This window comes from Streptomyces sp. NPDC001315 (assembly GCF_042896175.1).
In the GTDB taxonomy this organism is placed as follows: Bacteria; Actinomycetota; Actinomycetes; order Streptomycetales; family Streptomycetaceae; genus Streptomyces.
Map to the genome: position 1 here is coordinate 1 of NZ_JBIAWZ010000012.1, position 115,343 is coordinate 115,343.

Annotated in this window: 90 protein-coding genes and 4 pseudogenes (1 of these 94 running past the window's edge); 35 read left to right on the plus strand and 59 right to left on the minus strand. The window is 71.1% G+C overall.

Going from position 1 to position 115,343, the window contains the following annotated elements; translation table 11 throughout:
* Positions 1 to 389: 389 nt before the first annotated feature.
* The 3 genes from ACFY16_RS27870 to thyX form a co-directional block, all read right to left on the minus strand.
* Positions 390 to 2,075, minus strand: a complete 1,686-nt coding sequence (locus tag ACFY16_RS27870) for a ribonuclease J (protein WP_390649938.1) — start codon at positions 2,073 to 2,075, stop codon at positions 390 to 392.
* A gap of 143 nt (positions 2,076 to 2,218) precedes the next feature.
* Positions 2,219 to 3,118: a 4-hydroxy-tetrahydrodipicolinate synthase gene (gene dapA / locus ACFY16_RS27875; protein ID WP_390649939.1), complete on the minus strand. Its 900-nt coding sequence runs from the start codon at positions 3,116 to 3,118 to the stop codon at positions 2,219 to 2,221.
* Positions 3,119 to 3,330: 212 nt separating this feature from the next.
* Positions 3,331 to 4,071, minus strand: coding sequence for an FAD-dependent thymidylate synthase (gene thyX / locus ACFY16_RS27880; protein WP_390649940.1), 741 nt, complete (start codon positions 4,069 to 4,071; stop codon positions 3,331 to 3,333).
* Between the two features lie 211 nt (positions 4,072 to 4,282).
* Between thyX and ACFY16_RS27885 the strand changes: the two genes are divergently transcribed.
* Complete coding sequence (locus ACFY16_RS27885; protein WP_390649941.1) at positions 4,283 to 4,522, plus strand: hypothetical protein; 240 nt, start codon at positions 4,283 to 4,285, stop codon at positions 4,520 to 4,522.
* A 124-nt stretch (positions 4,523 to 4,646) separates the two neighbouring features.
* Positions 4,647 to 5,204: a hypothetical protein gene (locus ACFY16_RS27890; protein WP_390649942.1), complete on the plus strand. Its 558-nt coding sequence runs from the start codon at positions 4,647 to 4,649 to the stop codon at positions 5,202 to 5,204.
* Positions 5,205 to 5,253: 49 nt separating this feature from the next.
* Here ACFY16_RS27890 and ACFY16_RS27895 read toward each other — a convergent pair whose 3' ends face one another.
* The 5 genes from ACFY16_RS27895 to rpsO all read right to left on the minus strand — a co-directional run bounded on the left by ACFY16_RS27895 (position 5,254) and on the right by rpsO (position 10,726).
* The gene (locus ACFY16_RS27895) at positions 5,254 to 5,688 is read right to left on the minus strand and encodes a hypothetical protein (protein ID WP_390649943.1); all 435 of its coding nucleotides are present in this window, start codon (positions 5,686 to 5,688) and stop codon (positions 5,254 to 5,256) included.
* 13 nt (positions 5,689 to 5,701) lie between these two features.
* Positions 5,702 to 6,454: a 4-hydroxy-tetrahydrodipicolinate reductase gene (gene dapB / locus ACFY16_RS27900; RefSeq protein ID WP_390649944.1), complete on the minus strand. Its 753-nt coding sequence runs from the start codon at positions 6,452 to 6,454 to the stop codon at positions 5,702 to 5,704.
* 26 nt (positions 6,455 to 6,480) lie between these two features.
* A complete protein-coding gene (locus ACFY16_RS27905) occupies positions 6,481 to 7,860 on the minus strand; it encodes a M16 family metallopeptidase (protein WP_390649945.1) in 1,380 nt (459 codons plus the stop codon).
* Positions 7,857 to 10,097, minus strand: coding sequence for a polyribonucleotide nucleotidyltransferase (locus ACFY16_RS27910; RefSeq protein ID WP_390649946.1), 2,241 nt, complete (start codon positions 10,095 to 10,097; stop codon positions 7,857 to 7,859). The genes ACFY16_RS27905 and ACFY16_RS27910 overlap by 4 nt, the downstream gene beginning before the upstream one ends.
* Before the next feature lie 341 nt (positions 10,098 to 10,438).
* Positions 10,439 to 10,726 carry a 30S ribosomal protein S15 gene (gene rpsO, locus ACFY16_RS27915; protein WP_005479656.1) on the minus strand — a complete coding sequence of 96 codons (288 nt, stop codon included), beginning with the start codon at positions 10,724 to 10,726 and terminating at the stop codon, positions 10,439 to 10,441.
* Positions 10,727 to 10,990: 264 nt separating this feature from the next.
* Here rpsO and ACFY16_RS27920 point away from each other — a divergent pair, with 264 nt between their 5' ends.
* Positions 10,991 to 11,287, plus strand: coding sequence for a DUF397 domain-containing protein (locus tag ACFY16_RS27920; RefSeq protein ID WP_390649947.1), 297 nt, complete (start codon positions 10,991 to 10,993; stop codon positions 11,285 to 11,287).
* 73 nt (positions 11,288 to 11,360) lie between these two features.
* Here the strand turns inward: ACFY16_RS27920 and ACFY16_RS27925 are convergent, their stop codons facing one another.
* Positions 11,361 to 12,866: a PQQ-binding-like beta-propeller repeat protein gene (locus tag ACFY16_RS27925; protein WP_390649948.1), complete on the minus strand. Its 1,506-nt coding sequence runs from the start codon at positions 12,864 to 12,866 to the stop codon at positions 11,361 to 11,363.
* 410 nt (positions 12,867 to 13,276) lie between these two features.
* Here ACFY16_RS27925 and ACFY16_RS27930 point away from each other — a divergent pair.
* Positions 13,277 to 13,357, plus strand: a pseudogene (locus tag ACFY16_RS27930) (SCO5717 family growth-regulating ATPase); the annotation flags it as partial.
* Positions 13,358 to 13,927: 570 nt separating this feature from the next.
* Positions 13,928 to 16,732, plus strand: a complete 2,805-nt coding sequence (locus tag ACFY16_RS27935) for an AAA family ATPase (protein ID WP_390650114.1) — start codon at positions 13,928 to 13,930, stop codon at positions 16,730 to 16,732.
* A gap of 81 nt (positions 16,733 to 16,813) precedes the next feature.
* Here ACFY16_RS27935 and ACFY16_RS27940 read toward each other — a convergent pair whose 3' ends face one another.
* The 9 genes from ACFY16_RS27940 to rimP all read right to left on the minus strand — a co-directional run bounded on the left by ACFY16_RS27940 (position 16,814) and on the right by rimP (position 28,785).
* Positions 16,814 to 17,761, minus strand: coding sequence for a bifunctional riboflavin kinase/FAD synthetase (locus ACFY16_RS27940; protein ID WP_390649949.1), 948 nt, complete (start codon positions 17,759 to 17,761; stop codon positions 16,814 to 16,816).
* 129 nt (positions 17,762 to 17,890) lie between these two features.
* Positions 17,891 to 21,460, minus strand: coding sequence for a trypsin-like peptidase domain-containing protein (locus ACFY16_RS27945; protein ID WP_390649950.1), 3,570 nt, complete (start codon positions 21,458 to 21,460; stop codon positions 17,891 to 17,893).
* 261 nt (positions 21,461 to 21,721) lie between these two features.
* A complete protein-coding gene (gene truB / locus ACFY16_RS27950; RefSeq protein ID WP_390649951.1) occupies positions 21,722 to 22,627 on the minus strand; it encodes a tRNA pseudouridine(55) synthase TruB in 906 nt (301 codons plus the stop codon).
* A complete protein-coding gene (gene rbfA / locus ACFY16_RS27955; RefSeq protein WP_390649952.1) occupies positions 22,624 to 23,088 on the minus strand; it encodes a 30S ribosome-binding factor RbfA in 465 nt (154 codons plus the stop codon). The genes truB and rbfA overlap by 4 nt, the downstream gene beginning before the upstream one ends.
* Positions 23,089 to 23,126: 38 nt before the next feature.
* Positions 23,127 to 23,420 (minus strand): DUF503 domain-containing protein, encoded by a 294-nt coding sequence (locus ACFY16_RS27960; protein ID WP_351144879.1) that lies wholly within the window; start codon positions 23,418 to 23,420, stop codon positions 23,127 to 23,129.
* Between the two features lie 211 nt (positions 23,421 to 23,631).
* Positions 23,632 to 26,718: a translation initiation factor IF-2 gene (gene infB / locus ACFY16_RS27965; protein ID WP_390649953.1), complete on the minus strand. Its 3,087-nt coding sequence runs from the start codon at positions 26,716 to 26,718 to the stop codon at positions 23,632 to 23,634.
* 163 nt (positions 26,719 to 26,881) lie between these two features.
* Positions 26,882 to 27,163 carry a YlxR family protein gene (locus tag ACFY16_RS27970; protein ID WP_390649954.1) on the minus strand — a complete coding sequence of 94 codons (282 nt, stop codon included), beginning with the start codon at positions 27,161 to 27,163 and terminating at the stop codon, positions 26,882 to 26,884.
* 90 nt (positions 27,164 to 27,253) lie between these two features.
* Positions 27,254 to 28,264, minus strand: a complete 1,011-nt coding sequence (nusA, locus tag ACFY16_RS27975; protein WP_390649955.1) for a transcription termination factor NusA — start codon at positions 28,262 to 28,264, stop codon at positions 27,254 to 27,256.
* A 2-nt stretch (positions 28,265 to 28,266) separates the two neighbouring features.
* Positions 28,267 to 28,785 carry a ribosome maturation factor RimP gene (gene rimP / locus ACFY16_RS27980; RefSeq protein ID WP_390649956.1) on the minus strand — a complete coding sequence of 173 codons (519 nt, stop codon included), beginning with the start codon at positions 28,783 to 28,785 and terminating at the stop codon, positions 28,267 to 28,269.
* A gap of 206 nt (positions 28,786 to 28,991) precedes the next feature.
* On the opposite strand from rimP, the gene ACFY16_RS27985 reads away from it, so the two are divergent.
* Genes ACFY16_RS27985 through ACFY16_RS27995 form a run of 3 tightly spaced genes read left to right on the plus strand, consistent with a single transcriptional unit; the run spans position 28,992 to position 30,977 of the window.
* On the plus strand, positions 28,992 to 29,540 hold the full coding sequence (locus ACFY16_RS27985) for a hypothetical protein (RefSeq protein WP_390649957.1): 549 nt from the start codon (positions 28,992 to 28,994) through the stop codon (positions 29,538 to 29,540).
* Positions 29,537 to 30,031 carry a ferritin-like domain-containing protein gene (locus ACFY16_RS27990; protein WP_390649958.1) on the plus strand — a complete coding sequence of 165 codons (495 nt, stop codon included), beginning with the start codon at positions 29,537 to 29,539 and terminating at the stop codon, positions 30,029 to 30,031. Before ACFY16_RS27985 ends, ACFY16_RS27990 begins: the two co-directional genes overlap by 4 nt.
* A 37-nt stretch (positions 30,032 to 30,068) precedes the next feature.
* Complete coding sequence (locus ACFY16_RS27995) at positions 30,069 to 30,977, plus strand: aminoglycoside phosphotransferase family protein (RefSeq protein ID WP_390649959.1); 909 nt, start codon at positions 30,069 to 30,071, stop codon at positions 30,975 to 30,977.
* A 153-nt stretch (positions 30,978 to 31,130) separates the two neighbouring features.
* On the opposite strand, the gene ACFY16_RS28000 is transcribed toward ACFY16_RS27995, so the two are convergent.
* The 3 genes from ACFY16_RS28000 to ACFY16_RS28010 form a co-directional block, all read right to left on the minus strand.
* Positions 31,131 to 32,834 carry a proline--tRNA ligase gene (locus tag ACFY16_RS28000; protein WP_390649960.1) on the minus strand — a complete coding sequence of 568 codons (1,704 nt, stop codon included), beginning with the start codon at positions 32,832 to 32,834 and terminating at the stop codon, positions 31,131 to 31,133.
* Between the two features lie 73 nt (positions 32,835 to 32,907).
* Complete coding sequence (locus ACFY16_RS28005; protein ID WP_390649961.1) at positions 32,908 to 33,489, minus strand: GNAT family N-acetyltransferase; 582 nt, start codon at positions 33,487 to 33,489, stop codon at positions 32,908 to 32,910.
* A gap of 68 nt (positions 33,490 to 33,557) precedes the next feature.
* Positions 33,558 to 34,406, minus strand: coding sequence for a GNAT family N-acetyltransferase (locus ACFY16_RS28010; protein ID WP_390649962.1), 849 nt, complete (start codon positions 34,404 to 34,406; stop codon positions 33,558 to 33,560).
* A gap of 101 nt (positions 34,407 to 34,507) precedes the next feature.
* On the opposite strand from ACFY16_RS28010, the gene ACFY16_RS28015 reads away from it, so the two are divergent.
* Positions 34,508 to 34,639, plus strand: a complete 132-nt coding sequence (locus ACFY16_RS28015; RefSeq protein WP_390649963.1) for a hypothetical protein — start codon at positions 34,508 to 34,510, stop codon at positions 34,637 to 34,639.
* On the opposite strand, the gene ACFY16_RS28020 is transcribed toward ACFY16_RS28015, so the two are convergent.
* From ACFY16_RS28020 to ACFY16_RS28040, 5 genes are all read right to left on the minus strand, one after another.
* The gene (locus tag ACFY16_RS28020; protein WP_390649964.1) at positions 34,630 to 35,175 is read right to left on the minus strand and encodes a GNAT family N-acetyltransferase; all 546 of its coding nucleotides are present in this window, start codon (positions 35,173 to 35,175) and stop codon (positions 34,630 to 34,632) included. The genes ACFY16_RS28015 and ACFY16_RS28020 overlap by 10 nt on opposite strands.
* A gap of 158 nt (positions 35,176 to 35,333) precedes the next feature.
* Entirely contained in the window at positions 35,334 to 36,491 is a 1,158-nt protein-coding gene (gene ispG / locus ACFY16_RS28025; protein ID WP_390649965.1) for a flavodoxin-dependent (E)-4-hydroxy-3-methylbut-2-enyl-diphosphate synthase, read from the minus strand.
* A 192-nt stretch (positions 36,492 to 36,683) separates the two neighbouring features.
* Complete coding sequence (locus ACFY16_RS28030) at positions 36,684 to 37,976, minus strand: M50 family metallopeptidase (protein ID WP_390650115.1); 1,293 nt, start codon at positions 37,974 to 37,976, stop codon at positions 36,684 to 36,686.
* A gap of 8 nt (positions 37,977 to 37,984) precedes the next feature.
* Positions 37,985 to 39,253, minus strand: coding sequence for a 1-deoxy-D-xylulose-5-phosphate reductoisomerase (gene dxr, locus ACFY16_RS28035; RefSeq protein ID WP_390649966.1), 1,269 nt, complete (start codon positions 39,251 to 39,253; stop codon positions 37,985 to 37,987).
* 118 nt (positions 39,254 to 39,371) lie between these two features.
* The gene (locus ACFY16_RS28040) at positions 39,372 to 41,303 is read right to left on the minus strand and encodes an acyl-CoA dehydrogenase family protein (RefSeq protein ID WP_390649967.1); all 1,932 of its coding nucleotides are present in this window, start codon (positions 41,301 to 41,303) and stop codon (positions 39,372 to 39,374) included.
* Positions 41,304 to 41,656: 353 nt separating this feature from the next.
* Between ACFY16_RS28040 and ACFY16_RS28045 the strand changes: the two genes are divergently transcribed.
* Entirely contained in the window at positions 41,657 to 43,231 is a 1,575-nt protein-coding gene (locus ACFY16_RS28045; RefSeq protein WP_390649968.1) for a sugar transferase, read from the plus strand.
* Between the two features lie 117 nt (positions 43,232 to 43,348).
* Here ACFY16_RS28045 and ACFY16_RS28050 read toward each other — a convergent pair whose 3' ends face one another.
* A complete protein-coding gene (locus ACFY16_RS28050; RefSeq protein ID WP_390649969.1) occupies positions 43,349 to 44,317 on the minus strand; it encodes a GDP-L-fucose synthase family protein in 969 nt (322 codons plus the stop codon).
* Between the two features lie 106 nt (positions 44,318 to 44,423).
* Between ACFY16_RS28050 and gmd the strand changes: the two genes are divergently transcribed.
* The 4 genes from gmd (at position 44,424) to ACFY16_RS28070 (ending at position 48,697) form a co-directional block, all read left to right on the plus strand.
* Entirely contained in the window at positions 44,424 to 45,437 is a 1,014-nt protein-coding gene (gmd, locus tag ACFY16_RS28055; RefSeq protein ID WP_390649970.1) for a GDP-mannose 4,6-dehydratase, read from the plus strand.
* A complete protein-coding gene (locus ACFY16_RS28060; protein WP_390649971.1) occupies positions 45,434 to 45,664 on the plus strand; it encodes a hypothetical protein in 231 nt (76 codons plus the stop codon). The genes gmd and ACFY16_RS28060 overlap by 4 nt, the downstream gene beginning before the upstream one ends.
* A gap of 133 nt (positions 45,665 to 45,797) precedes the next feature.
* Entirely contained in the window at positions 45,798 to 48,035 is a 2,238-nt protein-coding gene (locus ACFY16_RS28065) for a LamG-like jellyroll fold domain-containing protein (protein WP_390649972.1), read from the plus strand.
* Positions 48,032 to 48,697, plus strand: a complete 666-nt coding sequence (locus ACFY16_RS28070; RefSeq protein ID WP_390649973.1) for a hypothetical protein — start codon at positions 48,032 to 48,034, stop codon at positions 48,695 to 48,697. Before ACFY16_RS28065 ends, ACFY16_RS28070 begins: the two co-directional genes overlap by 4 nt.
* Here ACFY16_RS28070 and ACFY16_RS28075 read toward each other — a convergent pair.
* Positions 48,660 to 49,808: a glycosyltransferase gene (locus tag ACFY16_RS28075; protein WP_390649974.1), complete on the minus strand. Its 1,149-nt coding sequence runs from the start codon at positions 49,806 to 49,808 to the stop codon at positions 48,660 to 48,662. The two genes, ACFY16_RS28070 and ACFY16_RS28075, sit on opposite strands and share 38 nt — an antisense overlap.
* Entirely contained in the window at positions 49,805 to 50,344 is a 540-nt protein-coding gene (locus ACFY16_RS28080; RefSeq protein WP_390649975.1) for a WcaF family extracellular polysaccharide biosynthesis acetyltransferase, read from the minus strand. Before ACFY16_RS28080 ends, ACFY16_RS28075 begins: the two co-directional genes overlap by 4 nt.
* Positions 50,345 to 50,569: 225 nt before the next feature.
* Here ACFY16_RS28080 and ACFY16_RS28085 point away from each other — a divergent pair, with 225 nt between their 5' ends.
* Positions 50,570 to 51,925 (plus strand): hypothetical protein, encoded by a 1,356-nt coding sequence (locus ACFY16_RS28085; RefSeq protein ID WP_390650116.1) that lies wholly within the window; start codon positions 50,570 to 50,572, stop codon positions 51,923 to 51,925.
* On the opposite strand, the gene ACFY16_RS28090 is transcribed toward ACFY16_RS28085, so the two are convergent.
* From ACFY16_RS28090 to ACFY16_RS28100, 3 genes are read right to left on the minus strand one after another with little or no spacing between them, the layout of a single operon-like run.
* The gene (locus tag ACFY16_RS28090; protein ID WP_390649976.1) at positions 51,885 to 53,114 is read right to left on the minus strand and encodes a hypothetical protein; all 1,230 of its coding nucleotides are present in this window, start codon (positions 53,112 to 53,114) and stop codon (positions 51,885 to 51,887) included. The two genes, ACFY16_RS28085 and ACFY16_RS28090, sit on opposite strands and share 41 nt — an antisense overlap.
* A 7-nt stretch (positions 53,115 to 53,121) precedes the next feature.
* Positions 53,122 to 54,759: a lipopolysaccharide biosynthesis protein gene (locus ACFY16_RS28095; RefSeq protein WP_390649977.1), complete on the minus strand. Its 1,638-nt coding sequence runs from the start codon at positions 54,757 to 54,759 to the stop codon at positions 53,122 to 53,124.
* Positions 54,756 to 55,985, minus strand: coding sequence for a glycosyltransferase (locus tag ACFY16_RS28100; protein WP_390650117.1), 1,230 nt, complete (start codon positions 55,983 to 55,985; stop codon positions 54,756 to 54,758). Before ACFY16_RS28100 ends, ACFY16_RS28095 begins: the two co-directional genes overlap by 4 nt.
* Positions 55,986 to 56,189: 204 nt before the next feature.
* Here ACFY16_RS28100 and ACFY16_RS28105 point away from each other — a divergent pair, with 204 nt between their 5' ends.
* The gene (locus ACFY16_RS28105; RefSeq protein ID WP_390649978.1) at positions 56,190 to 56,642 is read left to right on the plus strand and encodes an adenylyltransferase/cytidyltransferase family protein; all 453 of its coding nucleotides are present in this window, start codon (positions 56,190 to 56,192) and stop codon (positions 56,640 to 56,642) included.
* Here the strand turns inward: ACFY16_RS28105 and ACFY16_RS28110 are convergent.
* Entirely contained in the window at positions 56,605 to 57,324 is a 720-nt protein-coding gene (locus ACFY16_RS28110) for a CDP-alcohol phosphatidyltransferase family protein (protein ID WP_390649979.1), read from the minus strand. The genes ACFY16_RS28105 and ACFY16_RS28110 overlap by 38 nt on opposite strands.
* Before the next feature lie 479 nt (positions 57,325 to 57,803).
* Between ACFY16_RS28110 and ACFY16_RS28115 the strand changes: the two genes are divergently transcribed.
* Positions 57,804 to 58,814: a LacI family DNA-binding transcriptional regulator gene (locus tag ACFY16_RS28115; protein WP_390649980.1), complete on the plus strand. Its 1,011-nt coding sequence runs from the start codon at positions 57,804 to 57,806 to the stop codon at positions 58,812 to 58,814.
* 89 nt (positions 58,815 to 58,903) lie between these two features.
* Positions 58,904 to 60,946 carry a TIM-barrel domain-containing protein gene (locus ACFY16_RS28120; protein WP_390649981.1) on the plus strand — a complete coding sequence of 681 codons (2,043 nt, stop codon included), beginning with the start codon at positions 58,904 to 58,906 and terminating at the stop codon, positions 60,944 to 60,946.
* A gap of 174 nt (positions 60,947 to 61,120) precedes the next feature.
* Here ACFY16_RS28120 and ACFY16_RS28125 read toward each other — a convergent pair whose 3' ends face one another.
* The 9 genes and pseudogenes from ACFY16_RS28125 to ACFY16_RS28165 all read right to left on the minus strand — a co-directional run bounded on the left by ACFY16_RS28125 (position 61,121) and on the right by ACFY16_RS28165 (position 74,055).
* Positions 61,121 to 62,914, minus strand: a complete 1,794-nt coding sequence (locus ACFY16_RS28125) for an ABC transporter ATP-binding protein (protein WP_390649982.1) — start codon at positions 62,912 to 62,914, stop codon at positions 61,121 to 61,123.
* Positions 62,914 to 64,665, minus strand: coding sequence for an ABC transporter ATP-binding protein (locus ACFY16_RS28130; RefSeq protein ID WP_390649983.1), 1,752 nt, complete (start codon positions 64,663 to 64,665; stop codon positions 62,914 to 62,916). The genes ACFY16_RS28125 and ACFY16_RS28130 overlap by 1 nt, the downstream gene beginning before the upstream one ends.
* A 203-nt stretch (positions 64,666 to 64,868) precedes the next feature.
* Positions 64,869 to 65,582, minus strand: a complete 714-nt coding sequence (locus tag ACFY16_RS28135; protein ID WP_390649984.1) for a hypothetical protein — start codon at positions 65,580 to 65,582, stop codon at positions 64,869 to 64,871.
* Positions 65,583 to 65,616: 34 nt separating this feature from the next.
* Positions 65,617 to 67,848, minus strand: a complete 2,232-nt coding sequence (locus ACFY16_RS28140; RefSeq protein ID WP_390649985.1) for a glycoside hydrolase N-terminal domain-containing protein — start codon at positions 67,846 to 67,848, stop codon at positions 65,617 to 65,619.
* A complete protein-coding gene (locus ACFY16_RS28145; protein ID WP_390649986.1) occupies positions 67,845 to 69,812 on the minus strand; it encodes a beta-galactosidase in 1,968 nt (655 codons plus the stop codon). The genes ACFY16_RS28140 and ACFY16_RS28145 overlap by 4 nt, the downstream gene beginning before the upstream one ends.
* Positions 69,812 to 70,087, minus strand: a pseudogene (locus ACFY16_RS28150) (1,4-beta-glucanase); the annotation flags it as partial. The pseudogene ACFY16_RS28150 and the gene ACFY16_RS28145, both read right to left, overlap by 1 nt.
* Positions 70,088 to 70,397: 310 nt before the next feature.
* Complete coding sequence (locus tag ACFY16_RS28155) at positions 70,398 to 71,324, minus strand: carbohydrate ABC transporter permease (RefSeq protein ID WP_390649987.1); 927 nt, start codon at positions 71,322 to 71,324, stop codon at positions 70,398 to 70,400.
* A complete protein-coding gene (locus tag ACFY16_RS28160; RefSeq protein WP_390649988.1) occupies positions 71,321 to 72,373 on the minus strand; it encodes an ABC transporter permease in 1,053 nt (350 codons plus the stop codon). Before ACFY16_RS28160 ends, ACFY16_RS28155 begins: the two co-directional genes overlap by 4 nt.
* Positions 72,373 to 74,055 (minus strand): extracellular solute-binding protein, encoded by a 1,683-nt coding sequence (locus ACFY16_RS28165; RefSeq protein WP_390649989.1) that lies wholly within the window; start codon positions 74,053 to 74,055, stop codon positions 72,373 to 72,375. The genes ACFY16_RS28160 and ACFY16_RS28165 overlap by 1 nt, the downstream gene beginning before the upstream one ends.
* Positions 74,056 to 74,425: 370 nt before the next feature.
* Here ACFY16_RS28165 and ACFY16_RS28170 point away from each other — a divergent pair, with 370 nt between their 5' ends.
* Positions 74,426 to 77,272 (plus strand): glycoside hydrolase family 3 C-terminal domain-containing protein, encoded by a 2,847-nt coding sequence (locus tag ACFY16_RS28170; protein ID WP_390649990.1) that lies wholly within the window; start codon positions 74,426 to 74,428, stop codon positions 77,270 to 77,272.
* A gap of 87 nt (positions 77,273 to 77,359) precedes the next feature.
* On the opposite strand, the gene ACFY16_RS28175 is transcribed toward ACFY16_RS28170, so the two are convergent.
* The 3 genes from ACFY16_RS28175 to ACFY16_RS28185 all read right to left on the minus strand — a co-directional run bounded on the left by ACFY16_RS28175 (position 77,360) and on the right by ACFY16_RS28185 (position 83,244).
* Positions 77,360 to 78,805, minus strand: a complete 1,446-nt coding sequence (locus ACFY16_RS28175) for an aldehyde dehydrogenase family protein (RefSeq protein ID WP_390650118.1) — start codon at positions 78,803 to 78,805, stop codon at positions 77,360 to 77,362.
* A gap of 169 nt (positions 78,806 to 78,974) precedes the next feature.
* Positions 78,975 to 80,654, minus strand: coding sequence for a PucR family transcriptional regulator (locus ACFY16_RS28180; protein WP_390649991.1), 1,680 nt, complete (start codon positions 80,652 to 80,654; stop codon positions 78,975 to 78,977).
* Positions 80,655 to 80,796: 142 nt separating this feature from the next.
* Entirely contained in the window at positions 80,797 to 83,244 is a 2,448-nt protein-coding gene (locus ACFY16_RS28185; RefSeq protein WP_390649992.1) for an ATP/GTP-binding protein, read from the minus strand.
* Between the two features lie 265 nt (positions 83,245 to 83,509).
* Here ACFY16_RS28185 and gabT point away from each other — a divergent pair, with 265 nt between their 5' ends.
* The 3 genes from gabT to ACFY16_RS28200 all read left to right on the plus strand — a co-directional run bounded on the left by gabT (position 83,510) and on the right by ACFY16_RS28200 (position 87,838).
* On the plus strand, positions 83,510 to 84,844 hold the full coding sequence (gene gabT, locus ACFY16_RS28190) for a 4-aminobutyrate--2-oxoglutarate transaminase (protein WP_390649993.1): 1,335 nt from the start codon (positions 83,510 to 83,512) through the stop codon (positions 84,842 to 84,844).
* Between the two features lie 543 nt (positions 84,845 to 85,387).
* Positions 85,388 to 87,097 (plus strand): glycosyltransferase, encoded by a 1,710-nt coding sequence (locus tag ACFY16_RS28195; protein WP_390649994.1) that lies wholly within the window; start codon positions 85,388 to 85,390, stop codon positions 87,095 to 87,097.
* A gap of 57 nt (positions 87,098 to 87,154) precedes the next feature.
* Positions 87,155 to 87,838, plus strand: coding sequence for a phosphatase PAP2 family protein (locus tag ACFY16_RS28200; protein ID WP_390649995.1), 684 nt, complete (start codon positions 87,155 to 87,157; stop codon positions 87,836 to 87,838).
* A gap of 187 nt (positions 87,839 to 88,025) precedes the next feature.
* Here the strand turns inward: ACFY16_RS28200 and ACFY16_RS28205 are convergent, their stop codons facing one another.
* Genes ACFY16_RS28205 through ACFY16_RS28230 form a run of 6 tightly spaced genes read right to left on the minus strand, consistent with a single transcriptional unit; the run spans position 88,026 to position 95,233 of the window.
* The gene (locus tag ACFY16_RS28205; protein ID WP_390649996.1) at positions 88,026 to 89,444 is read right to left on the minus strand and encodes an NAD(P)/FAD-dependent oxidoreductase; all 1,419 of its coding nucleotides are present in this window, start codon (positions 89,442 to 89,444) and stop codon (positions 88,026 to 88,028) included.
* A 35-nt stretch (positions 89,445 to 89,479) separates the two neighbouring features.
* Entirely contained in the window at positions 89,480 to 90,280 is an 801-nt protein-coding gene (locus tag ACFY16_RS28210; protein ID WP_390649997.1) for an ABC transporter permease, read from the minus strand.
* Positions 90,281 to 91,210, minus strand: a complete 930-nt coding sequence (locus ACFY16_RS28215; RefSeq protein WP_390649998.1) for an ABC transporter permease — start codon at positions 91,208 to 91,210, stop codon at positions 90,281 to 90,283. It abuts the gene before it with no gap.
* A complete protein-coding gene (locus ACFY16_RS28220; protein WP_390649999.1) occupies positions 91,210 to 92,379 on the minus strand; it encodes an ABC transporter ATP-binding protein in 1,170 nt (389 codons plus the stop codon). The genes ACFY16_RS28215 and ACFY16_RS28220 overlap by 1 nt, the downstream gene beginning before the upstream one ends.
* 5 nt (positions 92,380 to 92,384) lie before the next feature.
* Positions 92,385 to 93,632, minus strand: coding sequence for a spermidine/putrescine ABC transporter substrate-binding protein (locus ACFY16_RS28225; protein ID WP_390650000.1), 1,248 nt, complete (start codon positions 93,630 to 93,632; stop codon positions 92,385 to 92,387).
* 59 nt (positions 93,633 to 93,691) lie between these two features.
* On the minus strand, positions 93,692 to 95,233 hold the full coding sequence (locus ACFY16_RS28230; RefSeq protein WP_390650001.1) for a gamma-aminobutyraldehyde dehydrogenase: 1,542 nt from the start codon (positions 95,231 to 95,233) through the stop codon (positions 93,692 to 93,694).
* A gap of 211 nt (positions 95,234 to 95,444) precedes the next feature.
* Here ACFY16_RS28230 and ACFY16_RS28235 point away from each other — a divergent pair, with 211 nt between their 5' ends.
* On the plus strand, positions 95,445 to 96,008 hold the full coding sequence (locus ACFY16_RS28235) for an NADAR family protein (RefSeq protein ID WP_390650002.1): 564 nt from the start codon (positions 95,445 to 95,447) through the stop codon (positions 96,006 to 96,008).
* A 35-nt stretch (positions 96,009 to 96,043) separates the two neighbouring features.
* On the opposite strand, the gene ACFY16_RS28240 is transcribed toward ACFY16_RS28235, so the two are convergent.
* Complete coding sequence (locus ACFY16_RS28240) at positions 96,044 to 97,051, minus strand: DUF4190 domain-containing protein (protein ID WP_390650003.1); 1,008 nt, start codon at positions 97,049 to 97,051, stop codon at positions 96,044 to 96,046.
* A 98-nt stretch (positions 97,052 to 97,149) separates the two neighbouring features.
* On the opposite strand from ACFY16_RS28240, the gene ACFY16_RS28245 reads away from it, so the two are divergent.
* Complete coding sequence (locus ACFY16_RS28245; protein ID WP_390650119.1) at positions 97,150 to 98,280, plus strand: adenosine deaminase; 1,131 nt, start codon at positions 97,150 to 97,152, stop codon at positions 98,278 to 98,280.
* 33 nt (positions 98,281 to 98,313) lie between these two features.
* Positions 98,314 to 99,003 (plus strand): glycerophosphodiester phosphodiesterase, encoded by a 690-nt coding sequence (locus ACFY16_RS28250; protein WP_390650004.1) that lies wholly within the window; start codon positions 98,314 to 98,316, stop codon positions 99,001 to 99,003.
* 126 nt (positions 99,004 to 99,129) lie between these two features.
* On the opposite strand, the pseudogene ACFY16_RS28255 reads toward ACFY16_RS28250, so the two are convergent.
* Positions 99,130 to 99,783, minus strand: a pseudogene (locus ACFY16_RS28255) (IS200/IS605 family accessory protein TnpB-related protein); the annotation flags it as partial.
* Positions 99,784 to 100,227: 444 nt separating this feature from the next.
* Here ACFY16_RS28255 and ACFY16_RS28260 point away from each other — a divergent pair.
* On the plus strand, positions 100,228 to 101,382 hold the full coding sequence (locus ACFY16_RS28260) for a serine hydrolase domain-containing protein (protein WP_390650005.1): 1,155 nt from the start codon (positions 100,228 to 100,230) through the stop codon (positions 101,380 to 101,382).
* Here ACFY16_RS28260 and ACFY16_RS28265 read toward each other — a convergent pair.
* The gene (locus ACFY16_RS28265; protein ID WP_390650006.1) at positions 101,375 to 101,902 is read right to left on the minus strand and encodes a hypothetical protein; all 528 of its coding nucleotides are present in this window, start codon (positions 101,900 to 101,902) and stop codon (positions 101,375 to 101,377) included. The two genes, ACFY16_RS28260 and ACFY16_RS28265, sit on opposite strands and share 8 nt — an antisense overlap.
* Before the next feature lie 270 nt (positions 101,903 to 102,172).
* On the opposite strand from ACFY16_RS28265, the gene ACFY16_RS28270 reads away from it, so the two are divergent.
* Both ACFY16_RS28270 and ACFY16_RS28275 read left to right on the plus strand, forming a co-directional pair.
* Positions 102,173 to 102,880: an SDR family NAD(P)-dependent oxidoreductase gene (locus ACFY16_RS28270; RefSeq protein WP_390650007.1), complete on the plus strand. Its 708-nt coding sequence runs from the start codon at positions 102,173 to 102,175 to the stop codon at positions 102,878 to 102,880.
* A gap of 31 nt (positions 102,881 to 102,911) precedes the next feature.
* Positions 102,912 to 103,040: pseudogene (locus ACFY16_RS28275) on the plus strand (alcohol dehydrogenase); the annotation flags it as partial.
* Positions 103,041 to 103,176: 136 nt separating this feature from the next.
* Here the strand turns inward: ACFY16_RS28275 and ACFY16_RS28280 are convergent.
* Complete coding sequence (locus ACFY16_RS28280; protein WP_390650008.1) at positions 103,177 to 104,616, minus strand: gamma-aminobutyraldehyde dehydrogenase; 1,440 nt, start codon at positions 104,614 to 104,616, stop codon at positions 103,177 to 103,179.
* 178 nt (positions 104,617 to 104,794) lie between these two features.
* On the opposite strand from ACFY16_RS28280, the gene ACFY16_RS28285 reads away from it, so the two are divergent.
* The 7 genes from ACFY16_RS28285 (at position 104,795) to ACFY16_RS28315 (ending at position 111,664) form a co-directional block, all read left to right on the plus strand.
* A complete protein-coding gene (locus tag ACFY16_RS28285) occupies positions 104,795 to 105,313 on the plus strand; it encodes an Lrp/AsnC family transcriptional regulator (RefSeq protein WP_390650009.1) in 519 nt (172 codons plus the stop codon).
* The gene (locus ACFY16_RS28290) at positions 105,298 to 106,680 is read left to right on the plus strand and encodes an aspartate aminotransferase family protein (RefSeq protein ID WP_390650010.1); all 1,383 of its coding nucleotides are present in this window, start codon (positions 105,298 to 105,300) and stop codon (positions 106,678 to 106,680) included. The genes ACFY16_RS28285 and ACFY16_RS28290 overlap by 16 nt, the downstream gene beginning before the upstream one ends.
* Positions 106,681 to 106,911: 231 nt before the next feature.
* The gene (locus tag ACFY16_RS28295; protein WP_390650011.1) at positions 106,912 to 107,652 is read left to right on the plus strand and encodes an ABC transporter ATP-binding protein; all 741 of its coding nucleotides are present in this window, start codon (positions 106,912 to 106,914) and stop codon (positions 107,650 to 107,652) included.
* Positions 107,634 to 109,130: a hypothetical protein gene (locus tag ACFY16_RS28300; RefSeq protein ID WP_390650012.1), complete on the plus strand. Its 1,497-nt coding sequence runs from the start codon at positions 107,634 to 107,636 to the stop codon at positions 109,128 to 109,130. Before ACFY16_RS28295 ends, ACFY16_RS28300 begins: the two co-directional genes overlap by 19 nt.
* A 76-nt stretch (positions 109,131 to 109,206) precedes the next feature.
* Positions 109,207 to 109,614 (plus strand): VOC family protein, encoded by a 408-nt coding sequence (locus ACFY16_RS28305; RefSeq protein ID WP_390650013.1) that lies wholly within the window; start codon positions 109,207 to 109,209, stop codon positions 109,612 to 109,614.
* 79 nt (positions 109,615 to 109,693) lie between these two features.
* A complete protein-coding gene (locus ACFY16_RS28310; protein WP_390650014.1) occupies positions 109,694 to 110,821 on the plus strand; it encodes an LOG family protein in 1,128 nt (375 codons plus the stop codon).
* 159 nt (positions 110,822 to 110,980) lie between these two features.
* On the plus strand, positions 110,981 to 111,664 hold the full coding sequence (locus ACFY16_RS28315) for an LAETG motif-containing sortase-dependent surface protein (protein ID WP_390650015.1): 684 nt from the start codon (positions 110,981 to 110,983) through the stop codon (positions 111,662 to 111,664).
* A 61-nt stretch (positions 111,665 to 111,725) separates the two neighbouring features.
* On the opposite strand, the gene ACFY16_RS28320 is transcribed toward ACFY16_RS28315, so the two are convergent.
* The 4 genes in view from ACFY16_RS28320 to ACFY16_RS28335 are tightly spaced (at most 25 nt apart) and all read right to left on the minus strand, a layout consistent with a single transcriptional unit that may run on beyond the window.
* Positions 111,726 to 112,526: a maleylpyruvate isomerase family mycothiol-dependent enzyme gene (locus ACFY16_RS28320; RefSeq protein WP_390650016.1), complete on the minus strand. Its 801-nt coding sequence runs from the start codon at positions 112,524 to 112,526 to the stop codon at positions 111,726 to 111,728.
* A gap of 25 nt (positions 112,527 to 112,551) precedes the next feature.
* Positions 112,552 to 113,571 carry an ABC transporter ATP-binding protein gene (locus ACFY16_RS28325; protein WP_390650017.1) on the minus strand — a complete coding sequence of 340 codons (1,020 nt, stop codon included), beginning with the start codon at positions 113,569 to 113,571 and terminating at the stop codon, positions 112,552 to 112,554.
* A complete protein-coding gene (locus tag ACFY16_RS28330) occupies positions 113,571 to 115,244 on the minus strand; it encodes an ABC transporter permease (protein ID WP_390650018.1) in 1,674 nt (557 codons plus the stop codon). Before ACFY16_RS28330 ends, ACFY16_RS28325 begins: the two co-directional genes overlap by 1 nt.
* Positions 115,220 to 115,343: the 3' portion of a thiamine ABC transporter substrate binding subunit gene (locus ACFY16_RS28335; RefSeq protein WP_390650019.1), read on the minus strand. 965 nt of this gene lie beyond the right edge of the window; only the last 124 of its 1,089 coding nucleotides appear in the window; the start codon falls outside the window, past its right edge; its stop codon occupies positions 115,220 to 115,222. Before ACFY16_RS28335 ends, ACFY16_RS28330 begins: the two co-directional genes overlap by 25 nt.

The window sequence follows — 115,343 nt, forward strand, 5'->3', positions numbered from 1 at the left end:
ACGGGGTATCAACATATCTGGCGTTGATTTTTGGCACGCTGTTGAGTTCTCAAGGAACGGACGCTTCCTTTGTACTCACCCGAGAGACTCTCTCGCGGCTTTCCTCCGGGCGCTTCCCTTCGGTTTTGCGTTTCCGACTCTATCAGATCTTTCCGATCCGATTTCCTCGGTGCTTTCCAGGTTCCCGCTCTCGCGTTTCCCTTTCCGGCGGCTCCGACTTTATCAGAGATTCTGAGTCGGAATTCCCGCCCCGCTCGGGGACTGGTTCCGGTGCACGAAGCAACCGGGTTCCCGTTCAGGCGGAGCCGTAAACGTACTGGAGCGGGGCGCCCCGATGCAAATCGAGGCGCCCCGCTCCAGGTTCACGCGTACGAGGGGTCGTACACGTGTCAGACCTCCACCACGACCGGGAGGATCATCGGCCTGCGTCGGTACGTGTCCGAGACCCACTTGCCCAGGGTCCTGCGGATGAGTTGCTGGAGCTGGTGCGGCTCCACCACCCCGTCCTGGGCCGAGCGTTCGAGCACCTCGGTGATCTTCGGGATGACGGCGCCGAAGGCCGCGTCCTCGATGCCCGAACCGCGGGCCTGGAGGTGCGGGCCGCCGGTGATCTTGCCGGTCGAGGCGTCGACGACCACGAAGACCGAGATGATGCCCTCGTCGCCGAGGATCTTGCGGTCCTTGAGGGCCGGCTCGCCGACGTCACCGACCGAGAGGCCGTCGACGTACACATAGCCCGCCTGGACCTTTCCGGAGATCTTCGCCTTACCGGCGATGAGGTCGACGGCGACGCCGTCCTCGGCGATGACGATGCGGTCGTGCGGAACGCCGGTGAGGGCGCCGAGCTCGGCGTTGGCACGCAGGTGGCGCCATTCGCCGTGCACCGGCATCAGGTTCTTCGGACGGCAGATGTTGTAGAAGTACAGGAGCTCGCCCGCGGACGCGTGGCCCGAGACGTGCACCTTGGCGTTGCCCTTGTGGACGACGTTCGCGCCCCAGCGGGTCAGGCCGTTGATCACGCGGTAGACCGCGTTCTCGTTGCCGGGGATCAGGGACGACGCCAGGATCACCGTGTCGCCGTCGACGATGCGGATCTGGTGGTCCCGGTTGGCCATGCGGGACAGGGCCGCCATCGGTTCGCCCTGCGAGCCCGTACAGACGAGGACCACCTCGTGGTCCGGGAGGTCGTCGAGCGTCTTCACATCCACGACCAGACCCGGCGGGACCTTCAGGTAGCCGAGGTCCCGTGCAATGCCCATGTTGCGGACCATGGAGCGGCCGACGAAGGCGACCCGGCGGCCGTACTCGTGCGCCGCGTCCAGGATCTGCTGGATGCGGTGGACGTGGCTGGCGAAGCTCGCCACGATGATCCGCTTGCCGGCGTTCGCGAAGACCTGGCGCAGGACGTTGGAGATGTCACGCTCGGGCGGGACGAAGCCCGGAACCTCCGCGTTCGTCGAGTCGGCGAGGAGGAGGTCGATGCCTTCCTCGCTCAGACGGGCGAAGGCGTGGAGATCCGTCAGACGGTTGTCCAGCGGGAGCTGGTCCATCTTGAAGTCGCCCGTGTGGACCACCATGCCGGCGGGGGTCCGGATGGCGACCGCCAGCGCGTCCGGGATGGAGTGGTTGACCGCGACGAACTCGCAGTCGAAGGGGCCGATACGTTCGCGGTTCCCCTCCGCCACCTCCAGGGTGTACGGGCGGATGCGGTGCTCCTGGAGCTTCGCCTCGATCAGGGCGAGGGTCAGCTTGGAGCCGATCAGGGGGATGTCCGGCTTCTCCCTGAGGAGGAACGGGACACCGCCGATGTGGTCCTCGTGGCCATGGGTGAGGACGATGCCCTCGATGTCGTCGAGACGGTGCCGGATCGACGAGAAGTCGGGCAGGATCAGGTCGATTCCGGGCTGCTCCTCCTCGGGGAAGAGCACTCCGCAGTCGACGATCAGCAGGCGGCCGCCGTACTCGAAGACCGTCATGTTGCGGCCGATCTCGCCGAGACCGCCGAGGGGGGTGACCCGCAGGCCGCCTTCGGGGAGCGGCGGGGGCGTACCGAGTTCAGGATGCGGATGACTCAAAAGACTCTCCTCACCACACGCGCCACGTACCGGTAGGGCACGTGGCGCGCGTGACGTTCGTGCAGAAGCAGTTGTCATGGTTGGGCGCAGGCACCGGTAGCCCGCTTATTCAGTTGTGAAGCCTGGTGGTGCAAAGTCTGTTGTCAGAGCTGTACCCCGCCTGCGGCAAGATCGATCTTGAGCTGGTCGATCTCGTGCGGGGTGAGCTCGACCATCGGCGGGCGCAGCGGTCCGGCGGGCAGGCCCTGGAGGGCGAGCGCGGCTTTCGTGGTCATGACGCCCTGGGTGCGGAACATGCCGGTGTAGACCGGGAGCAGCTTCTGGTGGATCTCCGTGGCCTTCTGGACGTCGCCCGCGGTGAACGCCTCGACCAGGGCGCGCAGCTCCGGCGTCACCACGTGGCCGACGACCGAGACGAAGCCGACCGCGCCCACCGACAGGAGGGGCAGGTTCAGCATGTCGTCGCCGGAGTACCAGGCGAGGCCCGACTGCGCGATGGCCCAGCTGGCGCGGCCGAGGTCGCCCTTGGCGTCCTTGTTGGCGACGATCCGCGGGTGCTCCGCCAGCCGGACCAGAGTCTCGGTGTTGATCGGGACGCCGCTGCGGCCGGGGATGTCGTAGAGCATGACCGGCAGCTCGGCGGCGTCGGCGACGGCCTTGAAGTGCCGGTACAGGCCCTCCTGCGGGGGCTTGTTGTAGTACGGGGTGACGACCAGGAGGCCGTGCGCGCCGGTCTTCTCGGCGGCGCGGGCCAGCTCGATGCTGTGGTGGGTGTCGTTGGTGCCGACGCCGGCCACGACGTGGGCGCGGTCGCCGACCGCGTCCAGTACGGCTCGTACGAGGTCCGATTTCTCCGCGTCGCTCGTGGTGGGCGACTCGCCGGTGGTGCCGTTGATGATCAGGCCGTCGTTGCCTGCGTCCACCAGGTGGGTGGCGAGCCGCTGTGCGCCGTCGAGGTCGAGTGCGCCGTCCGCCGTGAAGGGCGTGACCATGGCGGTGAGGACCCGCCCGAAGGGGGTCTGCGGAGTGGAGGTCGGAGCCATGGGTAACACGCTACTCGCTGCTCAATGCGTGGTCTGCCCTTGGGGTGCGGGGAAAGTCATGACAAATGTGGAACCCGGCACTGCCTGCTCGGGGGTTCAAGCAGTGCCGGGTCCGTTTGATCAGGCTAGATGAACTTCTCTAAATGCCGCAATACGGACACCTCGCGCGGCTGACCCGTACACGTGTGCTCGGCTGGAGAACAGGGCTTCGTTTACGGGGCCACACGGCCGTTCGCATTGAAGGCGGCGTACGTGAGCGGCATGAGGCCGGCCCACTCGGCCTCCATCTTCTCGCCGACCATCTCGATCTCCCGCTGCGGGAAGGACGGGACCTTGGCCAGCTCGTGCTGGGTGCGCAGGCCGAGGAAGTGCATCAGCGAGCGCGCGTTGCAGGTGGCGTACATCGAGGAGAACAGGCCGACGGGGAGAACCGCGCGGGCGACCTCGCGGGCGACGCCTGCGGCGAGCATCTCCTGGTACGCCTCGTACGACTCCCGGTAGGAGTCCTCCATGACGCGGCCGACCAGCTCCTGCTGGGCCTGGGTGCCCTCCACGAAGACGTACTTGCCCGGGCGGCCCTCCTGGACGAGCTTGCGGGACTCGTCGGGGACGTAGAAGACCGGCTGGAGCTCCCTGTAGCGGCCCGATTCCTCGTTGTACGACCAGCCCACGCGGTGTCGCATGAACTCGCGGAAGACGAAGATCGGGGCGGTGATGAAGAACGTCATCGAGTTGTGCTCGAAGGGGCTGCCGTGCCGGTCCCGCATCAGGTAGTTGATCAGGCCCTTGGAGCGCTCCGGGTCCTTTTGCAGCTCGTCCAGGGACTGCTCGCCGGCGGTGGAGACGCGGGCGGCCCACAGGACGTCGGAGTCGGCCGCGCTGTGCTTGACCAGCTCGACGGTGACATCACTGCGGAAGCTGGGCTTGAGTTCGTCGGCGGGGGTGTCGGTCACGGCTCGGCGGGTCCTTCCATCACTTCTCTCGGGCGGCGCCCACTCTACGGCCCGGCACTGACATCGGGGCGTTCGGTGCCGGGCCGCGACATCTTCGGTGAACTTCCGCTAATTCGGCGAAACCTGGCACCATTCGGGGCACTCGCTCGTCTGTGTTGGTGACAGTGATTCGTTCGATCCCCGAACGTCCTCGAGAGGAGAAGCACCACCTATGTTCCGTCGGCGTGAACCCGTCCCGTTCGCCTTCCTCGCCGAAGCCGACAGGTTCCGCAGCAATGTCACTCCCCCGCCCGGTGAGCGGGCCTCCGTCGGCCAGCTGGCCGGGCGTTGGCTGCTGGGTCTCACCATCGTCGCCGGGCTCGTGGGTTCCCTGGTCATCGGGATGCCCGCGCTGTCGCAGGACCACTCCGCGACACAGACACAGCAGTCACAGGCGTCCCAGGGGCGCTGACTCTCCCCGCTGCCCGGAGAGGGGCGTGGGAGCACCCCCATGGCCCCCCAAGGGTGGTGAGCAGGCAGACAGGCGGATAGCCTCACCGGGCACAGCCCATGCATGGATTGAGTGAGGACCAGCCGTGCCCCTGCCCTTCCTGACGGCCGACCGCACCTTCGAGGCGACCGACGACAGCGCGCTGCCGTACGACGACCGCGACCGCTGGCGGCGCCCCTACCGGCCCGGCCCGTGGCGCGTGGGCGTGGCGGCGCTGTGCCTGCTGCTCGCCTCGTACGTGCTGTTCGCGGCGGTCATCATCGCGCTGACCGACTCGCCGTCCGCCGCCGCGGTGGTCTTCGGCACGGCGCTCGTCATCATCGCCGGTTCGCTGCGGCTGCTGCGGATGGGCGTGTGGGTGAGCGCGCGCGGGCTGCGCCACGTGGGCTTCCTCGCCACGCGCACGGTGCCGTGGAAGCGGGTCGTCGCCGTGCGGACGGTGCAGCAGCCGGTGCGCTGGCTCGGGCTGCCGCGGACCGTGCAGGGGCAGGCGCTGACCCTCGTGCGCAACGATCGTGCGGCGGAGGACGTGCCGCCGTTGCTGACCACGCACAACGGGGACTTCCTGGCGCGTCCCGAGGCGTTCGACCGGGCCGCGGACAGTGTCGAGGTGTGGGCCGACGAGTACGGCCGGGGCGCCTGAGGTACCTGCGTTCATGGTTGCGGTGGTCTCGGGCGGACCACCGCAACCGTCATTTGTGCAGCGCGATCGCGCGTTGCATCGCCTTGCGGGCGCGCGGGGTGTCGCGAGCGTCGTGGTAGGCGACAGCGAGGCGGAACCAGCTGCGCCAGTCGTCGGGGGCCTCCTCCGCCTCGGCCTTGCGCCTGGCGAAGACCTCGTCGGCCGAGTCGCGGTCGATGCGGCCGCCCGGGGTCCGCTTCAGCTCGTCGACGGGCAGACCGCCCTCGGCGTCGAGTTCGGCGGCGAGCTGGTTGGCCCTGCGGACGAACTGGGTGTTCTTCCACAGGAACCACAGGCCGATCACCGGCAGGATCAGGACCGCGACACCGAAGGTGACGGTCAGGAGCGTGCCGGACTGGATGAGCATGACGCCGCGGCTGCCGACCAGGACGAAGTAGAAGACCAGGACGGCGGCCGTGACGGCGTAGGAAAGCTTTGCGCGCATGACTGTCAGAGGCTCAGTTCAGGTCCAGGAAGTGCTCCAGGCCGAAGGTCAGGCCCGGAGTGGTCACCACACGGCGCACGCCGAGCAGGATGCCCGGCATGAAGCTGCTGTGGTGCAGGGAGTCGTGGCGGATGGTCAACGTCTCGCCCTCGCCGCCCAGCAGGACCTCCTGGTGGGCCAGCAGGCCGCGCAGGCGGATCGCGTGCACCGGGACGCCGTCGACGTTCGCGCCGCGGGCGCCGTCCAGCGCCGTGACGGTGGCGTCCGGCGCCGGGGCGGAGCCCGCCTTGGCCCGCGCCTCGGCGATGAGCTGGGCGGTGCGGGTGGCGGTGCCGCTGGGGGCGTCCACCTTGTTCGGGTGGTGCAGTTCGACGACCTCGACCGACTCGAAGTAGGGCGCGGCGATCTGCGCGAACTTCATGGTCAGGACGGCGCCGATGGAGAAGTTCGGCGCGATGAGCACGCCGGTCTCCGGGGACTGGGCCAGCCGGCCCTTCAGCTGCGCGAGACGGTCGTCCGTCCAGCCGGTCGTACCGACGACGGCGTGGATGCCGTGGCCGACGCAGAAGTCGAGGTTGTCCATCACCGAGGCGGGGGTGGTCAGTTCGACCACGACCTGGGCACCGGTTTCCGCCAGCGTCTCCAGTTTGTCGCCCCGGCCGAGGGCGGCGACCAGCTCCAGGTCCTCGGCGGCCTCGACCGCCCGTACCGCCTCGGACCCGATGCGGCCCTTGGCACCGAGGACCGCCACGCGCAGCTTGCTCATCTCTCTTGCTTCCTTACCGGAGGGGGTTAGGCAACGGCGTCGTGCAGCCGCGAGGCCTGCTTGTCCTTCAGCGGGCCGATGACCGACAGCGACGGGCGCTGTCCCAGGATGTCGCGGGCGACCACGCGGACCTCGTCCGGGGTGACCGCCGCTATCTGGGCCAGCATGTCGTCGACGGACATCTGCTCGCCCCAGCAGAGCTCGCTCTTGCCGATGCGGTTCATCAGCGCGCCCGTGTCCTCGAGCCCGAGGACGGTGGAGCCCTGGAGCTGGCCTATGGCACGGCCGATCTCGTCATCGGAGAGGCCGTGCTCGGCCACGTGGTCGAGCTCGTCGCGGCAGATCTTCAGCACGTCGTGCACCTGGCTCGGGCGGCAGCCCGCGTACACGCTGAAGAGGCCGCAGTCGGCGAAGCCCGAGGTGTACGAGTACACGCTGTAGGCCAGGCCGCGCTTCTCGCGGACCTCCTGGAAGAGGCGGGAGGACATGCCGCCGCCGAGGGCGGTGTTCAGCACGCCGAGGGCCCAGCGCCGGTCGTCGGTGCGGGCCAGGCCGGGCATGCCGAGGACGACGTGTGCCTGCTCCGTCTTACGGCCGAGCAGTTCGACGCGGCCCGCGGTGCGGATGGTGCGCCGGCCGTCGCGCGGGGCGATGGGCGTGGTGTCGGGGTTCTTGAAGGCGCCCGCCTTCTCGAAGGCGGCACGGACCTGTCGTACGACCTTGTTGTGGTCGATGTTGCCCGCGGCCGCCACGACCAGGTGGGTCGGGTCGTAGTGCCTCTTGTAGAAGCGGCGGATGCGGTCGGCGGTCAGGGCGTTGACCGTGTCGACGGTGCCCAGGACCGGGCGGCCGAGGGGGTTGTCGCCGAACATGGTGTGCGCGAACAGGTCGTGCACACAGTCGCCCGGGTCGTCCTCGGTCATCGCGATCTCTTCGAGGATCGCGCCCCGCTCGACGTTGACGTCCTCTTCGCGGATGAGCGAGCCGGTCAGCATGTCGCAGACGACGTCGATGGCGAGCGGCAGGTCGGTGTCGAGCACGCGCGCGTAGTAGCACGTGTACTCCTTGGCCGTGAACGCGTTCATCTCGCCGCCGACCGCGTCGATGGCGGAGGAGATGTCCAGTGCGCTGCGGCGCGACGTGCCCTTGAAGAGCAGGTGCTCCAGGTAGTGCGTGGCGCCGTTCAGGGCCGGGGTCTCGTCGCGGGAGCCGACGTGTGCCCAGATGCCGAAGGTCGCCGAACGGACCGAGGGCAGGGTCTCGGTGACGATGCGCAGGCCGCCCGGGAGGGTGGTCTTGCGGACCGTGCCGATGCCGTTGGTGCCCTTGATGAGGGTTTGGGTACGGGCGACGGCCCGCGCCTCCGAAGAGGTGCGGGCCGTCGCCGTGGAGCTACTCGACGTCACTTGTCGGTGTCGTCCTTCTTGTCGTCCGCGGCGGAGCCGCTGTCAGATGCAGCCTCTTCGCCCTCGATGACCGGGATCAGGGAGAGCTTGCCGCGGGAGTCGATCTCGGCGATCTCGACCTGGACCTTCTGGCCCACGCCGACGACGTCCTCGACGTTCTCCACGCGCTTGCCGCCGGCGAGCTTGCGGATCTGCGAGATGTGCAGCAGACCGTCCTTGCCCGGGAGCAGCGAGACGAACGCACCGAAGGTGGTGGTCTTGACGACCGTACCCAGGTAGCGCTCGCCGACCTCCGGCATGGTCGGGTTCGCGATGCCGTTGATCGTGGCGCGGGCGGCCTCGGCGGCCGGGCCGTCGGCGGCACCGATGTAGATGGTGCCGTCGTCCTCGATCGTGATCTCGGCGCCGGTGTCCTCCTGGATCTGGTTGATCATCTTGCCCTTGGGGCCGATGACCTCGCCGATCTTGTCCACGGGGATCTTGACGGTGATGATCCGCGGGGCGTTCGGGGACATCTCGTCCGGCGTGTCGATCGCTTCCATCATCACGTCGAGGATGTGGAGGCGGGCGTCACGGGCCTGCTTGAGCGCGGCGGCCAGGACGGAGGCGGGGATGCCGTCCAGCTTGGTGTCGAGCTGGAGAGCGGTGACGAACTCCTTGGTGCCGGCGACCTTGAAGTCCATGTCGCCGAAGGCGTCTTCCGCACCGAGGATGTCGGTGAGGGCGACGTAGTGCGTCTCGCCGTTGATCTCCTGGGAGATCAGACCCATGGCGATACCGGCGACCGGGGCCTTCAGGGGCACACCGGCGTTCAGCAGCGACATGGTGGAGGCGCAGACCGAACCCATGGACGTCGAGCCGTTGGAGCCGAGGGCCTCGGACACCTGACGGATCGCGTACGGGAACTCCTCGCGCGTCGGCAGGACCGGCACGATGGCGCGCTCGGCGAGGGCGCCGTGGCCGATCTCGCGGCGCTTCGGGGAGCCGACGCGGCCGGTCTCGCCGACGGAGTACGGCGGGAAGTTGTAGTTGTGCATGTAGCGCTTGCGGGTCACCGGCGAAAGGGTGTCCAGCTGCTGCTCCATGCGGAGCATGTTGAGGGTGGTGACGCCCAGGATCTGGGTCTCGCCACGCTCGAACAGCGCCGAGCCGTGCACGCGCGGGATGGCCTCGACCTCGGCGGCGAGCGTACGGATGTCCGTGACGCCGCGGCCGTCGATGCGCTTCTTCTCCTTGATGACGCGCTCACGGACCAGGGACTTGGTCAGCGAGCGGTACGCGGCGGAGATCTCCTTCTCGCGGCCCTCGAACTCCGGGAGGAGCTTCTCGGCGGCGAGCGCCTTGACGCGGTCAAGCTCGGCCTCGCGGTCCTGCTTGCCCGCGATGGTCAGCGCGGAGGCCAGCTCCGGGCGGACGGCGGCGGACAGCGCCTCGAGGACGTCGTCCTGGTAGTCCAGGAAGATCGGGAACTCGGCGGTCGGCTTGGCGGCCTTGGCGGCGAGGTCGGCCTGGGCCTTGCAGAGCACCTTGATGAAGGGCTTCGCGGCTTCCAGACCGGCGGCGACGACCTCCTCGGTCGGCGCCTCGGCGCCGCCCTTGACCAGCTGGATGGTCTTCTCGGTGGCCTCGGCCTCGACCATCATGATCGCGACGTCGCCGTCCTCCAGGACGCGACCGGCGACGACCATGTCGAAGACGGCGTCCTCGAGCTCGGTGTGCGTCGGGAACGCGACCCACTGGCCGTTGATCAGCGCGACGCGAACGCCGCCGACCGGGCCGGAGAAGGGCAGACCGGCCAGCTGCGTGGACGCGGACGCGGCGTTGATCGCCACGACGTCGTACAGGTGGTCGGGGTTGAGCGCCATGATCGTGGCGACGACCTGGATCTCGTTGCGCAGGCCCTTCTTGAAGGACGGGCGCAGCGGGCGGTCGATGAGGCGGCAGGTGAGGATGGCGTCCTCGGAGGGCCGGCCCTCACGGCGGAAGAAGCTGCCGGGGATCTTGCCGGCGGCGTACATCCGCTCCTCGACGTCCACCGTCAGGGGGAAGAAGTCGAGCTGGTCCTTGGGGTTCTTGGAGGCGGTGGTGGCCGACAGCACCATGGTGTCGTCGTCCAGGTACGCCACTGCGGAGCCGGCGGCCTGCTTGGCCAGGCGGCCCGTCTCGAAGCGGATGGTGCGGGTGCCGAAGGCGCCATTGTCGATGACGGCCTCGGCGTAGTGGGTCTCGTTCTCCACTAGCGTTTTCTCCTCGTCTTCGTCCCTCCTCGCCCGTGTGGCGGGGGGACGGTGGCGGAGAAGCGCTCCGTCTGGTGCGGGCCGGTCTTCGATCGAAGCACCCGGGGCTCTCTTCCCCCCGGGGGCCACTACCGAGGACCGGCGGCGGCGAGGTGCGCTTCTCCTCGTTCGGTTGTGCGTGGTGCCGCGATACCCGGTACGGGTACGGCCTATCACACGGTGTCGTACGTATTGCGTTGTGCTACCACACTACAAAGGGGCAGTGACACTCCGCACGTTTCCGCACGTACGGCAAAGGGAGCGGTCCCGATCATTTCGGGAACCGCTCCCTTCACGACGTCTTACTTGGCGCCCGCAGCACCACGGCGGATGCCGAGGCGGTCGACCAGCGCGCGGAAGCGCTGGATGTCCTTCTTGGCCAGGTACTGCAGCAGGCGACGGCGCTGACCGACCAGGATCAGCAGACCCCGGCGGGAGTGGTGGTCGTGCTTGTGGGTCTTGAGGTGCTCGGTCAGGTCCGAGATCCGGCGCGACAGCATGGCGACCTGGACCTCGGGGGAGCCGGTGTCGCCCTCCTTGGTACCGAACTCGGTGATGATCTGCTTCTTCGTAGCGGCGTCGAGCGACACGCGTACTCCTCGTAGTCTGTGAGTAGCCACCGAGTGCCCCTGGTCCACTTCTCAGGGGAGCTTCCGTAACTCGGGAGGCGGGGATCCGCTGGGCGCGGCCTTCAGAGCGGTGCTCCGGGGGCGCGTACACAAACGGCCGTCGTCCAGGGTACCAGCAGGCGAGGGTCCCCTCGGCCACGGTCCCCGAACCGCCCGGACGGCACCATGGCGGCCACTAGGGTGAACGACTGGATCATCCGTACGTCGGGAAGGGGTCGCTTCGCCATGGCGGAGGAAGTGAGCGAGGACGTCAAGGCGCGCAAGGAGCGTGAACGGGACGAGCTCTACGCGCTCGACATCTCGGACGTCGAGTGGCACAGCGCGCCCGGTACGGAGGAGCACGAGGAGCGGGTCGAGATCGCCTACCTTCCCGCCGGCGCGGTGGCCATGCGGTCGTCACTCGACCCTGACACCGTGCTGCGGTACACGGAGGCGGAGTGGCGGGCCTTCGTGCTCGGCGCGCGGGACGGGGAGTTCGACCTGGAGCCGGCGCCGCACAACGGCGGGCTCGACGTGGAGTGAGCGGGACGACGATATGACAAAGGGGCGGTACGCGCGCGTACCGCCCCTTTTTGCGTTGCCGTAAGTGCCGCCGTCAGTGCTTCAGGCCGGCGCTCCCCACGCCGATGGCGCTCAGCACCGGGTCCTTGGGGGCGTCGTCGTCGCGGACCAGTGCCCGCGCGCCGAAGAAGATCCGGCCCTTCTCGAAGACGATGTCCGTCTGTTCCGGATCGCTGAGCTCGTACTCGTCGTCGTCCGGGAGCTGGAAGAAGAGGTAAGGGGTCTCCTTGTCCGTGCGCGGGTTCCAGCTCACCACGGCCGCCGGCGCGAGGGTGCCCGCGCCCCGGCGGTAGATGAGGAGCTCGTCGCCGCTCGTCCTCAGCGGATGGACCATCTGCATCCAACGGCCGTCGAACTTGCCCTGCGTGGTGCCCGTCTTGAGGTCGAAGGCCACGATCCAGTCCGACGGCTGGTCGTTGGCGATGTTCTCCTTGCTCATGACGTAGGCCTGGTTCCGCCCCACGACCATGCCGTCGCAGTTCTCCGTCACGCCGAAGTACGGCGAGGAGTAGTACCGATCGCCGCACTTGGCGTCGTAGCCGCTGAGGGACATGGTGGCGAGGTGCTCGCCGTGGTCGTCGAGCGAGATCAGGTCGGTCACCGCGCTGTCCCCGGCCGCGACGGCGAGGACGGGCGGGTCGGACGAGGGCAGGTAGACGGCCTGGACACCGCTCGCGACCTTGTACGTCCACTGCGGCTTGCCCGTGCGCGGTTCGAGCCGCTGCACCTTGTACGTGGCGTCCGTCGCCTCACCACAGCTGACCAGGGCGAGCAGCGCGCGTCCGCCGGCGAAGCCCTTGTCCTCGCACTTGGAGACGGTCGTGCTGTTCCAGAGCTGCTTGCCGTCCTTCATGTCGTACGCCACCGAGCCCCGCCCCCAGGCCACGGCGACGACGCCCTTGGTCAGGGTGAGGTTGGTGTTGGTGACGTACGCGAACTGGGCCGAGGGCATCTTCTTCTGCCACAGCTTCTTGCCGGTGTTCAGGTCGACGAACACCACCTGGTCGCAGACGCCTTCGGTCTCCGCGCCCTCGGCCTTCGGGGGCTGGACGACGACGGCGGTTCGGCCGTCGGCGGTGACGTGCCTGCTGGTGGCGCAGAGGTGGCCGCCCAGTTTGAGTGTCCAGGCCGTCTCGTCGTACGTGGGCTTGATCCGGTAGCCCTCGATCCGGTCGGCGACGCCCCTGGCGAAGATCTTGTCGGTGGCCCAGGTGCCGGGCGCGTAGCGCGGGTTGGTCTCGGTGCTCTTGGAGAGGTTCTCCTCGTTGTGCTCGATGACCAGTTGCCCCTCGGGCGAACCGGGGGCCTTCTCGATCGTCTCCCTGATGTCGTCCGGGCTCTGGACGACGGGCGCCGTCTTGCCGTCGGCGGACGCGCTGTCGTCCCCCGCGGACGACAGGAGCCAGCCACCGGCACAGAGTCCGACGACCACGAGGGCGGCCAGGGCGCCGAGCAGTTTCGTCCGCCGACGCTTGCGGGCGGTCCGGTCGGCGGCCAGGGCGGATTGAGTGAAGACGGAAGGGGGTGGGCCGAAGCTCACGCGGAAGGGTCCTTTTCTGCTCTGCCGGGGACGGGCGTGATCGGCCCCCACTATGCCGGTCAACGTTCTTACAGGGCACGTCGGTTAGGGCCCGGCAACGATCAGCTCTCTTCACCTTCTGTCCTGCTTTTTCACGAATGTCATCCGGTTTGTTCACCAATACGCGGGCTGCGTACGGCACTTCCGGGCAGGCTGTGACGCAGTGGGCAGGTGCTCAGGGGCGGACGGGCCTGCCGAGGTGGGGCTTGCGGTGATTAGGCTGGGACCGGGCGCGATGCCAGAACCCGTGGACCGGGCGTCGGCGTCCCAGGGGGAGAGCCGGTTGATCGGACGACCTCGAACGACTTCGGACGACAAGAAATGGTCGCCCCGGCACGGCATGAGGGTGCTCGACCACACCAGGAGGAACTGTGAGCAGCGATCGGGACGGGATCCGCGGGGGCTGGGCCACACCCGGCGATGACCAGCCCGACGTCGAGTCCGACATCGAGATGACGGGCGAGTTCACCATCGACTACGCGCCGCCTGCCTGGTACACGCAGAACGCGGCGGGGAGTTCGGGGGCTGGGGATGACGCGGGTTCCGGTGGTGATGCCGGTGGTGGCAGTGGTGGGAGTGGTCCTGCCGCTGGTGGTGGCGCGGGGGCCGGGCGGGCCGTGGGCACGGGGTTTCCGTCCGGGCCTTCGGGAGCGCCGCTTCCGGGACTGACGCCGCCCGCCCACGCTACGCCGTCGTCCGGGGCGCCCTTCACGCCGCCCCCGACGGCGACTCCTGGGGCGCCGTTCACTCCGCCCCAGGTGCCTGCGCCGGCCGTACCGCCCGCACAGCCCGCGCCGCCTGTGGGGAGTCCGATTGCCGTGCCCCGGCTGCCGGTGGGGAGCGGGTTCGAGCCTTCGGCTCCCTCAACTCCCTCAACTCCCTTGACTCCTCCGGCTCCTCCGGCTCCTCCGGCTCCCTCAGTGGACGCTGCGTCGCCGACGGCTGTGCCAAACATTCCGGTGGGCGGGTTCCAGGCGCAGTGGGGGGCGGCAGCCACGCCGGCGGCAACTCCCGCGTCTCCCGTGGTTCCGACTGCCCATGTCGCCCCCGCTGCCGGTGACGACGACAGCGACTCCGGGAACGGGGATCTGGAGAGCGGCGCCACCATGCGGTTCTCCGCTGGCGCCCTGAAGCGGGAGATCGCGGAGCGGGCTGCCGAGACTGAGACTCAGGAGCAGGAAGCGGAGGTCGAGAGTTCCGCCACCGACGCTCCCTTGCCGTCCGCGGACACGTATCCGGTTGCGGAGGCGGACCCGGTTACAGAGGCAGACGCAGAGACGGAGGCTGCCGACGTGGCCGACGCCCAGGACGTGGCGGACTCGGCCGAGACCGGCTCGCCGGAAACCGAGGACGCGTCCGTCGAGGGTGCCGGCGAGGAAGCCATAGCGCCTTCGGACGCTGAGCCCGCCGCGGCTTCGGCCGACGACATCGAGGGGTCGGGCACCGACCCCGAGGACGAGGACGCTGTGTCCTCGGACGCCGACGCCGACGCCATCGACATCGTCACGGAAGACGCCGTACACGACGGCACCGACGCCGATACCGATGGCAGTGCCGATGACGCCGAACCCACTGACGCAGACGTGGTGGACGCGGACGTCGAGCCTGCCGACAGCGTGCCCGCAGACGCGGAGCCTGCGGACGCCGTCCCCGCCGAGCCTCAGGACGCGGTTCCGGACCCGGCCGATGCCCCGCAGGACGCTCCGCCTGCCTGGACTCCCCCGCCGGCGCCGCAGGGCGGATTGCCGCCGCTGCCGCCGTCGTACCAGCCCGCGGCCCCGGCCGCAGCGGCCCAGTGGCCCGCGCAGCCCCAGCCTCAGCAGGTGGAAGCGCCGGCCCAGCCGCCGTTCCAGCCGCAGGCGCCCCAGCCCGCGCCCGCCGCCTGGAACCCGCCCGCACCGTACGCCCCCGCCACCCCGGATCCGGCCGCGCGGCAGCCGAGCGAGGCCCCCGCTCCCCTGGCGCCCCATGCGCAGGGCGGCTACGGCTTCCCGCAGCCTGGCGGCTCCGCGGCTCCCGCAGCGCCCAACGCCTCCGCCGGTTACGGCTTCCCCCACCCCGGCACCCCTGCGCCTGCCCCCACAACCCCCGACGCCCAAGGCGGCTACGGCTTCCCGAACCCGGGCACCGCCCCCGCCCCCACGCCCCCCAACACCCCCGGGGCCTACGGCTTCCCGCACTCCGGCGCCCCCGCCCCCGGACAGTCCGGCGGTTACGGGTTCCCCCAGCCGCCCGCGCCGCATGGGCAGCCGCAGCAGGCGGAGACGCAGGCCCCGTCGGCGGCTGCGTACGGATTCGCCCCGCAAGCCCCGCAGACCCCGCAGTCGCCTCAGCCCGCACAGGCACCGCAGGTACCCCAGGCGCCGCAAGAACACCAAGCCCCCGCGGCCCCGCAGGTACCCCACGCACCCAACGGTCCACACGGACCCCACGCCCCGCACCCCTCGCAGCCTCCGCAGGGACATCCGCAGGCCCCGCAGCCGCCGCAGCCGCAGCCGCCGCAGCCGCAGCCGCCGCAGCCGCCACAGCACCAGCAGCCCCCCGTAGACCCCCGTGCCGGTGCCGCCTGGCCGCAGGCCATCCAGCACGACCAGCGGCAGATGACCAACCCCGGTGCCGCGCCGCTCGGTTACACCGCGGCCGTGGAGCTGTCGTCGGACCGGCTGCTCAACAACAAGAAGCAGAAGGCGAAGAGCGGGCGGCCGACCGCGACCGGCGGGCGCTTCAAGATCGGTGGCAAGAAGGAGGAGGCCGAGCGGCAGCGGAAGCTCGACCTCATCCGGACGCCCGTGCTGTCGTGCTACCGGATCGCCGTCATCAGCCTCAAGGGCGGTGTCGGCAAGACCACCACGACCACCGCGCTGGGCTCCACGCTCGCCACCGAGCGCCAGGACAAGATCCTCGCCATCGACGCGAACCCGGACGCCGGTACCCTCGGGCGGCGCGTCCGGCGGGAGACCGGGGCCACCATCCGTGACCTCGTCCAGGCGATCCCGTACCTCAACTCGTACATGGACATCCGCCGGTTCACGTCCCAGGCGCCGTCCGGGCTGGAGATCATCGCCAACGACGTCGACCCGGCCGTGTCGACGACGTTCAACGACGAGGACTACCGGCGCGCCATCGACGTGCTGGGCAAGCAGTACCCGGTCATCCTCACCGACTCGGGTACCGGTCTGCTGTACAGCGCCATGCGCGGTGTGCTGGACCTCGCCGACCAGCTCATCATCATCTCGACGCCGTCCGTGGACGGTGCGAGCAGCGCCAGTACGACGCTGGACTGGCTGTCCGCGCACGGGTACGCCGACCTCGTCTCGCGGTCCATCACCGTCATTTCGGGTGTTCGTGAGACCGGAAAGATGATCAAGGTGGAGGACATCGTCAGCCACTTCGAGACGCGCTGCCGCGGTGTCGTCGTCGTCCCGTTCGACGAGCATCTCGCCGCCGGCGCCGAGGTCGACCTCGACATGATGCGGCCGAAGGTGCGGGAGTCGTACTTCAACCTCGCGGCGATGGTCGCCGAGGACTTCGTCCGGCACCAGCAGATGCACGGCCTGTGGACCAGCGACGGCAACCCGCCGCCGGTGGCCGCCCCGCCGATGCCGGGCCAGCCGTACGCCGGTCAGCCCTACCCCCAACAGCAGCCGGGCCACCCGTACCCGCAGCCCGGACAGCCCTACGCTCAGCCCGGGCAGCCGGGACAGCCGGGAGAGCCGCCTGCCCAGCCCTACCCGCCGGCCGGTCAGCCCTACCCGCAGCAGCCGGGGCAGCCGTACCCGCAGCCGGGCTACCCGCAGCCCCCTCAGCCTCAGCCTCCGCAGCAGTAGCCCCGTAGGCGAGTGAACGCGAAGGGCGGCCGGTGTCCTGAAGACACCGGCCGCCCTTCGTCATCGTACGAACAGGAACCGTTACCCGGCCGCCTCCACCAGCTCCCGGCAGCGCTTCACGTCCTCGGCGATCTGCTCGAGCAGGGCTTCCAGCGAGTCGAACTTCGCCTGGCCGCGGACGTAGGCCAGGAAGTCGACGGCGACGTGCAGGCCGTAGAGATCCAGGCCGACGCGGTCGATGGCGTACGCCTCAACCGTGCGCTCCGTGCCGTCGAACTGCGGGTTCGTGCCGACTGAGATGGCGGCGGGCATTGCCTCGCCGTTCGCGTGCAGCCAGCCGGCGTAGACGCCGTCGGCCGGGATCGCGGTGTGGGGCAGTGTCTCGACGTTCGCCGTCGGGAAGCCCATCTCGCGGCCTCGTTGGGCGCCGCGGACGACCACGCCCTCCACACGGTGCGGGCGGCCCAGGATCTCGGCGGCGCCCTCGACGTCGCCCACGGCGACCAGGCGCCGGGTCAGCGTGGAGGAGAACGGCTCGCCGCCGCCCGCAGCACCGCTCACGTACAGGTCGACGACCTCGACCTCGAAGTCGTAGACCTCGCCCTGCTCGGTGAGGAACTCCACGTTGCCCGCGGCCTTGTGGCCGAAGCGGAAGTTCGGGCCCTCGACGACCGCCTTGGCGTGCAGCCTGTCCACCAGGACCTTGACGACGAAGTCGGCCGGCGACAGCTTCGAGAACTCCGTCGTGAACGGCAGGATCAGCACCGCGTCCACGCCCAGCTCCGCCATCAGTTCGGCGCGGCGGTGGTGCGGGGCAAGCAGCGGCGGGTGGCTGCCGGGGCGGACGACCTCACTGGGGTGCGGGTCGAAGGTGACCACGACGGACGGGACGCCCAGCTCACGGGCGCGCTCCACGGCATGCCTGATGATCAGCTGGTGGCCCCGGTGGACTCCGTCGTAGGAGCCGATGGTGACGACGCTGCGCCCCCAGTCCTCGGGGATGTCCTCCAAGCCACGCCAGCGCTGCACTGTGACCGCTCCTTGTCGAACCCGTGTCCGTTACTTGCCTCCTGTGCAGATCTAAGGGTGCCATGCCGAGTGCTCCCGCCCCGCATCGGCATGGTGGCTGTGACGGGGCGCACTCTTCACGCCACGGGATCAGGCCGGTACCCGTACCCCCGCCAGGTTCTCGATCATCCGGCGGGTGCTGGGTCCGACCACCGCGGCCCAGTCCGCCGGGGCGTCGGTCAGCCAGCCGGCCATGCGTGCGGCGAAGCCGGGGGCCTGGCGGCCGAGGTCGACCAGACCGCGGTCGAAACGGGTCGCGCCGTCCGGGGTGCGGACCAGGAGCAGACCGGTGCGGTGGACGAGGTCCCGGAGGCCGTCGCCATCGCCGCCGTCGTCGCCGTCGTGCCGGACGGCGGCGCGCAACAGGGCCTCCAGGACGGCGGGGTCCCGTTCATGGGTGAGGAGGAACTCGCGCAGTTCGCGGCGCAGGGGGCGGGAGGCCGGGGTGCCGGGAGCGGTGAGCACGGCGGCCAGCTCGGCCCGCACCTGCTCCGGGCCGCCGCCGTCCAGGAGGCCGGTGACCAGCGGGAAGAGGACGGTCCGGGCGGCAGGGCCCTCGTCGAGGCGGCGGTCGACGTACGCGGCCACCTGGGCGGCTGTGGCCGTGTTCGCTGCCGCCGCCTCGTGCACCAGGGTCGCTACCCGGCGGGCCAGGGTGGGCGTGGTGACGTCCGCGAGGGTGCGCAGCGCCTCATCGGCGTCGGCCCTGCGCAGCCGCGCCCGGAAGGCCTCCAGGACCGGCTCGGGGTCGCTGGTCAGGGCCGGGACCAGCGCGCTCGGCGGGATCTGCGGATCGGCCGCCGCGAAGTGTTTCAGCGCCTGCGGGAGGTGGCGGGCGCGGGTGCGCGGATCACGTACGAGCAGGGCGAGCGCACCACCGTGCAGGGTGCGGTCGGCGGGGCGGGCGAGCAGGTCGAGAGCCGCGTAGCGCAGCAGCTCGCGGTCGGCCTCGGTGCGGACGTGCGGGGCGGCGCACAGCCCGTACGCCACCGCCGCCACCCGCCGGGCCGGCCGTGCGTCGTGCGCCCACCGGTCGACGGCCCGGCACACGGCGGACGGCTCGTCCTCGGCGAGGACTGCGAGGAGTTCGTCGGCGCGTCGGTGCGCGCAGTCGACGAGGAGCTCGGCCAGGTCGTCCAGGGCGCGGTGCCGGTGGGTGTGCAGCAGCGCCTGCGCGGCCGTCGCCACAGTCGCGTGCGGGGTCGCGGGCAGCGGCCGCTCGTCGTCGAACCAGCTGGTGAGGTGCGGTTGTACGGCGCCGGGGTCGGCGGCGAGGAGCGCTGCGACGGCGTCGAGGTAACGGGGCGGGCCGGTGTCGTGCGGGGCGGCGTCGGCGACGACCAGGCGGCGCAGGAGGTCGAGGCGGCCGGCCTCGGGAAGGGTGAGGGCGGTCCAGAAGGCGGGGCCGAACTCCCCCGGTACGGGCCGCTGTTGCTGTCGCCGGACGACGATCCAGTCGATGAGCAGGCGCAGCACGCCGATGTACGGCGTCGCGTCCGGCACGCGTCGCAGCACCTCGGCGAGCAGCCGGGCCGCCCACCAGGAGTGCGGGTTGTCGTCCAGGGCGACCTTCAGCTCCTCCAGGCGGACGGCGAGCAGGCGGGTGCCGTGCTGGCGGGCGAGGAGAAGCAGGGACTGGACGACGGGGCCGATGCGGTGGGGCGGCACGGGGAGGGAGCGCGCGTCCTTCGGTGCGCTGTGCACCAGGACGCGCAGGGCCTCGTCCAGGTCGAGGTGCATGCCCTGGATCCAGTCGGCGAGCTCCTCGTGGGCGAAGCGGTAGCCGCTTCCGGCGGGGACGAGGAGGCCCTCGGTGAGGACGGCGGACGCCCAGCCGGTTCCGCCGCCGAGCCGCCTCGGGGCAGTGCCCCACGGGAACACCGCCTCGAACGACTGCCGGTCCAGCTCGCCCTGGCCGGGGCCGAGGCTGCGCCGGGCCGCCTCGTGGACCTGCCCGGAGACCTTCGCCGCGAGGCGCCGTACGGCGGTCCCGCGCAGTCCGTTCGCGGCGGCGAGGCGGACGGCGATGCGCAGGCACATCAGGTCGAGGTGGGCGGCGAGGACGTCGTCCCCGTCGATCGGGGCGTCCGGGGCGTCGGGAACGGCGGCGCGCACCTCCGAGAGGAGGCGGAGCGTGAGGGGGTGGCGGGCGTGGGGCCCGGTGAGGACGGTGTCGGGAATGCCGTAGCGCTCGCGCGCGAGCCGGGACTCGTCGGCGCCCAGGTCGCCGAGGTGCACGCAGGGCGGGAGGGCGCGGTCGGGGTCCCGGGCCGCGTGCCGGCCGTCGTACAGCACCTCCCGGGGGAACTCCGCCCCCGCCCGCTCCCAGTACTCCGCCCGGCAGCCCACGACCAGCCGTGCCCCCGCCTCCCGCAGCCACTTCGCCGTCGCCGTCGTCCAGTCGGCCAGGCGGTGGGCGAGGACAGGCGGCATCTCCTCGGGGCCGTCGAGCAGGAGCAGCAGGGGGTGACCGGCGGTGTGGGCGAGACGGGCCAGGCGTTCGGGGGTGATGTCGCCGAGGTCGGCGGGGAGGGTGGGGTCGGAGGCGGCCACGATGCGGGCGGCGCGGGTCAGTGCCCGGCGGGCGGCGTCCGCCACGGAGCCGTCGTCGTCCTGGAGGTCGGCGCCGCGCAACCACAGTGTGGGCGCTGGCTGCCTGCCCCGGTTGCGGCGGGCGGCGAGGGCCGCGAGTTCCGTCGTACGACCGCTGCCGGGGGCGCCGACGAGGCCGAGGACAGCGGCCGGGCCTGCGGCGAAAGCCGCGAACTCCGCTGCCGTCGCGGCCCGTTCGACCGGTTCGACCACCGGTCCCAGGCCCGCCGCGCCGGGTGGGCCGACGTAGCCCGCCAAGGTGCCGGGCGGGCCGTCCGAGCCCACGGAGGTGGCCGTGAGCTCCAGCACGCCGGCCAGGTTGAGGTCGGCGCCGTACGCCGGGACCGTCGCCGCGTTACGGGCGAGCAGGTCGGCGAGCGGGCCTTCTTCGGGGCGATGCGGCGGGCCGTCCCCGGAGCCGCACAGCGGGCCCTCCTCGGAGCGGCGCAGAGGGACGGCGAACCCGGTGTCGCGGTGGCCGGACTGCAGCGCGGTACCGACGACGCCGACGACGGCGCCGGTCGCCGCGTCGAGCACCGGTGCCCCGGCTGCCCCGCCGCCCAGGCGCAGGGCGTCCCGGCCTGCCGTGCCGATCGCCAACTCCAGTACGTCGTCCAGGAGATGGAAGCGGTCCGTGGCCGTGTACGTCACCGGCGTCTCGCCCAGCACCCGCGCCTCCCGCCAGCAGCCGGCGACGACGCGTACGTACGTGCCCGTCTCGACCCGGCCGCGCACGGTGACGGGCAGCGGGTCCACGCCGAGGCCCTCGGTGCGTACGAGGGCCAGGTCCAGGGCGGGCAGCGGGGTCACCGCGTCCGCGGTCACGACGCAGGTGCGGTCCCCGGCGGCGTGCAGGACGAGCCGGGGCAGGCCGTCGACCGCCTCATGGCTGGTGATCACCGTGCCGTGGTGGTCGGCGACGAATCCCGTGCCGCGGGGGCGGCCGGCCAGGTCGCGGATGTGGACGAGGGCGTCGTCGGAAGGATCTTCGCGGTGGCCGGGTGCGGTGGTTTCCGCGTCGTCCGGCGTGCGGCGGCCGCCACCCGTCCGCGGGCCCCGTCCCGCCATGGTCGTACCTCCCCGCCCTGCGCGCGTTCCCTCTGTTCGACGGTAGGCGCGCGGTGATCGGCAGGACAGATCGCGGGGTGAACGCGCCCCCTCACGCTCCCTCGGTTCACTCCGAGCGCCTGCCCGGACGGGTGAATGGAGCGGGACCGGTGGATACACCCTAGGGGTGGGGGAACCGAGGGGGGACCGTGGAGCGGCGGCAGTGGAAGACCCCGTGTTCGCCGCTCCACGGGCACTACGCCCCGGCAGGACCCTCAGCCCTCAGCCGAAGACGGCCAGGCTCTTCGCCTTGCCCTTGTGCGCCTCGACCAGAGCCAGGAAGCGGCCCTGGGGGTCGAAGACGGCGACGGCGCCGCTGTCCTCGTACTCGTCGGGCATCTCCAGGCGTACGCCGTTGAGGAGCAGCCGGGCCCGCCTGGCGTCCACGTTCCAGCGGGGGAAGGCGGCCGTGGCCGCCTCGGCGATCGGCATCACCGTCAGCCCCTGCTGGTGCTGGTCCAGCGTCTTCGCCGAGTCCAGCTTGTACGGGCCGACGCGGGTGCGGCGCAAAGCGGTCAGATGGCCGCCGACGCCGAGGTCGGCGCCCAGGTCGCGGGCGAGGGCGCGGATGTACGTGCCGGACGAGCAGACCACCGACACCACCAGGTCCAGCACGGGCGTGCCGTTCTCGGCGACGGCGTCGCGGACGTCGTACGCGACGAAGGAGGAGATGGTGACCGGGCGGGCCGGGATCTCGAACTCCTCGCCCTCGCGCGCCCGCTTGTACGAGCGCACCCCGTCGATCTTGATGGCGCTGACCTTGGACGGCACCTGCATGATGTCGCCGCTCAGCTTGGCGATACCGGCGTCGATGGCGTCCCGGGTGACCTTGGAGGCGTCGGTGGAGGAGGTGATCTCCCCTTCGGCGTCGTCCGTGAGCGTGTTCTGCCCGAGGCGGATGGTCCCCAGGTACTCCTTCTCGGTGAGGGCCAGGTGCCCCAGGAGCTTGGTGGCCTTCTCGACGCCGAGGACGAGTACGCCCGTCGCCATGGGGTCGAGGGTGCCGGCGTGGCCGACGCGGCGGGTCCTGGCGATCCCGCGCATCTTGGCAACCACGTCGTGCGAGGTGAAGCCCGACGGCTTGTCGACGATGACAAGGCCGTCGGGCGTCTTGTGCTTCTCGGTCATTCCGCGGCGTCGCCGTCCGTCTCGGCAGCCTCGTCCTCTTCGCCCGGCTTCCTGTACGGGTCGGCGTCGCCCGCGAAGTTGGCGCCCGCCGAGACCTCGCGGACCTTCGCGTCCGAGGCCCGTGCCTTGTCGAGCAGGTCCTCGATGGTCTTGGCGGTGTCCGGCAGAGCGTCCGCCACGAAGGCCAGGGTCGGCGTGAACTTCACGCCCGCCGCCGCACCCACCGCGGAGCGGAGCACACCCTTGGCGCTCTCCAGGCCCGCGGCCGCCGCGGCCCGCTCCTCGTCGTCCCCGTACACCGTGTAGAAGACGGTCGCCTCCCGCAGGTCACCCGTCACCCGGGTGTCCGTGATGGTGACATGCGAGCCGAGCCGCGGGTCCTTGATCCCGCGCTGCAGCTTCTGGGCCACCACCTCTCGGATGAGGTCCGCCAGCCTTTTAGCCCGCGCGTTGTCGGCCACTGGTCCGTCTCCCGTTCTTTCCTGATCTGTGTTCTTGGTCAGTCGTCGTCGCCGCGGAGCCGCCGTCGCACGGACAGCAGTTCCACCTCGGGGCGCCCGGCGACCAGCCGTTCGCACCGGTCCAGTACGTCGGTGAGGTGGCCGGCGTCGCCGGACACCATCGCGAGGCCTATGCCGGCCCGGCGGTGGAGGTCCATGTGGTCGACCTCGGCGGCGCTCACCGCGTACTTCCGCTGGAGCTCGGCGACGATCGGGCGGACGACGGAGCGCTTCTCCTTCAGTGACCGAATGTCGCCGAGGAGGAGGTCGAAGGACAGAGTCCCTACGTACATGTGTATCCGGTTCACCCGCCGGTACGGGATCGATGGCCCCGCCATCGGTGGGCAGGGACATCAAGAACGGTACAACGAACGGGTGGGGTGCTCGACGGGATTGTTTCGCCCCCGCCGCGCCCTACTCGTCAGCTGAAACACGTCCGTCAGCTGAAACACGCCGAGGCGGCCGACGGGAACCAGGTCCCGTCGGCCACCTCGGGCCACGGTCTTACGCCCGCGGCTTCTCGCGCATCTCGTACGTCGCGATGACGTCGTCGACCTTGATGTCGTTGAAGTTGCCGAGGTTGATACCGCCCTCGAACCCTTCGCGGATCTCGGTGACGTCGTCCTTGAAGCGACGCAGGCCCTCGATGTTGAGGTTCTCCGCGACCACCTTGCCGTCGCGGATGAGTCGGGCCTTGGTGTTCCGCTTGACCTCGCCGGAGCGGATGAGCACACCGGCGATGTTGCCCAGCTTGGACGACTTGAAGACCTCGCGGATCTCCGCCGTACCGAGCTCGACCTCCTCGTACTCCGGCTTGAGCATGCCCTTGAGGGCCGCCTCGATCTCCTCGATCGCCTGGTAGATGACCGAGTAGTACCGGACGTCCACGCCCTCGCGCTCGGCCATCTGCGCCGCACGGCCTGCCGCGCGGACGTTGAAGCCGATCACGATGGCGTCCGAGCCCATCGCCAGGTCGATGTCCGACTCCGTGACCGCACCGACACCACGGTGCAGGACGCGGATGTCGACCTCTTCGCCGACGTCCAGCTGGAGCAGGGACGACTCGAGCGCCTCGACCGAACCAGAAGCGTCACCCTTGATGATCAGGTTCAGCTGCTGGACCTCGCCGGCCTTGAGCACCTTGTCCAGGTCCTCGAGCGAGACACGGCGCGTGCGCTTGGCGAACGCGGCGTTGCGCTCACGGGCGGCACGCTTCTCGGCGATCTGACGGGCCGTACGGTCCTCCTCGACGACGAGGAAGTTGTCGCCGGCACCCGGGACGTTGGTCAGGCCCAGGACCTGGACCGGCGTCGACGGGCCGGCCTCGGCGACGTTGTTGCCGTTGTCGTCGAGCATGGCGCGCACTCGGCCGTAGGCGTCGCCCACGACCATCGTGTCGCCGACCCGGAGGGTGCCTCGCTGGACGAGGACCGTCGAGACGGCACCGCGGCCACGGTCGAGACGGGACTCGATCGCGATGCCCTGCGCGTCCTGGTTCGGGTTGGCCCGCAGGTCGAGCGAGGCGTCCGCGGTGAGGACCACGGCCTCCAGCAGGGAGTCGATGTGCAGACCCTGCTTGGCGGAGATGTCGACGAACATCGTGTCGCCGCCGTACTCCTCGGCCACCAGGCCGTACTCGGTCAGCTGACCGCGCACCTTGGTCGGGTCGGCACCCTCGACGTCGATCTTGTTGACCGCGACGACGATCGGGACGTCGGCCGCCTTGGCGTGGTTGAGCGCCTCGACCGTCTGCGGCATGACGCCGTCGTTGGCCGCGACGACCAGGATCGCGATGTCGGTCGACCGCGCACCACGGGCACGCATGGCGGTGAACGCCTCGTGACCCGGGGTGTCAATGAAGGTGATCTTGCGCTCTTCGTCGTTGACCTCGGTCGCGACCTGGTAGGCACCGATGTGCTGGGTGATGCCGCCGGCCTCGCCCGCGATGACGTTCGTCTTGCGGATGGCGTCGAGCAGTCGGGTCTTACCGTGGTCGACGTGACCCATGACGGTGACGACCGGCGGACGGACCACGAGGTCCTCCTCGCCGCCCTCGTCCTCGCCGAACTCGATGTCGAAGGACTCGAGCAGCTCGCGGTCCTCCTCCTCGGGGCTGACGATCTGGACCGTGTAGTTCATCTCGCCGGCGAGGACCTCGAGGGTCGCGTCGGAGACGGACTGCGTGGCCGTGACCATCTCGCCGAGGTTCATCATGACCGCGACGAGCGACGCCGGGTTGGCGTTGATCTTCTCCGCGAAGTCGGTGAGGGAGGCACCGCGCGACAGGCGAATGGTCTCGCCGTTGCCGCGAGGCAGCATCACGCCGCCGACCGACGGGGCCTGCATGGCCTCGTACTCCTGGCGCCTCTGCCGCTTCGACTTGCGACCGCGACGCGCGGGACCGCCGGGACGACCGAAGGCACCCTGCGTGCCACCACGGCCACCGGGACCACCGGGACGACCGCCGAATCCGGGACGGCCACCGCCGCCGCCGAAGCCGCCGCCACCGGCACCGGGGGCACCGCCACCGGGACGACCGGCGAAACCGCCGCCGCCACCCGGACGACCGGCACCGCCGCCACCGCCCGGACGGCCGGCGAAGCCGCCGCCACCGGGACGACCGGCGCCGCCGCCGGGACGACCCGCACCGCCCGGACCGCGGCCGCCGGGGCCACCGCCGGGACGCGGGCCGGCAGCGGGACGCTGCGGCATCATGCCGGGGTTCGGACGCGGACCCGCGGGGCCGCCACCGGGACGGGGGCCGCCGCCCTGCGGACGGGGCATGCCGGAGGGCGACGGGCGCGAACCGCCCGGAGCCTGCGGACGCGGACCGCCGCCCTGGGCGCCGGGCGCCTGCGGACGGGGACCGGCGCCGGGGGCACCGGGGCCGCCGGGACGCGCGCCCTGCGGACGGGGCGCCTGCGGACGCGCCATACCGGTGGAGCCACCGGAGGTGAAGGGGTTGTTGCCCGGACGCGGACCGGCCGGACGGGCACCCGGACGCGCGGCCTGACCGCCGGCGCGCGGGGCACCACGGTCGGGACGGTCGGAACGGGGAGCCTGACCCTGGCCGGGACCACCCTGACGGGCGCCGGGCTTCGGGCCGCCGGGGCCCGGACGGGCGCCGGGGCGCGGGCCCTGGGCGGCGGCCGGGGCGACCGGCGCTGCCGGGGCCGACGGCGGAGCGGTGAACTCCGGCGTCGTGGGAGCCGCCGGGGCCGGACGCGGCGCGGGCTTGGGGCCCGGCACCGGACGCGGGCCGGAGGCGGCCGGCGCGGGGGCCGACGGGGCCGCGGGCTGCTGAGCCACGGCGGGCGTGGGGGCGACCGGCGGCTTCGGGGCAGCCGGACGTGCCGTCTGCGCCGGGGAGGGCGCGCCAGGCTTGGGGGCGGCCTTGCGCGGGGCGGGCTTACCGGCGGACTTGCCGTTGCCACCGCCCTGGAAGGCGTCTGTCAGTTTGCGCACTACGGGCGCCTCGATCGTCGAAGACGCCGATCGGACGAACTCACCGAGTTCCTGGAGCTTGGCCATGACGACCTTGCTCTCCACACCGAACTCCTTGGCGAGTTCGTATACCCGGACCTTAGCCACTTCGCTCCTTTTAGGTCCGGGTTGCGGCCGGACCGTCGCTACTTCATGGGCGTACTCATCGCGTGCTCATCGAGTGCTCATCGCAATCTCGACCTACTTCCAACTCGCGGGGTACCTGGGCCGCACGGGGTTCCGCGCGACGCTTTCTTACGGTGTCGCCTGCTCAGCAACGTTCTGTCTGCTCGACGTACCGGCGCAACACCTTTACGTCGAGCGGCCCCGGGACGCGGAGCGCCCTTGGGAACGCCCGGCGGCGTACCGCCAGGTCGAGACAGGCCGGGTCGGGGTGTGCATAGGCACCCCGGCCGGGCAGCGTACCGCGAGGATCAGGGACGCATGCGTCCTCGACCGCCACGATGCGCAGCAGATCAGTCTTGGCCGCTCGCTCCCGGCACCCCACACAGGTGCGTTCAGGGCATACGCGGGCTCGCGTCCGGCCAGACACAGCTAAGTCTACCTCCCCGCACCGACCTCCCCCCTTTGGGGCAAGAATCGAACGGTTGTTGTCGTGATCTAAGCCACTTGCGGCCCGGATCTATTCCCCGCTCCGAAGGGAGCCCTGTTCGGACGGCTGCTCGGTGTCCGGACGGATGTCGATCCGCCAGCCGGTGAGCCGGGCGGCGAGCCGGGCGTTCTGCCCTTCCTTGCCGATCGCCAGCGACAGCTGGTAGTCGGGCACCGTCACGCGCGCGGACCGGGTCGCCAGGTCCACGACCTCCACCTTGGTGACGCGGGCCGGCGACAGTGCGTTCCCCACCATCTCGGCCGGGTCGTCCGACCAGTCGACGATGTCGATCTTCTCGCCGTTCAGTTCACCCATCACGTTGCGCACCCGGCCGCCCATGGGACCGATGCACGCGCCCTTGGCGTTCAGGCCCGAACGGGTGGACCGGACGGCGATCTTGGTGCGGTGACCGGCCTCACGCGCGATGGCGGCGATCTCGACGGACCCGTCGGCGATCTCCGGCACCTCGAGCGCGAAGAGCTTCTTCACCAGATTGGGGTGCGTACGGGAGAGCGTCACGGACGGACCGCGGACACCCTTCGCCACCCGGACGACGTACGACCTCAGCCGCATGCCGTGCGGATACGTCTCACCCGGCACCTGCTCCTGCACCGGCAGGATCGCCTCGAGCTTGCCGATGTCGACGAGCACGTTCTTCGGGTCACGGCCCTGCTGCACCACACCGGTGACGATGTCGCCCTCGCGACCGGCGTACTCGCCGAGCGTCGCGTCGTCCTCGGCGTCGCGCAGGCGCTGCAGGATCACCTGCTTGGCCGTGGTGGCGGCGATACGGCCGAAGCCGGACGGGGTGTCGTCGAACTCCCGGGCCTCCTGGCCCTCTTCGAGGTCCTCGGGGTCCTCCTTCGCCCACACGGTCACATGTCCGGTCTCCCGGTTGAGCTCCACGCGCGCGTGACGGCGGCTTCCCTCGGTGCGGTGGTAGGCGATGAGGAGGGCCGACTCGATCGCCTCGACCAGCAGGGAGAAGGAGATCTCCTTCTCCCGTACCAAGCCCCGCAGGGCGCTCATGTCGATGTCCACGGCTACGCCTCCTCCTCTTCCTTCATGTCCTTGTTGTCCTTGCTGTCCTTGCGACTGAACTCGACCTGGACCCGGGCCTTGGCGATGTCCTCGAAGGCGAGCCTGCGGGAGGTGGCCTTGCGGCCCTTCACTCCGGGCACTTCGAGGTCGAGGCCCGCCTCGTCGACCTTCAGGATCCGAGCGGTCAGTTCGCCGCCCTCGGTGAGCTGGAACTTCACCAGCCGGTCCTGGGCACGCACGTAGTGACGGTGCTCGGTGAGGGCGCGCTCCGCGCCGGGGGTTCCGACCTCGAGGGTGTACTCGCCCTCACCCATCGCGTCCGTCTCGTCGAGCTTCGCCGAGAGCGCGCGGCTCACATCGGCGATCTGGTCCAGGTCCGCCCCCGCGTCGGAGTCGACGACCACGCTCAGCACCCGCTTGCGTCCGACGGAGTCCACGGTGATCTCTTCGAGATCCAGGCCCTGGGAGGTGACGAGCGGTTCCAGCAGTTCCCGCAGCCTCTCGCTCTGGGTGGTGCTCATCCGGGTGACTCCTCGGCCGCGTGTGCTGTTGTGGGATGGGGCGCGTGTCTGGTCAAAGGGTATCCGGTCGCAGGGAGTGTTGCTGTCCACCTGCGCACGGGCGGTGCCGATGAGTGATGCCGGTCGGGCGCGCGGGTACCGTGATCACCGGCGGGGCCGCCCTTCCCGCCCCGTGTGTTCGTACGAGCCCCCCGAGGACGTCTGCCGTGCCGTACTCCCCGCCGCCGCGCACCCCCTCGGGGCCGCGGAGAAGATCCCTGCTCGCCTCCGCCGCCGGCGCCGTCGTGCTCGTGGGCTGCTCCTCCGGTGGCGAGGACTCCGAGGAGAGCACGGGCGGCAGATTGTCGGTCACCGAGCGGGCACGCGCGCGTGCCGCACGGGACAGCGGGGGGATCGTTGAACGATACGACGCGGTGATCGTCGCGTATCCGGGGCTGGCGGAGCGGCTGCGGCCGCTGCGGGCGGAGGCGGTGCGGCATGTGGAGGCGTTCGGGGGCGCCAGGGTGACGGCGTCCGCCTCGGCGTCCTCCGAGCCGTCCGGGGCCGCGTCTTCCGCCGCCCCTTCGCCGACCTCTTCCGCCGCCCCGGGGAGCGAGAAGGACGCCCTCGCCGGGCTCGCCGCCGCCGAACGGGCGCTGGCGGACCTGCGGGCGAAGGCACTGCTGGACGTGCCGGGCGAGCTGGCCCGGCTGCTGGCCTCGGTGGCGGCGGCCGGGGCGGCGCACGCGTATCTGCTGACGGAGGGTGCCAAGTGAGCGAGGCGGAGCAGCCGGAGCTGGAGGCGTTGCAGGCCGTGCTGGCGGCCGAGCACGCGGCCGTGTACGGGTACGGCATCGTCGGTGGGCGGATCGGCGAGAAGCGGCGCGCGGAGACGCGGGCGGCGTACGACGCGCACCGGGCGCGGCGGGACGCGCTGGTGCGCGAGGTGCGCGACCTGGGCGGCGAGCCCGTCGCGGCGAGCGCCGCGTACGCGCTGCCGTTCCCGGTGCCGGACTCGGCCGCGGCCGTCCGGCTCGCCGCCGAACTGGAGGAGCGCGTGGCCGGGGTGTACTCCGACCTGGTGCGGGCGAGCGGCGGCGCACGGCGCGGCGAGGCGGCGGGGGCGCTGCGGGAGGCGGCGGTCCGGGCGGTGCGCTGGCGCGGCGGGAGCGTAGCCTTCCCTGGTCTCGCCGAGCGGGCGGACACGGGTGCGGCTGCGGGCACGACCGCGACCGCGACCCCGTCCTCGGCGACACCGACGGCGTAACCGGGAGAGGCCCGGAGAGGAAGGGAACGACTCGCGCATGGCTTTCGAACCGCCGCAGCGTCTGGTGCGGGCGCTCGGCGAGACGGCACCGGACGGTGACGACTGGTTGGAGAAGCTGCCCGAGCTGGCCCGACAGGCCGTCGCTCTACGCGAGTTGACCGTCGAGCGGGTGCAGGTGCCGGGCGGCCGGAGCAGTCTGGTGGTACTGGTACGGAGGGCCGACGGCACTCCGGCCGTGCTGAAGCTGGCCCCACGCCGGGCCCGCCCGGAGGGCGAGCGGGCCGCGCTGGCGCACTGGGGCGGCCTGGGCGCCGTACAGCTGCTCGAAACTGTCACGACCGAGGGCGCGCTGCTTCTGGAGCGGCTGCACCCTGATGTGTCGGTGCGGTCGCTGCCCGAGGCGAAGGCGCTGCTGGAGGCGGCGGGCACGCTGCGCCGATTGTGGGTCGAGCCCCCCGGTGACGCTGCCGCCCATGTCTTCGAGACCGTGACCGAGCGGACCGGCCGGCAGGCCGAGGCGATGCGGGCCGGCGCCGCGGCCGATCCCGAGGTGGCCCCGCTCGTCGACGTGGCCCTCGCGGCCCGCCAGGAGCTGCTGGCCGAACCCCCCGAGCACCGACTGCTGCACGGAACGTTCCGGCAGAGCAAGGTGCTGGCCGGGGAGCGGATGCCCTGGCTGGCCGTGGGCCCCGATCCGGTGGTCGGCGAGTGCGCGTTCGACTTGGCGCGACTGGTCCGCGACCGGGTGGAGGATCTGATCGCGGCCCCTTCCGGGGCGGCGATCACCCGGCGCCGCGTGAAGCGACTCGCGGAGTCGCTGGAGGTGGACCAGGAGCGACTGCGCGGCTGGACCCTGTTCCGCGCGGTGGAGTCCGGGGTACGCGCGCGCCGGGTCGGCCGCCCCCAGGACGCGGAACTGCTGCTGGAGTTCGCGAGCTGGCTGTAGGGCCGCCTGCTCGTGGGCCTACGCGGCCATGAGTCCGTATCACGACCGTTCCCCTCCCGAGCGACGCTGTGTCACGTCCTACGGTCGGGGAACGGCTGAGAGAAGACTGTCGAGGCGTCCGTACGCCTCGACAGAAGTCCCTGAGAGGTGTCTTTAGTTCACGAGGCGGGCGATCGCCTCGTCGACGGTCAGCTCCTCACGCTCACCGGTCTTGCGGTCCTTGAGCTCCAGGACGCCCTCGGCGGAGCGGCGGCCCGCCACCAGGATCTGCGGTACGCCCATGAGTTCGGCGTCCGTGAACTTCACGCCCGGGGAGACGCCGGCCCGGTCGTCGACCAGGACGCGGACACCGGCGGAGGCCAGCTTCTCGGCGACGTCGAGGGCCAGTTCGGTCTGGAGGGCCTTGCCCGCGGCGACGACGTGCACGTCGGCGGGCGCGACCTCCTTGGGCCAGCACAGGCCCTGCTCGTCGGCGGTCTGCTCGGCGAGGGCGGCGACCGCGCGGGAGACACCGACGCCGTAGGAGCCCATGGTCACGCGGACCGGCTTGCCGTTCTGGCCGAGGACGTCGAGCTTGAGGGCGTCGGCGTACTTGCGGCCCAGCTGGAAGATGTGGCCGATCTCGATGGCGCGGTCGAGCTTGAGCCCGGTGCCGCACTTCGGGCAGGGGTCGCCGTCCTGCACCACGACGACGTCCACGTACTCGTCGACCTCGAAGTCACGGCCGGCGACGACGTTCTTCGCGTGCGTGTGCTCCTTGTTGGCGCCGGTGATCCAGGCGGTGCCGGGGGCCACGCGCGGGTCGGCGATGTACGTGACCTTCTCCCCCAGGCCCTGCGGGCCGACATAGCCGCGGACCAGGTCCGGGCGTCCGGTGAAGTCCTCGGCGGTGACCAGTTCGACGGCGGCGGGCGCGAAGTGCGCCTCGACCTTGTCCATGTCGACCTCGCGGTCGCCGGGGACGCCGACGGCGACGATCTCGCCGTCGACCTTCACCAGGAGGTTCTTCAGGGTGGCGGAGGCCGGGACACCGAGGGAGGCCGCGAGGGTCTCGATGGTCGGGGTGTCGGGGGTCGGGATCTCCTCGGCGGCCGGCACGCCGGAGCCGTCGACGGGCTTGAGCTCGTACGTGATCGCCTCGGTGTTGGCCGCGAAGTCGCAGTTCGGGCAGTCGGCGAAGGTGTCCTCGCCGGCGGTGGCCGGGGCGAGGAACTCCTCGGACTTGGAGCCGCCCATCGCGCCGGCGGTCGCGGCGCAGATGCGGTAGTCCAGGCCGAGGCGCTCGAAGATCCGCTGATACGCCTGGCGGTGCAGGGCGTACGACTGGGCGAGGCCCTCGTCCGCCAGGTCGAAGGAGTATGAGTCCTTCATCAGGAACTCGCGGCCGCGCAGGATGCCGGCGCGGGGACGGGCCTCGTCGCGGAACTTGGTCTGGATCTGGTAGAGGATGACCGGCAGGTCCTTGTAGGAGGACGCCTGGTCCTTCACGATCAGCGTGAAGATCTCCTCGTGGGTGGGGCCGAGGAGGTAGTCGCCGCCCTTGCGGTCCTGGAGGCGGAACAGCTCGGGGCCGTACTCGTCCCAGCGGCCCGTCGCGTCGTACGGCTCCCGCGGCAGCAGGGCGGGGAGCAGCACCTCCTGGGCGCCGATGGCGTCCATCTCCTCACGGACGATCCGTTCGACGTTGGCGAGGACCCGCTTGCCGAGCGGCAGCCAGGTCCACACACCGGTGGCCGTGCGGCGGACGTAGCCGGCGCGGACGAGCAGCTTGTGGCTGAGGACCTCGGCGTCCGCCGGGTCGTCGCGCAGCGTCTTCGCCATCAGATTCGACATGCGCTGGACCGGTGCGTTCGCCATGGTTCTCGTACTCCTGCCGGGTAAGGGTGATGGCTAGGAGGTTAGCCGGGCGGTCCATCCCGGTGGAAATCGGTTAGGGCCTGCCCTGGTGCCGGCGGAGCGGGAGGGGGGCTCCCATCACCGCGTACGGCTTCGGGGCGCTGGGGAAGAGGACCTGTCTGGCCAGGTCCTCGTAGCCGAGGGAATGGTAGAGGCCGCGGGCCGGGCTGTCGGTGTCGATCGCCGAGAGGATCGAGCGGGGCTCGGCGGCGGCGTCGGTGATCGTGGTGATCAGGGAGCGGCCGACGCCGCGGTTCTGGTAGCGCGGGTGGACGTGCAGCTCGGTGATCACGAAGGAGTGGTCGAGCCAGAAATCGCGGCCCTGGGCGCGCAGGTACGGCTCCACGACGGTGGACCACCAATGGGTGCGGTCGTTGGGCATGCCGTAGACGAAGCCGACGAGGCGGCCGTCGGCGGTCGTGGCGCCCAGGGCGCGGGCGCCCGGGTAGGTCATGTGCCGCAGCACGATCTGGCGCCGCACGGCGACCTCCTCGGCGCCGAGCCCGAAGGCGACGGCCTGCACGGCGAGCGCGTCGTCGACACGGGCCGGCAGGTCGAGAGGGCCGATCACGACGTCGTCGGGGTTGCGGTGTCCGTGACCGGGGATGCGCAGCATGCCGGGGAGACTACAGGGCTCCTACGAGGCTCAGAACGGCGCTGTGAGGTGCGGCTGGAGGAGTGCGGCTAGAACAGAACGCTCATGAACGCGCCGACCTCCTGGAACCCCACCCTCAGGTACGTCCGCCTGGCCGGGGTGTTGAAGTCGTTGACGTACAGGCTCACCGTCGGCGCCACATCGGCCAGCGCGTACCTCAGCACCGCCGCCATGCCCGGAGCCGCGAGGCCCCTCCCCCGGTACTCGGGGGCCACCCACACGCCCTGGATCTGGCAGGCCTGGGGCGTGGCCGCGCCGATCTCCGCCTTGAAGGCGACCCGGCCGTGTTCGTCGAGGCGGGCGAAGGAGCGGCCGGAGCCGACGAGTTCGGCGACGCGGGCCTGGTAGAGGAGGCCACCGTCGCCGGCCATCGGGGAGATGCCGACCTCCTCGGTGAACATCGCCACGCACGCCGGCATGATCGTCTCCATCTCGTCCTTGCGGACGCGACGGACATAGGGATCCGGGGCGATGTCGTCGGGCATGCGGTCGGTGACCATGAGCGGCTGGTGGCGGCGGACCTCACGGGCCGGGCCCCAGCTGGGTTCGAGCAGCCGCCACAGCTCGGCGGTGGCCTCGGCGGGACCGACGATGGAGGAGCAGCGGCGGCCGGCCCTGCGCGCACGGTCCGCGAAGGCGCGTACAGCACGGGGTGTGGCGCAGATGGGGACGAGGTTGGCGCCCGCGTAGCAGAGGGACGTCAGCATGCCGTCCTCGTACCAGCCCCACATCTCGCCGCCGAGACGCCAGGGGTCGAGGCCCGCGACCTGCACCCGTGAGGTCACGAAGGCGTTCTTGACCGGCTCGCGGTCGAGGACGGCGAGGGCGGCGTCCAGGTCGCTCGGTTCGAGGACCCGGGAGGTGGTCTGGGTCAACAAGTGCGGGGCCTCACACTGGGGTCTGCTGATCTCCGCACTGTACCTGCCGAAAATGTGACGCGCCGCCCGTCCGGCAGGCCCCCTTGCCCTACGAACGTCGCATGGTCCTGAGGACCGGGAGAACCGACGCGCACGAGGACGTGATCCCGGACGGGCTGAGTCTGCTGCGCATCGGCCGGGACGCGGGCGAGGGCGTACGACAGGAGCCCGACGTCTGGATGCGTCACGCCTGAGGCCGGGTGCCGGCGCGGAGCCGGTACAGCACGCTCCGCCGCAACGGTCCCTCGGGCACGCCCGGGTCGTCGAAGTCGTCGGCCGGATCGCGGGTCATGCCGAGGCGGCTCATCACCGCCCGGGAACGGAGGTTGCCGACGGCGGTGACCGCGAGGATCTCGGCGAGGCGGAGGTCTTCGAAGCCGAAGGCGAGCGCGGCGCGGGCGGCCTCGGTGGCGTAGCCGTGGCCCCAGGCCGGGCGGGCCAGCCGCCAGCCGACCTCGATTCCGGTGAACGGCATGTCCGCGTCGACGGGGTCGAGCCCGGTGAACCCGATGAACTCGCCGGTGGCCGCGACCTCCAGCGCCCACCAGCCCCAGCCGCGCTCGTCGAGCCCGGCCCGGAAACGGGCCACCGAGGCGTCGCTCTGTTCGCGGGTGAGGAGGCCCGGGAGGTGTTCGCGGACCTCGGGGTCGGCGTTCATCGCGGCCCACGGAGCGAGGTCGGACTCACGCCGGGGGCGCAGGATCAGGCGGTCGGTGCGCAGGTTCGTCACCTGCGGGAGTCAACACGGACGAGGGGTCAGGGCGCGATCGATTTTGGGCGCGGGAACGGTGTGCCCACTCCGAGGGCGGCCTCGGCCCAGGTCAGCCCAGTTCCCGTCGGCCCGGCTCACGAGGAGCGACCGGACCTCGCCCCCGTCCGTCGGTCCGCTCAGCCCGCCACCGAGACCGACGGCTCGCCCGAGGCGATCCCGGCCGCCTCCATCTGCTCGGCCAGCTTCATGGCCTCCTCGATGAGGGTCTCGACGATCTTGGACTCGGGGACGGTCTTGATGACTTCGCCCTTGACGAAGATCTGGCCCTTGCCGTTGCCGGAGGCGACACCGAGGTCGGCCTCGCGGGCCTCGCCGGGGCCGTTGACGACGCAGCCCATGACCGCGACGCGCAGCGGGACCTCCATGCCGGTGAGGCCGGCGGTGACCTCTTCGGCCAGCTTGTAGACGTCGACCTGCGCGCGGCCGCAGGACGGGCAGGAGACGATCTCCAGGCCGCGCTGCTTGAGGTTGAGCGACTCCAGGATCTGGTTGCCGACCTTGACCTCCTCGACCGGCGGGGCCGAGAGGGACACGCGGATGGTGTCGCCGATGCCCTGCGAGAGGAGCGCGCCGAAGGCGACAGCCGACTTGATCGTGCCCTGGAAGGCGGGGCCGGCCTCCGTCACACCGAGGTGCAGCGGGTAGTCGCACTGGGCGGCCAGCTGACGGTACGCCTCGACCATCACGACCGGGTCGTTGTGCTTGACCGAGATCTTGATGTCCCGGAAGTCGTGCTCCTCGAAGAGGGAGGCCTCCCAGAGGGCGGACTCGGCGAGCGCCTCGGGCGTCGCCTTGCCGTACTTCTGGAGCAGGCGCCGGTCCAGCGAACCCGCGTTCACACCGATGCGGATCGGGGTGCCGTGGTCCTTCGCCGCCTTGGCGATCTCCTTGACCTTGTCGTCGAACTGCTTGATGTTGCCGGGGTTCACGCGCACCGCCGCGCAGCCCGCCTCGATCGCGGCGAAGACGTACTTCGGCTGGAAGTGGATATCGGCGATGACCGGGATCTGGGACTTGCGGGCGATGGTCGCGAGGGCGTCCGCGTCGTCCTGGGTGGGGCAGGCCACGCGGACGATCTGGCAGCCGGAGGCGGTCAGCTCGGCGATCTGCTGGAGGGTGGCGCCGATGTCGGACGTACGGGTCGTGGTCATCGACTGGACCGACACGGGGGCGTCGCCGCCGACCGCCACGGACCCGACCTGGATCTGCCGGCTCTTGCGGCGCTCGGCGAGCCTGGTCGGAACGGACGGCATGCCGAGAGAAATCGCAGTCATCTGCTGTGCAACCCCAAGTCGTGGATCAAGGTCCAGGTCCGCCCGTCGGAGGCAGATTCCGGCGGGTTCCAGGCTTCGAGATTACGGCACCGAGCCAGGGGCCGGCACCTCCCCCATCCGTAAACCCACTCGATGGAAGCGGCCCGGAACACAGTGTTCCGGGCCGCTTCGAACGCCGTGTGGCCACGGTTGCTAACTGATCTTGACCGGGTTGACGACATCTGCCACGAGCACCAAGACCGTGAAGCAGATGAAGATCCCGGCCACCACGTACGCCACCGGCATCAGCTTCGCCACGTCGAACGGACCCGGGTCCGGCCGACGCAGCACCTGCGCCGCCTTGCGCCGCAGCGACTCCCACAGCGCGCCCGCGATGTGCCCGCCGTCCAGCGGGAGCAGCGGGAGCATGTTGAAGAGGAACAGGGACAGGTTGAAGCCCGCGACCAGCATCAGCGCCATGGCGAGCTGCTGGGTCGGCGGGATGTCCAGTGTGAAGATCTCGCCGCCGACGCGGGCCGCGCCGACCACGCCCATCGGGGAGTCGGCCTCGCGCGGGGCGCCGTCGAAGGCCGCGTTCCACAGGGCCGGGATCTTGCCGGGCAGGCTCGCGATGGAGTCGACGGCCTCGCCGAGCCGGTCGCCCATCCACGTCACGGAGTCGCCGAAGTCCTGGCGTACGACGCCGGTGGCGGCGCTGAAGCCGAGGAAGCCGGCGGTGACGTACTGGCCCTGGACGATCTGGCCGCTGGAGTCCTTCTTGGCGACCTGGTTGGTGGCGATCTTCGCGTGCAGGGTGACTTCCTGGCCCTTGCGGTCGACGACGATCGGCACCTCCTTGCCCGGAGTGGCGCGGATGAGGTCGGAGAGCTGGTTCCAGTCGTCCGTCCGCACACCGTTGAAGGAGACGATCTTGTCGCCGGCCTTCAGGCCCGCCGCCGCGGCCGGCGCGGGCGCGTCTGAGTCCTTGCACGTGTCCCGGTTCTGGCTCTGCGCGATGACGCACTCGGAGACCGAGCTGACGGTGGTGGTCTGCTGGGAGATGCCGAAGCCCATCAGGACGGTGAGGAACAGCGCCACCGCAAGGATCAGGTTCATGAAGGGGCCCGCGAACATCACGATGACCCGTTTCCACGGCTTGCGCGTGTAGAAGAGGCGGGTCTCGTCGCCCGGCTCGAGCTCCTCGAAGGCGGCGGAGCGGGCGTCCTCTATCATTCCGCGCCACGGCGAGGTGGAGCGGGCGGTGATCCGGCCGTCGTCGCCGGGCGGGAACATGCCGATCATGCGGATGTAGCCGCCGAACGGGACGGCCTTGACGCCGTACTCGGTCTCGCCCTTCTTCCGCGACCAGATGGTCGGGCCGAAGCCGACCATGTACTGCGGCACCCGGATGCCGAAGAGCTTGGCCGTGGAGAGATGTCCCAGCTCGTGCCAGGCGATCGAGACCAGCAGGCCGACCGCGAAGACGACTATGCCGAGGATCATCATCAGGGTCGTCATGCACGGGCCTCCGCGGTCGCCGTCGTCGTCTGTGCTGTCAGTTCCCGGGCCCGGGTACGTGCCCAGGCCTCCGCTTCGAGGACGTCCGACACGGTGAGTGAGGTTCCCGTGCGCGGCGTACCGTGCTCCTCGACCACCCGTGTCACCGTCTCCATGATTCCGTTGAACGGCAGCGCGCCGCTGCGGAACGCCTCTACGCACTCCTCGTTGGCGGCATTGAACACCGCCGGGGCCGTGCCCGCGAGCTGCCCGACGTGCCGGGCGAGGCCGACCGAGGGGAACGCCTCGTCGTCGAGCGGGAAGAACTCCCAGGTCGAGGCCTTGGTCCAGTCGAAGGCGGGCGCCGCGTCCGGGACGCGTTCCGGCCAGCCCAGGCCGATGGCGATCGGCCCGCGCATGTCGGGGGGCGTCGCCTGGGCGAGCGTGGATCCGTCCGTGAACTCAACCATCGAGTGAACATACGACTGCGGGTGCACGACGACCTCAATGCGGTCGAAGGGAATGTCGTACAGGAGGTGCGCCTCGATGACTTCCAGACCCTTGTTGACGAGGGTCGCGGAGTTGATCGTGATCACCGGGCCCATGGCCCAGGTGGGGTGCGCGAGGGCGTCCTCGACGGTGACGTTCGCCAGTTCCGCCTTGGTCCGGCCGCGGAAGGGGCCGCCGGAGGCGGTGACGACGAGCTTGCGTACGTCGGCCCGGCTGCCGGCTGCCAGCGCCTGGAAGAGGGCGGCGTGCTCGGAGTCCACCGGGATGATCTGGCCGGGCTTGGCGAGCGCCTTGACCAGCGGGCCGCCGACGATGAGCGACTCCTTGTTGGCCAGCGCGAGGGTGCGGCCCGCCTCCAGGGCGGCGAGGGTCGGGGCCAGGCCGATGGAGCCGGTGATGCCGTTCAGGACGGTGTGGCAGTCGGAGGCGGCGAGCTGCGTGGCCGCGTCCGGCCCGGCCAGTATCTCGGGGAGCGGCTCCCCGGCCCCGTACCGCGCGGCGAGCGCCTCGCGCAGCGCCGGTACGGCGTCCTCGCGGGCCACGGCGACCGTGCGCACCCGCAGCCGGTGGGCCTGCTCGGCCAGCAGCTCGACCCGGCCGCCGGCGGCGGACAGGGCGGTGACCCGGAACCGGCCGGGGTTGCGCAGGACGAGGTCGATCGCCTGGGTGCCGATCGAACCGGTGGAGCCGAGGATCACCACGTCCCGCGGGCCGTCCGGGGCGACGGGGTCGTAGACGAGGTGTGGGTCTGCGAGAGGGGCTGGGCTGTCGCTCATCCCCCCATTGTGGCCGCAACGGCCGCCCGGCAGGACAGGGCGTCCCTCTCGTGGCTCCCCGGCCCTGCGGCTCGGCGGTCGCGGCGACCGTCGAGCCGCGGGGCGCTCCACGCCCGCGTCAGCGGATGGGGCGGTGGACGTTCTCCCGTTCGCTCGGTCCTGGTGTCGCGTCGGCGATCCAGGGGCCGTCTCCTGACGGGTCGACGATGCCTTGTTCGAGCCACTCGTAGGCGCCCGCGAGGACGCCCTTGACGACCTTGCGGTCCAGGTCGTCGGTGTTGGTCCACAGGCGGTCGAAGAGTTCCTCGACGCGGATGCGGGACTGGCGGCAGAACGCGTCGGCCAGCTGGTAGGCCTCGCGGCCGTGGTCGCCCTGGCCGCGCAGCAGCTCGGCGCGGACGCAGGCGGCGCTCATCGCGAAGAGTTCCGCGCCGATGTCGACGACGCGGCCCAGGAAGCCCTGTTTGGTCTCCATGCGGCCCTGCCAGCGGGACATGGCGTAGAACGTGGAGCGGGCGAGCTTGCGGGCGTGGCGTTCGACGTAGCGCAGGTGGGTGGAGAGGTCCACCTCCTGCTTGAACTCGGTGTAGGAGGAGGGCAGTTGGCCGGGGCCCGCGACCAGCTTGGGGAGCCATTTGGCGTAGAAGACGCCCGCGTTCGCGCCTGCCTTCGCCTTGTCGGAGAGGGATTTCTCGGGGTCGATGAGGTCGCCCGCCACCGACAGGTGGGCGTCGACCGCCTCGCGTGCGATCAGCAGGTGCATGATCTCGGTCGAGCCCTCGAAGATGCGGTTGATCCGCAGGTCGCGCAGGATCTGCTCGGCGGGGACCGCCCGTTCGCCGCGGGCGGCCAGTGACGCGGCCGTCTCGAAGCCCCGGCCGCCGCGGATCTGGACGAGTTCGTCGGCCATGAGCCACGCCATCTCCGAGCCGTACAGCTTGGCGAGGGCGGCTTCGATGCGGATGTCGTTGCGGTTCTCGTCGGCCATCTGGGAGGAGAGATCGAGTACGGCCTCCAGGGCGAAGGTCGTGGCGGCGATGAAGCTGATCTTCGAGCCGACGGCCTCGTGCAGCGCGACCGGCTTGCCCCACTGCTCCCGTACGCCCGACCACTCGCGGGCGATCTTCAGGCACCACTTGCCGGCGCCGACGCACATGGCGGGCAGGGACAGCCGCCCGGTGTTCAGGGTGGTGAGGGCGATCTTGAGGCCCGCTCCCTCCGGGCCGATCCGGTTCGCGGCCGGGACGCGCACCTGGTGGAAGCGGGTGACGCCGTTCTCGAGGCCGCGCAGGCCCATGAAGGCGTTGCGGTTCTCGACGGTGACGCCCTCGGAGGCGGACTCCACGACGAAGGCGGTGATGCCGCCCTTGTGTCCCTCGGACTTCGGCACCCGGGCCATGACGACGAGGAGGTCGGCGACCACCCCGTTGGTCGTCCACAGTTTCACCCCGTCGAGGACGTAGTCGTCCCCGTCCGGGACCGCGGTCGTGGCGAGCCGGGCCGGGTCGGAGCCGACGTCCGGTTCGGTCAGCAGGAAGGCGGAGATGTCGGTGCGGGCGCAGCGCGGCAGGAAGGTGTCCTTCTGCTCCTGGGTGCCGAAGAGTTTCAGCGGCTGCGGTACGCCGATCGACTGATGGGCGGAGAGCAGCGCGCCGATCGCCGGGTTCGCCGAGCCGGCCAGGGCGAGGGCCTTGTTGTAGTAGACCTGGGTCAGGCCGAGGCCGCCGTACTTGGTGTCGATCTTCATGCCGAGGGCGCCGAGCTCCTTGAGCCCGTCGATCACCTCGTCCGGGATCTGCGCGTCCCGCTCGATGCGCGCGGAGTCGATCCTCGTCTCGCAGAAGTCGCGCAGCTTGGCGAGGAACTCCTCGCCGCGCTGTGCGTCCTCGTCGGCGGGCAGCGGGTGGGGGTGGATCAGGTCGAGCCGGAAGCGGCCCAGGAACAGTTCCTTGGCGAAGCTCGGCTTGCGCCAGTCCTGTTCCCGGGCGGCCTCCGCCACCTGACGTGCCTCACGTTCCGTGACGGTGGGTTTGGTCGGTGGTTCGGGCATAAGGCTCACCTCGCCGTAAACAGGGATCTTGGGTGCCGTCTGTTACTGACTGGTGCTACTTGATCGTATGTACCCGATACCGGGCGGACCCACCACCCCTGGCGCTCACCCGGGGGACGGCTGCCCCCTTGTTTCCGTGCGACCCTCCAACCGTCACGTGATGATCACGTGAAGGAACACCAGCAACTTCTCCACCAGATTTCTGTGAATTCCGCGAAAACTGCAACCAACAAGCACAGTTGTGATCTAAGGTCCTCGATCACTTGGTCGCATTCGCCCGGTGGGGAAGTTCGATGGGCGGCTGCGGCTTGTGACGGCGACGTATGGCTGGGGGGCACATGCGGGATGTCGGCGTGTCGGAATCCGCTGGGGAACCGGGGGCGGAGGCGACCGGGGGGCTGGGAGAGGAAACGAATCGCCGGGGGGCGGGCGGCCCGGACCGGGCGGTCGCGTTCGCGGACGAGGACGGGGCGGCCAGACCGAAGCCGGACCGGGCCGGGCCGAGGGTCCGCACGGGAGACGGAAAGGCCCGCTGGTACCGGCCGCTCGCGGTCGTCACCGACGCCTGCGGAATCGGGGTTCCGCTCGCCGCGGCCCTGGATGCGGACGGACAGGAGGTGCCGGTGATCGGCGGCCTGGTCGGCGCCGGAGTGTGGGCGCTCATCCGGACTTTACGACGCCGGTACGCGGGCCAGCGCCTCGGGGAGTCGTGGGGTGTGCTGGCCGCCGTGCGGGACTGGGTGCTGCTGGCCGGGATCCTGGCGCTGGCGCTGGTCCTCTTCGATGCGCGGAACGGGCCACGGCCCACCCTCGCCCTGGCCTCGGTGGCGCCGGGACTGGCGGTCACGGCCACGGTCGCACCGGTGACCCGGCTGCATCTCAACCGGCAGCGCCGGCAGGCGCGGGCGGTGCGACGGGCCCTGGTGGTGGGCGAGCCGACCGCCGTGGACCACGTCGTGGGACGGCTCGCCGCCCGCACGGATCACCCGTACGTGGTGGTGGGTGTGGTGCCGGTCGGCTTCCAGCCCCTGGGGTGCGGGATGCCGGTCCCGGGGCGGCTGGCGGCCGTCCCCTCCGACCTCACGCAGGACGCGGATGTCGTCCTGCGTGCCGTGGAGGCCTCCGCGGCGGACGTGGCGCTGGTGGCGCCGGGGCTGCGGATGACCGGTGAACGGCTGCGGCACGTGTCGTGGGCGCTGCACGGCGCCGGACTGCAGCTGGCCGTGGTGCCGGGCCTCACGGAGGTCGCCCAGGCCCGGGTACGGCCCACCTCGGCGGCGGGGCTGACGCTGCTGCAGGTGGCACCGCCCGCCCAGGAGGGCGGGCAGCCGTGGCTGAAGTCGCTCCTCGACCGGGCCGGGGCCACGGTCGGACTCGTGCTGCTGGCGCCGCTGTTCGGGGCGCTGGCGGTGGCGGTCCGCTGCTCCTCGCCCGGCCCCGTCTTCCACCGGCAGACGCGCCGCGGGCTGGGCGGGAAGCCGTTCACGATGTGGAAGTTCCGCACGATGGTCGTCGACGCCGAGGCCCGCCGGGCCGAGCTCGCCCGGGCCGGGGCCAACCAGCACGACGGGCACATGTTCAAGATCCGGCGCGACCCGCGCGTCACCCGGCTCGGCGGTGTGCTGCGCCGACTGTCCCTGGACGAGCTGCCGCAGCTCTTCAATGTCCTCCGGGGTGACATGTCCCTGATTGGCCCGCGCCCGCCGCTGCCCGAGGAGGTCGCCCGCTACAACCCCACGGAGCTGCGGCGCCTCTCCGTCAAGCCGGGCATGACCGGGCTGTGGCAGGTCAGCGGGCGCTCCGACCTGTCCTGGGACGAGACGGTGGCGCTCGACCTCTGGTACGTGGACAACTGGTCGGTGGCCACCGATGTGGAGATCATGACCCGCACCCTGCGCGCCGTCGTCGACGGCCGTGGGGCGTACTGAGGGGATCCTCCGATGAGCGGTCACCTCGGTCCGGTACGGCCCGGGGCGCTGTCGTCGTTCTCCCGCACCCGTGCCGGGGTGCGGGAGAACGGCGACAGTGGCGCGGGAGGAGACCGGTCAGCCGGTCTGCCGACCCAGCCACCACTCGTACGTCGAGGCGATCCCGTCACGCAGGGCGACGGCGGGCTTGAAGCCGAGCGCGGTCAGCCGGGAGACGTCGAGGAGTTTGCGCGGGGTGCCATCGGGCTTGCTCGTGTCCCACACGATCTCTCCCTGGTAGCCCGTCACCTCGCCGACGACTGCCGCGAGTTCGCTGATCGGGAGGTCCTCGCCGCAGCCGATGTTGACCGGCCCGTCGGCGTCGTAACGGTCCAGGAGCAGGGCGCAGGCCGCCGCCACGTCGTCGACGTGCAGGAACTCCCGGCGCGGGGTTCCGGTGCCCCACAGCACGACCTCGGGCGCCCCGGTGACGCGGGCCTCGTGGAAGCGCCGGATCAGGGCAGGCAGCACATGCGAGGTGGCCAGGTCGAAGTTGTCACCGGGGCCGTAGAGGTTGGTGGGCATGGCGCTGATGTACGCGGCGCCGTACTGGCGGCGGTACGACTGGACCTGGGTGATGCCGGCGATCTTGGCGATGGCGTACGCCTCGTTGGTCGGCTCCAGCGCCCCGGTGAGCAGGGACTCCTCGCGGATCGGCTGCTCGGCGAGCTTCGGGTAGATGCAGGACGAGCCGAGGAAGAGCAGCCGCGGCACCGCGGCGCTGTGCGCGCCGGCGATGACGCTCAGCTGTATCCGCAGGTTGTCCTCCAGGAACTGCACCGGGTAGGTGCTGTTGGCCATGATCCCGCCGACCTTGGCGGCGGCCAGCACGACGGCGTCCGGGCGGACGTCGCGCAGAAAGGCCTCGGTCCGCGCCGCGTCGCGCAGATCGAGCTGGTCCCGGCCGCGGGTGAGCACCTCCTGTCCGTCGGCTTCGAGCCGGCGTACCACCGCGGAACCGACCAGGCCGCGATGGCCCGCGACGAACACCCGGGCCGGGCGCGGGAGCAGGGGAGGCGTGGGCTTGGGCGAAGGGTCAGCAGTCATGGCGCGGATTGTGCCAGCGACGACCACGCCCAGGGGACATTCTTCAAGAAATTGGTTCAACACATATGAAAACGCGACCTGTTGTGTCGCGTCAGAGGGGGTACAGATGGGAAAGTCGGCACTCATCACCGGGGTGACCGGTCAGGACGGCTCGTATCTGGCGGAGCTGTTGCTGGGCAAGGGCTACACCGTGCACGGCCTGATACGCCGGTCGTCGAGCTTCAACACCGAGCGGATCGACCACATCTACCAGGGCCCCGACCAGCCGGAGCGGTCCTTCGTCCTGCACCACGCGGACCTCTCGGACGGGGTGGCGCTGGTGAACCTGCTGCGGGACCTCAGGCCCGACGAGGTGTACAACCTCGGCGCGCAGTCCCATGTCCGGGTCTCGTTCGACGCGCCCCTGTACACGGGCGACGTGACCGGGCTGAGCGCCATCAGACTGCTCGAGGCGGTCCGGGCGAGCGGCATCGAGACCCGCCTCTACCAGGCCTCGTCCTCGGAGATGTACGGCTCGACCCCGCCGCCGCAGAACGAGCGCACGCCGTTCCATCCGCGCAGCCCGTACGGCTGCGCCAAGGTCTTCGGCTACTGGACGACCGTCAACTACCGCGAGGCGTACGACATGTTCGCGGTCAACGGCATCCTCTTCAACCACGAGTCCCCGCGCCGTGGGGAGACCTTCGTGACCCGCAAGATCACCCGTGCGGTCGCCCGGATCCAGGCCGGCCTGCAGGACCGCCTCTACCTCGGCAACCTCGACGCGGTGCGCGACTGGGGATACGCGCCCGAGTACGTCGAGGCGATGTGGCTCATGCTCCAGCGGGACCGGCCGGACGACTACGTGGTCGCGACCGGCGAGGCGGCCAGCGTACGGCAGTTCCTGGAGGTGGCCTTCGCCCATGCGGGCCTGGACTGGACGGAGTTCGTGCGTTACGACCCCAAGTACGAGCGCCCGAGCGAGGTCGACGCGCTGATCGGGGACGCCTCCAAGGCGGAGGAGCTGCTGGGCTGGAAGCCCTCGGTGAAGGTGGGCGAGCTGGCCCGGATCATGGTCGACGCCGATGTACGCAAGCTGGAGGACGAGCTGGCCGGCACCGCGGTCCGGGTGGACAGATGAGACGCGCCCGCCGCACCCTCGGCGGCGCGCTCGGCTCCGCACTCGCCCCGGCCGCCGGGCTGCTCGGTGGCGCGGTGGCGAATCCGGGCCGGTCGGGCGACCTGCTCGGGTCGGCGTCGTCGGTGGCGCTGACCGGTACGGGCACGGACGCGCTGCGGCTGTGGTCGAGCGAGGTCGGCACCGAGGACCACCGGCCCCAGCTCCTGCTCACGTCCAGCCCCTCCTGAGTCCCTCCGCGGACTGCCGGGCGGTCCGGCCACCCCTCCCCCGGGCCGCCCGGCTCCTGCACAGCACCACACGTTCATGTCGCACGTATCGCAAGGAGAACCAATGCACCGCAGATCCACGCACCTGAGACCCATGAGCCGCAGATCCAGACCCCGCCCGAGCCTCGCCGCCCTGGCGCTCGCGCTGGCCGCTCCGCTGCTGAGCGTTCCGCTCGCCGCTCCCGACGCGGCCGCCCTCACCCCGCCGGTTGCCCTGACCGCCGACGACCTGACCACCTGGCAGACCAACGGCGTCGTGTACGCGCTCGCCCAGTCCGGCGGGGAGGTGTTCGCCGGGGGCACCTTCTCGGCGATCCGGCCCTCGGGCGCGGCCGCCGGGGCGGACACCGAGCAGTCCGCGGTGAACTTCGCGGCGTTCGACGCGGCGACCGGCACCCCCACCGGCTGCTCCCTGTCGTTCACGGTCGGCGACGGCACCGCGACCGTCCGGGCGCTGGCGGTCTCGCCGGACGGACGGACCCTGTACGCGGGCGGGTACTTCGGCGCGGTCAACGGGGTCGGGGTGAACAGCCTGGCCGCTATCGACATCGACACCTGCACGCCCCGCGCGGACTTCCATCCGACGGTGTCCGCCACCGTGCGGGCGCTGGCCGTCACGGACTCCACGGTGTATCTCGGAGGGGACTTCTCCACCGTCAACGGCCAGACCCGCGAGCGGTTCGCCGCCATCGACACGGCCGGGGCGCTGACCGGCTGGACCGCGAACGCGGACGAACCCGGGCGGGCGGTCGAGGTCACCGCGGACGGGCAGCACGTCGTGGTGGGCGGAGACTTCTTCACCGTCAACGGCAGCGACTCGCACGCGCTGGCCGTCACGGACGCCACGACGGGCGCGGTGACGAAGACGTACCCGAGGGGCTTCTTCCCGGACACCTCCGTCGTCAAGGACATCACCGCCGACGCCACGGGCGTGTACACGGCCAGCGAGGGCACCGGCGGCGGGGTCTTCGACGGACGTACGGCCTTCGAACCGGACACCTTCGCGCAGCGCTGGCGCGACACCTGCCTGGGCGCCACCCAGGCCCTGCAGCTGTACCAGGGCCTCATCTACAGCGCCTCGCACGCCCACGACTGCTCCTCGATGAACGAGTTCCCGGACGGGCAGCGCCACCATCTGCTCGCCGAGGGCACGTCCGACCCGACGTTCGTGGGCTGGGCCCCGGACACCAACGACGGCATCGGTGAGGGCATCGGGCCGCGCGTGTTCACCCTGGCCCCCTCCGGCGGCACGGACTACCTGTGGGTCGGCGGCGAGTTCACCACCGTCAACGGCACCGCCCAGCAGTCCCTGACCCGGGTGTCCTCGGGCCCGGACACCGGGGCGCCGACCGTCCCGCAGGTCAAGGTGGAGAGCGTCGAGGCGGGGAAGGTCGCGGTGCACTGGCGCTCCAGCTACGACACCGACGACAGCGCCCTCACCTACCGTGTCTACAAGGACGGGGCGACCACCCCGGTGTACACGCTGAGCAGCACCTCGCTGCCCTGGTCCCGCCCCCAGCTCACCTGGACGGACACGAGCGTCGCGGCGGGCGAGACCCACTCCTACCGGATCAGTGCCTCGGACGGGACGAACACGACGTCCAAGTCCACGGCCCAGTCGGTGACCGTGGCGAGCGCGCCGGACGGCTACGCGTCGGCCGTGCGCGGGGACGGTGCCTCGCTGTACTGGCGGTTCAACGAGACCTCGAACCCGTACGCCGCCGACAGCTCCGCCGGGGACGACAGCGGCGTCCACTGGAACGCGCCCACCCAGGCCGTCGCAGACGGAGCCGCCAAGTCCGGCTCCTCGGTGCGCTACACGGGCTCGTCGAGCCAGTGGACGTACAGCGACAAGGTGCACAGCACCCCGTCCGCCTATTCGCTGGAGCTGTGGTTCAAGACCACCAGCACCACCGGCGGCAAGCTCATCGGCTTCGCCAACAAGGTGCAGCTGCCGTCCACGGTCTATGACAAGCACATCTACATGACCAACAACGGGCGGCTCGTCTTCGGCGTCTACCCGGGCGCGGTCAGGACCATCACCACGACCCAGTCGTTCAACGACGGCGCCTGGCACCATGTGGTCGCCACCGAGGGCGGCAACGGCATCAGGCTGTACGTGGACGGGACACTGCGCACGTCCAACGCCTTCGTCACCGGCAGCCGGCAGTACAGCGGGTACTGGAGGGTCGGGGGCGACAACCTGGACTCCTGGACCAATGCGCCGTCGAGCCGGTTCTACACCGGACTGATCGACGAAGTCGCCGTGTACGACAACGTCCTGACGGCCGGCCAGGTCGCCCAGCACTACGCGCTCGGGACGGCCCCGTGAGGCGTGGCGCCCTGGCGGCGCTGCTGCTCCTGCCCCTGCTCGCCGCGTGCGGCAACGGGGGCGGGCAGCACACCGAGGCGGCCGGGAGCACTCCGCACCCGGCCGCCTCGGCGGCGTCCTCTCCATCACCGTCCGGCTCGTCACCGTCCGGGTCGTCGGCCGCGGCGCCAGAGGCGTCCGAGGGGTCCTCCGGGGGCTCCGCCCTGGGCCCGAAGAACACCGTTCCCGACGATCGGCTCACCCCGGCCGCGGGTTCGTTCACCGAGAAGGAGAAGAAGTACCTGTCCGGGCGCGTCCCCAAGGGGACCGATCCGGCGGCGATCCTGCAGGCCGGCCAGGAGACCTGCGACCGGCTCGCGGCCACGGCGAAGATCGACCGGGACGCGACCGTGGGCGCGATCGTCGCCGGCGAGATCACGGGGGCCGAGGACGCGGTGAAGGGACTGTGCCCGGACCTCGAGTCACTCGTCGAGGACGCCGAGGGCGGGTACGGGGACGGCACACATGCCGCTCCCGCCCCCGGCACCTACCGCGCCCTCACCCCGACGAAGGACTGCTCGTGGTCCCTCGACACGACATCCGGCACCGAGCACACGATCACGGTCGAGAAGGGCACCAGGACCTTCACGTCCAACGGGTGTTACGCCTGGGGCCGGGTCTGAGCACAGAGCCGTACAGCGTGTGGAGGCGGTCGGCGACCGCCTCCAGCGAGAAGGACGTACGGGACAGCTGCCACGCCGCCTCGGAGGCGGCGTCATGGGCGGCGGGATCGAGGAGGGCGAGGATCTCGGCGGCCAGGGCCTCCGGGGTCCTGGCCACCCGCCCCGCCCCGGAGCGGCCGAGGTCGTCGGCCAGGCCGTTGGTCGGGGTCACCACCGAGGGGACGCCCACCGAGAGGGCCTCCAGGACGGACATCGGGAACGGCTCGTCCACCGACGGCAGTACGTGCACATGGGTTCTGCGCAGTTCGCCGAGGACGGCGCCCGGAGCGAGGGTGCCGAGGTAGTCGACGGAGTCGGACACGCCCAGGGACTCGGCGAGCTTCAGCGCCGTGCCGAGTTCGCCCTCGTCGGCCCCGGCCAGCACGAAACGGGCGTCGGGGTGGTGGCGCAGTACCTCGGGGGCGGCGGCGACGAAGTCCGCCGGGCGCTTGCGGGCCTGCATCCGGGCCAGGTAGAGCAGGCGGGGCGGCCCGTCGGGGCGGGGACGGCGGTCCTGTGCGGGCACGCCGTTGACCAGACGCATGCCGTTGCCGGGGTCCTCGCCGCCCAGCACCTTGTTCAGGGCCGCGCGTTCGTACGACGTGAGGTGCAGGACGGCGTTCGCGCGGCGCAGCACCCGGCGTACGGCGACGGCGTCGAGCAGCTTGGCGAGCGCCTTGTCGCTGGGGTCGACCATGCCGTGCGTCTGGACCACCAGTGGGCGGCCCGCGCTCAGGGCGGCCAGCGCGACCGGCAGGGTCACCAGGTCGCGGGCGAGGTGGACATGGACGACGTCGGCCTCGCGGACCAGACGGCGGGCGCCGGCGAGCAGGGCCGGTGAGGTGATCCCGCTGAAGCCGGCGCCGGGCAGGACCCGGCGGGCGGGGTAGAGCCGGGCGGGCCGGCCGTCCACGTCGGCCGGGAGCGGCCCGTCGAAACCGGAACCCAGCGCGACGATCCGGGTCTCCACGCCCAGCGCGGCGAGGCCCCCGGTCAGATTGACGGCGACCCGGACCGGACCGCCGAAGGCCTGGGTGGGTGTGTGCAGGGTGACGGCGTGCAGCGCTCTCACGGGGTGGGCTCCTTCAGCGCGCGTGTGCCCGAGGCCGTGTGCAGAGTCAGTTCGGGCAGGTCGTGTCCCAGCACCGTGCCCGCGGCGACCACCGCGTGCCGGCCCACCGTCACCCCCGCCAGCACCGTCGCCCGCGCCGCGATCCATGCCCCGTCCTCGATCCGGACGGGGGCATTGCGGTAGCGGAAGTCGGTGGTGCGGTGGTCGTGGCTGCCGGCGCACAGCAACGCCTCCTGGGAGAGGCACACATGGGAGCCGATCGTGATCGGTTCGAGGTTGAGCAGCCAGGCGCCCTCACCGATCCAGGTGTGGTCGCCGACGCTGAGCTTCCAAGGCCACAGCACCCGCACCCGGTGCCTGATCAGCACGCCTTCGCCGATCTGCGCCCCGAAGGCCCGCAGCAGCGCGACGCGCAGCCGGGCCGGACAGAACCAGGCCATGAACAGCGTGTTCATCACACAGAACCAGAGCGCCTGGATCGCGATCCCGCGCCCCTTGTCGTATCCGGACAGCGTGAACGTCCGCAGATCGCGCAAGAGTTACCCCCCTCGGATGTGATCCAGCCTAGGCATTCCACACCCCTTTCGCACACAAATCCGTAGACTCTGTGAACGAAAAGCGGAGGGGGATTCATGGCGGCGGGAACACCGGGTTTCGTATCACCATTGCGCGCCGACCCGACGGCTGCGCTGCGGAGTTCTCCGCGCGGCGCGCTGCGGCGTGTGCTCGCGTTGCCGTTGGTGCTGGGCCTGACCGTGCTGATGCCCGCCTTCGTCGCGCTGCAGCCGGGCGCGGGCCTGCGCGACCAGGCGTTCTGGCTCCAGCTGGTCCTCACGGTGTACGCCGGCACCCGGCTGTCCGCGATGATCCTCGGCCGGCACCGCAAGCTGCTCCAGGGCACGTTCTGGCTGTTCGTCTACATGGCGATGGGCATCGCGCCGCTCGCGCAGGACGTGGTGGGCAAGACGCCGGTGCCGGTGGCGGGTTCACGGTCCGACCTGGCACTGGCGGTGGCGCTGGTGCTGGTGGCGTGCGCGGCCTTCGACGTGGGGGCGCTGCTGGTGCGGCCAGGGGCGCGGCCGACGGCCCGTACGGTGTTCCGGCCCGCGACGGTCTCGCGCCGGCGGCTGGCCGTTCTGGTGGCGGTGGCGTTCGCCGGGAGCGGGCTGTTCGTCCTGAAGCTCGGCGGGCTCGCGGTGTTCTTCGCGAGCCGGATGGAGATCACCGAGTCGATCGAGAACAGCGGGGTGTCCAGCGCCGGCTCGCAGGCCGGTACGGCGATCCTGCGTGGCTTCGGCACCGTGCCGGCACTGCTCGCGCTGATGGTGGTGACCCGCTGGCTGATCACCTCGCCGCGGGCGCGCAGCCGGCCGCTGCCGTGGATCACTCTGGTCGCGCTCGTGGGGCTGAACGCGATCGTCAACAACCCGATCTCCAACCCCCGCTACTGGTTCCTGACCGTCCTGCTCGCCCTGCTGTTCACGGTGTTCCCGCAGAGTCCGACGATGTACCGGGCGGCGCTGTCCCTGGGCGTCGCGGCGGCCGTGCTGATCTTCCCGTTCGCGGACAAGTTCCGCTACGACGCGGCCAACACCCGTACCACGGAGACCACTTCGGTGCTCGATCCGCTGGTGCTCAAGGACTACGACCAGATGACCATGTTCGCCAACACCCTCACCTACGCGGACGCGGGCAACGGTCACACCTACGGCCGCCAGCTGGCCGGCTCGGTGCTGTTCTTCGTGCCCCGGTCGGTGTGGACGGAGAAACCGAAGGACACCGGGGTGATGGTGAGCGAGTGGATGGCGGCCACGAACACCAACCGCTCCTCGCCCCTGTGGGCCGAACTCTGGCTGGACTTCGGTTCGTTGGGCATGGTTGCCGGGTTCGGGCTGATCGGCTGGGCGTCGGCACGGGTCGACCGGCGCTATGCGCACGCCGTGACGCGGCCCGGCCCCGCGAGCATCCTCACCCTCGCCGTACCGCTCCTGGCCGGCTACTCCTTCATCCTGCTGAGGGGACCGCTGCTCCAGGCCTCCGGACGGGTCGCCGTCGGGATGATGTGCCTGGCCCTGATCACGACGCTACGCCCGGAGCGGTGGCGGCAGTTGCGCTGACCGCTTCCGTCGTCTCGGGCGTCCGGGCGGCCCACACCCACGCGGCCGCCCCCTTCAGCACCGAGCCGAGGCACAGGCCCCAGGCGGCACCGGCGACGCCGGTCCACGCGTACCCGGCGAGCAGCAGCCCGGCCGACACCGGCGAGAACACCAGCTGCACGGGCAGGGTGGCGCGCGGGGAGAGCACCCGCAGGGCGAGCAGCCCACACACGCCGAAGGCCATCGCCGCGTACTGGGCGCCGGTCGCGGGCAGGACCCTGGCGGCCGACTCCCAGGTGTCGCCCAGGAGCTGGCTGCCCCAGCGCGCGGGCAGCGCGTACAGGACGGCGGCCCAGCCGGCGGCGACGGCGGCGAGGGCGGTGCCCGCGAGGAACGCGGCCCGGCGAGGCGCGCGATGGCGGTTGAGCAGCGGCGGGCCGAAGCCGGTGGCCGCGTTGAACGCCACGTTGAGCGGCCCGAAAAGGGTGGTCGCACCGCGCAGCGCGCCCACCGCGAGAGGCGTCGCGAAGAGGCCGAGGGCCAGCACGGCGAGCTGGCTGGTGGCGTTGCCGACACCGAACTCGACCAGGAAGCGGCGGCCCAGGTGGCCGCGTACGACATAGCGCCTGAGGTCGATCCGCGCGCCCGACACATGCGGCCGCAGCAGTGCCAGGGCCAGCAGCAGGGCGGGCAGCGCGGACAGGCCCCAGACCAGCGTCGTACGGGCCGCGGAGGAGTCGTTCGGCTGCACGGCCAGGGCCGGCAACGCGACGACCAGCCGCAACAGGTCGGTCAGCAAGGCGTATTGGGGCTTGCGCAGGACCGAGAAGCAGTACCGCAGGGTGTCCTGGGTGAGGGTGACCGGCAGCACGAGGCCGAGCGCCGCGTACACCGCCGCGTCCGCCGTCGCCGTCGCCGCACCCCCGGCGAGCAGCACACCCAGCACGGTCGAGGCGCACGCGGTGAACGCGGGTGCGCTGCGGCAGACCTGCCGCAGGGTCTCCGGCTCGCCGCGGTGCAGGACGAGTTCCTGCCCGACGTACGCCCCGAAACCGCCGAGGAGCACGCTGAACACCATGTACGCCGTGGCGAACAGGGCGAAGGTGTCGACCTCGCCGTGCCGGGCGACCAGGACCAGGACGGCGATGTTGGTGAGCGCGCTCACCGCCTGGTCGAGCACCGAGCACAGGAGGGCCGTACGCGCCCTCACGCGACTCTCACCGGGTGCCCGAGGACAGGGTGTCGGGGGCGACCGGCCGGGCGCGGAGCGCCGGTTCCGGCACCGGCGCGGCGGTGGTGGGGCCCTCCCTGCGGCGGGTCTTGCGCTGCCGTCCGGCCGGGTGCAGGACGGCGCCCAGGACCTGTCCGCCGGCCCCGTCGATGAGCTCGCGGATGCGTTCCAGGGCGGTACGGGCGACCGTGCGCGGATCACACACCACGACCACGCCGTCGACGCGGTCGACCAGGGCGAGCGCGTCGGCATAGGAGAGGACGGGCGGGGCGAGGACCACGACCGTGGTGTTCGGGGCGTCCGCCTGGTCGATGAGGCGGGTGGTGGCCGCGGAGGTGAGCGCGCGGGCCACGTGGGGCACGCGGGTGCCGGGGACGAGTTCGAAGGTGCCGGACTCGCCCGCGTCCACGACGAGGTGCCGGCCGCCGGGCCATGGAATGCCGTCCGCCTGCCCGTTCGCCCATCCGGGCCCCCGGGATCCCGGTGCCTCCGGCAGCCGGTCGGCGAGGTCGGGGTGGCGCAGGTCGGCCTCGACGAGCAGGGCCGACATGCCGGTCTCGGCGAAGCAGGCGGTCAGGTTGACGGCGACGGCCGCGGCCGTGGCCCCCTCACCGCCGGGTTCGACCACCAGCAGCCGGCGGCGGTCGGCGAAGTGCCGGTCGTACGCGAGCCGGAAGGCCACCGAGCGGTACTGCTCGGCGAGGTTGCCGTCCGCCCGCCCGGCCGCGAGCAGCGGCCCGTCGGCAACCCGGGGCAGACTGCCCAGCACCGGCGCGCGCAGGGCGCGGGCGACGGTCTCGGCCGACCGTGCCGCCGGGTCGAAGATCATCCGTAGCCAGGCGCCGAGCAGCCCCAGGGCCAGGCCGACCACCCCGCCGAGCGCGATCAGCATCGGCGTGCCCAGACCCTCCGCTCCGGTGGGCCGCTCGGCGATGACGGTGATGTAGCCGGGGGTGGTGTCCAGGGCCTTCAGTTCGCTGATGTCGTTGGTGAGTTCGGTGATCTGGCTGAGCAGGTTGGCCTGCGCGGCCAGTGCGGTGCTCTGCTCGGTGTCGCTCTGGAGCCTGTCGATCTGCTTGAGCAGGTTCTCGCGCTGCTTGGCGAGCGGGTCGAGCTGGTTCTTGTAGCCGGCGATCATCTTCGCGACCGTGCCGGTGGTCAGCGTCTCGCGGTAGTCGAGGTAGGCCCGCGCGAAGGCGTTGGCGCCCTGGGCGGCCTCCTTCGGGGTGTCGCCGACGTAGGTGAACTTCAGGACCAGCGTGTCGGACGGATTGGTGACCTGGAGGTGGCGCTGCAGGTCACCGATGTCGGCGGCGCTCGCGCCCAGCTTCTCGGCGGCCCGCTCGGCCACCGCGTTGCCGCCGGCCGTCTGCCGCTCGCTGCCGATGTTGATCTGCTTGTCGACGGCGACTCCGTTGGTCGCGTACGGGTTGATGGTCGCCGCCCGGACCAGGACCTCGCTGGAGGACTCGTACGTCGCCGTCGTCCCGTAGGCGAACCAGCCCCCGGCGAGCAGCCCGGCGAGCAGCCCGCCGGCGAGCAGGACACGGTGCCGCAGGATCTGCTGGACCTGGTCGCGCAGGAGCTCCGGTTCGTCCTGCTGCCCGCGTGCCTCTTCGTTCATGTGCGTCGTACCCCTTCGTGCACGGTGGTGCCCCTGTCCAGTGCCTCGGCGAGCAGGTCGTCCAGCCGGCCCAGTCCGGCCGTACGGCTCAGCCGTTCGTCCACGTACGCGGGGCCACGGGCTCCGAGTCGGTCGGCCGCCCCGGGATCGGCCGCCAGTTCCCGTACGGCGTTCAGCAGTGCCGCGGGGTCCTCGGGCGGGACCAGGACGCCCGCGCCCGAGCGGCGCACCTCGTCGGCCGTACCGCCCTCGGCGGCGACGGACGCGAGCACCGGCCGGCCGGCGGCGAAGTACGAGGTGAGCTTCGACGGCACGCTCATGTCGAGGACGGATGCCCGCTGGGTGACCGCGAGGACGTCCGCGGCGGCGAGGACGTCCGGGAAGTCGGCGGTCTCGGCGGCCGGCAGGAAGCGGAGGTTGGGCACGGAACGGGCGCGCTCCCCGAGTGCCGCCCGCTGACTTCCGTCCCCCATCAGGACGAAGTCCACCCCGGGATCGAGCCGGGCCGCGTCGACGAGCACCTCCAGCCCCTGCTTGAGACCCATGTTCCCGGAATGCAGGACGACCTGCCGGCCCTCGGGCCAGCCGAGCCGGGCCCGGGTCTCGGCGCGCGGGCGCGAAGGGCGTTCCACATGGGACCAGTTGGGGACGAGCCGGATGCGGGACGGGTCGACGCCCATGGCTTCGACGCGTGACCGGAAGGTGTCGTGGATGACGCCGACGAGCGCCGCCCGGTCGAACGCGTACCGTTCGGCCCGCGCGGCCACGGCGGCCGCCTTGTCGCCGCCGCTGATCCCGCTCTGCGCGGCCGCCGCCCCCATCAGGTCCTGCACGACGGGTACGAACGGCACCCGGTGGCGGTGGGCGATACGGGCCGCCGCCACCGCGCCGGCGAGGCTGGGCAGCTGCGCGACGACCGCGTGCGGACGGGGCATGCGGGGCGGTGCGGCGAGCTGGTGGCAGAGCAGTGAGGCCTCGAACAGGGCCCGGCGCAGGGCGGTCTGCCGTGTGGGCACGGTGTGTCTTCGCCGGTGCACGGTCACCCCGCCCCGCGACTCCCGCGCGCGCCAGCGGCCCGCGTACTCCGGGTCGAGACGCCAGGACGGGTAGTGCGGCATGCCCGCGAGGACATGGACGTCGGCGCCGCGCGCGGCCCAGTGCTCGGCGAGCTGCGTGGCGTACGGGCCGATGCCCGTGTGCTCGGGCGCGTAGTTGGTGGACACCAGCAGCAGACAGCGGCCGGTCAGAGTGCCGTGCTCGATGCGGGCATGTGTGGGCTCAACTCCGGTCAACGCCGGTCCCCTTCCCCCCAGAAGTGATCCCTGCCCACCTTAACCGTTCACCGGATCTCCAGGCTGGCTTCACAGTAAGGTCGTTGGGACCATCAACTGATGTTGCCGGATTGACGTTCACTGTGGGGGGAGAACGCAATGGTCCATCGTGTCGGCTACGCACCCGGCGTCTACGACCTGTTCCACATCGGCCACCTGAACATCCTCAGACACGCCCGCAGCCAGTGCGACTACCTCGTCGCCGGGGTGGTCTCCGACGAGATGGCCGAACTCGCCAAGGGACGCCGTCCGGTGGTCCCGCTGCCGGAGCGCCTGGAGATCGTGCGCAGCGTCCGCCATGTGGATGCCGCGTTCGTCGAGACCGTCCCGGACAAGCTGGAGACCTGGCAGCAGGTCCGCTTCGATGTGATCTTCAAGGGGGACGACTGGCGGGGCACCGACAAGGGGCGGAAGCTGGAGCGCGACTTCGCCACGGTCGGTGTGGAGGTCGTCTACTTCCCGTACACCGTTCACACGTCCAGCACCCTGCTGGGCAGGGCGCTGGACGCCCTGGTCACGCCGGGATCCGGGGAAGCGCGGACAGCTCCCTGAACCACTTCGCGAGGAACGCCACGAGGAACAGGGTGTGCACGACGGCAAGGACGGCGTAGGCCGCGCGGAACACCTGCGGCGCTCCCAGCGTGAGGAACACCAGGCAGAAGACCCCGTAGTCCACCGGCAGCAGGGCGACGGCCCGCAGCCGGGAGGGCGGAGCCGCCGGGGCGCCTGCCGCGGCCCGGCCCCGCTTGAGCTGTTCGGTGAGCAGGCCCGCGCAGAAGGTGAGCACGGCCGCGAGCTGGAAGCCCAGCGGCAGCAACAGCCAGCCGGCACCGGGAAGGTCGAAGAAGCGGTAGAAGGCGATCAGCACGGCCGTGTGCAGCGCGACCATCTTCGCGCAGTCGACCACATGGTCGAGCCACTCCCCCGCCGGCCCGCCCTTCCCGGTGAGCCGGGCGAGCTGCCCGTCCGCCGAGTCGAAGGCGAAGCCGACCACGAGAGCCGCGTACACCAGTACCGCCAGCGGCCAGGAAGGCCGTACGAGCGCCACGGCCGCGATGCCGGCGAAGGTGAACGCCGCGCTGACCAACGTGACCTGATTGGGTGTCAGTCCGACGCGATACGCGCCCGCCGCCAGCAACCGGCCCGTGGGCCGGTTCACGTACCGCGAGTACAGCGACACCCCCTTCGCCGACTTCTGCGCCCCGCGCAACTCCCCCAGCACCGTCGTCCCCACGAGCCCCCCTCGTGTCCCCACGCGGCACCGCCCCCCGGCGCCACCGTGAACGTCATGATGACACGGGGTGAACGGGGGCGAGCCGATGTTCGAGACACACGGCCGGCCTCAGCCGATGTCGACGCCGTCGCGCCGCCCAGGCCGACGCTCCCGTACTCGCTGGCCGGCGGGCCCGCCCGGTGGGGTCCGCCGTGTTGCGTCGAGGGTCCTTCCGAGGGACGGTTCAGGTACGTCGTGTCAGTGGCCGCCGACGGCCGCGAAGGTTGCCTCACCCTCGCGGAAAGCCCCACGGGCGAGTCGTCAAAAGCCATACTGGCCGGTCGCAAAAAGCCCCACGGGCCGACCGCAGGGAAAAGGAATCGAAGCGCTTCGACGACCTATGGACACCCACCCCCGCTAGGGCTACTGTCGAACCACCTTCACCCGCCCTTGTTCGCAATGCGCACTGTCGAAGCGCTTCACAAAACTTGGAGAGCTGGATGGTCACCCTCGCCGAGGTCGCCCAGCACGCCGGAGTCTCGGCGAGCACGGTGAGCTATGTCCTCAGCGGCAAGCGGTCCATCTCCGCGACCACCCGGCAGCGGGTCGAGCAGAGCATCCGGGAACTCGGATACCACCCCAACGCCGGCGCCCGCGCCCTCGCCAGCAGCAGGTCCAACATCATCGCGCTGATGATCCCGCTGCGCACGGACATGTACGTGCCCGTGATGATGGAGATCGCCATCGCGGTGGCCACCACGGCCCGCACGCACGGCTACGACGTCCTGCTGCTCACCGGCGAGGAGGGTCCCGACGCCGTCCGCCGCATCACCGGCAGCGGCCTCGCCGACGCGATGATCCTGATGGATGTCCAGCTCGACGACGAACGGCTGCCGCTGCTGCGCGGCACCGACCAGCCGTCCGTCCTGATCGGCCTGCCCGCCGACGCTTCCGGGCTGACCTGCGTCGACCTGGACTGGAGCGCGACCGGCGCGTTGTGCGTGGAGCATCTGGCGAAGCTGGGGCACCGCGACATCGCTGTCATCGGCGAGGCCGCCGCGGTGTACGAACGGCACACCGGCTTCGCCGAGCGCACGCTCGACGGACTCCGCTCCCGGGCCCGGGAGCTGAGCCTTCGGGTGCTGCACCGGCCGTGCGAGAGCGGGTACGACGCGATGGCCGTGACGCTGGCCCGGATCCTGGACGAACGCCCGGGCACCACGGGGTTCGTCGTACAGAACGAGTCGGCGGTCGAACCGCTGCTCGCGCTGCTGCGCCAGCAGGGCCGCGCCGTGCCCGAGGACGTCTCGGTCGTCGCGATCTGCCCGGACCAGGTCGCCGTCCAGGCCTCGGTGCGGCTGACCTCCGTGGCCATCCCGGCGCAGGAGATGGGCCGGTACGCCGTGGAGCACCTGGTCGCGAAGCTGGACGGCCGGGGCAACGGCGAAGTCGTGCTGCTCGCCCCCGAGTTGACGGTCCGGGCGAGCTCGGGACCGGCGCCGGCCGCCTGACGCCTCAGCCACCGCACCACACCACACCACCGTGCCCTGCCAGGGCACCATCATGTCTGCACTCCTCCAGGAGCACAGGAGCACCCCACGTGAATCAGCCTGCCGAAATCCCGCCCAAGGTCAGCCTCGCGCAGTCGTCCCCCACCCTCGGTACGTTCCGTGAGCGGGGTGGCGCGCTGGAGTGGAGCGGCCGCCAGGAGACCGTACGCGTCGAGCCGTGGGGCCCGGACGCGGTCCGGGTGCGCGCCCGGCTCGGCGGACCGGTCCTCGAAGGACTGCCCGGTGCGCTGCTGTCCGACGCGCCGGCGACCGAGAGCACCGTCAAGATCGAGGGCGGGACCGGTCGGCTGACCGTGGGCGCCCTGACCGTCGAGGTCGACGTCGAGGGCGCGATCCGCTTCCTGCGCACCGACGACTCCTCGGAGCTGCTCGCGGAGCAGCGTGCGCACTTCTGGTGGCCGGGGCCGCGCCTCTACACCGCGGTCGGCAATGGCTACCACCGCCTGGAGCAGCGCTTCGCCGCCTACGACGACGAGAAGCTGTACGGCCTCGGCCAGCACCAGCACGGCAGGCTGGACCAGAAGGGCCTGGTCCTGGACCTGGTCCAGCGCAACGCCGAGGTCGGCATCCCGGTGCTCACCTCCAGCCGCGGCTACACCCTGCTCTGGAACAACCCGGCGATCGGCCGCGTGGAGCTGGCCGGCAACGGCACCCGGTGGGTGGCGGACTCGGCCCGCCAGATCGACTACTGGATCACCGCGGGCGACCCGGCCGACGCCCAGCGCCGCTACAGCGCGGTGACCGGCCGTACGCCGATGCTGCCGGAGTGGGCGGCGGGCTTCTGGCAGTGCAAGCTGCGCTACCGCACCCAGGACGAACTCCTCGCCGTGGCGCGGGAGTACAAGCGGCGCGGCCTGCCCATCTCCGTGATCGTCTGCGACTTCTTCCACTGGACGCACCTGGGCGACTGGAAGTTCGACCCGAAGGAGTGGCCGGACCCGGCGGCGATGGTGCGCGAGCTGGCGGAGCTCGGCATCAAGCTGGTGGTGAGCGTCTGGCCGTCCGTCTCTCCGCTGTCGGAGAACCACCAGCTCATGGAGCAGCGCGGCCACTTCATCGGCACGCAGTACGGCCCGATGGCGCACGCCGACTGGCCGGACAAGGAGGTCGCCTCCACCGTCCAGGTCGCCTTCTACGACGCCACGAACCCCGAGGCACGGGAGTTCGTCTGGTCGCGGGTGAAGGAGAACTACCTCGACCCGTACGGCATCACGGCGTTCTGGCTGGACGCCTGCGAGCCGGAGCTGAAGCCGGGCTTCCACGAGAACCTGCGCTACTGGGCGGGCCCGGGCCTGGAGGTCGGCAACCTCTACCCGGCCGAGAACTCCCGCACCTTCTACGAGGGCCTGCGGGCGGCCGGCGAGGAGGAGATCATCTCCCTCAACCGCTCGGCATGGGCGGGCAGCCAGCGCTACGGCGCCGCCCTCTGGTCCGGCGACATCGGCACCGACTTCGCGACCTTGCGCCGCCAGATCGCGGCCGGCCTCAACACCGCGCTGTCGGGCATCCCGTGGTGGAACACGGACATCGGCGGCTTCCATGGCGGCGACCCGGACGACCCGGCGTACCGCGAGGTGATGATCCGCTGGTTCCAGTTCGGCGCGCTGTCCCCGCTGATGCGACTGCACGGCTTCCGCGACCCGGGCATGCCGCTGGGCCCGGAGATGACCGGTGGCCCGAACGAGGTGTGGTCGTACGGCGAGGAGGCCGGCGCGATCCTGGAGAGGTACCTGCGGCTGCGCGAGCGTCTGAAGCCGTACGTGCTGAAGGTCATGCGCGAGGCCCACGAGGAGGGCCTGCCGACGATGCGGCCGCTGTTCCTGGAGTTCCCCGAGGACCAGGCGGCCTGGTCGGTCGACGACGCCTACCTGTTCGGCCGCGACCTCCTCGTCGCCCCGGTGCTGACCGCGGGCGCCACGGCCCGCACGACGTACCTCCCGGCGGGCGCGAGCTGGACGGACGCGTGGACGGGTGAGACGTACGAGGGCGGTGCGGCGGTGACGGTCGACGCTCCGCTGGACCGCATCCCGCTGTTCCTGCGGGACGGGGCGCGGCTGCCGGTAGCGGGGTAGCCGCGTGGGAAGGGAGGGCGGCCGGTCCTTGGGGGGAACGGCCGCCCTCCGCCATGCGTGGGTGCGACCTCGACGTCACCCCCGTGGCCCGGGAGCGCAGAAGGGGGTCACCGGGTGACGCCCGCCAACAGCCAGCGGCGCACTGACACCTTCAGCAGCACCCGGCCGCGGGGCTCAGGGCGCGGCATACGCCGTCGCCTGGATGCCGTACAGATCCGCGTACCGCCCGTCCAGCGCCAGCAGTTCCTCGTGTGTGCCGTGCTCGGTCAGGCTGCCCTTGTCGAGGACGAGGATCAGGTCGGCGCCGCTCACTGTCGAGAAGCGGTGGGAGACGATGACGGTCACGGCGCCCGTGCGGGTGGCAAGGGTGCGGGCGCGGTCCATGTAGCGCTGGAAGATGGCCTGTTCGCTCGGGGCGTCGAGGGAGGCCGTCGGTTCGTCGAGGACGAAGAGGAGCGGGTCGCGGCGCATGGAGGCGCGGGCCAGCGCGGTCTTCTGCCACTGGCCTTCGGAGAGGTCGACGCCGCCCAGTTCGCGGCCGAGCTGGGTGTCCAGGCCGTTCGGGAGGCGGGCCACCAGGCCCTCGGCGTCGGCTGCGCGGACCGCATCCGCGATGCGCGCGCGGTCGTCGATGTGCGGCAGGTCGCCGAGTCCGACGGTCTGGGCGAACACGGTGTGGAAGCGCCCGAAGTCCTGGTACGCGGCGCTGGTCCGGGCCCGCCAGGCATCCGTGTCGAGCTCGGCGAGATCGGTTCCGTCGACGGTGATCCGCCCCTCGTCGGGCCGGTAGAACTTCGACAGCAGCTTCACCAGCGTCGTCTTGCCCGAGCCGAACTCGCCGACCACCGCGATCACGGCGCCGGCGGGCAGCGTGACACTGATCCCGTCCAGCGCGCGGCGTTCCGTGCCGGGGTAGACGTACGACACGTCGGTGAGGGTGATGCCCTCGCGGAGCGCGTCGGGGCTGGGCGCCGTGCCTGCGGTACGGTTCCGGTGCTCGGCGGCGTACTCGCGCAGCCACAGGTACGGGCCGATCAGCCGCATCGAGTCGATCGCCCCGCCCGCTCGCATCACCGCCTGCTGCACGGACTGGCGCAGCGCCGCCGCGACGGTGATCGTCAGCACCAGGTCGCCGGGCGTGCCGAGGCCCTGTGCCGTGCGGTGGCCGACGAGCGCGAGGCCCCCGCCGAAGCCGAGCGTGAAGACCGTCCAGCCTGCCGCTCGCAGCCATGCGGAGCGCATCCGGGCCCGGTAGCGGCCTTCCATCGCTTTCCCGAAGGCCGCGCTCTGCCGCCGTACGATCTCCTCCCCCGCGCCCGCGACCCTGAGCTCCTTGCCGGTCGCCGCGCGCGTGCCGAGCTTGAACAGATGGCGCTGCACGCGGTGGTACTCGGCGGTGTCGGTCTCCGCCGCGTTGATCAGCCGCTGGCCGCGGGCGTTGGCCCACAGCGGGAGTGCGGCGGCGGGCAGCAGGAGCAGCAGCCAGGGGCTGACCGTCCCGAGGAGCAGGAGCAGCACCACGAGTTGGAGCACGTCCGTGAAGATCGCGATCGCGCTCCACATGCTGGCGACGATGCCCCAGGCGGAGGTGCGGACCGTGGTCACCCGGTCCAGGTAGTCCGTACGCTCCAGGTGCTCGAGGCCCTCCAGGGTCGCGATGTCTCGGTGGATGCCCTCATGGATGTCCGTCAGCCCGATCTTCTCGGTCGACATGATCATCAGTGACTGGCTGCTGCGGTTCAGGGTGCGGGTCGCGGCGTATGCGCATGCCGCGCAGACCGCGCCGAGGACCGCCGTGTCGTGGTCGCCGGTGGTGATGCCGTTCACGGCGGTGCGCAGGGAGAGCGCGACTGCGGTGGTGGCGGCCACTCCGAGCAGCAGTACGGAGAGGGTGGCCGCGGTGGCGGCCGGGATGCGGCGGCAGGAGAGCGCGAACAGCTCGCCCCACAGCGCGAGTGTGCGCCTCACTAATACTCCCCTTCCTCGATGCGGTCCTCGTGGCCGCGCTGGAAGCGTTCGGCCTGGATCGCGAACATCTCGGCGTATGTGCCCTGCAGGGTGATCAGTTCGTCGTGGGTGCCGGACTCGGTGATGCGGCCGCCGTCCAGCAGGACGATCCGGTCGGCTTGGCGGACGGTGGACAGGCGGTGCGAGATCAGGACGACGGAGGTGTCGTCGCCGCGGGCCCGCGAGAGCCGGTCGAAGACGTCGAACTCGGTCCGTACGTCGAGGTGGGCGGTCGGCTCGTCGAGTACGAGGAGCCGGGCGCCGGTGTGCACGGCGTACAGCGCGCGGGCGAGGACGACCTGCTGCCACTGCCCGCCGGACAGGTCGACGCCGTCGGTGCGGGAGCGGGCGAGCGGGGTGTCCCAGCCGCCCGGCAGCCGCTCGAGGACGGCGGTCAGCCCGGCGTCGCGGGCGGCGGCTTCGAGCGCGGTGTCGTCGCGCGGGACGAAGGCCTGGCCGAGCGCCACGTTGTCGACGGCGGAGAGTTCGTAGCGCACGAAGTCCTGGAAGACGACCGAGATACGGCGGCGCCAGGCATCGGGCGCGAGGCCGGCCAGGTCGGTGCCGTTCGCGGTGATGCGGCCGCCGGTCGGCTCGTACAGGCCCGAGAGCAGCTTGATGAGCGTGGACTTTCCGGCGCCGTTGAGGCCGACGACGGCGAGGAGTTCGCCGGGGCGGATCTCCAGGTCCAGGCCGTCGAGGACGGTGCGCTCGGTGCCGGGGTAGCGGAAGGAGACGCTCTCGAAGCGGACGTGGAGGGGGCCTTCACGGAGGACCTCGGTGCCCTGGCGCGGCACGGGCACCGGCAGGAGCTCCTCCAGCTCCGCGGTGGCTTCGAGTGCGGCCTCGGCCCCGGCGACGTCGCGCCCGTCGGCGTAGTCGACGAGGGTCACCAGCGACCAGCCCGCGCTCAGCACGGCCGTGGCCACGGCCGCCGACTGCGTGCCGTCGGCTCCGCCCGCCGCTGCCGGTACGAACACGGCGAGCAGGCAGCCGAGGACGACGAGGCCGTGCCCGATGTTCTCCCAGACGAGGGGGACGGTCCGGCGCCACAGCGGCTCGAACATGGCCATCAGATGCCGCCGCTGCTCGGCGAGCATCCACTCGGCCAGACCGAAGGTCCGTACGTCCTTCCCGGTGCTCGGCGACGTCATCGCCTCGGCCCACACCCCGCCCTGCTGTGCGCGGTCGGCGCCGGTCAGCCACTGCCGGATCAGGTCCAGGAAGCGGCGTACGGAGCGGATGCGCAGCGCGACGACGGGCAGCAGGATCACGGGCACCGCCCACCACGCGAAGGCGGCCAGCACGGCGGCGGAGGCGACGAAGCCGCACACGGCGCTGATGAACCGCAGCTGGGCGGCGGCGCCGTCGGCCGGGGTCCGCTCGGTCCAGTTCTCCGGGTCCGCGGAGGCGGCCTGCACGAGTTGCTGGGTCCTGGGCTGCTCCAGACCTCCGATGGTGGGGACGGAGACGGCCCGGCGCAGGAGCGCGGCCCGGTGGGCGCCGACGATCCGGGCCTTGAGCAGCCAGTCCAGGGGTTCGATGAATGATTCGAGGAGGTGCGCGGCGAGGAGGAGGACGGTGAAGGCGGCCAGTGGCCACAGGAGGCCGCCGAGGGCTCCGTCGCCGGTCAGTCCCTCGGCGCGGCCGATGAGGTGCCCCATGGCGACCGCGGTGGCAGCGGGCAGCAGGGCCTGGGCGAGCAGGAGCAACGAAAGCCCCGCCAGCAGGGGGCGGGGTACGGTGCGGAGCGGGCGGAGCAGCGCGATGCGCTGCGTGAGTGGGCCGGACAGTAGGGGTCACCTCGCAGGTTCCGGTGGATGGTGGAGCCGGCCCCGGGACGGGACCGGCTCCCCGACGTGCTTCATGGTGCCGTGGTGCTGTGGTTCCGTGCCGCTGATTTTCTTACGGGCCGTCAGCTACCCGAGACGGTCAGGTTGTTCGTCTGGAAGTCCATCCCGCCCGACGACGAGGTGATCTCGTAGCCGAACTGGACGTCTCCGATGGTCTCGTTGCCGAACCAGCCCTTGGTGTCCTTGATCCACTTGAGGATCGGGAGGACGTCGACGGTGCCGGAGGACGAGTTCGAGGTGCGCACGAAGGAGAAGACGTCGTTCGCGCCGTTGTTGCCCTTGTAGACGGTCCAGGTGTGGCCGCCGAGCGTCACGTTGCCCTGCGAGGTGCCGAGCGGGCCGACGGCTCCGGTCTTGTTGACCCAGAGCATGATCTCGTAGTCGTAGTCGGTGTCCCAGATGTCGTACGACGTGTTGTACGCGCCGGACGACGGGACGGTGACGTTGTAGCTGCTGGTGAGCGAGGAGAGCGAGGTGATCGACTTGTTGATCACCTTCTTGGAGTTGGGGTAGGACTTGATGCCGCCGGTGTCGGGGTGGTTGGCCCAGACGCCCCAGTTGGTGCCGGAGTTGGCCCAGATGCACTGGCTGCCGGCGCCGGATCCCCAGATGTTGTTGTAGAGCGTGTAGCCGTTCAGGCTGGTGTTGCCCCACTGGTCGCAGGAGCTCCAGACGGCGGCGGAGGCGGGGGCCGACGCGAGGCCGACCGTGGCACCGAGTGCGAGGGCCGGGGCGAGCAGCGCCTTGGCGACCCTGCCGAGCGTGCGTGTTGCCATGGTGTCCCTTCCATGGTGGGGGGAGGTGCGGGGGCTACCACGTCCCCAGGGTGAGGACGCGGTCTTCTCCGGCGACGAGGTCGAGCGGCTCCGCACCGGAGGAAGTCACGAGTTCGATGCGGTGGGTGCGGGTCGGCCTGAGGACGGCCGTGGCGCCCTCGGGGGTCCAGGCGAGGTCGAGTCCGGCGCCGAACCGGGTGCGCACCCCGCACAGTTCGCCCGTCGGGTGGCCGGCCGGGAGCGCGGGCAGCAGGACCAGCCGGTCGGGGGTGGACTGCACCAGCATCTCGATCAGCACGGCGGGCAGGGCGTGCGCGGCGTCCGCGTTGTAGACGTCGCGGGCGGGGTAGTGCGCGCTCATCAGGGAGTCGTGGAAGAAGTCACCGCCGAGCACGTCGCCGAGCGCGTGCGCGACCCGGCCGGCGTCCCTGAGCCGGGCCGCGATCAGGGCGTGGTGGAGATGGCCGTGCGCCGAGTCGTTCTCCGCGCCGCGCAGTTCGAGGGCGCGGTGGGCGGCGGCCGCGAGGTCCGGGGTGTCGTAGGGGTTGATCTCGTCGAGCGGCCAGACGCCGTAGAGGTGGCTGAGGTGGCGGTGGTCGTAGGTGTCGTCCAGGCCGGGGTGGGCCCATTCGGCGAGCGCTCCGTCGGCGTTGATCCGGTGCGGTGGCAGCCGGTCGGCGAGGGCGCGCCAGCGGTCGGCGTGCTCGGGGTGGTACGCGGCCGCCGTCAGCAGGGCGTGCCGGGCCGCGGAGAGGTCCATGGCCGCGTTGAGGGCACCCCAGCTCGCGTTGGCGGGCCGGTTCTCGGGCGAGTAGGAGGGGACGACGACGAGGTGGCCGTCGTCGTCGGTGCGGGTGAGGAAGTCCTCGTAGAAGAGGGCGGCCTCGGCGAGGGCGGCTGCGGTGCGCCGGTCTCGTTCGCCGCGGGTCTCGTCGTGGTCGACGAGCGGTTTGAGCAGCCAGTCCGCGCCGGCGGTCCACAGGTGGAGGGGGTACTCACGGCTGAAGTGGTACGTGAGCCCGGACTCGCCGTCGGTGTGGGAGGGGGCGACGACACCGCGGGCGCCGAAGATCGTGCGGGCGTTCTCCCGCCAGTCGGGGAGCTGACGGTGAACGAGGCGGGCGAGCGCCTCGGTGACTTCGGGCAGTGCGGCGGCCGTGGCCGAGGCGGTCTGGAGGTTGAGGTTGGCGTTGGTGGTGAAGGCGCCGGACCACGCCGTGTCCCAGTCGCCGGTCCACAGACCGGTGAGGCGGGGCGGGAGCAGGCCGCCGGCGGACAGCAGGTGGTAGCGGCCGGCCGCGAAGAGGCGCTCCAGGAGGGCCGCGCTCCCGGGCTGCTTGAGCAACTCCGAGCCTGGCAGGGCACGTTCGGCCGGGTCGGCACGCAGGTCGAGGGTGACGCGGTCGTAGGCGGTGCGGTGGTGAGCGAGGTGACGGTCGAGGAGGTCCTCGTACGGCTGCTCGGTGAGCAGTGCGCGCAGGGCTCGCGCCTCCTCGGCGACGTCCAGCTCGCCGGTGTGCCGCCGTACCCGGGTGAGGAGCAGCACCGAGGCCGCGCCCTCGACTCTGACGCCCGGCGGGGTGAGGGTCGTGCTGCCGCCCTCGACCACCACCAGGCTCACTCCGGTGTACGCGCGGTCGCTGCCGGGGTAGCGGACACGGAGGGTGAGCAGCGCGCCGTCGGGGGTGCGCAGGGCGCCGTGCCCGACGCCCAGACCGTCGGGTGCGCCCGGGAGGCGGTGGTCCAGGGAGATGTCCTGGGTGAGGTCCGGGGCGGTGACGTGCTGGACGATCACGTCGTCCGCGCGGGAGACGAAGACGCGGCTGGTCCGGTCCCCGCAGTGGGCGGTCACCTCGCCGGTGGTGAAGTCGACGGTCCGGCGGGTGGGGGTCCCCCCTGTTCGAGCGGAGTCGAGAACTTGGGGGAGGTGCCAGGTACCGGTGGGGCCGCGCAGCTCCGTCCGGAAGGCGGGGTGGAAGGGCTGCACCCATTGCAGCGGCCGTCCGTCCGTGAAGCTCTCGGCGGCCGTCAGCTCGCCGGCGAGCAAACGGTCCTGGAGTGCGGGCAGTTCGGCGGCCAGCCGAGGGGGCCGGGCGTGTTCGCCGCCGTTGGGGCGGACGAGGGTGTGATGGGTGACGATGACACGATCGACGTTCGGGTCGCCGAACACAAGGGCGCCGTGGTGGCCGTTGCCGCTGAGGAAGGCGTCCTCCCAGCGGGCGGCCGGAGCCGGCTCCCAGGTGCCGTGGACGGGACCGGTCGTCATGGCTTGAGCACCGCCGCTCCATAGCGCCCGAGGGTGATCCGGTCCGTGACCGTCTCCCCCGTCAGCAGGTCTTCGTGGGTGTCCGGGACGGCGACGGTGACCGGCTCGCGCCCGTGGTTGAGCAGGAACAGCAGCTCACCGCGGCGCACGGCCTCGACCCCGGCGGGCAGCCCGGCGAGCACCGGCCGGGCTCCCGCGTCGGCGGCGATACCGCTGAGCAGGGCGCGCAGCGCCTCCGGCTCCGGGAGCGTCGAGACGTACCAGGCGCGGCCCCTGCGCAGGACGGCGGGCAGTCCGTCGAGCTCGCCGCCCTTGTACGGGACCGTCTCGGTCACCTCGTCGGCCGCCTCGATCTCCTCCGACCACAGCGTGCCCCGGAAGCCGTCGCACTCGACGGTCTCGCCCGCGTCCAGCGGCCACCATTCGTGCAGGGTGCGGATGCCGAACAGCTCCCGCAGCCGGGCGTCCATGCCGCCGGGGCGCACCCGGTCGTCCTCGTCGGCGACACCGGTCAGGAACCCGGAGACGAGGGTGCCGCCGCCACGGACGTAGGCCAGGAGGTTCTCGATCACGGCGTCGGTGAGGAGGTAGAGCTGCGGGACGACGACCATCTTGTAGCCGGACAGGGCGTGCTCGGGGTGGGCGAAGTCGGTGGTGACGTTCGCCTCCCAGAGGGCTCGGTGCCAGGCGCCGAGGACGGCCGGATGGTCGACCTGGGTGGAGAGGCGGCCCTCCTGGACGCCGGCCCACCAGGCGTTCCAGTCGTGCAGGATCGCCACGTCGGAGACGCTGTGCCGGTCTGACACCTCGCCGCCGATCCTGGCGAGTTCGGTGCCGAGCTGCTTGATCTCCTGGTACGTACGCCCCTGTTCCCCCGCGTGACTGACCATCCCGGAGTGGAACTTCTCCGCACCCTGCCGGGACTGGCGCCACTGGAAGTAGCAGACGGCGTCCGCGCCGCGGGCCACGGCCTGGAGGGACCACAGCCGGTTGAGGCCGCGCGGCTTGGGGTGGTTCACGCCGCGCCAGTTCACCGGTCCCGCCGCCTGCTCCATCAGCATCCAGGGGCCGCGGGCCTGGGAACGGGTCATGTCCTGGACCAGGGCGCCGTTCTGGGCGCCGAGGGGGGCGCGCGGATCGGGGTAGATGTCGACGGAGACGACGTCCTCCTCCTCGGCCCAGCGCCAGGCGTCCTGGCCGATCCACAGCGGCATGAAGTTGGTGGTGACGGGGATGTGCGGGGTGTGCCGGGCGACGATGTCACGCTCGGCGGTGTAGCACTCCAGGAGCATGTCGGAGGTGAAGCGCCGGAAGTCGAGCACCTGGGTGGGGTTCTTCATGTAGTGGGCGTGGCGCGGGGGCAGGATGCCGTCCCAGCTGTCGTAGCCCTGGCTCCAGAAGGCCGTGCCCCAGGCGGTGTTGAGGGCGTCGAGGGTGCCGTACTTCTCGCGCAGCCAGCGACGGAAGGCGGCGGCCGCCTCGTCGCCGTAGTCGAAGGTGCAGTACTCGTTGTTGATGTGCCACATGGTGAGGGCGGGGTGGCCGGCGTAGCGGGCGGCCAGGGCCTCGGTGATGGCGGCGGCGTAGTGGCGGTAGGTGGCGCTGGAGTGCGAGAAGTGCTGACGGCCGCCCCACCACTCGACCCGGCCCTCGGCGTCGCGGGGCAGGGTCTCGGGGTGGAGGCGCCCCATCCAGGGCGGAGGCGAGGAGGTGGGGGTGGCGAGGACGACTCCGATGCCGTTCTCGTGCATGAGGTCCATCAGCCGGTCCAGCCAGCCGAACTCCCTGGCGCCCGGCTCGGGTTCGAGCTTCGCCCAGGAGAAGACGCCGAGGGTGACGGAGTTGACGCCGGCGTCCTTCATCAGCCGGACGTCCTCGTGCCAGGTCTTCTCGGGCCACTGCTCGGGGTTGTAGTCGCCGCCGAAGAGGACACGGCCGCGGGTGGCGTCACTGAGTCGTGGCATCAGACCTGCTCCCCGTACTGGATGGTGAGGCCGTTGGTGGCCAGGCAGACGCGGCCGTACACGCGCGGGTCGCCGACGATCACTTCGCCGGTCCAGCCCCACTGGTGCTGGTCGTCGTTGATCCGCACCCAGGTCTTCGCCCCGTCGTCGGAGCGGTGGACGGCGGTCATGGCCTCCGTCGAGCCGACCTGGTAGATCGCCGGGTGGTCGGCGCGGTCGGCCGCCTTGCCGAAGCCGAGGGTGTACGAGGCCCAGCAGCTGTCGACCTTCGAGAAGACGAATCCGGTACCGCCGACGTCGGCGTTGCGCCGGCGGTGAGCGGGGGCGGCGGCCTCGGCGCCGTATGCACGCCCCTGCACCACAGGGATGCCGGTCGACGCGGCGGTGGCCGCGGTCCCGGCAGGAACGGCACGTCGGCTCAGGCTGGACGCAACCATGACAAACCTCGTTCTGCAAGAAAAGGGAGTGGACGTGCCTGGGGGCGCGGGGCTGTTTCTCCATGCGGCTCCGCCGCGCGGGCGCGGCGGCCGGCCCCAACCGACCGCAGCCGCCGACGCTCGGAAGCCCCCACCGGGATGACCGGGATCAGCCCTTCACCGCCCCCGTCAGCATGCCCTTCTTGAAGTGCCGCTGGACGAAGGGAGACGCGATCGCGACGGGGATCAGCGCGAGGACCATGACAGCCATCTGCAACCCCAGCGCGGACAGCTGACCCGTGCGGACCGCCTGCTGGAGGCCGGTCGGCGCCTCGCTGTGCTTCTGGACCAGCTGGATGAGCACGTTCTGCAGCGGCATCATCTGCTGGTCGGTGAGGTAGATGGAGGCGTTGAACCAGGCACTCCAGTACCCGACCGCGTAGAACAGGGAGATGACGGCCAGCACCGCCCGCGACAGCGGCATGATGATGGTGAGCAGGATGCGCACGTCACTGGCCCCGTCGATGCGGGCGGACTCGGTGAGTTCGGGGGAGATCCCCATGAAGAAGGCCCGCAGGACGAGGATGTTGAAGACGCTGACCGCGCTCGGCAGGATCAGGGACAGATAGGTGTCGGTGAGGCCCAGCGACTGCACCAGAAGGTACGTCGGGATGAGGCCGGCCCCGAAGAACATGGTCCCCATCATGGTCATCAGGAAGAACCGGTGGCCCAGAGTGCCCGGCCGGGACAGGCCGTAGGCCGCGAGCACCGACACCGTCATCGAGAACAGCGTGCCGAAGAGCGTGACGCCGAGCGAGACCATGATCGCCCGGCTGACCTGGCCGCCGCTGAGCAGTTCTGTGTAGTTGACGAAGGTGATGCCCTTGGGGATCACGACGAGGCCGCCGGCCCGGTCGATCACGGGTTTGGGGGACAGACTGGTGACGATCACGATCCACAGCGGACCGAGCACCCCCAGGCAGCAGAGCGCGAGGAAGCCGCCCTTCAGGGTGAGTCCGGCCTTCTTGGGCGGCTCCTCCCACACGGGGCGGGCGGGCGCCTTGAGGCTGCGGATGAGCTGCGTGTTGAGGCTCACTTCTGGTACACCCCCTGCTCGCCCAGCAGGTGCGCGAACTTGTTCGCGCCCAGGACGAGACAGATTCCAATGACTCCCTTGACGAGACCGACCGCGGCCGCGTAGCTGAAGTCGCCGTTCTGAATACCCAGGTTCCACACGTACGTGTCGAGGACCTCGCTGGCCCCCACGCCGACCGCGTCCCGCTGGAGCAGGAACTGCTCGAATCCGACGCTCAGCGCGTCCCCCACCCGCAGGACCAGCAACAGCGCGATCACCGGGCGCAGCGCGGGCAGGGTCACGTGCCACATGCGCCGCCAGCGCCCCGCGCCGTCCATGGCGGCGGCCTCGTACAGATCGGTGCTGACGGCGGCCAGCGCGGCGAGGAAGACGATGATCCCCCAGCCGGCGTCCTTCCACACGGCCTGCGCGGTGACCAGGTACTTGAAGAGGCCTGCGTTGGTCATCAGGTCGAAGCCGCTCCAGCCGTGGTCCTCGAGGGTCTGCGCGATGATGCCCGCGCCGCCGAAGATCTGCTGGAAGACGGTGACCACGAGGACCCACGAGAAGAAGTGCGGCAGATACATGATCGCCTGCGCCACGGCCCGGACCCGGGGCCGGATCACGCTGTTGATGAGCAGCGCGAGGGCGATGGGGATCGGGAAGAACAGCACCAGTTGGAGCATGAACAGGACGATGGTGTTCTGCGTGGCGTCCCAGAACAGCGGGTCGTCGAACATCCGCGAGAACTGCTCAACGCCCACCCAGGGGCTGTGGAAGATCGCCGTGATGCCGTTGGTGGAGACGTACGGGTCGTAGTCCTGGAAGGCGACGACGTTGCCGAGCAGCGGGACGTAGTTGAAGAGCAGGAGCAGGGCGATGACGGGCAGGGTCATCAGGATGAGCGCGCGGTCGCGGCGGAGCCGGATCCGCCAGGAAATCCGGCCCGCCCTGCCCGCCTTGCGCGGCACCCGTTCCTTCGCCGCGGCGGTGGCGACTGCGGCCGTCGGTTCCTCGACGGCCGCGGGGGGACGGGTTCCGTCGGGCCTGCTCCCGGCCGTGAGGGACATCAGTTGCCGCTGCCGTTCTCGTCGATGAGCTTCTTGTACCAGTCGCGCAGCTTGTCGCCGCCGGAGGACTTCCAGGTGGAGATGGCCTGCTGCACGTCGGACAGCTTCTTGTTGCCGCGCACGTAGTCGATCTCCAGCTGCTCGAACTGGCTGGAGAGGTTCGCGTACCGGGACGGCTCGACGATGTTCATGCCGAACGTCGAGGTCTTCTTCATGAAGGCACCCATCCGCTGCTGCCACTCGACCTGCTTGCGGGCGACGTCGGGGAAGTCGGGGTGGGCGAAGTAGGCAGCGGGAGCGGCCAGCATCACCCAGGCGTTGATCACCTCGGAGTTGCCCTGGTCGTTCTTGACCGGGACGCCGTCCTTGACCGAGTAGTGGGTGCCCGCGACGCCGTAGTCGACGAGCATCCGCTCCTTGGTGCCGTAGGGCGCGGCCGCGAAGTTGGCGGCGGCCAGCGCGTTCTCCACGGTCTCCTTCGAGGCGCCCTTGCGGATCAGCGACCAGATGGTGGCGGGCTGGCCCGCGTACAGCGTCGGGTTGCCGCCGTCGGCGCCGAAGATGTCGATGGCCTCGATGTGGAAGTCAGGGTTGGACTGGGCCTGTTCTGCGGTCTTCCCGTACCAGTCGGCGACGTTGGTGTTCCAGACCAGGATCTGCCCGGCGGTGAAGCGCTGACCCGCGTCGCCCGAGCGCGCCTTGTCGTCCGGATGGACCACGCCCGCGTCGAACAGCTTGCGGACCCACTCCAGAGCCTCGAGGTATTCGGGCTGCTCGATGCGGTACGTCAGCTTGCCGTCGGACCCGATGTCCCAGCCGATCGTCCCGGAGCCGCGGACACCGAAGATGTTCCACGCGGACCAGGCCATGTTGCCGTCCAAGGCCCATACCTTGGCCTTGGGACTGGTGGCCTCCTTGGCCCAGCTCATGAACTCGTCGGGGGACTTGGGTACCGAGTAGCCCTTCTTGTCGAAGAGGTCCTTGCGGTACAAGGGCGCGATCCAGTTCGCGGTGGCGGCCGGCATCGGGATGCCGCGCAGCGCGCCGCCGAAGATGCCCATGCGCCAGGCGTCGGAGGGGATGGCGGCCAGGTTCTTGTACTTCTTGACCTTGTCGCCCGCCAGGTAGGGGCTGAGGTCCATGAACTTCGCGGTGACCGCGTTCGAGATCTTGCCGACCAGCTCCCAGCCCGGCACGACCACCATGTCGGGTATGGAGCTGGAGGCGAGGACGGCGCCGAGCTTCTGGCCGTAGGTGTTGCCGTCCTGGTTCTGCCAGGTGACCTTGGTGCCCACCGCGGCGTCGAGCGCGGTGTAGTAGGCGCAGCCGGGCTTCGGCGGGGTGCCCCAGAACGGGGACATGATCTTGAAGGAGGCGCCGGTGCCGAGCTTGTCCGGGACCGAGGTGGCGAGGGCCGCGAGGTCGACCTTGCCGGTGTAGCCGGCCGCGGAACCGTTCTTCGACGGAAGGTCCGGCTGGGCGACCGTGCTGGCGACGAACGTCGGCAGCATCTTGTCGGCGCTCTTGCCCGACGTGGTGCCCTCGTGCGATCCGCTGTCCGAACCCCCACAGGCGGCGAGCAGCGGCATCCCCCCCGCTACCGCGGCGGTGGCTACCGCCGTGGAGGCGAGGAAGCTTCTCCGGCTGGGAGCGGCGGAAGCGGAAGCGGCGTTCGGCGTCATTGCGTCAACCCTTCATGGCGCACCAGGACACCCGGCGGTGGCCGTCGGCTGTGGTGTCTTGAGTGAAACTGGCTGAGCTGAAGCGGTCCTCCGACCAAGGGCCGTGGAAGGCGCACCTGTTGGCGCCGTTCCTCGTAGTCGAAGCGCTTCGATGTTGCTGCGAGGTTAAGTGAAGGTTAGGGGGCGCACAAGAGTCGCATCCAAGATTCCTCCGAGGTATGAGGTTTCGTTTCACCTTCATATGCCGCTTGCCATGTCAGCTTCGCGTCGGACTTGTTGCCTCGAGGTGTCTTGACACCCACCCCCCGGTCGAATGAGCATCGAAGCGCTTCGAAAGCGCCTCACCGCTCCATCGCAAGGGGATCCCCACGTGACCGCACAAACGCCGCCTACGCCGCCTTTCCGCGATCCGCAACTGCCGTTCGCGAAGCGCATCGACGACCTGCTGGGGCGGCTCACCCTCGACGAGAAGGTCTCCTTCCTGCACCAGTTCGCGCCGGCCGTGGAGCGCCTGGGCATCGCCGCGTTCCGTACCGGCCAGGAGGCCCTTCACGGCGTGGCGTGGATGGGCCCGGCCACGGTGTTCCCGCAGGCTGTCGGCCTCGGCGCGACCTGGAACACCGAGCTCGTACGCCGGGTCGGCGAGGCGGTGTCCAAGGAGATCCGCGCGATGCGGTCCCGCGACGACCGGGTCGGCCTGAACGTCTGGGCCCCGACCGTGAACCTGCTGCGCCACCCCCTGTGGGGCCGCAACGAGGAGGGCTACTCGGAGGACCCCAAGCTGACCTCGGCCATCGCCACGGCGTACACGCTCGGTCTGCGCGGCGATCACCCGACGTACTGGCGCACGGCACCTGTCCTGAAGCACTGGCTCGCCCACAACAACGAGACCGACCGGGACACCTCGTCGAGCTCCGTGCGCCCGCGCGTGCTGCACGAGTACGACCTGCGCGCCTTCCGCGAGACGGTAGAGGCGGGCACGGTGGCCGGCGTGATGCCCGCCTACAACCTGGTCAACGGCCGCCCCAACCACGTCTCGCCGTATCTGCGCGAGCACCTGCGCGCCTGGACCGACGAGGACCTCCTGGTCTGCTCGGACGCGGGCGCCCCCTCCAACCTGGTCGACTCCGAGCACTACTTCGACACCCACGAGGAGGCGACCGCCGCCGCGCTCCTCGCCGGCGTCGACAGCTTCACGGACCACGGCACCGACGGCTCGAAGATCACCGCCCGGGTCCGGGGAGCCCTGGAGCAGGGCCTGCTGACCGAGGCGGACGTCGACACCGCCGTGCGCCGCCAGCTCTCCGTCCGCTTCCGCCTCGGCGAGTTCGACCCGCACGACGACCCGCACGCGGACACCGAGGACTTCGACACGCCGGCGCACCGCGCCCTGGCCCAGGAGGCCGCCGAGCAGGCGATCGTGCTGCTCCAGAACGACGGCCTGCTGCCCCTCGCCCCCGACACCCGCCTCGCGGTGGTCGGCCTGCTCGCCGACGAGTGCAAGCTCGACTGGTACAGCGGCACGCTCATCCACCGCTCCACTCCCCTGGAGGCCGTGTACGAGCGGTTCGGCGCCGAGCGCGTCGAGTTCGCCGAGGGCGTGGACCGGGTGCTGCTGAAGACCTCCGCGGGGACGTTCCTGCACGTCCAGGCCGCCGACGGCGCCGACGACGAGGTGCGGGGCGCCGAGGGTGCCCTGGACCCGGCCCTGCTCGCGGGCCGCACCGACCTGCCCCCGCTCACCACCGACGCCACCGGCACGGAGCTGGCGCTGATCGACTGGGGCGAGGACCTCCTCACCCTGCGCGCCCCCGACGGCCGCTATCTCTCGGTCGCCGACGACGGCTACGTCCGCGCCGCCGCCGACCAGCCCGGCGGCTGGGTGGTCCAGGAGACGTTCCGCCTCGAACCCCATGCGAACGGTCACCTCCTGAAGCACGTCGGTACGGGTCGGCACGTCTCTGTCGCCGCCGACGGCGTGAAGGTTGCCGACGAGAACCCGGAGATCTTCGAGCTCGTCATCGTCGAGCGCGGCGAGGACGCGGTGGCCCGCGCCGCCGCGCAGGCCGACGCCGTCCTGGTGGTGGCGGGCAACGACCCGCACATCAACGGCCGCGAGACCGAGGACCGTACGACCCTGCGCCTGCCCGCCCACCAGGAGCGGCTGTTGCGCGCCGCCCGGGCCGCCAACCCGCGCACGGTGCTGGCCCTGGTCTCGGCGTACCCCTACGCGGTCGAACCGGCCGAGCTGTCCGCCGTGCTGTGGACCGCGCACGGCGGCCAGGCCGCCGGCACCGCCCTGGCCCGGGTCCTGGCGGGCGACGTCTCCCCCGCGGGCCGCCTGCCGCAGACCTGGTACGCCGACGACGCCGACCTGCCCGGACTCCTCGACTACGACGTGATCGGCGCCCGCCAGACGTACCTGTACTTCGAGGGCACCCCGCTGTTCCCCTTCGGCCACGGCCTGTCCTACGCGTCCTTCTCGTACGCGGACCTGTCGGCGAGCGTCACGGACGGAACCGACGGCGCAGTCCACGTATCCTTCACGGTCACCAACACCGGCGACGTCACCGCCGACGAGGTTCCCCAGCTGTACGTCCGCGCCGCGGACCCGTCGGTGGTCCGCCCGCGCCGCGAGCTGGCGGCACACCGCCGGATCACGCTGGCCCCCGGCACGTCGACGGAGGTGACCTTCGAAGTTCCCTCCTCCGCCTTCGAGTTCTGGGACGTGGCGCAGGACCGGTGGCGCCTGGAACCGGGCCCGTACGAGCTCCTCGTCGGCGCCTCCAGCGAGGACGTCCGGCTCCGCACGACCGTGCGCCTCGAAGGCGAGCCCGGCGCACCACGCCGGGTACGTGAACGCGGCCTGGCCGCGGCCGACTTCGACGAGCAGAGCGGCATCGCGATCGTCGACCGCACGAAGACGTCCGGCGACGCGGTGACGCCCGCGACGGGCGGAACCGGTGAACTGGTCTACCGCCACTGCGACTTCGAGAGCGGCGTCACGGAGGTGTCGGTGACCGTGACGGGCGAGGGCGTGGTCGAGCTGTCCCTCGACGGCACCACCCCGCTCGCCGTCCTGACGTCGGCGACGGCCGCTTCCGGCCCGTACGACTACACCACCCTCGGCGCCGGGATCGCCGCCGAGGGCGTGCACGACCTGCACCTCAGGCTGCGCGGCCCACTGCGGCTCGCGCACGTCGGCTTCTCCGGCTGAGGGTCCGGACGAAGCTGACGCAGAGAAGGGGCCCGGCACCTGACATTGGGTCGGTGCCGGGCCCCTTCGGGGTCTGTGCGAGGTGGATCAGAGGGCCAGGCCCGTGAGCACCAGCACGCGCTCGTAGGTGTAGTCCTCCATGGCGAACCTCACGCCCTCGCGGCCCACACCGGACTGCTTGACGCCGCCGTACGGCATCTGGTCGGCACGGTAGGAGGGCACGTCGCCGACGACGACACCGCCGACCTCCAGGGCGCGGTGGGCGCGGAAGGCGACCTGGAGGTCGTGCGTGAACACGCCCGCCTGGAGGCCGTACTTGGACGAGTTGACGGCGGCGAACGCCTCGGCCTCGCCGTTCACCTTCTGCACGGTGAGGACCGGCCCGAAGACCTCCTCGCAGGAGAGGGTGACGTCGGACGGTACGTCGGTGAGGACGGTCGGCGCGTACGAGGCGCCGTCGCGCTTGCCACCGGTGAGGAGGGCGGCACCGGCGGCGACGGCCTCGTCGACCCAGGACTCGACGCGCTTGGCGGCGTCCTCGCTGACCAGCGGACCGACGTCCGTCTTGTCGTCGTTCGGGTCACCGGTGACCTGCGCCTCGACGGCGGCGACGATGCGCGGCAGGAGCCGGTCGTGAACGGAGGCGTCCGCGATGACCCGCTGCACGGAGATGCAGGACTGGCCACCCTGGTAGTTGGAGAAGGTGGCGATGCGGGTCGCGGCCCAGTCGAGGTCCGCGTCGCTCGCGAAGTCGCCGAGGACGACGGCGGCGCCGTTGCCGCCCAGCTCCAGGGTGCAGTGCTTGCGCGGCACCGAGTCCATGATCGCGTAGCCGACCTTCTCCGAACCGGTGAAGGAGATGACCGGCAGGCGCTCGTCCTGGACGAGGGCGGGCATACGGTCGTTGGAGACCGGGAGGATGCTCCAGGAGCCGGCCGGCAGGTCGGTCTCGGCGAGCAGGTCGCCGAGGATGAGGCCGGAGAGCGGGGTTGCCGGAGCCGGCTTGAGGATGATGGGCGCGCCGGCCGCGATCGCCGGGGCGATCTTGTGGGCGCACAGGTTCAGCGGGAAGTTGAAGGGCGCGATGCCGAGGACGACGCCCTTCGGGAAGCGGCGGGTGAGGGCGAGGCGCCCCTGGCCGCCGGCGTCGGTGTCGAGGCGCTGGGCCTCGCCGCCGTTGAAGCGGCGGGCCTCCTCGGCGGCGAACCGGAACACGGAGACGGCGCGGCCGACCTCGCCACGGGCCCACTTGATCGGCTTGCCGTTCTCGGCGGAGATGAGCTGCGCGATCTCCTCGGTGCGCTCGACCAGACGCTTGCTGACGTGGTCGAGGGCGGCGGCGCGCACATGGGCCGGAGTGGCGGAGAAGTCCTCAAGGACGGCGTACGCGGCGGCCACGGCCTCCTCGACCTGGGCGTCCGTCGGCACACTGACCTTGCCGACGAGGCGGCCGTCCCACGGGGACGTGACGTCGAAGCTGTCCTCGCCGGTGGCCTGGCGGCCGGCGAGCCAGAAGGCGTGGGTGGCCCCCACATTCTTGTTCTGGGGCATGTGCGAGTCCCGGCCCTTCCGCGTAGGGGACGTTCTTGGCTTTCGTCGTCCACGGTAGGGCCGGGCGATCGGGGGGTCGTTTGTCCGAGTAGGAGTGGTGCAGGGCCGGGACGCTACGGACGGGCCAATTCCAGCCCTCCGGCGCTCGTCCTCACTCCCCGCCCCCCGCCGTCGCCTTCAGCGCGAGCCACAGCTCCATCCGTACGTCCGGATCGTCCAGCGACCGCCCGAGGATCTCCTCCACCCGCCGCATCCGGTACCGCAAGGTGTGCCGGTGCACCCCCAGGTCCGCCGCTGCCGCGTCCCACTGCCCGTGCCGGGACAGCCACGCACGCAGCGAGGCGACGAGGTCACCCCGCCCGGTCGCGTCATGCTCGTACAGCGGCCGCAGCAACCCGTCCGCGAACGCCTTCACCGCGTCGTCGGCGAGCAGCGGCAGCACCGACCCCGCGGCCAGCTGCTCGTGCTCCACGAACACCCGCCCGCGCCGGCGGGCCACGGACAGCGCCTGCTCGGCCTGCTTGTACGCCGCCGCGGCCGCGATCGGCCCGGCCGGCGCGGACAGCCCCACGACGAGCTCGTCCTCCTCGCCGCCGGCCGCCTGCTCCCGCGCGCCCGTGGCGCGCGCCGTCTCCAGCGCCGTCGCGTACTCCCCGCACGCCGCCACGGCCGCGCCCCCGTCCACGGCCAGCACGACCAGCCGTTCCCCCTCCGGGACGACGAGCACGGCCTCACCGGACCGCGCCGCCGCGGACTCGGCGGTCTCGGCCAGCCCGGCGAGCGGATCACCGCTCGCCTCGGCGGCGGCCAGCGCGGCCGCGGACGGCTTGCCGGCGGCCACACGCGCGTGCGTGTCGGCGTGCGCACGCACGGCAGCGGCGGACGCCGACGCCGACTCGGCGACGATGACCCGGAAGGGCGCGTCGAGCAGACCGCCGTAGAGGTCCCCCGCGACGGCGCGGGCATGGTCCGGCTGCCCGGCGAGGAGCATGCGCAGCACGGCGGCGCCGACGCGCTGCTCCGCCGCGTGCAGCGACCGGGACCGTTCGGTGGTCAGGGTGAGCAACGCGATGGCCGAGTGGACGGCGTACCGCTCGGCGGTGCCGAGCGCGGCGGCCGTGCCCACGGCGAGGGCCGCCCGGGGGCGCCTGCCGGTGCCGAGGGAGTGGAGTTCGACCCGGTCCTCGTTCCCGGGGCCGCCGACCACCGACGAGGCGGGGGCGGGCCGCTCGCGCAGCCGCTCCACGTCCGCCGTGAGCCGTGCGGCCCGCCGCAGCGCCCACTCAGGCGCGGCCGCGACGACGGCGCCGGAGGCGTCGTACAGCGCGGCCCAGCCGTCGACCTGTGCGGCAAGCGCGGCGAGGAGGCCCTCGGGGCCGGAGTTCAGCGTCTGCTTGGTCAGTTCGCGCTGGGCGGCGAAGCCCGCGGTGACCGCGCGGTACTGGTCGGCGGCGATCGCGGCGGAGACGGCCTTGCTGATCGCGAGGAACGGCGTGCGGCGTGGCACCTCCAGCAGCGGCAGCCCCTCCTGCCCGGCCGCGTCGACGAGCGCCTTCGGGATCTCGTCGTAGTTGACCCCGACGGCGAAGCCGAGCCCCACCACCCCGGCGCCCACCAGCCGCTTCACATAGCGCCGCATCGCCTCCGGATCCTCCGCGTCCAGTTTCAGCGCGGTGATCAGCAGCAGTTCTCCGCCCTCCATGTAGGGGACGGGATCGGCGAGCTCGCTGACGTGCGCCCACCGGACGGGCACGTCCAGGCGGTCCTCTCCCGCCCGCACGGTCAGCTTGAGCGCGGAGTGGTGGACGAGTGAGGCGAGCGTGGGGGGCATGAGGCCTTCAGGTCTGTGTGTTCGGTGTGGTCCGTGTGGTCCATGTGATCATCGAGATCTTTTGGCCGCTACGTATGAACAACCTATGCCGATTCTGCCTCACCGTACGGTCGCGCGGTGACCGTACGTCCACACGTGCAGCTCAGTGGCCCCGCGCTGCCCGTTCCTCACCCAGCTCCAGCAGCAGCGGCGGCGCGTGGTCGCCCCGCACCGTCGTCAGCGACAGCACCGCGTGCCCCGGCGGCACCCCGTGCGCCAGTTCGGACGCCGACCAGCGCTCCCGCTCGACCTGGCGCACCGTCACCGCTTCCGTGGTCACCGCCTTGCCCGTCACCAGCTTGCGCAGGGCGTGGATGGCGCGGGTCATCGGCTGGTCCGCGAAGACGGTGTGCTTGGCCACGTCCCGCGTCTCCACCCACTCGGTGCCCCAGGCGCTCGCGAACCGGCTGCCGTCCCAGGTCGTGACCCCGGCGAGGGCCATACGACAGCCGACCGCCCCGTACAGCGGCCCGTGCAGGGTCTCGGGGACGTCGGCGACCGTGCGCAGCGCGAGCACGACGCCCGCGTTCTGCGAACGCAGGCGCTGGATCCGGCGCACGGACTCGGTGGTGACGGTGCCGGTCGCGTCGTCGAGGACCAGGCCGGCGAAGTGCGCCCGGTCGCCGTCGCGGGCGACGGCGGCGAACTGGGCCAGGACCAGCCGCGTGATCAGCCGGGACGCCTCCTCGTGGCCGTGCTCGGGCAGGTCGATGCGGACGCGGAGGGGGTGGTGGGCCACCGCGCGCAGCGAGAACGGGCGGATCGTGTCGTCGCCCGCGCCGAAGAAGTCGGCGAAGACCGGCCGGTCCAGCAGGGCGAGCCGGTCGGCGAGAACGGGGGCGGGGTCGGCGGGGGTGCCGTTCTGCCGGACCCGGGCGTCGAGCTCCCTGCGCATCGCGGTGTGCCGCTCGTCCGCCAGGGCCTCGCGCAGGGCCGCCAGCACCGTCGGCTCCCCCTCCAGGAGCTCCCGCAGGACGGGCAGGGACGGGAACTCGCCGTACGCCGCCCGGTAGGGGCCGAGCAGTTGGGCGAGCGCCGTCGCGGCCCGCTGGGCGTCCACGGTGTCGAGGTCGCCGGCCAGCGCCTCGGCGAGGAAGGCGGCCGCCTCGTCGGGATCGTCGGACTCGGCGTACGGGTCCAGGTCGTGGACGGACCTGGGGTTGCCGACGCGCACCACGACGTCGAACGCCGAGTCCGGGCCGAGGGGCGTCCCGGCGGCGCAGACGGCGACGACGGCGCACCGGCCGGTCAGGGCCTGGAGGGCGAGGGACTCGACCACCGGGGCGATCACGTGCCGGGTCTTGCCGGCCCCCGACGGCCCCACGACGAGCAGCGACGTCCCGAGCGTCTCCGGCCCGAGCGCCGCACCCACCCCGCCGTACGCGAGCGGCGTACGGTCACCGCTCGCCCACCGCCCGATGCGCACCTGCCCCACGAGCAGGTCGTGCCGGGCGCCGCGGCCGGGCAGGTCACGGGCGCCGGAGGGGTGGGTGAGCGCGGCGGCGCCCTGGCGCAGCACGGCGTCGGTGAAGGCCGCCTGCCGCGCCTGGCTCCTGGCCTGCTTCCAGGCGTGCTCCACCCGGGCGCAGTCCACGTCGTTCATCCGGCCGGCGAGCACCTCGGCGGTGAGGACGTCCGCGGCTTCGTGCTGCCCGGCCCGGCGCAGCTCGGGCCAGCGCGCCCGGGGTTCGTCGGGGGCCGGCTGCGGGGCCCGGTCCGCCGCCACGCGGCCGCGCGCGGCGAGCCAGGTACGCGCCAAGGACCACCAGCCGCCGATCCTGGCGAAGGGCCACAGGACGAGCAGGGTGATCAGGGCGTAGAGCGCGTCCGTGGTCAGTGCCGAGGTGAAGACGTCGTAGCCGCCGGTGATGAGGACGACGAGGGAGAACAGCGGGTCCACGACGGGCAGGGCGTCCCAGCCGACGCCGGGAAAGGCGCTCGGGAAGACGAAGCTCAGCGTGACCAGGGCGCCCAGAGCCGCGATCAGGGCGCGCGCGGGCTGCTCGCGCCGGGTGACCAGGTGCCGGACGATGTCGCCCCAGCTGCCCAGGCGGCCCATGGCGTACACCAGCACGGCGAAGAAGACGCCGTCGTAGACCACCCTGGCCTCGGCGCCCCGCATGCCCTTGGGAGACGCCGGCGTGCCGCCCCACCACCAGTCGTCCGGGGTGAACAGCCGCAGCAGCGCCCACTGGTACGGGAGGCTGCCTCGGCGCCACAGCGACCACAGGATCAGCGCGGCCACGAGCGGGACCAGCACGCCGACGACGGTGACCGGGGCGAGCCGCTGCGCCGTGCGGGCGGCCTTGGGCAGCCGGTATCCGAACCGCCAGATCCCGGGCCGGGCCTGCGGCCGGGGTTCGTCGAGCCAGTCGGCGACGGTCGGGCGGGGCGGCACACCGGGGGCGTGAGTGGGCGGTGGCGGCACCGCCGGGGCACGCGTAGGCAGTGACGGCACCGCCGGCGCCGTCGGCACGTCCGGTGACCCGGCCGGGCGCGGCACCGGACTCGCATGCGTACCCCGCGCGTCCTGCGTCCCGTCGCTGTCCATCGCCCTGCCCCCTGACCAGCCGCTCCGTCCACCGTCAGCGAGCCAATCTAATGCCCCCGCAGGGGAGTTCACCGCTTACGCGGCCGGGCTCGGGGTGACACACCGCCGCCCCTCTATGTCCACGACGGACAACCGGAGCCGCCGAAAGCGCCCACATGGAGCATGCCCACCCCTCGCTCCCCGTCCTAGCCTGCGAGAAAAGAAGGCAAGCGTCCGAAAACGCCCACCCGGAATCTCCGGTCCGCAAGATCATCAGGGAGCCCCCATGACCGCCCTTCCGCAGGAGCGCCGCGTCGTCACCGCCATCCCCGGCCCGAAGTCGCAGGAGCTGCAGGCCCGCCGTATCGCCGCGGTCGCGGCCGGTGTGGGTTCCACGCTCCCTGTGTTCACGGCCCGCGCGGGCGGCGGCATCATCGAGGACGTCGACGGCAACCGCCTCATCGACTTCGGCTCCGGCATCGCCGTGACCTCGGTCGGCGCCTCCGCCGAGGCCGTCGTACGCCGTGCCTCCGCGCAGCTCGCCGACTTCACCCACACCTGTTTCATGGTCACCCCGTACGAGGGCTACGTGGCGGTCGCCGAGGCCCTCGCCGAGCTCACCCCGGGTGACCACGCCAAGAAGTCCGCCCTGTTCAACAGCGGCGCCGAGGCCGTCGAGAACGCCGTCAAGATCGCGCGTGCGTACACCAAGCGCCAGGCGGTCGTCGTGTTCGACCACGGCTACCACGGGCGTACGAACCTCACGATGGCCCTGACGGCGAAGAACATGCCGTACAAGCACGGCTTCGGCCCGTTCGCGCCCGAGGTCTACCGCGTGCCCGTGGCGTACGGCTACCGCTGGCTGACCGGCCCCGAGAACGCGGGCGCCGAGGCCTCCGCCCAGGCCATCGACATGATCAACAAGCAGATCGGCGCGGACAACGTGGCCGCGATCATCATCGAGCCGGTGCTCGGCGAGGGCGGCTTCATCGAGCCGGCCAAGGGCTTCCTTCCGGCCATCAGCAAGTTCGCCAAGGACAACGGCATCGTCTTCGTCGCCGACGAGATCCAGTCCGGCTTCTGCCGCACCGGCCAGTGGTTCGCGTGCGAGGACGAGGGCATCGTCCCGGACCTGATCACCACCGCCAAGGGCATCGCGGGCGGTCTGCCGCTCGCCGCCGTCACCGGCCGCGCCGAGATCATGGACGCCGCGCACGCGGGCGGCCTGGGCGGCACCTACGGCGGCAACCCGGTGGCCTGCGCGGGCGCGCTCGGCGCGATCGAGACGATGAAGGAGCTCGACCTCAACGCCAAGGCGAAGAACATCGAGGCGATCATGAAGGCGCGCCTCACCGCCATGGCCGAGAAGTTCGACGTCATCGGTGACGTCCGCGGCCGCGGCGCGATGATCGCCATCGAGCTCGTCAAGGACCGCACCACCAAGGAGCCGAACCCGGAGGCGACCGCCGCCCTGGCCAAGGCCTGCCACCAGGAGGGCCTGCTGGTCCTGACCTGTGGCACCTACGGCAACGTGCTCCGCTTCCTGCCCCCGCTGGTCATCGGCGAGGACCTCCTGAACGAGGGCCTCGACATCATCGAGCAGGCCTTCGCTCGCATTTGAGCCCCCCTCCCGCACGTCTGACGGGTGAGCGGCAGAGCGTGTGAAGAACGTGTGCGAGGTGGATGGCAGGACCCGATTCCGCCTGTCTTACGGGGATCGGCTGCCGTAGGTTCTACCGGGATGAGAGTTACACCCTCGCCCACAGGGGACTGTGGGTGACATCAGGCCGGGGCTTCCCCAGCTTCGACCTGGTCGTGCCCTCGCGCACACAGCCGGGGCCTCTGGCTCCGGATTTCCTCACCGATCGGACGGTCGCTCGCCCCAAACCCCCCGGGGCGCGCGGCGTTCCGATCCGGACGGCCGCCCCGGAACCATCCCCCCGGTTCCGGGGCGGCCGACCTGCGTACTGCCACCCACGCCGCCCCGCTCACCCTCGTGAGCGGGGCGGCGTTCTGCTGTCGCGAGAGAAAGTGCCGCCATGACCCGCCGAGGCCGGAAATCAACTGTTGACGCGCCAGCAACACGGCACGTCTTTGCATAAGCAGTAAACGACAGGTAAAACTGTGACTGAAGTTGTCATGAATAGTTCCCGGGGGGGAATTGGTGTCGGACCCGACGGTCACAGTCATCATTGGCGCCTACAACGCCATGCCTTATCTGACCCGCTGCCTCGAGTCGGTGGTCGAGCAGTCACTGGGCACCTACGAACTGGAGTGCCTGGCCGTCGACGACGGGTCCACCGACGGCACGGGGGAAGAGCTGGACCGCTTCGCCGCGAAGCATCCCGACACGGTGCGCGTCGTACACCAGCCGAACTCCGGAGGGCCGAGCGGCCCGCGCAACGTCGCCCTCGGACTGGCCCGGGGCCGGTACGTCTTCTTCCTGGACGCCGACGACTACCTCGGCCCGAACGCGCTGCGGCGGATGATCGACATGGCCGAGCGCAACAGCTCCGATGTGACGCTGGGCAAGTACGTCGGCATCAACTGCACGGTGCCCGTTTCCATGTTCGAGGCCAACCAGGAAGTCGTCGATCTGGCGACCTCCCGCGTCTGGTACGCCCTGACCCCGCACAAGCTCTTCCGGCGCTCCTTCCTGGACGAGCACCGGCTGCGCTTCGACGAGGACGTCCACATAGGCGAGGACCGCATCTTCGTCACCAAGGCCTATCTGCTGGCCTCCGCGATCTCCGTGGTCGCCGACGAGGACTGCTACTTCAAGGTCAAGCGCGACGACCAGGGCAACATCACCAGCAACTACCGGGACCTGATGGAACGCTTCGAGGTCGCCCGGCGCCTGATGACCGCGATCACCGCGTACAGCGAACCCGGGCCCGTTCGCGACGCCGCGCTGCTGCGGCACTTCAGGGGCGGCCTGCTGGACTCCTTCTCCTGGCGCTTCCCACTGATGGAGGAGAGCGACCGGCTGAAGGCCATGGGGATCGCCAAGGAGCAGTTGGACGCGTTCTACACCCCGGAACTCGACGCCCGGATGACCGCGTGGCTCCGCCTGTTCGCCCACTGCGCCCAGCACGGACTGCAGCAGGAACTGATCGACATCATCGACTTCCGCACCGAGGCGAGCCGCAAGCGACAGCCCCCGTACGGCACGGTCGTCGAGAACGGGCGCGCCTACGCCGTCTACCCGTACTTCCGCGACGAGAAGGCCGGCATCCCCGACTCCTGCTACGACATCACCGACGAACTCCAGCAGAACGACCGGCTGGACGCCGTGGAGTGGCACGAGGCCCGGCGACGCGGCGTACTGCGGCTGCGCGGCTACGGCTACATCGAGCACGTGGACACCCGCAAGCCCGCCACCGAGCTGGTCCTGCGGCTGCGGAACGACGGCCGCGAGGTACGCGTCCCCACCCGCCGCACAGCGCTGCCCGCTCTCACCCCCGAACAGGGCCACGCCTTCGACCACAGGCTCTCGGGCTTCACCGCCGACATCGACATCACCAGGGCCATGGACGGCGCCCCGCTGCCGACGGGTATCTGGGACGTGTACCTCAATGTCCTCACCCAGGGCCTGAGCACCCAGCGCAGGTTCGGCGCCCGCAAGGCGGACGACCTGGCTCCGGCCCGCGGCGGCCGGAGCGGACGCCTCGCCGTCAAGCCGTACTACACCCAGGGGTACGCCAATCTCAGCCTGGACGTCACCGCCGCCGCTCAGAAGAAGGCGAAGGGGAGCAAGCAGGGCGGGCGCGGCGGGCTCACCGGCCTCGGCAGGCGCATCGGCAAGAGGGGCCTCAGAAAGCTCAAGAGGCTCAGCCGCCTGTCCGGCGGACGCGGCGCGGCGCCGCGCGGGTAGGCCGACAGGGCCTGGGGGACCGTGCGCGGTTCCGGCGGTACCTGGCAGGCTGGGTCCATGCCGAGCTGCCCTGACCCGCGGGCCGAGGGCGCTCCCGCGCCGCCGACCGCCGAACGACCGGCGTCCTTCCTCCTGCTCCTGCCCGGAGTGCCGGCGCTCCTCTTCGCGCTCATCACCTGGCAGATCGTCGCCGACGGCCCGCTGCTGCGCGTGGACGAACGGGTCAGCCGCGCCCTGGTCCACCCCGACCGGGCCTCCGAGCTGCTCTCCGACCTCGGCAGCGTCACGGTGGCACTGCCCGTCCTGGCCCTGGTCGCGGGGTGGGTCGCCCGGCTGGGCCGGGCCACGGGGGCGCGCCGCTGGTGGCTGCCGCCCCTCGCCGCGGCCGTGCTGCTCGCTCTGGTGCCGGCGATCGTCGTGCCCGTGAAGGAGTGGACCGCCCGCCACGGCACCCCGGCCGTGCCGCCCGGGGTCGGCTACTACCCTTCCGGTCACACCGCCACCGCGGCCATCGCCTACGGCTCCGCGACCCTGCTGCTCCTCCCCCTGCTCCGCTCGGCCGGGGCCCGCCGGCTGCTCGTCGCCGGCTGTCTCGCCCTCGTACTCGGCGTCAGCTTCGGCCTGGTCAGGCACGGCTACCACTGGCCGCTCGATGTCGCGGCCAGTTGGTGTCTGTGTGCGGTGCTGCTCTTCGCGCTGTGGAGGTTTCTGCGGCGCGCAGGGCTCGCTGAGCGGCCTTGACGAGGTCCGGTGCGGTATCGCGCCCCGTAAGGGGGCGCGGGGCTGTGTCGATGTGCGGCTCCGCCGCGTGGGCGCGACCGGCCCCCACCGGCTCGCGGGTTCGTCATCGCGCTGCCGGCGGAGCGCTCAGCCGTCCTCCTTCGTGGCCAGACACGCCTCGATGGAGTGAACCGGATCACACCCGCGGTCAGCTGTCGAATCCGAGGCCCAGCTTGTCCATCGTCTTCAACCACAGGTTGCGTCGGCCGCCCTGGGCGTCCGCCCTGGCCAACGACCACTTGGTGAGCGCGATGCCGGTCCAGGCGAAGGGCTCGGGCGGGAACGGCAGCGGCTTCTTGCGCACCATCTCCAGCTCGGTGCGCTCGGTCCGCTCCCCCGCCAGCAGGTCCAGCATCACGTCCGCGCCGAAGCGCGTCGCGCCGACGCCCAGGCCCGTGAAGCCGGCCGCGTAGGCGACCCTCCCGTGGTGGGCGGTGCCGAAGAACGCCGAGAAGCGCGAGCAGGTGTCGATCGCCCCGCCCCACGTGTGCGTGAAGCGGACGCCCTCCAGCTGCGGGAAGCAGGTGAAGAAGTGCCCGGCGAGCTTGGCGTACGTCTCCGGGCGGTCGTCGTACTCGGCGCGCACCCGCCCGCCGTACGGGTAGATCGCGTCGTAGCCGCCCCACAGGATCCGGTTGTCGGCGCTCAGCCGGAAGTAGTGGAACTGGTTCGCCGAATCCCCCAGGCCCTGCCGGTTCCGCCAGCCGATCGACGCCAGTTGCCCAGCGGTCAGCGGCTCGGTCATCAGCGCGTAGTCGTAGACCGGAACGGTGTACGACCGTACGCGCTTGACCAGGCTCGGGAAGATGTTCGTGCCGAGCGCGACCCGGCGGGCGCGGACCTCGCCGTACGGGGTGCGTACGGCCATGCCGGCGCCGTACGGCTTCAGGGTCAGGGCGGGAGTGTGCTCGTGGACGCGTACGCCGAGGTCGAGGCAGGCCTTCTTCAGGCCCCAGGCCAGCTTGGCCGGGTTGAGCATGGCCACGCCCCGGCGGTCCCACAGGCCCGCCTGGAAGGTGGGCGAGGCGACCTGCTCGCGCACGGCGTCGGCGTCCAGGAACTCGATGCCGTCGGCGAGACCCTTCTCCTCCAGCTCCGTGTACCAGTCGCGCAGTTCCCACGCCTGGTACGTCTCGGTGGCGACGTCGATCTCGCCGGTGCGCTCGAAGTCGCAGTCGAGGGAGTAGCGGGCGACCGCCTTCTCGATCTCGTCGAGGTTGCGGGCGCCCAGCTCCTGGAGCTTGTGGATCTCGTCCGGCCAGCGGGTGAGGCCGTTGGGCAGGCCGTGCGTGAGGGAGGCGGCGCAGAAACCGCCGTTGCGGCCCGAGGCGGCCCAGCCCACCTCACGGCCTTCCAGCAGCACCACATCGCGTTGCGGATCGCGTTCCTTGGCGATCAGGGCGGTCCACAGTCCGCTGTATCCGCCGCCGACGACCAGCAGGTCGCAGGTCTCGGCGCCGGTGAGCGCGGGCTGGGGGTGGGGCTTGCCGGGGTCTTCGAGCCAGTACGGGACCGGCTGTGCTTCGGAAAGAGACTTGATCCACCGGTTCATGGCGCTTGGGGCCATGATTTCAACTCCCTACGAAGGGTTCACTGGAAGGCTTATGCCTTTTGTTTGTTTCGGCGGTTGCCGATGACCATGGAGACCAGGACGAACAGTACGGCGACGAGGAACATGGCCGTGCCGATGACATTGATCTGAACGGGCGTTCCGCGCTGTGCCGAGCCCCAGACGAACATGGGGAAGGTGACGGTCGAGCCCGCGTTGAAATTGGTGATGATGAAATCGTCGAAGGAGAGCGCGAAGGAGAGCAGCGCGCCTGCGGCGATTCCGGGGGCCGCGATGGGCAGGGTGACCCTGAGGAAGGTCTGCGCGGGACCGGCGTACAGGTCCTGGGCCGCCTGCTCCAGACGCGGGTCCATCGACATCACGCGCGCCTTGACCGCGGTGACGACGAAGCTGAGGCAGAACATGATGTGCGCGATCAGGATCGTCCAGAAGCCGAGCTGCGCGCCCATGTTGAGGAACAGGGTGAGCAGCGAGGCGGCCATGACGACCTCGGGCATCGCCATCGGCAGGAAGATCAGCGAGTTCACGGCGCCGCGCGCGCGGAAGCGGTAGCGGACCAGCGCGAAGGCGATCATCGTGCCGAGGAGGGTGGCACCGATCGTCGCCCAGAACGCGATCTGGAGGCTGATCGACAGTGAGCCGCACATGCCGGCGACGCCGCACGGGTCCTTCCAGGCGTCCGTGGAGAACTGCTGCCAGGCGTAGTTGAAGCGCCCCTTCGGTTTGTTGAAGGAGAACACTGTGACGACGATGTTGGGCAGCAGCAGATAAGCGAGGGTCAGCAGTCCCGCGATGACCACGAAATGGCGCTTGAGCCAGTTGACGAAGGGCATTTAGACGAGATCCTCCGTCCCGGACCTGCGGATGTAGAAGGTGACCATGAGGAGAATCGCGGCCATGAGGATGAAGGAAAGTGCCGCGGCCGTCGGATAGTCGAGGATGCGCAGGAACTGCGTCTGGATGACGTTTCCGATCATGCGGGTGTCGGTGGAGCCGAGGAGTTCGGCGTTCACGTAGTCGCCGGCCGCCGGGATGAACGTCAGCAGGGTGCCGGAGACCACGCCCGGCATGGACAGCGGGAAGGTGACCTTGCGGAAGGTCGTGAACGGCTGGGCGTACAGGTCGCCCGCCGCCTCGTGCAGCCGTCCGTCGATGCGCTCCAGGGAGGTGTAGAGCGGCAGGATCATGAACGGCAGGAAGTTGTACGTCAGACCGCACACCACCGCGAGCGGTGTGGCCAGCACTCGGTCGCCCGAGGTCCAGCCGAGCCAACCGGTGACATCCAGGACGTGCAGCGTGTTGAGCGCGCCGACGACCGGGCCGCCGTCCGCGAGGATCGTCTTCCAGGCGAGGGTACGGATCAGAAAGCTGGTGAAGAACGGCGCGATCACCAGGATCATGATCAGGTTGCGCCAGCGGCCCGCGCGGAAGGCGATCAGGTAGGCGAGCGGATAGCCCAGCACCAGGCACAGCACGGTGGCGGCGCCCGCATAGAGAACCGAGCGCAGGAACTGCGGCCAGTACTCGCTCAGCGCGTCCCAGTAGGTCGCGAAGTGCCAGGTGACCTTGTAGCCCCCCTCCAGGGAGCCCGTCTGCACGGACGTGGAGGCCTGGTAGATCATCGGCAGCGCGAAGAAGACGATCAGCCAGAGCAGGCCGGGCAGCAGCAGCCAGTACGGCGTCCAGCGGCCCCTCTTGCGCGGTGGCTTCGTCACGGGCGCCTCGGGGGCGAGCGGTGGGGGCGCCTCGGTGAGCGTCGACATCAGGCGGCCTCTTCCCCGACTGTCTCCACGCCCGCGGAGCCCACTGTCCCAGCAAGCAGGGACTGAGCGGCGTCCAGGCCGAAGGTGTGCGCCGGGTTCCAGTGCAGGACGACCTCGGCGCCGGGCACCAGCCGGGCGTCGCGGTCGATGTTCTGGGCGTACACCTCGAACTCGGGACAGACGGGGCTGTCGATGACGTACTGCGTGGAGACCCCGATGAAGCTGGAGTCGGCGATCCTGCCGGTGATGCGGTTACGGCCCTCGGGGATCTCACCCGCCTCGTCGGCGTGGCTGAGTGAGATCTTCTCCGGGCGGACGCCGACCAGCACCTTGCCGCCGGTCGTCGTGGGCGCGGAACAGCGCGCCCCGGGCAGGACGAGCTTGCCGCCGCCGGCCTTCAGGACGATGTCGTCGCCGCTCTTGGCGTCGACCTCGGCCTCGATGAGGTTGGAGGTGCCGAGGAAGTTGGCGACGAAGGTGGTCTTGGGGTTCTCGTAGAGGTCGGCGGGCGAGCCCAGTTGTTCGACACGGCCCGCGTTCATCACGGCGACCGTGTCGGCCATCGTCATGGCCTCCTCCTGGTCGTGCGTGACGTGGACGAAGGTGATGCCGACCTCGGTCTGGATGCGCTTGAGCTCCAGCTGCATCTGGCGGCGCAGCTTCAGGTCGAGAGCGCCGAGGGGCTCGTCGAGGAGCAGCACCTTGGGGTGGTTGATCAGCGCGCGGGCCACGGCGACGCGCTGCTGCTGGCCGCCGGAGAGCTGGTGCGGCTTCTTGCGCGCCTGCTCGCCGAGCTGGACGAGCTCCAGCATGTCCTCGACCTGTTTCTTCACCGACTTGATGCCGCGCCGGCGCAGACCGAAGGCGACGTTCTCGAAGATGTCGAGGTGCGGGAAGAGGGCGTAGGACTGGAAGACCGTGTTCACCGGCCGCTTGTACGGCGGCAGGTGGGTCACCTCCTGGTCGCCGAGGAAGACGGTGCCGGAGGAAGGTTCCTCCAGACCGGCGATCATGCGCAGCGTGGTGGTCTTGCCGCAGCCGGAGGCGCCGAGGAGGGCGAAGAAGGAGCCCTGCGGCACGGTCAGGTCGAGCGGGTGCACGGCGGTGAAGGAGCCGTAGGTCTTGCTGATCCCGGAGAGGCGGACGTCGCCGCTGCTGTCATTCGTCATCGTGGTCACGCCCCTGTGAGCTTCGCGAACTTGCCTTCGTAGGCCGTCTCTTCCTTGCTGTTCAGCGAGCGGAAGGCACGGGACTTGGCTGCCATGGCCTTGTCGGGAATGATCAGCGGGTTGTTCGCCGCGTCCTCGTCGATCTTCGCGAGGTAGGGCTTCACTCCGTCGACCGGACATACGTAGTTGATGTACGCGGCGAGCTCCGCGGCCGGCTCGTGCTCGTAGTAGTAGTCGATGAGCCGCTCGGCGTTCGTCTTGTGGCGCGCCTTGTTGGGGACCAGCAGGTTGTCGGTCGACGTCAGGTAGCCGCTGTCCGGGATGATGAAGTCGATGTCCGGGCTGTCCGCCTTGAGCTGCACGACGTCGCCGGCCCAGGCGAGGCAGGCGGCGAAGTCGCCCGAGGTGAGGTCGGAGGTGTAGTCGTTGCCGGTGAAGCGGCGGATCTGACCCTTGTCGACGGCCTTCTGGAGGCGGGCGATCACCGCGTCGAAGTCGTCGTCGGTGAACTTCGCCGGGTCCTTGCCCATGTCCAGCAGCGTCATGCCGATGCTGTCGCGCATCTCCGACAGAAAGCCGACGCGCCCCTTGAGCTTGGGGTTGTCGAGCAGGTCGGAGACCGACTTCACCTCGACGCCGTCGAGCGCCTTCTTGTTGTAGGCGATGACGGTCGAGATGCCCTGCCAGGGGTAGGAGTAGGCGCGGCCCGGGTCCCAGTCGGGGTCGCGGAACTGCGCCGCCAGGTTGGTGTAGGCGTGCGGCAGGTTGGACGGGTCCAGTTTCTGGACCCATCCGAGGCGTATCAGGCGGGCGGCCAGCCAGTCGGTGAGGACGATGACGTCCCGGCCGGTGTCCTGGCCCGCGGCGAGCTGCGGCTTGATCTTGCCGAAGAACTCGTTGTTGTCGTTGATGTCCTCGGTGTACTTGACCGTGATGCCGGTTCGCTTGGCGAAGGCGTCGAGCGTGGGGTGGTGCTTGCCGCTGTCGTCGACATCCATGTACTCGGTCCAGTTGGAGAAGTTGACGGTCTTCTCCTTGGCCGAGTGGTCCTCTGCGGAGGTGCCGCCCTGCGTCTTGCCGGCCGCGGGGATCCCGCAGCCGCTCAGCGCCCCCAGTCCGCCGACCGCGAGCGCGCCGCCCGCGGAGGCGCGCAGCAGCGACCGGCGGGTCATGGCTGCCCTGCCGTTGCGGAAGCTGCGCCGCATGGCGGCCGCTCGGGCCGGGGTCAGGCGGTCGGGCTCGTACTGCTCCATGCGCGTGGTGCCCTTTCGGGAGGGGTCGGGCCGACCGTGGTCGGCGGCCGGTCGTCGCTCTATCGGTCCCCGAAGATGGTGCGGTGCCAGTCCTTGCGGGCCACCGCGGTGTTGTCGAACATGACATGCTTGATCTGGGTGTACTCCTCGAACGAGTACGTGGACATGTCCTTGCCGAAGCCGGACGACTTGTAGCCGCCGTGCGGCATCTCGCTGATGATCGGGATGTGGTCGTTGACCCACACACAGCCCGCCTTGATCTCACGGGTCGCACGGTTGGCCCGGTAGACGTCCCGGCTCCACGCGGAGGCGGCGAGGCCGTACGGGGTGTCGTTGGCCAGCCGGATCCCCTCGTCGTCACTGTCGAAGGGCAGCACGACCAGCACCGGCCCGAAGATCTCCGACTGCACGATCTCGCTGTCCTGAGTGGCGTCCGCGATCAGGGTGGGGCGATAGTAAGCGCCGTTCTTGAGGTCGCCCTGAGGGGCCTCACCGCCGGTCACCACGCGCGCGTAGGCACGCGCCCGGTCGACGAAACCGGCGACGCGGTCGCGCTGGACGTGCGAGATCAGCGGGCCGAGGTCGGTGCCGGGGGCGGAGGGGTCACCGAGCCGGACGCTCTCCATGAGGGCGGCGGTCCGTGCGACGAACGCTTCGTAGAGGGGACGCTGCACGTACGCGCGCGTGGCGGCCGTGCAGTCCTGGCCGGTGTTGATGAGGGCGCCCGCGACGGCGCCGTTGGCGGCGGCCTCCAGGTCGGCGTCGTCGAAGACGACGAAGGGGGCCTTGCCGCCCAGCTCCAGGTGGATCCGCTTGACGGTGGCGGTCGCGATCTCGGCGACGCGCCTGCCGACGGCGGTGGAGCCGGTGAAGGAGGTCATGGCCACATCGGGGTGAGCGACCAGGTGCTCGCCCGCCTCCCTTCCGGTGCCGGTGACGATGTTGATGACACCGTCCGGGATTCCCGCGTCGGTCGCGGCCTGGGCGAAGAGCAGGGAGGTGAGCGGGGTGAGCTCGGCGGGCTTCAGCACGATCGTGTTGCCCGCGGCGATCGCCGGGAGGATCTTCCAGGCGGCCATCTGGAGGGGGTAGTTCCAGGGCGCGATGGAGCCGACCACGCCGATGGGCTCGCGGCGGACGTACGAGGTGTGGTCGCCGGAGTACTCACCCGCGGACTGCCCCTGGAGGTGCCGGGCGGCACCCGCGAAGAAGGCGGTGTTGTCGATCGTGCCCGGGACGTCGAACTCGCGGGTCAGCTTCAGCGGCTTGCCGCACTGGAGCGACTCGGCGCGTGCGAAGTCCTCGGCGCGCTCGGCGAGCACGGCGGCGAGGCGGTGCAGCGCGTCGGAGCGTTCCCCGGGCGTGGCGAGCGACCAGCCGGGGAACGCCTCGCGCGCGGCGGCGACGGCCGCGTCGACGTCGTCGGGGCCGGCCAGTTCGTAAGTGTGGACCTCCTCGCCGGTGGCGGGGTCGACGACCGCATGGGTGCGACCGGAGGTGCCCTTCGTCAGACGGCCCGCGATGAACTGCGCACCGTTCCCGAAACGCTCCTGGGCGGGAAATCGGTCCGGCGTGACGCCCGTTGTACCCGGGTTCTGCATGTCGCTCTCCTCCGCCGTCGCCCCGCTTGCATCGGGGGCGGGTGGCGTAGCTCCAGCTCGATTTGAGTGCCGATCCTGACAGAGCAAGGGGACTCCAACAAGTGATTCCGTTGTTGCCTTTTGGTTACGCGACGGAATCTGTCGACCAGGTGTCGAGTCGACATGGAAAAGGAAGGACGAGGTGTCAGTGGTGCGTGCCAGACTCGCGTGCATGGGGAAGATCGATTCTTGGGAAGCCCTGGTCAGGGAGGTCCACGCGGGGGCGAGGATCAAGTACCTGCACTTCTGGGGACACCGTCCGCGGCCCGACGGCCAGGTCGGAGCGAGCTGTCTGAGCCAGTGGTGGCCGTCACCGTTCGTGGTCGACGGTGTCGAATACGCCACGGCCGAGCACTGGATGATGGCCGGCAAGGCACGGCTCTTCGGCGACGCGGAGGGGGAGCGGCGTGTGCTGGCCGCGGGGCATCCGTCGCAGGCGAAGAAGGCCGGGCGGCTGGTGCGGAGCTTCGACGAGGCCATATGGGAACGAGAGCGGTTCCGGATCGTGGTCGAGGGCAGCGTTCACAAGTTCACCGCCGACGCCGCGCTGCGCGACTTCCTGCTGGGCACGGGCGACCGGGTGCTGGTGGAGGCGAGCCCCGTCGACCGGGTGTGGGGCATCGGCCTCGCCGCGGACGACGAGGCGGCGGCTGATCCGGAGCGGTGGCGGGGGCCGAACCTGCTGGGGTTCGCGTTGATGGCGGCACGGGAGCGGCTGCGGGCGGAGGCCGGTTAGCCGGACGAGGCCGGTTGGCCCCCGCTCACCTCACCTCAGGGCGCCACGATCAGCAGGACGATCATTCCGATGCCCAGGACGATGCCCACGGCGCCGCAGATGAGGCCGGCCAGGGCCTGGCCCCCGTTGGTGGCCTCGCCCCGGTTGGCCTTCTTGCGGCCGATCGCGCCGAAGATCACGCCGAGGACGCCCATGATGATGGCGATCGGCCAGAGGCAGAACACGATGGCCGACAGGATGCCGAGCACAAGGGCGGCCGTGCCCATCCCGTTGTTCGCCATCGGCGGCATACCGGGCCAGCCGTAGTAACCGGGCGCACCAGGGGCCTGCGGGCCGTGGGCGCCGCCGTAGCCCGGCTGTGCCGGGTAGCCGTAGCCACCGGGATGAGCGCCGGGGTAGCCGTACGGCAGCTGTCCGGGGCCGTCGGGTGCGATGGGTGGCGGGGGGACGTGCTCGCCGCCGTGGGCCGGGGCCGCGAAGGGGTTGCCGGGAGCGTCGGCCGGGCCGCCTGCCTGTGCCGTGTGGTACGGCGGCGGGAAGCCACCGCCCGGGACGCCCTGCCCGCCCTGACCCCCCGGGTTCGGCGCGGCGAACGGGCCGGCCCACGGCTGAGCCGGCGCGCCGCCGTAGTTCGGGCCGTAGTCGGGGCCGTAGTTCGGGCCATTGACCGCCCGGTCGTCCGCCCCGCTGTCCACGCCGGGCGTGGACACGGCCGTCTGCTGGTGGTGGACGGACGGGGGTGCGGGAGCCGGCGAGCCGCCCGAGGTGATCGGGACGCCCGAGGCGATGGTGTGGCCGGGGCCGTCGCCCGGAGCCGCGTCCGCCGGTGGCGCCCAGGGGCTCGCCCCGGCAGTCTCGGAGGCCGTGTCCCGCACCGACGGCGCCCGTGGAGCCGTTCCCTTGTCGAAGGAGACCCTGTCTGCCGACTCGGTGTCCGCGGGCTCCTTGCCGAAAGACACCGGGGGAGCCGCGTCGCCGGTCGGAGCCGGCCGGTGCGCGGCCGCGTTCTCCGGTGCCTCCGGCGTCTGCGCGTCGTCGGACATGCGCGGGGTCCCCTCTGTTGTACGTGCCGTCATGCTAAGGCCCGGGCCCTTCCGCCGTACGGCAGGCCTACGATGATCCCCGAGTCACCGATCAGCCGATCACCCGCGTCCCGCTCGGCCGCCACAGCGCCCGGGACGCCTGTCCCGGGGAGGACCCCTTGACCGCTCACGCCGACGCCGAACGCGGCCCGCGCACTTCGCGCGACCTGCACGCCTTCATCGCCGGACTGCCCAAGGCCGAACTGCACGTGCACCACGTCGGCTCCGCTTCCCCGCGCATCGTCTCCGAACTGGCCGCCCGCCACCCCGACTCCAAGGTCCCCACCGACCCGGAGGCCCTGGCCGACTACTTCACGTTCACGGACTTCGCCCACTTCATCGAGGTCTACCTGTCCGTCGTCGACCTGATCCGCACCCCGGAGGACGTACGGCTGCTGACCTACGAGGTGGCCCGGGACCTGGCCCGGCAGCAGGTGCGCTACGCCGAGTTGACCGTCACCCCGTTCTCCTCGACCCGCCGTGGCATCGACGAGGGGGCCTTCATGGCCGCGATCGAGGATGCCCGCAAGGCGGCGGAGGCCGAGTTCGGGACCGTACTGCGCTGGTGCTTCGACATCCCCGGCGAAGCGGGTCTGGAGTCGGCCGAGGAGACGGCCCGGCTCGCCACCGACGACCGGCTACGGCCCGAGGGCCTGGTGTCCTTCGGGCTCGGCGGGCCCGAGATCGGCGTACCGAGGCCGCAGTTCAAGCCGTATTTCGACCGGGCGATCGCCGCGGGGCTGCACTCGGTGCCGCACGCCGGCGAGACCACCGGACCGGAGACGGTGTGGGACGCCCTCACTCACCTGGGCGCCGAACGCATCGGCCACGGCACCAGCTCCGCCCGTGACCCCCGGCTGCTCGCCCACCTCGCCGAGCACCGCATCGCGCTGGAGGTGTGCCCCACCTCCAACATCGCCACCCGCGCGGTCCGCACGCTCGACGAGCACCCCGTCAAGGAGTTCGTGCGGGCCGGGGTCCTCGTCACGATCAACTCCGACGACCCGCCGATGTTCGGTACCGACCTCAACAACGAGTACGCGGTCGCCGCCCGGCTGCTGGACCTCGACGAGCGGGGCCTGGCCGAACTGGCCAGGAACGCGGTCGAGGCGTCCTTCCTCGACGAGCCCGGCAAGGCGAAGCTGGCCGCCGAGATCGAGACGTACACCTCGGGGTGGCTCACCCCCTGACCCGCCCACGCGTCGCCCGAGGAAAATGGGCCCATGCAGACCCTGACAGCCGTGGCCCATCGCGGCGACCCCTACCGCTTCCGTGAGAACACGACCGACTCGCTGCGTTCCGCGCTCGAACAGGGCGCGGACGCGGTCGAGATCGACGTACGGCTCACCAGGGACGGCGTGCCCGTGCTGCTGCACGACGAGACGCTGAAGCGGTTGTGGGAGCAGGACCGGCCGCTGCGCTCACTGTCGGCACAGGAGGTGCGCGGGCTGACTGCAGGCGGGGTGCCGACGCTGGCCGAGGCGCTGGCCGCGACCGACGACAGCCGGGTGATGGTCGACCTGCCCGGCACGTCGGACGTGCGGGCGGCCCGCCGGGTGGTGGACGCCGTACGCGAGGCCGGGGCGCAGGACCGGGTGTACTACTGCGCCCACGCCTCGGCCATGCTCGCCGTGCGCGCGGCCGACCCGTCCGCCGAGATCGCCCTGACCTGGACGACCCTGGCGCCGCCGCGCCCCGCGCTGCTGGCCGCCGTACGCCCCCGCTGGCTCAACTACCGTTTCACGCTGGTCGGCCACGACCTCGCGGCCCGCGTCCACCACGACGGCTACCTCCTCTCCGTCTGGACCCCCGACACCCGCCGCTCCATGCGCCGCCTCCTGGACATCGGCGTGGACTCCATCACCACCAATCGAGTCGACCTGCTCGACTCACTGCGCCACAGGGCTCGTTAGGGCCTGACCACTCCGCGAACGCACGTGTTCGTGGAGTGTCGGTGTGCGCGTTTCCGCCGTGCCGCCATGGCCGGGAGTGGTTCCGCGGCAGTTCCCCGCCGTTGTCTCTGCGCGTAGATTCACAGGCGTCTCGTTGCCGAAGCGTTTGCCGGACTCCCCGTCCGCGGCCAGGAACATCCGCGCCGCCCGCCACCGCTCCCCCCAGGCATCCCGGCTCAGCCCGGCCGCATCCAGGTGGTGACGCAGACGGGCGAGCTTCTTCCCGCCGCGCACCACATGCACCCGGCCCGCCGCCCAATCCTCCTCCACCCCCGCCAGCCGGGACCGGAGCGCTTGCAGGCGGCGGGACTTGGCATGCCACTCCGACCGCGACCCGTACCCCCGCGCCAGCCCCGCCCGCTTGTCCGCCTTCGCGCCCAGCGGACGCGCCAGCCGCGCCTCGATGCGCGTGATCTGCCCCCGCAGCCACGCCATCTCCGCCGCCTGCCCGCGCCGGGCCAGCGCCCACTGATCGTGCGTGGCCTTGGTGATGCTGCCCGCCCACCTGGCCGAACAGACCCCGGTCAGCTCCCGCTTCCGTGCCGCCCACGCGGCCGCATCATGCTCCAGGCCCTGCCGGGACCGCACCGCGAGATCACCCGCGGCCAGCGAGCCGAGGAACACCCCCACCTCGGCCAGCACCACCGCATCCGCCCCGGACACCCGCAGCCGGGCCCGGATGGCCACACCCGAGGGACCGGGCACCACGAGCGACGCGGCCACCTCCCGCAACCCACCCACCCCGTCACCCCCGCCCGGTCCTGCACCATCCCGTCACCCCGCCCAACGAACCCCACCCGAAAAGGTCACGCATTCGACAGACGCACTCCCGTTCCCACTGACCGGAAACCCGCCCGCAGACTCGACTGCCGACGCTCGCCCATGCTCGCCAAAGCGCGCTCGTACACGGTCAAGGGGCAACAGTTCCGAACCCTCTCAGCCGCACCCTCGCTGCCGGCAATGTCGGAGATCACACCCGTGGGGACGACCGGACCGGCCGCGGGATAACACTTTTTCGGCACCCGTAGGGGATCACCCCGGCAACTCCCCTATTCCGTAAGGCACTTGCTCGGGGTCCGGTCAGGGGCGGACACCCTCCTCGCCGGCGATCCGGTGGCTCACGCACCGTCGGAAGATCATGACGAACCGTCCGACGACCGACCCGACCTCCACCGGAGTCCTCATATGCGCGCTCGCCGCCGCACCACTGTCCTCGCCGCCTCTCTCGTACTCGCCCTCACGGCGGCCGGACCGCTGGCCGCCCCCGCGTTCGCCGCCCCCGCGCCGGCCTCCGCCCACCGGACGAACGCCCTGGACACCGAGGCACTGAGCGCCGCGCTCGCCGGCCTCCCGGACGCCGACGCGACCGCGGCCCTCGTGCGGGTGGGCGGCACCGACGGCAGCTGGCGCGGCAGCGCGGGCGTGCACGACCTGACCGGCGGTGCGGCGGCGGACCCCGACGCCCGCTTCCGGGCCGGTTCGACGACGAAGGTCGTCACGGCGGCGGCCGTACTCCGGCTGGCGGCCGACCGGAAGATCGACCTGAGCACGCCGATCCAGCACTATCTGCCGGGGCTGCTCGGCAGGGACTTCCGGCCGATCACCGTACGGCAACTGCTCAACCACACCAGCGGCATACCGGCGGGCGACGGTCTCGGGGACACCTTCGCGGAGCTGTACGCGCACCGCTTCGACACGCTCACCCCGCAGCGGGTCGTGGCGTCGGCGGCGGCCAAGGGACCGGAGTTCCGCCCCGGTAGGCGGCAGCACTACCTGAACATCAACTACACGATCCTCGGCCTGCTGATCGAGAAGGTGACCGGGCAGCCGTACGCCACCGCGGCCACCCGGCTCGTGCTCGCGCCCGCCGGCATGCGGGACACGTACTTCCCCGGGACCGACCCACGCATCATCGGCCCGCACAACCACGGCTACCAGGCGGTCGAGAAGGCGGACGGGACGACGGAGTTCGTGGACGTCACCGAGTGGAACCAGGCGGACCGGTTCGCGGCCGGCGACATGATCTCCACGACCGCGGACCTGGAGCGACTCCTCACCTCCCTCTTCCGGGGCCGCGTCGTCCCGCGGCCGCAACTGCGGGAGATGTTCACGGTCCCGGCGGGCATCGACGGCGCCACCTACAGCGCGGGGCTCCAGCGGTTCGAGTTCGAGGGGAAGGTGTACTGGCTCAAGACGGGCGGCCGGTACGGCTACAACGCGGTCATCGCCGGGACCCGGGACCTGAGCCGCACCCTCGTCTACTCGGTCAACTCCACGGACGCGAAGAGCGAGGACATGAACCCGGTGGCCCGGCGGATCGCGATGGCCGCACTCAAGTAGCCGCCACGGCAAGGACGTCGGGGGGCGTCGCCATCGCCTCGAGCCGCTTGATCCTCTTCCGTACGACGTACAGCGGGATCACCCCGAACACCCCGAACGACATGTCGATCACGCTCCACCAGAAGGGGATCCCGCGGACCGGTCCGCAGATCAGCGCGAGCGGGACGATCCCGGCGCAGGCGATCATCCCGAACTCGACGACCCACACGTTGCGGACCGGGTCGCGGTAGGGCCCGTAGAAAGCGACGGCGATGACGAGATGCGCGAAGGCCAGCCAGTCCGTGCCGTAGAGGAGGAAGGGGTACTCGGCGTCGGCGACGTCGACTCCGTGCCGGACGCGCTCGATCCAGTCCATGAGGGTGGGCAGGTGCTCCGGCACGGACAGGGCCCGCAACAGGTCCTCGGTCCAGCGCAGTTCGTGCACCAGGGGGAAGGCCGTGGCGCCGCTGAGCACCAGGCAGACGACGAAGGCGGCCAGCCAGGCGCGGATGCCCTTCAGAAGGGCGGCTCTGTCGCTCATGGCGGCAGCGTACGCCCACAGTTGAACACGTTCAAAACATTTCCCTGAACGTGTTCAAAATCCGCCCCGGGCCAGCCGGGTCATCACCACGCGTACCGATGCGGCAAAGGTCGCAGCGACTCCAGCCCGGAGCGGGCCGCCCGACAACCGGATTGGCCTATCCAGTTTCATGGTACGGTCACGTCAGCAAACCGGAAAAGGCTATCCGAATCAGGAATCGGATAGACCTATCCATCTCCTGTTGTCATGTCTTTTGAGAAAGGACCTGCTGTGACCAGCATCGCCATCGTCGGAGCCGGGCCCCAGCTGGGCCTGGCCATCGCCCGCACCTTCGGCTCCCGGGGCTTCGACGTCGCCCTGATCTCCCGCAACCGCGACAAGCTCGACGGCCTCGTCAGCACGCTCACCACCGAGGGCATCAACGCCGCCGCCTTCCCCGCGGACGTACTCGACCGCGACGGCCTCACCCAGGCGCTCAAGGACGCCGCCACGCACTTCGGCGGGATCGACGTCCTGGAGTACTCCCCGGTGGGCACCTTCGGCGTAACCGCACTGACCGCTCCGACCACCACCGAGCCGTCCCATGTGGAGTTCGAGATGAACTTCCAGCTGTACGGCGCCATCGCCGCCACCCAGGCGGTGCTGCCCGCCATGCGGGAGGCCGGCGCGGGCACCCTGCTCTACACCACCGGCGCCGGCTCCATCTGGCCCGACCCGCGGGTCGCCAACGTCAACGCCGCCGCGGCTGCGCTGCGCAACTGGGTGAAGAACCTGCACAAGGAACTGGCCGACGCCGGCACCGGTGTCCAGGCCGCCCACATCGGCATCGACTCGTCGATCGGTGTCTCCGTCATCCCCGGCCTGGAGGCGGCCAAGCCCGAGCAGATCTCCCCGCTCTACTGGGAGGCCCACACCACCAAGCGCGACGAGGCCGAGCTCGTCTTCCGCCTCGGGGACGAGGGCTTCCCCCGCGGCTGACACCGCACCGGCTTTCGTGATCCAGCGTTCCTGCACCGAGCACGGCATCCTGCCCGAGACCGAGCTGATCGAGGCCTCGCAGATCAACGACGCCTACGAGCGCGTACTGGCCTCGGACGTGCGCTACCGGTTCGTGATCGACGCGAAGACCTTCGCCTGAGACTCGCGGCATCAGGGCGCCGTGTCAGCGGCCTCGGATCGCTGCCGATCCGGAGCCGCCGCAGGCATCGCGGCGCGGCCCCCTGACGGGAGATGTCCCGTCAGGGGGCCGCGAGTGTGTCCGAACCGCCGGAGGCCTACGCGTCGAGCGACGTCATCACGTGCTTGATGCGGGTGTAGTCGTCGAAGCCGTACGCCGACAGATCCTTGCCGTAGCCGGACTTCTTGAAGCCGCCGTGCGGCATCTCGGCGACCAGCGGGATGTGGGTGTTGATCCACACGCAGCCGAAGTCGAGCTTCTTGGACATCCGCATGGCGCGGGAGTGGTCCTTGGTCCACACCGAGGAGGCGAGGGCGTACTCGACGCCGTTGGCCCACTCCACCGCCTGGTCCTCGTCGGTGAAGGACTGGACGGTGATGACCGGGCCGAAGACCTCGTTCTGGATGATCTCGTCGTCCTGCTTCAGGCCCGAGACGACGGTCGGGGCGTAGAAGTAGCCCTTGTCGCCGACCTGTCGGCCACCGGCCTCCACCTTGGCGTGGGCGGGCAGACGGTCGATGAAGCCGGCGACCTGCTTGAGCTGGTTGGGGTTGTTGAGCGGGCCGTACAGGACGTCCTCGTCGTCCGGCTGCCCGGTCTTGGTCTCGGACGCCGCCTTCGCCAGCGCCGCCACGAACTCGTCGTGGATGGCCTCCTGGACGAGAACGCGGGTCGCGGCCGTACAGTCCTGGCCGGCGTTGAAGAAGCCCGCCACGGAGATGTCCTCGACGGCCTTGGCGATGTCGGTGTCGTCGAAGACCACGACCGGCGCCTTGCCGCCCAGTTCCAGGTGGACGCGCTTGACGTCCTTGGCGGCGGACTCGGCGACGGACATGCCGGCGCGCACGGAGCCGGTGATGGAGGCCATCGCCGGGGTCGGGTGCTCGACCATCGCGCGGCCCGTCTCGCGGTCGCCGCAGACGACGTTGAAGACGCCCTTGGGAAGGATCGAACCGAGGATGTCGGCGATCAGGACGGTGGAGGCGGGGGTCGTGTCCGAGGGCTTGAGGACGACCGTGTTGCCCGCCGCGATCGCCGGGGCGAACTTCCACACGGCCATCATCATCGGGTAGTTCCACGGCGCGACCTGGGCGCAGACGCCGACCGGCTCGCGACGGATGATCGACGTCATGCCGTCCATGTACTCGCCGGCCGAACGGCCCTCGAGCATGCGCGCGGCGCCCGCGAAGAAGCGGATCTGGTCGACCATCGGCGGGATCTCCTCGGACCGGGTGAGCCCGACGGGCTTGCCCGTGTTCTCCACCTCGGCCGCGATGAGGTCCTCGGCGCGCTCCTCGAACGCGTCCGCGATCTTGAGGAGGGCCTTCTGGCGCTCGGCGGGGGTCGTGTCGCGCCAGGCGGGGAAGGCTGCCGCGGCGGCGGCCATCGCGGCGTCCACGTCCGCCTGTCCGGACAGCGGCGCGGTCGCGTACGCCTCGCCCGTCGCGGGGTTGACCACCTCGGTGGTCCGTCCGTCGGCGGCGTCCCGGAACTCACCGTTGATGTAGTTGCGCAGACGACGCAGCTCGGTGCTCACTGCCGGCCTCCTGTCAGATCGAACTGTTTCGGTTGTCCCACTCACTGAGACACCCACCCTAATCGGCTGCCCCACGTTTTCAACACCCCTACTCCCTTCGTGGCTGCGAAATCCGCAGGTCTCACTCTCGTAAACAACGAATTTCATCGCTACGGCCTTGCGGAACTGTCGAGACGTCGTGCACAGTGAGGTCGTGGCCAGTCGAAGCGCAGACCAGAGGGACTCGCCCCGCGAGCCCAAAAACGGCACCCCGCACCTGGATGCCGTCTCCCTCGCGATCATCCAGCAGCTCCAGGAGGATGGCCGGCGGCCGTACGCCGCGATCGGCAAGGCCGTCGGCCTCTCCGAAGCGGCCGTGCGCCAGCGCGTCCAGAAGCTGCTCGACCAGGGCGTGATGCAGATCGTCGCCGTCACGGACCCGCTCACCGTGGGCTTCCGTCGGCAGGCGATGGTGGGTGTCAACGTCGAGGGCGACCTGGACCCTGTGGCCGACGCGCTGACCGGCATGTCGGAAGTCGAGTACGTGGTGATGACCGCGGGCTCGTTCGACATCCTCGCCGAGATCGTCTGCGAGGACGACGACCACCTGCTGGACGTCATCAACAAACGCATCCGGGCCCTCCCCGGCGTGCGCTCCACCGAGAGTTTCGTTTACCTGAAACTCAAGAAGCAGACCTACATGTGGGGAACCCGATAACCGTGAGCACCAAGGACCTCAGCCGAACCGCGTACGACCACCTGTGGATGCACTTCACCCGCATGTCCTCGTACGAGAACGCGCCCGTCCCCACCATCGTCCGGGGCGAGGGCACCTACATCTACGACGACAAGGGCAAGCGCTACCTCGACGGTCTCGCGGGTCTGTTCGTGGTCCAGGCCGGTCACGGCCGCACGGAACTGGCCGAGACCGCCTTCAAGCAGGCGCAGGAGCTCGCGTTCTTCCCGGTGTGGTCCTACGCCCACCCGAAGGCCGTGGAGCTGGCGGAGCGTCTCGCCGACTACGCGCCGGGCGACCTGAACAAGGTCTTCTTCACCACGGGTGGCGGTGAGGCGGTCGAGACCGCCTGGAAGCTCGCCAAGCAGTACTTCAAGCTCAAGGGCAAGCCGACCAAGTACAAGGTCATCTCCCGCGCGGTCGCCTACCACGGCACCCCGCAGGGCGCCCTGTCCATCACCGGCCTGCCCGCCCTGAAGGCCCCCTTCGAGCCGCTGGTGCCGGGCGCGCACAAGGTCCCGAACACCAACATCTACCGCGCGCCGCTCTTCGGCGACGACCCGGAGGCCTTCGGCCGCTGGGCCGCCGACCAGATCGAGCAGCAGATCCTCTTCGAGGGCCCGGACACGGTCGCCGCGGTCTTCCTGGAGCCGGTCCAGAACGCCGGCGGCTGCTTCCCGCCCCCGCCCGGCTACTTCCAGCGCGTGCGCGAGATCTGCGACCAGTACGACGTGCTGCTCGTGTCGGACGAGGTCATCTGCGCCTTCGGCCGCCTGGGCACGATGTTCGCCTGCGACAAGTTCGGCTACGTCCCGGACATGATCACCTGCGCCAAGGGCATGACCTCGGGCTACTCCCCGATCGGCGCCTGCATCATCAGCGACAGGCTGGCCGAGCCGTTCTACAAGGGCGACAACACCTTCCTGCACGGCTACACCTTCGGCGGCCACCCGGTGTCGGCGGCCGTGGGCCTGGCCAACCTCGACCTGTTCGAGCGCGAGGACCTCAACCAGCACGTGCTCGACAACGAGGGCGCGTTCCTCTCCACCCTCCAGAAGCTGCACGACCTGCCGATCGTCGGCGACGTCCGCGGCAACGGCTTCTTCTACGGCATCGAGCTGGTGAAGGACAAGGCGACAAAGGAATCGTTCAACGAGGAGGAGACCGAGCGCGTCCTGTACGGCTTCCTGTCGAAGGCGCTGTTCGAAAACGGGCTGTACTGCCGTGCCGACGACCGCGGCGACCCGGTCATCCAGCTCGCCCCGCCGCTGATCTCCAACCAGGAGACGTTCGACGAGATCGAGCAGATCCTGCGCGCGACGCTGACGGAGGCATGGACGAAGCTGTGACCCCGCTTGTGGAGCTTCCCTGTTGATCCTCCCTGTTGATCTTCCTTTGGAATGATCAACACCGGCCCCGGTGTCGACCGTTCGAGTGAGAAACGGCGGCCCGGGGCCGCGTGCTGTCCGGCCTCCCGCCGTCGCCTGCCTAGCGTGCCAGTGACCGATCGGCCCTGCCTTCGTTCCCCCGGACGGGGGAACGAACACGGGAATCACGGATCTGAACCGAGGTGTACGCCCATGGAGGCCCCGCCGGACAACGACGTGCTCTGGGCACGCTCTCTGCACTACACGCACGACGACGGCTCGCCCGCGCTCAGCGGCGTCTCGATCGGCGTCCGGGAGGGCGAGATCCTCGCCGTCAACGGCCCGCGCGGCAGCGGCAAGACCACGCTGCTGCGCTGCCTGTCCGGCCTGGTGCAGGCCCGGAGCGGCGAGGTGTGGTTCAACAGCGTCCCCGTGCACACCATGGGCCCCGTCACCCGGGAACGGCTCCGCCGCGACCGCTTCGGCTGGATCGACCCGGCACCGGTACTCGTCCCGGAGCTGAACGCCTGGGAGAACGCCGCGCTCCCCCTGATGCTGCGCGGCACCAGCCGCCGCCGGGCCAAGGTGGCCGCCCTGGAGTGGCTGGAGCGCCTCGACATCGGCGACAAGTCCCGCGAACGCCCGCACGAACTGCGCCAGGCCGAACGCCAGCGAGTCTCGATCGCCCGCGCCCTCGCCCCCGCCCCGACGGTCCTGTTCGCGGACGAGCCGACGGCCCCTCTGCACCGCGCGGACCGCGGCCACGTCCTGCGCACCCTCACCACGGCGGCCCGCTCGCACGGCATCACCGTCGTCCTGGCCACGCACGACGCGGAGACCGCGGCTCTCGCCGACCGCACGGTGTCGCTGCTCGACGGGCGGCGCGTGAACACCGTGCACCTGCCTCCGGTCGCCGAGACGGAAGGCCGGGCCGCGTGCTCGCTCTCCGCCTGACCCTCGTCGCCCACGCGGCCGTCCAGCTGCGCCGCCTCCTGGTGGCGGTGGCGTCGGCGGGCACGGGCTTCCTGCTCCTGTGCACCCTCGGCTACGCGATGAGCCACCCGGGCACCCCCGCCACCTCGCTGCTGCTGCGGCTCGCCTGGTGCGCGGTGCCGTTGGCCGCCACGGTCTACTTCGCGGTGGCCGTCGCCCGCACCGACCCGGCCACCAAACCCCGCCCCGGCCTCTCGGCGATCGGACTCGGCCCGGCCCGGCTGATGGCGATCTCGGCGACGACGACAGCGCTGTCCTGCACGCTCGGCTCGATGCTGGCGCTCCTCGTCTTCCTCCACCTGCGCGGCGATCTCACGGGCATGCCCTTCGACGGCGCGGCAGCGGAGTTCCTGGCCGCGAACACCCCCTTCCCCCTCCCGGCCGCCCTCACCCTGCTGTCCCTCCTCCCGGCCATCGCCTCGACGGCAACGGCCCTCACCCTGCGCCCGAAGGACCCCCGCCCCCTCCCGACCCGGACATCGCCCAGGGGCTACGGCCGCTTCGGCGCGTACGGCTACGCGAGCGCACCGGAGACGTTCGGGGCGTACGGCAGATTCGGGGCGCGCCTGCGGGCTTCCGCCGCGGGGTCGGGGGCGGGCCCGGACGCAGGCGCCCCACAGAAGAACGGCACCCCGTCCGCGCCGGGCCGCGCGATCGCCCCCTCAGCCGCAACGGACGGCACCCTGCAAACCCCGGACCACGCACCCGACCCCGCACCGCACCGCGCCTCGGACCACGCACCCGACCCGCACCGCAGCACGAACCACGCAGCCGACCCCGACACCGACACCGACACCGACGACGACCCGCACCGCCCCCCGGCTCCCCGCCCCGCCCCCTCCGCACTCCCGTGGGGCGTCGCCGTCCTCGCCGCCGGCCTCGCCGTGGAGGCGTACGCAAGCCGATCCGTCGCCGCCACCGGCCCGGAACTCCCCACCGGCCTGACCAGCGGCCCCGCAGGCGTCCTGGTCGGCTGGCTCCTCACCGCCCTCGGTCTCGCCCTGGCCGGCCCGGGCCTCGCCCACCTCTGCGGACTCCTCCTGCAAGCGGCCCGCCCCGGCGCCCTCCGCCTGCTGGCCGGCCGCGTCCTCATGAACGAGGCCTCCCGCATCGGCCGCCCCCTCGGCGTGGTCTGCGCCGTACTGTCGGCCATGTACGCCACCGCACCGCTGTACGACCCGAACGACCCGTCCTTCGGCCCCCTCACCACCCTGGGCGCACTGCTGGTGGTGGGCTGCACCGTGGCGACGCTCCTCACCGCGGCCGTCGAGGCCAGGCAGGCCCGCTCCGACACCACCGCCGCGCTGGTGCGCCTCGGCGCCCCGGCCACGATGCTGCGCGGTGCCGCCGCCCTGCGCGCCGGCGCGCTCCTGGCGCTGTTCGCACCGCTCACCCTGATCGTGGCGGAGCTGGCAGCACTTCCACTGACCCACCGATGAGTTTCGCGACGCCCCCCGGTCTACCCACCGAACATCAGGAACCGATGTCCGACCCGATGCCTCTGGGAGGCCCCGCATGTACCAGCAGATGATCTTCGTGAACCTGCCCGTGAACGACCTCGACGCCTCGAAGAAGTTCTTCACGGAGCTCGGCTACACGATCAACCCGCAGTTCAGTGACGACAACGCGGCCTCGGTGGTGATCAGCGACACCATCGTCGCGATGCTGCTGACCAAGCCGTTCTACGCGACCTTCACCGACAAGGAGATCACTGACGCCACGAAGACCAGCGAGGTCCTGATCGCCCTGAGCGCTCCGAGCCGTGAGAAGGTCGACGAACTGGTCGACCGGGCGCTCGCATCGGGCGGCACGGCCAGCGGACGCACACAGGACCACGGCTTCATGTACGGCCGCGCCTTCGACGACCTCGACGGCCACACCTGGGAGGTCATCTGGATGGACCCGTCGGCGATCGAAGGCTGACCCGCCCGCGGCACGGCCATGCCATCGAGGGCCCACCCGCCCCGAACGGACGCGCTCAGGACCGCCCTAGCATGGGCGGGTGCATTCGACGACACCCGCCCAACCGTTCGACGGCTCCCACGACCTCGAGATCGAGTCCCTCGCCGAGTTCGACGAGGTGGTCTCCGCCCAGGGCACCCTGTCCCACTACCGCGTCCAGGCAGTCGACCTGACGGACCGTACGGACACCCTGCTGACCCTGGACACCGCCGGCGCCGTGTTCCTCGGCTGCCCGATGGCCCCGGAAGCGGCCGCCCAGGTGCGTGCCGCCGGCGCGCTCGTCTTCCCGCCCGTCCCGGGCCTCCCCTTCGACCCGTACCGTGGCTTCGTCTACACCCCCGACGAACTCTTCGACTCCCTCGACGAGGGCTACGAGGCGACACCGGACGCCCTCGCGTACGCCTGGTTCCAGCGGACGAAGACGGACGGCGACATCTTCGCCTCCATGCTGCGTTCGATCCACGACGACGCCGTGTCCGACGCCCTCGACGAACTCCTCGTCGGCGCCCGGGTGGTGGGGGTCATGGGCGGGCACGCGATGGAGCGCGGCACGGCGGATTACGCCGGTGCCGCCCGGCTCGGCCGGGAGCTGGCGCGAGCCGGCTTCACGGTGGCCACGGGCGGCGGTCCCGGTGCGATGGAGGCCGCCAACCTCGGTGCGTATGCGGCACCGTTCGACGACGGGATGCTCACCGAGGCGCTCCGGCTCCTCGCCAAGGCACCCTCGTTCAGGCCCTCCGTCACCGACTGGGCGCACGCCGCCTTCGAGGTGCGCGACCGCTGGCCGGGTGGCGGCTCCTCGGTCGGCATCCCGACCTGGTTCTACGGCCACGAGCCGCCCAACGCCTTCGCCGCGCACATCGCCAAGTACTTCGCCAACGCCACCCGGGAGGACGGGCTGCTGGCCCGCTCGGACGCGGGCGTGGTGTTCCTGCCGGGGGCCGCCGGGACCGTACAGGAGATCTTCGACAACGCGACGCCGAACTACTACGAGTCACGCGGCGAGCCCACGCCGATGGTGCTCGTGGACCGGGAGCACTGGACGGAGAAGCTGCCCACGTGGCCCCTCCTCCAGGCACTCGCGCGGGAGCGGTCGATGGAGTCCCGAATCGCCCTGGTTGACCGGATCGAGCAGGCTCCGGAGGCGTTGAAACGTCTCGGCGGGTAATGGACAGGCAAAGCAAGTGCCCTTGAAGCGCATATGCATTGACACTACTTACAGAGCACTTATAAACCTGTGAGTCTCCTGGGGGTGGTGAGACTCGCCTCGGGGTTGCCTCATCTCCCCTTCAACCCCCCGCAGTTGTGCATCCCGTGAAGGGCAAACGTGTCCATAACTCGCCGCACCGCACGTCGTTCCGTGCGCATCCTCGGTGTTGCCTCCGCCTCGGCCGCGCTCGCGCTCGGCGTCGCGGGCAACGCGCTCGCCTGCAACATCAGTGAGTTCTCCGCCGAAGCCAAGTGCGACGGCACCAAGGGCGTCATCACCGTCACCGACGTGGACGCCTCCGGCACCTCGGCAGTCGTCTCGGTGTTCCTCGAGAACAACGGCGCCGACGCGAAGAAGATCGGCGAGCAGGAGGTCCAGGGCTCGCGCGAAGGCGTCACCATCACCTTCGACGAGGACTGGGCGCCGAACGCCGTCTACCGCGTCCACGTCACGGCCGGCAAGAAGGTCGACGCCGACATCTCGCCGAACCTGACCACACCGTCCACGGCCTGCAAGACCGAGGACACCCCGCCGGCGCCGGCCACCCCGCCCGCGTCGCAGACCCCCTCGGCCCCGGCCGAGACCCAGACGCCGACCCCGTCGGCGTCGGAGACCACCACCGCGCCCGCCGAGACCGCGAGCAACGCGCCGTCCCCCGCGGCCGGTGACTCCAACCTCGCCGAGACCGGTGCGAACTCCAACACCGGCCTGATCGCCGGCATCGCGGCGGCCCTGGTCGTCGTCGGTGGCGGTGCCGTGTTCTTCGGCATGCGCCGTCGCGGCGCGAGCAGCAACCGCTGACCCGCCGCCCACCGCGTACGCGCGTGTGGCCCGCCCCGCACCGGGGCGGGCCACACGCATGTCAGCCGAACGACGACCGCTCCAGCCAGAACTCCAGCAGCTCCCGCTCGCCGAGCACCTCCAGCCCCGGACTGTCCAGCGGCACCCGACGGTAGAAGGCGAGCAGCACCTCGGTGAGCGGACCGCGCAGGGCGGCCGTCGCCTTCTCGTGGCCGCGCCGCCAGCCGACTCCCTCATCGGTGAGCTCGACAATCCACTCGGCGTTCAGCTCGGGCGCGGTGTCCGTCGCGTGCAGATGGATACTCCGGACGCCGGGCCCGCGCAGATCGTCCGCCACCCGTTCCGGCGCCGTGCGCTGCACGAACTCGATGATCCCCAGCCACTCGTCGATCGCGTCGGCGGCCACGTCGGGCGCGACCTCGTAGGGCAGTCCGGCGGCGAGCGTCGCGTCCGCTCGGTGCACGGTGATCTCATGGGCCATCCGGCGGGCCCAGAAGCCGGCGTTGAGGACCCCGGCCCACGCCCACACCGTCGCGTCCGGCCCGGCCTCCCGGAGCGTGTCGACGATCATGTCGCCGGTCTCCGCGAGCCAGGTGTCCAGGGAAGCGGGGTCGCCCTCGGCGTCCGGTCCCTCGTGGCCCGGCACCTTCTCCTCCGGGATCTCCTCCTGCGCGCGCGTGCGCACCATCAGCTCCACCCAGCGCAGGGCGCCACCCATATGCCGTACGAGCTGCTCCAGCGTCCAGTCCGGGCAGGTCGGCACGGTCGCGGAGAGGTCCGCGCCGGAGGTCACCACCGCTCTCAACTGACCTACCTGGTGGGCGATCTGATCACAGTAGCGGTCATGTGCGAGAAGCGTCATACGTCACACCGTAGTGGCGCCCCGGTCAGTCGAGCATGACGATTTCCGCCGCGTCGAACTCCACTCCGACCGCGTCCCCGACCTCCGGCGCCTCCCGCAGCGCGCATGCCGCCTCCAGCCGCGGCGCGTCCCCCGGCTGGAGGTGCACGGCGACATGGGTGCCCTTGAAGGTGCGCGCGGTCACCGTGCAGCGCAGCCCCTCGTCCGCCGGCACCAGCCGTACGCCGGCCGGGCGGACGAGCAGCGTGCGCGTCCCCTGCGGTGCGCCCCCGCCCACCGGGAGCTTGCCCCAGGGCGTGTCCGCGGCCTCCCCGGAGACCGTCGCCTCCACCACGTTGTCGAAACCGAGGAACCGCGCCACGAACGCGTCCGCCGGCCGCTGCCACACCTCAAGAGGCGTGCCGGACTGGGCGATCCGCCCGTCCCGCATCACCACGACCCGGTCGGCGAGCGCGAAGGCCTCACCCTGGTCATGGGTGACCGCCAGCACGGTGGTGCCCAACCGGCCGAACAGCTCCCGCAGTTCGACCACCAGCCGCTCCCGCAGCGACCGGTCGAGCTGGCCCAGCGGCTCGTCCAGCATCAGCAGCCGCGGCCGGGGCGCCAGCGCCCGGGCGAGCGCCACCCGCTGCTGCTCACCGCCGGACAGGGCGGCGACGGCCCGGCGCGCGGCCCCCGGCAGCCCGACCAGGTCGAGCAACTCCCCCACCCGGCCGTCCCGTTCACCACGCGACGCACCGTGCATGCGCAGCCCGAACGCCACATTGCCGCCCACGTCCCGCTGCGGGAACAGCTGATGGTCCTGGAACATCAGCCCGACCCCCCGCTTGTGCGCGGGCACCCCCACCTGGTCGCGTCCGGCCAGCGACACCCGCCCACCGTGCAGGGGCTGGAGCCCGGCCACCACCCGCAGCAGCGTCGACTTGCCGCTCCCGCTGGGCCCGAGCACACACACGACCTCGTGCTCGGCGACGTCCAGATCGACGGCGTCGAGCACGGCCCGCCCACCGAACCGCACGGTCGCACTCGCAAGACTCAGCAACATCAGAACTCCCCCGTCCGATCCGCACCCCGAAGCCCCTCCAGTACCAACAGGGCCCCGGCGCACACCACCATCAGAATCGTCGAAAGGGCCATCGCCTGGCCGTAGTTGAGTTCACCGGCCCGCCCGAGCAGTTTCGCCACGGCGACCGGCAGCGTCGGGTTGTCGGGCCGCGCGAGGAACACGGTCGCCCCGAACTCCCCCAGCGACACCGCGAAGGCGAACCCGGCCGCGATCAGCAGCGCCCGCCGCACCAGCGGCAGATCGACCTCGCGCCACGCCCGCCACGGCGACGCCCCCAGCACGGCCGCCGCCTCCCGCAGCCGCTCGTCCACGGCCCGCAGCACGGGCAGTATGGTCCGTACGACGAAGGGCACGCCCACCAGCGCCTGCGCCAGCGGTACGAGGATCCAGGAGCTGCGCAGATCGAGCGGCGGCTCGTCGAGCGCGATCAGGAACCCGAAGCCGACCGTCACCGCGGAGACCCCGAGCGGCAGCATCAGCAGCGCGTCGAAGCCCCGCACGAGCCGCCCGGCGTCGCGCCGGGTGAGGGCCGCGGCGGCGAGACCTCCGATCAGCACGGCGATGACGGTGGCGGCGACGGCGTACGTCAGTGAGTTGCCGACGGCCTCGATCGGCGGCACCAGGAACGCGCCCCCGTCGGACGACGTCAGCGCCCGGTAGTAGCCGAAGCCGGGCGCGTCCAGCGACCGTTGCACCAGCACGGCGAGCGGCAGCAGGATCAGGACCACGACGGTGCCGAGGACACCGGCCAGCAGCGCCCACTGCCCGGCCCCGCGCGGCCGCCGCGCCGTCCCGGACGCGTCCACCAGCCGCAGGGCGGTCTCCCGTCGCCGTACGGTCCAGGCGTGCACGGCGAGGATCGCGCCCACCGCCACGAACTGGACGATCGTGAGCACGGCGGCCGTGGCCAGGTCGAAGATCTCGGAGGTCTGCCGGTAGATCTCCACTTCGAGGGTCGAGAAGGTCGGTCCGCCCAGGATCTGCACCACACCGAACGAGGTGAAGGTGAAGAGGAAGACCATGAGCGCGGCGGCGGCCACGGCGGGCCCGAGCGCCGGCAGGGTGACCGTGCGCCAGGCCGTGAACCGGGAGGCGCCGAGCATCCGCGCCGCCTCCTCCTGCCGCGGGTCCAGCTGCGCCCAGAGGCCGCCGACCGTCCGTACGACGACCGCGTAGTTGAAGAAGACGTGCGCGAGCAGGATCGCCCACACCGTCGTGTCCAGCCGTACGCCCCACAGTTCGTCGAGCAGTCCGCCGCGCCCGACCAGTGCCAGGAACGCCGTACCGACGACGACCGTCGGCAGCACGAACGGGACGGTCACCACCGCCCGCAGGATCTGCTTGCCCGGGAAGTCGAAACGGGCGAAGACGTACGCGCCCGGGAGCGCGACGAGCAGGGTGAGCGCGGTGGAGGCGAGCGCCTGCCAACTGGTGAACCACAGGACGTGCCGGATGTCGGACTGCGCGAGCACCTCCCCGATCCGCCCGAACTGCCAGACCCCGTCGACCTTCAGACCGCGGGCGACGATCGCCGCGACGGGGTAGGCGAAGAACACGCCGAAGAACGCGACGGGCAGGGCCATGAGCCCGAGCCGCGCCGCGTTCCCCTTCCGGCCCTTGCGGGGGGCTACTTCAGTACGAGCGAGGTCCACGACTTGACCCACTGGTCACGGTTGGCGGCGATCGTGTCGGGGGCCATCGTCTCCGGGTCCTTGGCCGCGGGCCCGTACGCCGTGAACTCGGCGGGCACC

Coding starts and splice junctions, on each gene's coding strand:
- ACFY16_RS28165 (WP_390649989.1), bottom strand. CDS start 74,055: ATGACGCCGAACGCCGCTTCCGCTTCCGCCGCTCCCAGCCGGAGAAGC.
- dapA (WP_390649939.1), bottom strand. CDS start 3,118: ATGGCTCCGACCTCCACTCCGCAGACCCCCTTCGGGCGGGTCCTCACC.
- gmd (WP_390649970.1), top strand. CDS start 44,424: ATGGGAAAGTCGGCACTCATCACCGGGGTGACCGGTCAGGACGGCTCG.
- ACFY16_RS28140 (WP_390649985.1), bottom strand. CDS start 67,848: ATGACGACCGGTCCCGTCCACGGCACCTGGGAGCCGGCTCCGGCCGCC.
- ACFY16_RS28250 (WP_390650004.1), top strand. CDS start 98,314: ATGCAGACCCTGACAGCCGTGGCCCATCGCGGCGACCCCTACCGCTTC.
- ACFY16_RS27945 (WP_390649950.1), bottom strand. CDS start 21,460: ATGGCGGGACGGGGCCCGCGGACGGGTGGCGGCCGCCGCACGCCGGAC.
- dxr (WP_390649966.1), bottom strand. CDS start 39,253: ATGAGCGACAGCCCAGCCCCTCTCGCAGACCCACACCTCGTCTACGAC.
- gabT (WP_390649993.1), top strand. CDS start 83,510: ATGACCGCCCTTCCGCAGGAGCGCCGCGTCGTCACCGCCATCCCCGGC.
- ACFY16_RS28295 (WP_390650011.1), top strand. CDS start 106,912: ATGGAGGCCCCGCCGGACAACGACGTGCTCTGGGCACGCTCTCTGCAC.
- ACFY16_RS28085 (WP_390650116.1), top strand. CDS start 50,570: ATGCCCGCCTTCGTCGCGCTGCAGCCGGGCGCGGGCCTGCGCGACCAG.
- ACFY16_RS28135 (WP_390649984.1), bottom strand. CDS start 65,582: ATGGCAACACGCACGCTCGGCAGGGTCGCCAAGGCGCTGCTCGCCCCG.
- ACFY16_RS28240 (WP_390650003.1), bottom strand. CDS start 97,051: ATGTCCGACGACGCGCAGACGCCGGAGGCACCGGAGAACGCGGCCGCG.
- ispG (WP_390649965.1), bottom strand. CDS start 36,491: ATGACTGCGATTTCTCTCGGCATGCCGTCCGTTCCGACCAGGCTCGCC.
- ACFY16_RS28095 (WP_390649977.1), bottom strand. CDS start 54,759: ATGAACGAAGAGGCACGCGGGCAGCAGGACGAACCGGAGCTCCTGCGC.
- ACFY16_RS27995 (WP_390649959.1), top strand. CDS start 30,069: ATGGCTTTCGAACCGCCGCAGCGTCTGGTGCGGGCGCTCGGCGAGACG.
- ACFY16_RS28040 (WP_390649967.1), bottom strand. CDS start 41,303: ATGCCCGAACCACCGACCAAACCCACCGTCACGGAACGTGAGGCACGT.
- ACFY16_RS27920 (WP_390649947.1), top strand. CDS start 10,991: ATGGCGGAGGAAGTGAGCGAGGACGTCAAGGCGCGCAAGGAGCGTGAA.
- ACFY16_RS28060 (WP_390649971.1), top strand. CDS start 45,434: ATGAGACGCGCCCGCCGCACCCTCGGCGGCGCGCTCGGCTCCGCACTC.
- ACFY16_RS28200 (WP_390649995.1), top strand. CDS start 87,155: ATGCCGAGCTGCCCTGACCCGCGGGCCGAGGGCGCTCCCGCGCCGCCG.
- ACFY16_RS28205 (WP_390649996.1), bottom strand. CDS start 89,444: ATGGCCCCAAGCGCCATGAACCGGTGGATCAAGTCTCTTTCCGAAGCA.
- ACFY16_RS28000 (WP_390649960.1), bottom strand. CDS start 32,834: ATGGCGAACGCACCGGTCCAGCGCATGTCGAATCTGATGGCGAAGACG.
- ACFY16_RS28265 (WP_390650006.1), bottom strand. CDS start 101,902: ATGAGCGACAGAGCCGCCCTTCTGAAGGGCATCCGCGCCTGGCTGGCC.
- ACFY16_RS28180 (WP_390649991.1), bottom strand. CDS start 80,654: ATGCCCCCCACGCTCGCCTCACTCGTCCACCACTCCGCGCTCAAGCTG.
- ACFY16_RS28030 (WP_390650115.1), bottom strand. CDS start 37,976: ATGATGATCCTCGGCATAGTCGTCTTCGCGGTCGGCCTGCTGGTCTCG.
- ACFY16_RS28225 (WP_390650000.1), bottom strand. CDS start 93,632: ATGGAGCAGTACGAGCCCGACCGCCTGACCCCGGCCCGAGCGGCCGCC.
- ACFY16_RS28105 (WP_390649978.1), top strand. CDS start 56,190: ATGGTCCATCGTGTCGGCTACGCACCCGGCGTCTACGACCTGTTCCAC.
- truB (WP_390649951.1), bottom strand. CDS start 22,627: ATGACCGAGAAGCACAAGACGCCCGACGGCCTTGTCATCGTCGACAAG.
- ACFY16_RS28145 (WP_390649986.1), bottom strand. CDS start 69,812: ATGCCACGACTCAGTGACGCCACCCGCGGCCGTGTCCTCTTCGGCGGC.
- ACFY16_RS27960 (WP_351144879.1), bottom strand. CDS start 23,420: ATGTACGTAGGGACTCTGTCCTTCGACCTCCTCCTCGGCGACATTCGG.
- ACFY16_RS28065 (WP_390649972.1), top strand. CDS start 45,798: ATGAGCCGCAGATCCAGACCCCGCCCGAGCCTCGCCGCCCTGGCGCTC.
- ACFY16_RS28215 (WP_390649998.1), bottom strand. CDS start 91,210: ATGTCGACGCTCACCGAGGCGCCCCCACCGCTCGCCCCCGAGGCGCCC.
- dapB (WP_390649944.1), bottom strand. CDS start 6,454: ATGAGCAAGCTGCGCGTGGCGGTCCTCGGTGCCAAGGGCCGCATCGGG.
- rimP (WP_390649956.1), bottom strand. CDS start 28,785: ATGAGCACCACCCAGAGCGAGAGGCTGCGGGAACTGCTGGAACCGCTC.
- ACFY16_RS28220 (WP_390649999.1), bottom strand. CDS start 92,379: ATGACGAATGACAGCAGCGGCGACGTCCGCCTCTCCGGGATCAGCAAG.
- ACFY16_RS28160 (WP_390649988.1), bottom strand. CDS start 72,373: ATGTCCCTCACGGCCGGGAGCAGGCCCGACGGAACCCGTCCCCCCGCG.
- ACFY16_RS27895 (WP_390649943.1), bottom strand. CDS start 5,688: ATGCGCGCAAAGCTTTCCTACGCCGTCACGGCCGCCGTCCTGGTCTTC.
- ACFY16_RS28015 (WP_390649963.1), top strand. CDS start 34,508: ATGGTCCTGAGGACCGGGAGAACCGACGCGCACGAGGACGTGATCCCG.
- ACFY16_RS28210 (WP_390649997.1), bottom strand. CDS start 90,280: ATGCCCTTCGTCAACTGGCTCAAGCGCCATTTCGTGGTCATCGCGGGA.
- ACFY16_RS28260 (WP_390650005.1), top strand. CDS start 100,228: ATGCGCGCTCGCCGCCGCACCACTGTCCTCGCCGCCTCTCTCGTACTC.
- ACFY16_RS28325 (WP_390650017.1), bottom strand. CDS start 113,571: ATGTTGCTGAGTCTTGCGAGTGCGACCGTGCGGTTCGGTGGGCGGGCC.
- ACFY16_RS27885 (WP_390649941.1), top strand. CDS start 4,283: ATGTTCCGTCGGCGTGAACCCGTCCCGTTCGCCTTCCTCGCCGAAGCC.
- ACFY16_RS28185 (WP_390649992.1), bottom strand. CDS start 83,244: ATGGACAGCGACGGGACGCAGGACGCGCGGGGTACGCATGCGAGTCCG.
- ACFY16_RS28305 (WP_390650013.1), top strand. CDS start 109,207: ATGTACCAGCAGATGATCTTCGTGAACCTGCCCGTGAACGACCTCGAC.
- ACFY16_RS28115 (WP_390649980.1), top strand. CDS start 57,804: ATGGTCACCCTCGCCGAGGTCGCCCAGCACGCCGGAGTCTCGGCGAGC.
- ACFY16_RS28320 (WP_390650016.1), bottom strand. CDS start 112,526: ATGACGCTTCTCGCACATGACCGCTACTGTGATCAGATCGCCCACCAG.
- ACFY16_RS28235 (WP_390650002.1), top strand. CDS start 95,445: ATGGGGAAGATCGATTCTTGGGAAGCCCTGGTCAGGGAGGTCCACGCG.
- ACFY16_RS28005 (WP_390649961.1), bottom strand. CDS start 33,489: ATGCTGCGCATCCCCGGTCACGGACACCGCAACCCCGACGACGTCGTG.
- ACFY16_RS28230 (WP_390650001.1), bottom strand. CDS start 95,233: ATGCAGAACCCGGGTACAACGGGCGTCACGCCGGACCGATTTCCCGCC.
- ACFY16_RS28050 (WP_390649969.1), bottom strand. CDS start 44,317: ATGACTGCTGACCCTTCGCCCAAGCCCACGCCTCCCCTGCTCCCGCGC.